This window comes from Pseudomonas sp. GD03862, assembly GCF_029840855.1.
Lineage (GTDB): Bacteria > Pseudomonadota > Gammaproteobacteria > Pseudomonadales > Pseudomonadaceae > Aquipseudomonas > Aquipseudomonas alloputida.
The window spans coordinates 1-115343 of record NZ_JAOCDI010000015.1; the positions used below are offsets into that span (position 1 = coordinate 1).

General features: G+C 62.2%; 95 protein-coding genes, 2 tRNA genes and 1 riboswitch (1 of these 98 running past the window's edge). Of the genes, 29 read left to right on the forward strand and 68 right to left on the reverse strand.

Translation table 11 applies throughout. The features are described from left to right. Positions 1 to 120: 120 nt before the first annotated feature. From N5D53_RS12105 to N5D53_RS12115, 3 genes are all read right to left on the reverse strand, one after another. Positions 121 to 1128 (reverse strand): membrane protein, encoded by a 1008-nt coding sequence (locus N5D53_RS12105; RefSeq protein WP_014592570.1) that lies wholly within the window; start codon positions 1126 to 1128, stop codon positions 121 to 123. Positions 1129 to 1197: 69 nt separating this feature from the next. Then, on the reverse strand, positions 1198 to 1485 hold the full coding sequence (locus N5D53_RS12110) for a PsiF family protein (RefSeq protein ID WP_014592571.1): 288 nt from the start codon (positions 1483 to 1485) through the stop codon (positions 1198 to 1200). A gap of 63 nt (positions 1486 to 1548) precedes the next feature. Continuing rightward, on the reverse strand, positions 1549 to 2337 hold the full coding sequence (locus N5D53_RS12115) for a helix-turn-helix transcriptional regulator (protein ID WP_064492499.1): 789 nt from the start codon (positions 2335 to 2337) through the stop codon (positions 1549 to 1551). Positions 2338 to 2562: 225 nt separating this feature from the next. Between N5D53_RS12115 and N5D53_RS12120 the strand changes: the two genes are divergently transcribed. Continuing rightward, positions 2563 to 3444, forward strand: a complete 882-nt coding sequence (locus tag N5D53_RS12120) for a DMT family transporter (protein WP_104962634.1) — start codon at positions 2563 to 2565, stop codon at positions 3442 to 3444. 1 nt (position 3445) lies between these two features. On the opposite strand, the gene N5D53_RS12125 is transcribed toward N5D53_RS12120, so the two are convergent. Continuing rightward, positions 3446 to 4336, reverse strand: a complete 891-nt coding sequence (locus N5D53_RS12125) for a triacylglycerol lipase (protein WP_020192926.1) — start codon at positions 4334 to 4336, stop codon at positions 3446 to 3448. Between the two features lie 123 nt (positions 4337 to 4459). On the opposite strand from N5D53_RS12125, the gene osmE reads away from it, so the two are divergent. After that, the gene (osmE, locus tag N5D53_RS12130; protein WP_003249613.1) at positions 4460 to 4801 is read left to right on the forward strand and encodes an osmotically-inducible lipoprotein OsmE; all 342 of its coding nucleotides are present in this window, start codon (positions 4460 to 4462) and stop codon (positions 4799 to 4801) included. Positions 4802 to 4843: 42 nt separating this feature from the next. Continuing rightward, positions 4844 to 5374 carry a ferritin-like domain-containing protein gene (locus N5D53_RS12135; RefSeq protein WP_004576962.1) on the forward strand — a complete coding sequence of 177 codons (531 nt, stop codon included), beginning with the start codon at positions 4844 to 4846 and terminating at the stop codon, positions 5372 to 5374. Between the two features lie 39 nt (positions 5375 to 5413). Here N5D53_RS12135 and N5D53_RS12140 read toward each other — a convergent pair whose 3' ends face one another. After that, on the reverse strand, positions 5414 to 7480 hold the full coding sequence (locus tag N5D53_RS12140) for an AsmA family protein (protein ID WP_190869902.1): 2067 nt from the start codon (positions 7478 to 7480) through the stop codon (positions 5414 to 5416). Positions 7481 to 7820: 340 nt separating this feature from the next. Here N5D53_RS12140 and N5D53_RS12145 point away from each other — a divergent pair, with 340 nt between their 5' ends. From N5D53_RS12145 to N5D53_RS12160, 4 genes are all read left to right on the forward strand, one after another. Next, positions 7821 to 8273, forward strand: coding sequence for a phage infection protein (locus N5D53_RS12145; RefSeq protein WP_279840366.1), 453 nt, complete (start codon positions 7821 to 7823; stop codon positions 8271 to 8273). A gap of 122 nt (positions 8274 to 8395) precedes the next feature. Beyond that, entirely contained in the window at positions 8396 to 9031 is a 636-nt protein-coding gene (locus N5D53_RS12150; protein ID WP_003249603.1) for a TetR family transcriptional regulator, read from the forward strand. A 52-nt stretch (positions 9032 to 9083) separates the two neighbouring features. Beyond that, entirely contained in the window at positions 9084 to 10184 is a 1101-nt protein-coding gene (locus N5D53_RS12155) for an AGE family epimerase/isomerase (protein ID WP_104962638.1), read from the forward strand. Between the two features lie 105 nt (positions 10185 to 10289). Further along, a complete protein-coding gene (locus N5D53_RS12160; protein WP_064492504.1) occupies positions 10290 to 10538 on the forward strand; it encodes a hypothetical protein in 249 nt (82 codons plus the stop codon). 49 nt (positions 10539 to 10587) lie between these two features. Here N5D53_RS12160 and N5D53_RS12165 read toward each other — a convergent pair whose 3' ends face one another. The 6 genes from N5D53_RS12165 to N5D53_RS12190 form a co-directional block, all read right to left on the reverse strand. Continuing rightward, a complete protein-coding gene (locus N5D53_RS12165) occupies positions 10588 to 11352 on the reverse strand; it encodes an SDR family oxidoreductase (RefSeq protein WP_003249597.1) in 765 nt (254 codons plus the stop codon). 594 nt (positions 11353 to 11946) lie between these two features. Beyond that, positions 11947 to 12663, reverse strand: coding sequence for an ABC transporter ATP-binding protein (locus N5D53_RS12170; RefSeq protein WP_004576969.1), 717 nt, complete (start codon positions 12661 to 12663; stop codon positions 11947 to 11949). Beyond that, positions 12660 to 13535: an ATP-binding cassette domain-containing protein gene (locus N5D53_RS12175; protein ID WP_010955466.1), complete on the reverse strand. Its 876-nt coding sequence runs from the start codon at positions 13533 to 13535 to the stop codon at positions 12660 to 12662. The genes N5D53_RS12170 and N5D53_RS12175 overlap by 4 nt, the downstream gene beginning before the upstream one ends. Continuing rightward, positions 13532 to 14833 carry a high-affinity branched-chain amino acid ABC transporter permease LivM gene (gene livM / locus N5D53_RS12180; protein WP_104962639.1) on the reverse strand — a complete coding sequence of 434 codons (1302 nt, stop codon included), beginning with the start codon at positions 14831 to 14833 and terminating at the stop codon, positions 13532 to 13534. Before livM ends, N5D53_RS12175 begins: the two co-directional genes overlap by 4 nt. A gap of 2 nt (positions 14834 to 14835) precedes the next feature. After that, positions 14836 to 15750, reverse strand: coding sequence for a branched-chain amino acid ABC transporter permease (locus tag N5D53_RS12185; protein WP_014592581.1), 915 nt, complete (start codon positions 15748 to 15750; stop codon positions 14836 to 14838). A gap of 154 nt (positions 15751 to 15904) precedes the next feature. Continuing rightward, positions 15905 to 17041: a branched-chain amino acid ABC transporter substrate-binding protein gene (locus N5D53_RS12190; RefSeq protein WP_014860425.1), complete on the reverse strand. Its 1137-nt coding sequence runs from the start codon at positions 17039 to 17041 to the stop codon at positions 15905 to 15907. Between the two features lie 512 nt (positions 17042 to 17553). Between N5D53_RS12190 and pncB the strand changes: the two genes are divergently transcribed. Further along, positions 17554 to 18759 (forward strand): nicotinate phosphoribosyltransferase, encoded by a 1206-nt coding sequence (pncB, locus tag N5D53_RS12195; protein ID WP_020190387.1) that lies wholly within the window; start codon positions 17554 to 17556, stop codon positions 18757 to 18759. 3 nt (positions 18760 to 18762) lie between these two features. Then, positions 18763 to 19590, forward strand: coding sequence for an ammonia-dependent NAD(+) synthetase (gene nadE / locus N5D53_RS12200; RefSeq protein ID WP_104962640.1), 828 nt, complete (start codon positions 18763 to 18765; stop codon positions 19588 to 19590). A 102-nt stretch (positions 19591 to 19692) separates the two neighbouring features. Here the strand turns inward: nadE and azu are convergent, their stop codons facing one another. Next, positions 19693 to 20142, reverse strand: a complete 450-nt coding sequence (gene azu, locus N5D53_RS12205) for an azurin (RefSeq protein ID WP_003249580.1) — start codon at positions 20140 to 20142, stop codon at positions 19693 to 19695. A 348-nt stretch (positions 20143 to 20490) separates the two neighbouring features. Between azu and N5D53_RS12210 the strand changes: the two genes are divergently transcribed. Further along, on the forward strand, positions 20491 to 21078 hold the full coding sequence (locus N5D53_RS12210) for a TIGR00730 family Rossman fold protein (RefSeq protein WP_003249578.1): 588 nt from the start codon (positions 20491 to 20493) through the stop codon (positions 21076 to 21078). A 121-nt stretch (positions 21079 to 21199) separates the two neighbouring features. Here N5D53_RS12210 and N5D53_RS12215 read toward each other — a convergent pair whose 3' ends face one another. From N5D53_RS12215 to rnr, 8 genes are all read right to left on the reverse strand, one after another. Next, positions 21200 to 23500 carry a YgiQ family radical SAM protein gene (locus N5D53_RS12215; RefSeq protein WP_003249577.1) on the reverse strand — a complete coding sequence of 767 codons (2301 nt, stop codon included), beginning with the start codon at positions 23498 to 23500 and terminating at the stop codon, positions 21200 to 21202. Positions 23501 to 23889: 389 nt separating this feature from the next. Then, positions 23890 to 25287: a replicative DNA helicase gene (gene dnaB, locus N5D53_RS12220; RefSeq protein WP_010955472.1), complete on the reverse strand. Its 1398-nt coding sequence runs from the start codon at positions 25285 to 25287 to the stop codon at positions 23890 to 23892. Positions 25288 to 25400: 113 nt separating this feature from the next. Further along, positions 25401 to 25847 carry a 50S ribosomal protein L9 gene (rplI, locus tag N5D53_RS12225; RefSeq protein WP_003249568.1) on the reverse strand — a complete coding sequence of 149 codons (447 nt, stop codon included), beginning with the start codon at positions 25845 to 25847 and terminating at the stop codon, positions 25401 to 25403. A gap of 20 nt (positions 25848 to 25867) precedes the next feature. After that, the gene (locus N5D53_RS12230; RefSeq protein ID WP_003249565.1) at positions 25868 to 26731 is read right to left on the reverse strand and encodes a hypothetical protein; all 864 of its coding nucleotides are present in this window, start codon (positions 26729 to 26731) and stop codon (positions 25868 to 25870) included. Positions 26732 to 26764: 33 nt separating this feature from the next. After that, complete coding sequence (rpsR, locus tag N5D53_RS12235) at positions 26765 to 26995, reverse strand: 30S ribosomal protein S18 (protein WP_003249563.1); 231 nt, start codon at positions 26993 to 26995, stop codon at positions 26765 to 26767. Positions 26996 to 27023: 28 nt separating this feature from the next. After that, on the reverse strand, positions 27024 to 27449 hold the full coding sequence (gene rpsF / locus N5D53_RS12240; protein WP_003249557.1) for a 30S ribosomal protein S6: 426 nt from the start codon (positions 27447 to 27449) through the stop codon (positions 27024 to 27026). A gap of 289 nt (positions 27450 to 27738) precedes the next feature. Then, the gene (gene rlmB, locus N5D53_RS12245) at positions 27739 to 28485 is read right to left on the reverse strand and encodes a 23S rRNA (guanosine(2251)-2'-O)-methyltransferase RlmB (RefSeq protein WP_003249554.1); all 747 of its coding nucleotides are present in this window, start codon (positions 28483 to 28485) and stop codon (positions 27739 to 27741) included. Continuing rightward, the gene (gene rnr / locus N5D53_RS12250; RefSeq protein WP_190869899.1) at positions 28482 to 31055 is read right to left on the reverse strand and encodes a ribonuclease R; all 2574 of its coding nucleotides are present in this window, start codon (positions 31053 to 31055) and stop codon (positions 28482 to 28484) included. The genes rlmB and rnr overlap by 4 nt, the downstream gene beginning before the upstream one ends. A 272-nt stretch (positions 31056 to 31327) precedes the next feature. Here rnr and N5D53_RS12255 point away from each other — a divergent pair. From N5D53_RS12255 to N5D53_RS12270, 4 genes are all read left to right on the forward strand, one after another. After that, positions 31328 to 31414: transfer RNA gene (locus tag N5D53_RS12255), tRNA-Leu, on the forward strand. A gap of 88 nt (positions 31415 to 31502) precedes the next feature. Next, positions 31503 to 31589 (forward strand) — tRNA-Leu (locus tag N5D53_RS12260). A 170-nt stretch (positions 31590 to 31759) separates the two neighbouring features. After that, positions 31760 to 32773, forward strand: a complete 1014-nt coding sequence (locus N5D53_RS12265) for an extracellular solute-binding protein (RefSeq protein WP_003249550.1) — start codon at positions 31760 to 31762, stop codon at positions 32771 to 32773. Continuing rightward, positions 32773 to 34338, forward strand: coding sequence for an iron ABC transporter permease (locus N5D53_RS12270; protein WP_020192088.1), 1566 nt, complete (start codon positions 32773 to 32775; stop codon positions 34336 to 34338). The genes N5D53_RS12265 and N5D53_RS12270 overlap by 1 nt, the downstream gene beginning before the upstream one ends. Positions 34339 to 34422: 84 nt before the next feature. Here the strand turns inward: N5D53_RS12270 and N5D53_RS12275 are convergent, their stop codons facing one another. The 13 genes from N5D53_RS12275 to N5D53_RS12335 form a co-directional block, all read right to left on the reverse strand. Beyond that, positions 34423 to 34890 carry a DUF2867 domain-containing protein gene (locus N5D53_RS12275; protein ID WP_104962642.1) on the reverse strand — a complete coding sequence of 156 codons (468 nt, stop codon included), beginning with the start codon at positions 34888 to 34890 and terminating at the stop codon, positions 34423 to 34425. A gap of 159 nt (positions 34891 to 35049) precedes the next feature. Beyond that, complete coding sequence (locus N5D53_RS12280; protein WP_020193403.1) at positions 35050 to 36984, reverse strand: methyl-accepting chemotaxis protein; 1935 nt, start codon at positions 36982 to 36984, stop codon at positions 35050 to 35052. Between the two features lie 330 nt (positions 36985 to 37314). Next, positions 37315 to 38607, reverse strand: a complete 1293-nt coding sequence (locus N5D53_RS12285; RefSeq protein WP_003249542.1) for an adenylosuccinate synthase — start codon at positions 38605 to 38607, stop codon at positions 37315 to 37317. A gap of 56 nt (positions 38608 to 38663) precedes the next feature. Continuing rightward, positions 38664 to 39851 carry an ATP phosphoribosyltransferase regulatory subunit gene (locus tag N5D53_RS12290; protein WP_010955481.1) on the reverse strand — a complete coding sequence of 396 codons (1188 nt, stop codon included), beginning with the start codon at positions 39849 to 39851 and terminating at the stop codon, positions 38664 to 38666. Between the two features lie 301 nt (positions 39852 to 40152). Then, positions 40153 to 41022: a protease modulator HflC gene (hflC, locus tag N5D53_RS12295; RefSeq protein ID WP_014592592.1), complete on the reverse strand. Its 870-nt coding sequence runs from the start codon at positions 41020 to 41022 to the stop codon at positions 40153 to 40155. After that, positions 41022 to 42203: an FtsH protease activity modulator HflK gene (hflK, locus tag N5D53_RS12300; RefSeq protein WP_104962644.1), complete on the reverse strand. Its 1182-nt coding sequence runs from the start codon at positions 42201 to 42203 to the stop codon at positions 41022 to 41024. The genes hflC and hflK overlap by 1 nt, the downstream gene beginning before the upstream one ends. A 96-nt stretch (positions 42204 to 42299) precedes the next feature. After that, positions 42300 to 43601 carry a ribosome rescue GTPase HflX gene (hflX, locus tag N5D53_RS12305; protein ID WP_012274456.1) on the reverse strand — a complete coding sequence of 434 codons (1302 nt, stop codon included), beginning with the start codon at positions 43599 to 43601 and terminating at the stop codon, positions 42300 to 42302. Between the two features lie 12 nt (positions 43602 to 43613). Further along, the gene (gene hfq / locus N5D53_RS12310) at positions 43614 to 43874 is read right to left on the reverse strand and encodes an RNA chaperone Hfq (RefSeq protein ID WP_003249532.1); all 261 of its coding nucleotides are present in this window, start codon (positions 43872 to 43874) and stop codon (positions 43614 to 43616) included. A gap of 94 nt (positions 43875 to 43968) precedes the next feature. After that, on the reverse strand, positions 43969 to 44940 hold the full coding sequence (gene miaA, locus N5D53_RS12315; RefSeq protein ID WP_104962645.1) for a tRNA (adenosine(37)-N6)-dimethylallyltransferase MiaA: 972 nt from the start codon (positions 44938 to 44940) through the stop codon (positions 43969 to 43971). A 1-nt stretch (position 44941) separates the two neighbouring features. Next, entirely contained in the window at positions 44942 to 46840 is a 1899-nt protein-coding gene (mutL, locus tag N5D53_RS12320; RefSeq protein WP_104962646.1) for a DNA mismatch repair endonuclease MutL, read from the reverse strand. Further along, positions 46840 to 48270, reverse strand: coding sequence for an N-acetylmuramoyl-L-alanine amidase (locus N5D53_RS12325; protein ID WP_104962647.1), 1431 nt, complete (start codon positions 48268 to 48270; stop codon positions 46840 to 46842). The genes mutL and N5D53_RS12325 overlap by 1 nt, the downstream gene beginning before the upstream one ends. A gap of 11 nt (positions 48271 to 48281) precedes the next feature. Then, entirely contained in the window at positions 48282 to 48755 is a 474-nt protein-coding gene (gene tsaE / locus N5D53_RS12330) for a tRNA (adenosine(37)-N6)-threonylcarbamoyltransferase complex ATPase subunit type 1 TsaE (RefSeq protein ID WP_003249523.1), read from the reverse strand. Continuing rightward, positions 48743 to 49603 carry an NAD(P)H-hydrate dehydratase gene (locus tag N5D53_RS12335; protein WP_104962921.1) on the reverse strand — a complete coding sequence of 287 codons (861 nt, stop codon included), beginning with the start codon at positions 49601 to 49603 and terminating at the stop codon, positions 48743 to 48745. The genes tsaE and N5D53_RS12335 overlap by 13 nt, the downstream gene beginning before the upstream one ends. A gap of 65 nt (positions 49604 to 49668) precedes the next feature. Here N5D53_RS12335 and queG point away from each other — a divergent pair, with 65 nt between their 5' ends. Continuing rightward, on the forward strand, positions 49669 to 50733 hold the full coding sequence (gene queG, locus N5D53_RS12340) for a tRNA epoxyqueuosine(34) reductase QueG (protein ID WP_014754621.1): 1065 nt from the start codon (positions 49669 to 49671) through the stop codon (positions 50731 to 50733). 140 nt (positions 50734 to 50873) lie between these two features. Here the strand turns inward: queG and N5D53_RS12345 are convergent, their stop codons facing one another. Continuing rightward, the gene (locus tag N5D53_RS12345) at positions 50874 to 51485 is read right to left on the reverse strand and encodes a trimeric intracellular cation channel family protein (protein WP_020193322.1); all 612 of its coding nucleotides are present in this window, start codon (positions 51483 to 51485) and stop codon (positions 50874 to 50876) included. Positions 51486 to 51576: 91 nt separating this feature from the next. Then, positions 51577 to 52119, reverse strand: a complete 543-nt coding sequence (gene orn, locus N5D53_RS12350; RefSeq protein ID WP_190869898.1) for an oligoribonuclease — start codon at positions 52117 to 52119, stop codon at positions 51577 to 51579. 152 nt (positions 52120 to 52271) lie between these two features. On the opposite strand from orn, the gene rsgA reads away from it, so the two are divergent. Continuing rightward, on the forward strand, positions 52272 to 53303 hold the full coding sequence (gene rsgA, locus N5D53_RS12355; protein WP_190869897.1) for a small ribosomal subunit biogenesis GTPase RsgA: 1032 nt from the start codon (positions 52272 to 52274) through the stop codon (positions 53301 to 53303). Between the two features lie 307 nt (positions 53304 to 53610). On the opposite strand, the gene motB is transcribed toward rsgA, so the two are convergent. Both motB and motA read right to left on the reverse strand, forming a co-directional pair. Continuing rightward, on the reverse strand, positions 53611 to 54651 hold the full coding sequence (gene motB / locus N5D53_RS12360; RefSeq protein ID WP_104962649.1) for a flagellar motor protein MotB: 1041 nt from the start codon (positions 54649 to 54651) through the stop codon (positions 53611 to 53613). Positions 54652 to 54654: 3 nt separating this feature from the next. After that, positions 54655 to 55506, reverse strand: coding sequence for a flagellar motor stator protein MotA (motA, locus tag N5D53_RS12365; RefSeq protein ID WP_003249507.1), 852 nt, complete (start codon positions 55504 to 55506; stop codon positions 54655 to 54657). A gap of 130 nt (positions 55507 to 55636) precedes the next feature. Here motA and N5D53_RS12370 point away from each other — a divergent pair, with 130 nt between their 5' ends. Genes N5D53_RS12370 through asd form a run of 3 tightly spaced genes read left to right on the forward strand, consistent with a single transcriptional unit; the run spans position 55637 to position 58899 of the window. Continuing rightward, on the forward strand, positions 55637 to 57172 hold the full coding sequence (locus N5D53_RS12370) for an HDOD domain-containing protein (protein ID WP_010955488.1): 1536 nt from the start codon (positions 55637 to 55639) through the stop codon (positions 57170 to 57172). A gap of 44 nt (positions 57173 to 57216) precedes the next feature. Further along, the gene (locus tag N5D53_RS12375; RefSeq protein WP_223843578.1) at positions 57217 to 58026 is read left to right on the forward strand and encodes a rhodanese-like domain-containing protein; all 810 of its coding nucleotides are present in this window, start codon (positions 57217 to 57219) and stop codon (positions 58024 to 58026) included. 9 nt (positions 58027 to 58035) lie between these two features. Next, entirely contained in the window at positions 58036 to 58899 is an 864-nt protein-coding gene (gene asd, locus N5D53_RS12380) for an archaetidylserine decarboxylase (protein ID WP_279840374.1), read from the forward strand. 75 nt (positions 58900 to 58974) lie between these two features. On the opposite strand, the gene serB is transcribed toward asd, so the two are convergent. After that, the gene (serB, locus tag N5D53_RS12385) at positions 58975 to 60189 is read right to left on the reverse strand and encodes a phosphoserine phosphatase SerB (protein WP_019437570.1); all 1215 of its coding nucleotides are present in this window, start codon (positions 60187 to 60189) and stop codon (positions 58975 to 58977) included. A 134-nt stretch (positions 60190 to 60323) separates the two neighbouring features. On the opposite strand from serB, the gene N5D53_RS12390 reads away from it, so the two are divergent. Then, the gene (locus N5D53_RS12390) at positions 60324 to 61781 is read left to right on the forward strand and encodes an AhpA/YtjB family protein (RefSeq protein WP_104962651.1); all 1458 of its coding nucleotides are present in this window, start codon (positions 60324 to 60326) and stop codon (positions 61779 to 61781) included. A gap of 415 nt (positions 61782 to 62196) precedes the next feature. Here N5D53_RS12390 and N5D53_RS12395 read toward each other — a convergent pair whose 3' ends face one another. The 9 genes from N5D53_RS12395 to N5D53_RS12435 all read right to left on the reverse strand — a co-directional run bounded on the left by N5D53_RS12395 (position 62197) and on the right by N5D53_RS12435 (position 71476). Beyond that, complete coding sequence (locus tag N5D53_RS12395; RefSeq protein WP_019437569.1) at positions 62197 to 62907, reverse strand: ABC-type transport auxiliary lipoprotein family protein; 711 nt, start codon at positions 62905 to 62907, stop codon at positions 62197 to 62199. A 172-nt stretch (positions 62908 to 63079) separates the two neighbouring features. Then, positions 63080 to 65338, reverse strand: coding sequence for a DNA topoisomerase IV subunit A (gene parC, locus N5D53_RS12400; protein ID WP_010955494.1), 2259 nt, complete (start codon positions 65336 to 65338; stop codon positions 63080 to 63082). Positions 65339 to 65351: 13 nt separating this feature from the next. Next, entirely contained in the window at positions 65352 to 65870 is a 519-nt protein-coding gene (locus tag N5D53_RS12405) for a TIGR02281 family clan AA aspartic protease (protein ID WP_279840375.1), read from the reverse strand. After that, positions 65867 to 66853 (reverse strand): esterase-like activity of phytase family protein, encoded by a 987-nt coding sequence (locus tag N5D53_RS12410; protein ID WP_104962653.1) that lies wholly within the window; start codon positions 66851 to 66853, stop codon positions 65867 to 65869. Before N5D53_RS12410 ends, N5D53_RS12405 begins: the two co-directional genes overlap by 4 nt. Then, complete coding sequence (gene parE, locus N5D53_RS12415; RefSeq protein ID WP_010955497.1) at positions 66850 to 68754, reverse strand: DNA topoisomerase IV subunit B; 1905 nt, start codon at positions 68752 to 68754, stop codon at positions 66850 to 66852. The genes N5D53_RS12410 and parE overlap by 4 nt, the downstream gene beginning before the upstream one ends. A gap of 35 nt (positions 68755 to 68789) precedes the next feature. Beyond that, the gene (locus N5D53_RS12420; protein ID WP_003249484.1) at positions 68790 to 69398 is read right to left on the reverse strand and encodes a YqiA/YcfP family alpha/beta fold hydrolase; all 609 of its coding nucleotides are present in this window, start codon (positions 69396 to 69398) and stop codon (positions 68790 to 68792) included. A gap of 131 nt (positions 69399 to 69529) precedes the next feature. Then, positions 69530 to 70330, reverse strand: coding sequence for a 3',5'-cyclic-AMP phosphodiesterase (gene cpdA, locus N5D53_RS12425; RefSeq protein WP_014859643.1), 801 nt, complete (start codon positions 70328 to 70330; stop codon positions 69530 to 69532). Between the two features lie 85 nt (positions 70331 to 70415). Beyond that, the gene (locus N5D53_RS12430) at positions 70416 to 70868 is read right to left on the reverse strand and encodes a DUF1249 domain-containing protein (protein WP_003249480.1); all 453 of its coding nucleotides are present in this window, start codon (positions 70866 to 70868) and stop codon (positions 70416 to 70418) included. Continuing rightward, complete coding sequence (locus N5D53_RS12435; RefSeq protein WP_003249478.1) at positions 70859 to 71476, reverse strand: NUDIX domain-containing protein; 618 nt, start codon at positions 71474 to 71476, stop codon at positions 70859 to 70861. Before N5D53_RS12435 ends, N5D53_RS12430 begins: the two co-directional genes overlap by 10 nt. 185 nt (positions 71477 to 71661) lie before the next feature. On the opposite strand from N5D53_RS12435, the gene N5D53_RS12440 reads away from it, so the two are divergent. After that, positions 71662 to 72408, forward strand: coding sequence for an RsiV family protein (locus tag N5D53_RS12440; RefSeq protein ID WP_104962655.1), 747 nt, complete (start codon positions 71662 to 71664; stop codon positions 72406 to 72408). Here the strand turns inward: N5D53_RS12440 and cytX are convergent. Together cytX and thiC are read right to left on the reverse strand one after the other, a co-directional pair. Then, positions 72377 to 73660, reverse strand: a complete 1284-nt coding sequence (gene cytX, locus N5D53_RS12445) for a putative hydroxymethylpyrimidine transporter CytX (RefSeq protein ID WP_279840376.1) — start codon at positions 73658 to 73660, stop codon at positions 72377 to 72379. The genes N5D53_RS12440 and cytX overlap by 32 nt on opposite strands. Positions 73661 to 73804: 144 nt before the next feature. Continuing rightward, on the reverse strand, positions 73805 to 75685 hold the full coding sequence (gene thiC, locus N5D53_RS12450; RefSeq protein WP_003249473.1) for a phosphomethylpyrimidine synthase ThiC: 1881 nt from the start codon (positions 75683 to 75685) through the stop codon (positions 73805 to 73807). 155 nt (positions 75686 to 75840) lie between these two features. Further along, positions 75841 to 75947, reverse strand: a riboswitch (TPP riboswitch). A 160-nt stretch (positions 75948 to 76107) separates the two neighbouring features. On the opposite strand from thiC, the gene N5D53_RS12455 reads away from it, so the two are divergent. Beyond that, positions 76108 to 77541 (forward strand): TolC family outer membrane protein, encoded by a 1434-nt coding sequence (locus N5D53_RS12455; RefSeq protein WP_003249472.1) that lies wholly within the window; start codon positions 76108 to 76110, stop codon positions 77539 to 77541. Between the two features lie 130 nt (positions 77542 to 77671). On the opposite strand, the gene N5D53_RS12460 is transcribed toward N5D53_RS12455, so the two are convergent. From N5D53_RS12460 to N5D53_RS12485, 6 genes are all read right to left on the reverse strand, one after another. Beyond that, positions 77672 to 83089, reverse strand: a complete 5418-nt coding sequence (locus tag N5D53_RS12460; protein ID WP_279840377.1) for a S8 family serine peptidase — start codon at positions 83087 to 83089, stop codon at positions 77672 to 77674. After that, on the reverse strand, positions 83086 to 83892 hold the full coding sequence (locus tag N5D53_RS12465; protein WP_279840379.1) for a hypothetical protein: 807 nt from the start codon (positions 83890 to 83892) through the stop codon (positions 83086 to 83088). Before N5D53_RS12465 ends, N5D53_RS12460 begins: the two co-directional genes overlap by 4 nt. A gap of 243 nt (positions 83893 to 84135) precedes the next feature. Continuing rightward, positions 84136 to 85554: an HlyD family type I secretion periplasmic adaptor subunit gene (locus tag N5D53_RS12470; RefSeq protein ID WP_279840380.1), complete on the reverse strand. Its 1419-nt coding sequence runs from the start codon at positions 85552 to 85554 to the stop codon at positions 84136 to 84138. Beyond that, positions 85551 to 87695 carry a type I secretion system permease/ATPase gene (locus N5D53_RS12475; protein WP_279840381.1) on the reverse strand — a complete coding sequence of 715 codons (2145 nt, stop codon included), beginning with the start codon at positions 87693 to 87695 and terminating at the stop codon, positions 85551 to 85553. The genes N5D53_RS12470 and N5D53_RS12475 overlap by 4 nt, the downstream gene beginning before the upstream one ends. A 238-nt stretch (positions 87696 to 87933) precedes the next feature. Continuing rightward, a complete protein-coding gene (waaA, locus tag N5D53_RS12480; protein ID WP_279840382.1) occupies positions 87934 to 89205 on the reverse strand; it encodes a lipid IV(A) 3-deoxy-D-manno-octulosonic acid transferase in 1272 nt (423 codons plus the stop codon). Between the two features lie 11 nt (positions 89206 to 89216). Continuing rightward, on the reverse strand, positions 89217 to 90107 hold the full coding sequence (locus N5D53_RS12485; RefSeq protein ID WP_003249460.1) for a LysR family transcriptional regulator: 891 nt from the start codon (positions 90105 to 90107) through the stop codon (positions 89217 to 89219). An 86-nt stretch (positions 90108 to 90193) separates the two neighbouring features. Between N5D53_RS12485 and N5D53_RS12490 the strand changes: the two genes are divergently transcribed. The 4 genes from N5D53_RS12490 to N5D53_RS12505 all read left to right on the forward strand — a co-directional run bounded on the left by N5D53_RS12490 (position 90194) and on the right by N5D53_RS12505 (position 93626). Beyond that, positions 90194 to 90526, forward strand: coding sequence for a multidrug efflux SMR transporter (locus N5D53_RS12490; protein ID WP_004577390.1), 333 nt, complete (start codon positions 90194 to 90196; stop codon positions 90524 to 90526). Between the two features lie 88 nt (positions 90527 to 90614). Beyond that, positions 90615 to 91790, forward strand: coding sequence for an FAD-dependent oxidoreductase (locus tag N5D53_RS12495; RefSeq protein ID WP_279840383.1), 1176 nt, complete (start codon positions 90615 to 90617; stop codon positions 91788 to 91790). After that, the gene (locus N5D53_RS12500) at positions 91787 to 92599 is read left to right on the forward strand and encodes an aldo/keto reductase (RefSeq protein WP_003249454.1); all 813 of its coding nucleotides are present in this window, start codon (positions 91787 to 91789) and stop codon (positions 92597 to 92599) included. The genes N5D53_RS12495 and N5D53_RS12500 overlap by 4 nt, the downstream gene beginning before the upstream one ends. A gap of 58 nt (positions 92600 to 92657) precedes the next feature. After that, on the forward strand, positions 92658 to 93626 hold the full coding sequence (locus N5D53_RS12505) for a metal ABC transporter ATPase (RefSeq protein ID WP_279840384.1): 969 nt from the start codon (positions 92658 to 92660) through the stop codon (positions 93624 to 93626). A gap of 81 nt (positions 93627 to 93707) precedes the next feature. Here the strand turns inward: N5D53_RS12505 and hldE are convergent, their stop codons facing one another. The 3 genes from hldE to N5D53_RS12520 form a co-directional block, all read right to left on the reverse strand. Next, positions 93708 to 95129: a bifunctional D-glycero-beta-D-manno-heptose-7-phosphate kinase/D-glycero-beta-D-manno-heptose 1-phosphate adenylyltransferase HldE gene (gene hldE / locus N5D53_RS12510; protein ID WP_003249449.1), complete on the reverse strand. Its 1422-nt coding sequence runs from the start codon at positions 95127 to 95129 to the stop codon at positions 93708 to 93710. Between the two features lie 130 nt (positions 95130 to 95259). After that, positions 95260 to 97068 carry a lipid A export permease/ATP-binding protein MsbA gene (msbA, locus tag N5D53_RS12515; protein WP_010955513.1) on the reverse strand — a complete coding sequence of 603 codons (1809 nt, stop codon included), beginning with the start codon at positions 97066 to 97068 and terminating at the stop codon, positions 95260 to 95262. A gap of 15 nt (positions 97069 to 97083) precedes the next feature. Beyond that, positions 97084 to 98259 carry an O-antigen ligase family protein gene (locus N5D53_RS12520; RefSeq protein WP_104962662.1) on the reverse strand — a complete coding sequence of 392 codons (1176 nt, stop codon included), beginning with the start codon at positions 98257 to 98259 and terminating at the stop codon, positions 97084 to 97086. A gap of 100 nt (positions 98260 to 98359) precedes the next feature. Here N5D53_RS12520 and N5D53_RS12525 point away from each other — a divergent pair, with 100 nt between their 5' ends. After that, positions 98360 to 98965: a hypothetical protein gene (locus N5D53_RS12525; RefSeq protein WP_003249444.1), complete on the forward strand. Its 606-nt coding sequence runs from the start codon at positions 98360 to 98362 to the stop codon at positions 98963 to 98965. A 3-nt stretch (positions 98966 to 98968) separates the two neighbouring features. Here N5D53_RS12525 and N5D53_RS12530 read toward each other — a convergent pair whose 3' ends face one another. The 9 genes from N5D53_RS12530 to putP form a co-directional block, all read right to left on the reverse strand. Further along, complete coding sequence (locus tag N5D53_RS12530; protein ID WP_020191476.1) at positions 98969 to 100060, reverse strand: glycosyltransferase; 1092 nt, start codon at positions 100058 to 100060, stop codon at positions 98969 to 98971. A 37-nt stretch (positions 100061 to 100097) separates the two neighbouring features. After that, positions 100098 to 100871, reverse strand: coding sequence for a hypothetical protein (locus N5D53_RS12535; protein WP_010955517.1), 774 nt, complete (start codon positions 100869 to 100871; stop codon positions 100098 to 100100). A gap of 65 nt (positions 100872 to 100936) precedes the next feature. Further along, the gene (locus N5D53_RS12540; protein WP_003249439.1) at positions 100937 to 101893 is read right to left on the reverse strand and encodes a glycosyltransferase; all 957 of its coding nucleotides are present in this window, start codon (positions 101891 to 101893) and stop codon (positions 100937 to 100939) included. A 48-nt stretch (positions 101894 to 101941) separates the two neighbouring features. Next, positions 101942 to 103345 carry a PIG-L family deacetylase gene (locus N5D53_RS12545; protein WP_279840392.1) on the reverse strand — a complete coding sequence of 468 codons (1404 nt, stop codon included), beginning with the start codon at positions 103343 to 103345 and terminating at the stop codon, positions 101942 to 101944. Next, entirely contained in the window at positions 103342 to 104238 is an 897-nt protein-coding gene (locus N5D53_RS12550; RefSeq protein WP_279840386.1) for an antimicrobial resistance protein Mig-14, read from the reverse strand. Before N5D53_RS12550 ends, N5D53_RS12545 begins: the two co-directional genes overlap by 4 nt. Further along, positions 104238 to 105368, reverse strand: coding sequence for a glycosyltransferase (locus N5D53_RS12555; RefSeq protein ID WP_104962665.1), 1131 nt, complete (start codon positions 105366 to 105368; stop codon positions 104238 to 104240). Before N5D53_RS12555 ends, N5D53_RS12550 begins: the two co-directional genes overlap by 1 nt. Further along, the gene (locus N5D53_RS12560; RefSeq protein ID WP_003249431.1) at positions 105352 to 107109 is read right to left on the reverse strand and encodes a carbamoyltransferase; all 1758 of its coding nucleotides are present in this window, start codon (positions 107107 to 107109) and stop codon (positions 105352 to 105354) included. The genes N5D53_RS12555 and N5D53_RS12560 overlap by 17 nt, the downstream gene beginning before the upstream one ends. 192 nt (positions 107110 to 107301) lie before the next feature. After that, a complete protein-coding gene (gene rlmJ, locus N5D53_RS12565) occupies positions 107302 to 108138 on the reverse strand; it encodes a 23S rRNA (adenine(2030)-N(6))-methyltransferase RlmJ (RefSeq protein ID WP_274139246.1) in 837 nt (278 codons plus the stop codon). Between the two features lie 106 nt (positions 108139 to 108244). Next, positions 108245 to 109723 (reverse strand): sodium/proline symporter PutP, encoded by a 1479-nt coding sequence (putP, locus tag N5D53_RS12570; protein WP_104962923.1) that lies wholly within the window; start codon positions 109721 to 109723, stop codon positions 108245 to 108247. Between the two features lie 27 nt (positions 109724 to 109750). On the opposite strand from putP, the gene N5D53_RS12575 reads away from it, so the two are divergent. Both N5D53_RS12575 and putA read left to right on the forward strand, forming a co-directional pair. Then, the gene (locus N5D53_RS12575) at positions 109751 to 110047 is read left to right on the forward strand and encodes a hypothetical protein (RefSeq protein WP_129932022.1); all 297 of its coding nucleotides are present in this window, start codon (positions 109751 to 109753) and stop codon (positions 110045 to 110047) included. A 31-nt stretch (positions 110048 to 110078) separates the two neighbouring features. After that, the gene (gene putA, locus N5D53_RS12580) at positions 110079 to 114032 is read left to right on the forward strand and encodes a trifunctional transcriptional regulator/proline dehydrogenase/L-glutamate gamma-semialdehyde dehydrogenase (RefSeq protein WP_279840389.1); all 3954 of its coding nucleotides are present in this window, start codon (positions 110079 to 110081) and stop codon (positions 114030 to 114032) included. A gap of 854 nt (positions 114033 to 114886) precedes the next feature. Here the strand turns inward: putA and N5D53_RS12585 are convergent. Then, a protein-coding gene (locus tag N5D53_RS12585; RefSeq protein ID WP_347881665.1) for a hypothetical protein crosses the window boundary here: on the reverse strand, positions 114887 to 115343 show its 3' portion. Its footprint extends 227 nt past the window's final position; only the last 457 of its 684 coding nucleotides appear in the window; its start codon lies off the right edge, out of view; it ends in the stop codon at positions 114887 to 114889.

Here is a 115343-nt window from a genome sequence, read left to right on the forward strand (position 1 = left end):
GTATTCGCGGGTAAACCCGCTCCTACGCCCGATCGGGGGTGGACACACATCGGTGATTGGCCGCAGGCCCCTGTAGGAGCGGGTTTACCCGCGAAAGGGCCGGTACAGGCCACTACATGATCAGACCAGCTCCGCCCGCTTCAGCTCACTCTTCAGATAGGCATAGTAGATGGGCCCCGCCACGACACCAGGCAGCCCGAACGCCGCCTCGAATACCAGCATCGCCAGCAGCAATTCCCACGCCTTGGCACTGATCTGCCCACCCACGATCCGCGCGTTGAGGAAATACTCGATCTTGTGGATGACGACCAGGTAACCCAGCGCCGCTGCCGCCACCCAGATCGACAGCGACAGGCCGACGATGGTGATCAAGGTGTTGGACATCAGGTTGCCGATCACCGGCAGCAAGCCCAGCAGGAAGGTCAGCACGATCAGCGTCTTGGTCAGCGGCAGGTGTACGTCGAACAGTGGCATCACCACAGCCAGGAAAATGCCGGTGAAGATCGTGTTGAGCAGCGAGATCTTGATTTGCGCGAACACGATGTTGCGAAACGCTTTCACCAGCAGGCTAAGACGTTCGAACAGCGCCGCCGCCAGGGGCTTGCGCCGGGAAATATCGGGAATGCGCTGCAAAGCGATGATGGCGCCGAGGATCATGCCGATGAGCATCGTCACGAACATGTGCGCCATGCCCTTGCCCACCAGCTGCAAATCGCTCAGGTGGCTCTTGATCCAGTCGCCGATGGCCACCTTGAACTCTGCGGCACTGGCAGGCAGATAGCCCTCGATGAAAGGGGGCAACTGGCTGCGGGCTCGCTCGACCAAGGCCATGAACTTGTCCAACGAGGCGCCGGGGTTTTCCGCCTCGTGCAGCAGGAAGCTGAAGGCACCGGCAATCAGCAGTGTCAGGGTGCTGACCACCAGCGTGCCGAGCAACGCCACGGCCAGCCAGCGCGCGCGTTGGCCAGCAAGCAGCGGTTGCAGGCGCGGGGTCAGCATGTTGACCAGTTCGAACACCAGCAGACCGGCCAGCAGGCTGGGCAGCAACTTCAGGGGCAAAGCCAGCAGCAACCCGGCCATGACGATGATCAGGCTGGCCAGGGTGATCTGACGGGGGGTAAAGGTCATACAGCCTCGACGGCAGACAGCGGGAATGCCGCAGTCTGCCAGCCTTGGCGGCGCAGGCATAGGCGCAGGTCATTTCTTCTTCAGGCAATCGCTCATGAAGGCCTTGCGCTCGTCCCCCTTCAGGGCTTTGGTGGTGGCGTCAGCATTGCAGGTCTTCATTTTCTCTTGCTGGGTTTGGGGCACATCCTTTTTCAGGCAGGTGCTCATGAACGCTTTGCGTTCATCGCCCTTGAGGGCCTTGGCGGTGGCGTCGGCGTTGCAGGTTTTCATCTTTTCCTGCTGCGCGGTATTGGCAGCGAAACCTTGGGCACTGAACAACACCGCCAGCGCCAGTAACGGGATTTGCAGCACTTTCATGGAGTGGTCTCCTTGGCTCCGCGCCCGATGCACGGGGATCGAGCTGAGTGTAGCCAAGAATGTTCAGCGCCCCGCCCGCGCCTGCCGGCGGTACTGCTCGGGCGTACACCGGGCCTGGCGCTGGAACATGGCGATGAACGCCGAAGCGCTGCTGTAGCCAAGGTCGAAGGCAATGGCCTGAATCGGCAGGCCGGCTTCCAGCGCTTCGATGGCACGCAGAAAACGCAGGCGCAGGCGCCATTCGCCAAAGCTGATGCCCAGCTCGCGCAGAAACTGGCGGGCCAGGGTGCGTTCGCTGACGTGTACGCGTGCGGCCCAGTCGGCCAGCGGGCGGTTGTCCCCCGGCTCGGCGCTGAGCGCGTCGAGCACCTGGCGCAAGCCATCGCTGTGGGCAAACGGCAGGTAGCAGGCCAAGGTGGGCGCCAGCAGCAACTGGTCAAGCAGTACCTGTACCAGGCGCTGGTCACGCTCGTCCTCGGCCACCTTGAGATTGCGCCGGGCGAAGTCACCGAGGATGGCCTTGAGGATGTCACTGATCATCAGGCTGCACGGGTGCGGTGGCAGCGCTGCGCACAGGCTGCGGTCGAGATAGATAGAACGGTAGACGATGGCCTGGGGGTTGTAGCAGCCGTGCTCGGTGTCGGGCGGCACCCAGACGGCGTAGTGCGGCGGCGACAGGAAGCGCTGGCCGGCCACATCCAATTGCATCACGCCGTGGGCGGTGTAGTTCAGCTGGCCCCAGGCGTGTTGATGCACGGCGCTGTGGGTGTCGGCAACGAACTCGTCGTGGCGGAAGTACACCGGGGCCGGCAGTTGGGTGAACTGGGGGATATCGAGGTATTTACGCGGCATGCTGTCTGCTTTGCAGGGTCGGTTGTCTGGATAGAAGTATAGGCTTGTAGACAGACATTCGATAATACAGGCCTATCGGGGACCTGCCTTGCAGGCCTTCGCGGGCTCGCCGCTCCCACAGGATCTGCGCCAGCCTCCAGGCCTGTGTATCCCCCGTAGGAGCGGGTTCACCCGCGAAGGGCTGCAAAGCAGCCCCATTCCAGCCCCCAGCGAGTACCCTGCTGCATGAACTACCTGTTCCCCCTCACCGCCATCCTCATCTGGGCCGGCAACACCGTGGTCACCAAGATGTCCGCCGGTGCCATCCACCCTGCGGAGATCGGCTTCTACCGCTGGTTGCTGGCCGCCTTGCTGTTCACGCCGTTCCTGCTGCCCGCCGTGTGGCGCAACCGTGCAGCCATCCGCCCGCACCTGGCCAAGGTGTTCGTGCTCGGCGTGCTGGGCATGGCGATGTACCAGAGCCTGGCCTACTTCGCCGCCGGCATCACCAGTGCCACCAACATGGGCATCATCCTCTCGCTGATGCCGCTGATGTCACTGGCGCTGTCCATCGCCTGGCTTGGCCAGCGCCTGAGCTACGGTGCCCTGCTGGGCGCGGTGGTGTCATTCTTCGGCGTGCTTGAAGTGGTCAGTGCCGGCCACCCCGCCAGCCTGCTTCAGCAAGGGCTGAACAGCGGCGACCTGTTGATGCTGGTGGCTACATTGGCCTATGCGCTGTACAGCTTCCTGCTGAAGAAATGGCAGCTGCGCCTGCCGCCGATGCAGCTGCTGTACCTTCAGGTGCTGGTGGCCATCGTCGTGTTGCTACCGCTGTTCCTGCTGTCAGACAAGACCGGCCTGAACAGCCACAACATCGGCCTGGTCCTGTATGCCTGCGTACTGGCTTCGATGATCGCGCCGCTGGTGTGGATGCAGGCCGTGCACCGCCTGGGGCCCAGCCGCACCACACTGTTCTTCAACTTGCTGCCGCTGGTCACCGCGCTGATCGCCGCCGTGGTGCTCGACGAACAACTGGCCGGTTACCACCTGGTCGGCGGCTTGCTGACCCTGGCCGGCGTAGTGCTGGCCGAACGCTGGACCACGCCGATCCGCCGCCAAGGCACTTGAGCTAAAGCCCCGCCGCCTTGAGCCGGGCGGCATGTTCGGTGAATAGCCGCACAGGCTCCGCGCCTTTGCCCACGGCACCGAGCGACTGGTTGACGATGTCCAGGTGATCGAGCGGGTAATCGTCGCCGATCACCTGCCCCAGGTGCGAACTGAAACGCCCGACCATGCCGTCGCAATGGCCCTTTTCCTTGATGAAACTGCGTGCGAACAGGCGGCAGAAGCGGCTGCTGCCGTCGAAGCGGTTGCGCCCCTGGTCTGTCAGGCCGGGTTGCAAGGTGCCGGACCAGGAGTAATAGCGTACGCCATTGACCTCATAGGCCCCTTCCCCACCCCAGGTTTGCGGCAGGCCCTGTGGATAAGCCTGGTTGAACAGTGCCACCCCGGCGCTGGTCAGCGACTGGTGCGAGGCGTGCACATCTACCGGCAGCGGGTCGCGACGCCAGCCGGTTTCCAGCCACACCAGCAGCACGGCAAACCCATGCAGCACGGCCTTGAGGATGCGCCCCTGGGGTGAATCGCCCGGTGCCGTGCGTTCCAGGTGGTCGGCCAGCTCGGAGCCATGGTTGGGCCCCGCCACCGAGGTGACCGACGCCACCCGCCCCGGCCGTTTGGCCGCTGCGTAACGCGCGCTCAGTGCGCCCTGGCTGTGGCCGATGAGGTTGACCTTGTCGACGCCGGTACGTTGGCAGATATCTTCGATGATCGCCAGCAACTGCTCGCCGCGTACCTCGCTGGAATGCAGCGGCGAAACCTGCACCGGAAACACCTGCGCCCCGCCCTTGCGCAAGGCCGGCACAATGCCGAACCAGTAGGGGTAGAGCACCATCCGGACAAACCCGAGCATGCCCGGCACCAGCACCAGCGGGTATCGCGTGGCCAAATCCTGCTGCATTGCCGCAGCTCCTTTGCGTGTACGACGGGCCAACACTACAGCGGCCATGATGACCATCGCAATCGAACTCCTGGCGCGCGCTGTGGTTCAAAACCACACAGACCCTTTGCAAGGAGCGGGACCATGTACAAGCAGACCCTGGCAATCCTTCTGGCAAGCGCCACCCTGGCCGCCTGCGGCAGCCGCCCGGAAAACCCGGTGGATTACGTCACCTACCGCGATGAGCCGCTGGTCAAGCAGGTGGAGAACGGTATGACCATGCAGAAGGTCATCGCCATTGGCGGCAGCCCGTCGAGCGTGATCGACCTGCCGCACGGGGGCACCTGCAACGACTACATCCTCAACCACGACGGCAAGCAGCAGCCCTATTACGTGCGCTTCGATGCCACCGGCCATGTGGATGCCAAAGGCTTCAAGACCTGCAAGCAACGCCAAGAGGACAGTGACGCCCTGCATGGCGCGTAAGCCTGTGTTCCGACCCGACCCTGACCCCTGCTGGAGATAACCATGAGCAATGTTGAGCTGACCGATGTGAAAACCCTGCGCGAGCGTGCACGCCAGCATGTGGAGCAAGGCGCAGTGACCGAGGGTTACCACGCCGACCGTGAACAGATCCTGCGCCTGCTTAATGAATCGCTGGCCACCGAGCTGGTCTGTGTGCTGCGCTACAAGCGCCACTACTTCATGGCCAGCGGCATCAAAGCCAGTGTGGCTGCCGAGGAGTTTCTGGAACATGCCAACCAGGAAGCCGAACATGCCGACAAGCTGGCCGAACGCATCGTGCAACTGGGCGGGGAGCCGGACTTCAACCCCGACAACCTGACCAAGCACTCGCATGCCCAGTACGTGGCCGGCAATTCGCTGAAAGAGATGGTGCTGGAAGACCTGGTGGCAGAGCGCATTGCCATCGACAGCTACCGCGAGATCATTCAGTACATCGGGGATAAAGACCCGACTACCCGTCGTATCTTCGAAGACATCCTGGCGCAGGAAGAGGAGCACGCGGACGATATGTCCGACCTGTTGCAAGGCCTTTGATTTCTGACACCCTCAAGGGGCCGCTTTTGCGGCCCCTTGCTATTTCCGTGCTTTCACCGCCGTCGGCGCCTTGCCTGCCTTCATCTGCTGCAACAACGGTGTGCACTGGTTCGGGTCATCCCCGCTGCTGGGCGCAATCAGCGCCAGCAACCCCGCCGCCGGCCCTGCCACCACCCCCAGCGCAACCATTCCTGCGCCACGCAACGCCAGCGGCAATGCCTGCACACCGGCGTTCGGCTTGGCGAACGGTCCGCGCACATACAGGGGGGAACGCAGCGAGAACAACCGCAGCCCTTTCGATTCCGGGGTGATGTTCAAATCCAGTTGCTCGGAAGCGAAATTCGCCGTGCCGTCGATGTAGATGATCGCGTTCTCGGTATCGAAGATGAACAGCCGCGTAGTCGCCAGGCCATCCTTGATGCCTACATCGGCTGCCGCACAGTTGATCTTCACGTCCTCATCACCAAACAGCTTGCCGACCACATAGTTGCCCACGTTCAACCCGGCGATTTCCATCAGGCTACGGCTGATGGCGCCATCGTTGATCAGCATGCGCAGGTCGCCATTGGCGGTACCCAGCAAGGCGGCTACCGAGTTGCCACGGCCGCTGATGTCGGCGTCGCCATTGAGCTCACCAAAGCTGGTCTGCATTGGCGCAAAGGTGGGGAACAGTTGCTTGAGCTTGAAGCCCCGCGCAGTCAACTTCGCGCGCCCCTGCAAGGGCACGCTGCGCCCGTCCAGGCGGATGTTGGAGGCAAGGCTGCCGCCGGCCACGCCAAAGCGCAGGGGCTCCAGGCGCAACAGGCCGTCTTCGAGAACCACATGGGCCGACAGGTCAGTGAACGGCAGTTGCGCGCTGTGCACGATGCGCTTGCCAGCAAAGGTGACATCAGCGTCCATTGCCCGCCAACGCTCGGTGCGAAACGCCTCCACTGGCAGCACCTTGCCTGCAGGCTGCTTGCTGGCACCGCCACGGGCCTTCTGTTCGGCATTGGAGTCGGCACCGATCAGCGGCGCCAGGTCCTTGAACAGCAACTGGTTCGATACCAGGTTGCCGGACAGTCTGGGCCGTGGCTGGCTGGCAACGAAGGCCAGGTCCCCATGTATATCGCTGTCGCCGATCTTGCCGTTGAAGCCCTGGTAATTGAACGACGCCCCTTGCGCCGCCTGCAGGTTGGCGCGTAGGTGGCCGTCGGTGGAATAGGCCGGGGTGTCAGGCAAGGTGACGCCGGTCAATGGGTAGAGGTTGCCCAGGCTGGCACCCGACAAACGCAGGCGCAGGTCGAGGGCACCAAGGTTGCGCGGGTCGGTGAGGGTGCCGGCGAGCACCACATGGGTGTCGGCGATGCGCACGTCGGCCTGCAGCGGGAACGGCTGGCTGGCGTCCTGCAGGGCCAGCAGGCCACCGATCTTGCCGGTGCCGGACACTGGCTGGCCTTTGTAGCGGCCCTGGGCCTTGAGGCCGAAGGCATAGTCCTGCGCACCGCCGGCCTTCTCGGCGCTGGTCTTGCCGACAATCTCACTGAACGGGATTGGCTTGCCAAGCGGGTCGATCTGCACCTTCATGCGGGTTTTCAGGGTCTGGTCGTCGAAGCTGACGTTGCCCTGGTCAAAGCCGATGGCGCCGATGTCCAGCTGCCATTTGGAAGGTTCGGCGTTTTCATCCTTGGGGCCGAAGTCGAAGACCCAGTTGGCGCGGCCATCGGCCAGGCGAGTGAGGCTGGCAGTGGGCTTGGTGAGGTTGATGCGGGGTATGCTGATCTGCTGGAACACCAGCGGCAGCGGCGCCAGGCGAAACTCCACACGCTCAAGGCCGACCATCTTCGGCTCCTTGAGCCACTCGGGGTTGCCCAGCGTCAGGTCTTCGGCAATGAAGTGCGGCCAAGGCACCCAGGCACGCCACCCGCCCTCTTCGGGCTCGGTACGCCAGTGCACGGCGAGGTTGCCGTTGATCGCGAAGGGCCGATGCAAGGCTTCGGAGACCTTCTCATTGAGCAGTGGCTTGACGCGGTTCCAGTCGAAGGTGGCAATCACTACCACCAGGATCGCCAGCACGGTAAGCAGGCTGGCGAGGGTCCAGACGAGGATTCTGGCGGGACGCGTCATTGCGTAATTCTCCTTGCGGCATGACAGAAAACAGGCGCAGCGATGGCCTCAATAACTCCGACTGATGAAAACCCGTGAGGTTTTATCAATGGCGCCATGATAGCGAAGTTTTTCCTGGCCCTTTGCTCAGGATTTTGGCGCACCAGGACGTACCTGTTACCCACCGCCAACAAAGCCATGGGGCTTCCAGAACGCCTGTAATGTCCGGAATAGAGGCCTTTCCAACCTCTATCAATATGGTCGATTGTTACCATTACCCATATGAACTTCTCTCTGGCGTTACGCGGCGTAGCATTGGCTCCGTACCCACTTTCCAGCCCCCGAGAGGAGCACCGAAATCATGAAACGCCATCTGCTGACCCTGACCCTGTCCCTTCTGGCCGCCAACGCTTTCGCCTTGCCTGCGTCCGAGCAACACCTGACATCCGAAGCGCGCTCCAGCGCAGCCGAAATTGCCCAGCCGCTGAAAACCGTAGCTGAAGGTGGTTCCGATCGACTGATCGAACGTACTGGCCGTGTCGCCGAAGGTGGCTCGGACCGCCTGATCGAACGTACTGGCCGTGTCGCCGAAGGTGGCTCGGACCGCCTGATCGAACAAGCTGGCCGTGTCGCAGAAGGCGGCTCGGATCGCCTGATCGAACAAGCTGGCCGTGTTGCCGAAGGCGGCTCCGATCGTCTGATCGAACAAGCTGGCCGTGTTGCCGAAGGCGGCTCCGATCGTCTGATCGAACAAGCTGGCCGTGTCGCTGAAGGTGGCTCGGATCGCCTGGTTGAACTCAGCCGTGTGAGCTGATCGCCATGGCCGAAAAGAACAACTTCTGTCACAACGCTTGCTCCCCTCCAGGCCCGGTCCATTGACCGGGCTTTGTTTTTTTATCTAGAGTGCCCAGCCTGACCGTTACAGAAGCCCGCACCATGCTGCCGCGCGCCGAACAGAAGCTACAGACCCGCCAGGCCCTGCTCGATGCCGCCTGCCTGCTCATGGAGAGTGGCCGTGGTTTCGGCAGTATCAGCCTGCGCGAGGTGGCGAAGACGGCTGGCATCGTGCCGACCGGCTTCTATCGGCATTTCTCCGACATGGACGCCCTGGGCCTGGCACTTGTCGCCGAAATCGACACCACCTTCCGCCAGACCATCCGCCTGGTGCGCCAGAACGAATTCGAACTGGGCGGCATCACCGACGCCTCGGTGCGCATCTTCCTCGACGTGGTAGCCGCCCACCGCGCGCAGTTCCTGTTCCTGGCCCGCGAGCAGTACGGCGGCGCACAGGCCGTGCGCCAGGCCATTGCCCGCCTGCGCCAGGATATCAGTGACGACCTTGCCACCGACCTTGCGCGCATGAAGCGCTGGCAACACCTGGACAGCGCCGCGCTTGCGGTGATGGCCGACCTGGTGGTGAAGACCGTGTTCGCCACCCTGCCCGAGCTTATCGACAACCCGGAAGCGGGTTATCCACAGGCCCTGACGCCGCAGGAAAAGATCACCCAGCAATTGCGCTTCATCTTTGTCGGGGCGCGGCATTGGCAGGGGCTCGGCAACCCAGGCTACTGAAAACCCCACTTCTGCTACCATGGCGCCCTGCCCGACAGCGACGAGCGCCCAAATGTCCGACCCCCGCCCCACCCTGCCCGAACTGGCCCGCTTCAACCAGCACTTCGCCGAACGCATCGTGCCGCTGTGGCAAGGCCCGGGCTGGAACGCCGACATGGCCCTGCCCTACGAAGCGCTGGACGCCCAGCACCAACCGTTGCCGGTGCAGCGCTACCGGGCCATGGCCTGTGCACGCCAGCTGTACGTGTTCAGCAGCCGTATCGGCCAACCGGGCGCCGCCGAACGCGCCGCAGCCCTGTTTCGCTCGCTGCAAAAGCACTTCCACGATGCCGAGCACGGGGGCTGGTTCTACAGCATCGACGCCCACGGCAAGCCGCTGGACCGGCGCAAGGACCTGTATACCCACGCCTTCATCGTGTTCGCCTGCGCGCACTACTGGGGCAAAGTGCGCGAAAACCTGGTGGAGTCCACGTTGAATGCCGCGCTGGACATCATCGACCAGCAGTTCGCCCGTGACGATGGCCTGTACGAAGCCTGCCTGGGCGAAGACTGGGCCGACCTCGGCAGTGGCCCGCTGCAAAACCCGCAGATGCACCTGGCCGAAGCGTTTCTGCAAGTAATGGCTGTGCGTGGCGACGAACATGTCCGCCAGTCGCTGCTGCAATTGTGTCAGGCGCTCGAGGCGCATTTCATTGAACCGGCCCATGGCCTGATGCTGGAAAAGCCACGCGGGGCTGTGGATAACTGGTTCGAGCCTGGGCACCAGTTCGAGTGGTTCTATCTGCTGCATACCTCCCCGCTGCTGCGTGACACGCCGCTGCATGCGTCGATAGACCGGGCCTTCGGCTTTGCCGAGCAATTCGGGGTGAAGGATGCGGCCGTACTGGCCATGCTGAATGTGGATGGCCGGGTGCTTGATGCCTCCCAGCGTATCTGGGCGCAGGCCGAGTACCTGCGGGCGCTTACATTGCGTGAAGGCAGTGAAGCAAAGCTCGCGGGGCAATTAGTTGCCCTTTCAGCGCGGTTCCTGCGTGACGCCGGCTGGTATGAGTGCCGAGGGGGTGACGGCGCGGTGAGCAGGGATGACATGCCATCGACCACGCCTTATCACTTGGCTACCTGCCTGGAAGGGCTGAATCAGGCGAACTTCTGACTGTCCATACAACGAACCTGTCAGGGGTGAGCGTTTCCCTCTGCCGGAAGCATCTCCCCACGCCTATGTTGGTGCTCCTTTCTCGAACGTTCAGGAGTTACCAACATGGAAGCAGAAGCCTTCAAGGCATTTGTCGAAGAGCAGATCAACCGAGCAGCACAGAAGATAATCGATCACGGCCACCGCTATGACGAGCACTCCCATGGCAAACTCAGCTACCTGCTAAGCCTGCGCCGTGTCATCAATTGCAAAGCAACGGCCGAGGACATGGGCCGGCATGACGCCATCAACGATGTCCTTCAAGCGTTAGGCATCATCCCTAAAGAAAGAACCGGCTTTTACTATATCAACTGAGCGATGCGGTTGCTTCGCGAACCGGATCTTTCCGGTTCGCGCCTCGTGCTTAGCCTTTTGATCGGTCGATCGAGAACCCTGCCCAGTCCTGGCTCACCGGCATCAGTTCAAGGCTGTTGATATTGATGTGCGCCGGCTGGTTGAGGATCCAGAAGATGGTCTCGGCAATATCCTGTGGCTGGATCGGCTCCGCACCCGCGTAGGTAGCATCGTACTTGGCCTGGTCACCCCCGAAGCGCACCAGCGAGAACTCGCTCTCGCACAGGCCCGGCTCGATGTTGCTCACACGCACGCCGGTACCGCGCAGGTCGCAACGCAGGCTCAGCGAGAACTGGCCGACGAAGGCCTTGGTGCCGCCATACACGTTGCTGCCCGGGTACGGATAGTTGCCCGCCACCGACCCGACGTTCAGGATCGACGCGCCGCGGCCATGGGCGATGAGCCGTGGCAGCAGCAGGCGAGTGGTGTACATCAGGCCCTTGATGTTGGTGTCGACCATGGTTTCCCAGTCGTCCAGGCTGCAGTTCTGCGCAGCATCCACACCCAGCGCCAAGCCGGCGTTGTTGACCAGACCGCGAATCTTTTCAAAGCCGGCCGGCAGATTGGCAATAGCCTGCTCCATGGCCTTGCGGTCACGCACGTCCAGCACCAGGCCATGCACTTCGGTCTTGGCCGACAGTTCAGCGCACAGGGCATCCAGGCGCTCTTTGCGGCGCCCAGTGAGTACCAGCTTCCAGCCGGCTTCTGCGAAGCGGCGGGCGGTGGCCTCGCCGAAACCGGAAGTCGCGCCAGTGATGAATACGGTGGACGTCATGCTGTGTTCCTCACGGTAGGTTGTCATGGCAGCTTTGCAGCATGCCCGCGCACGGCGCAGGCAGCAAGCCACTCAGGGGCTGTTCATTTTTTGTTCATACTCGTGAAACCCTTGCAGCAGAGGGCTCGCCGCCAGGTATGCGCATGTTATCCACAAGGCTTTCCCCACGGATTGGGGGCAACTTGTCCACTGCACGGAACCCTTTCAGCAGGTTGTGGTCGGTGGATATCTTGGCGATGATGGCGCAAGGCTTTCAAACATGCCGCCTGCAGCGGTCTGTCCAACGTTTTTACACAGAGTTATCCACAGGATTGGCACTGCACTTGAAGCGCACGCAGAGATTTTGAAAGCTTGGGAAAATCATCCACAACGGGGATATGAACAAAAAATGATCAAATCGCTACAGGGCTTGATACTCAAGGCCTTGAGCGATATGCCACCATGTTTTCCACAGGCGGCTCCACACTATCCGTGGAAAAGAGTTGGCCTGTGGAAACAATGGCTTGCGAAGGAATATGGGTGTGTTTCGGGAGAAGGGAACGACAAGTTTTCCACATTGAGAAGGGGGCTGCATTGCAGCCCCCTGCATACAACTCAGTGCCCGCCCAGATAAGCGTTACGCACTTCCTCATTGACCAACAGTTCCTGCCCGGTCCCGGTCATGCGAATCTGCCCGTTGACCATCACATAGGCCCGGTCCGACAGTTTCAGCGCATGGTTGGCGTTCTGCTCCACCAGGAAGATGGTCATCCCGGTCTTGGCCAGCTCTCGCAAAGTCGAGAAGATCTGCTTGACCACGATCGGCGCCAGCCCCAGCGAGGGCTCGTCCAGCAACAGCAACTTCGGCCGGCTCATCAGCGCCCGGGCAATCGCCAGCATTTGCTGCTCGCCACCGGACATGGTCATGGCCCGCTGGTTACGCCGCTCCTTCAACCGCGGGAACAGCTCGTACATACGCTGCATGTCTTCGTCGGCATGCTTGTCGCCGATGGGGATGGTACCCATCATCAGGTTTTCCTCGACGGTCATGTCGGGAAACACCCGGCGCCCCTCCGGCGACTGGGCAATGCCGTTGGAGGCGATGTAGTGCGAGGATTTGCGGGTGATGTCGGTGCCGCGGTACACGATATGCCCGGATGCCGCCCGCGGCTGGCCGAAAATCGACATCAGCAGGGTCGACTTGCCGGCACCGTTGGCGCCGATCAGGCTTACCGTCTCGCCCTCGTTGATGTGCATCGAGACTTTCTTCAGCGCCTGGATCGGCCCATAGAACACGTCCAGGTCTTTCAGCTCGAGAATGGGTGCACTCATACCAGTTCCTCTTCGTCTGCACCCAGGTAGGCGGCAATCACCGTCGGGTTGTGGCGGATGTCCTGCGGCGCACCTTCGGCAATCACGTTGCCGTGGTCCAGCACCACGATATGGTCGGAGATGCTCATGACCATGCCCATGTCGTGCTCGATCAGCACCACAGTGATGTCGTGCTCGTCACGCAGCACACGGATCATGCGGCTGAGTGCCTCGGTTTCCTGCGGGTTAAGGCCCGCCGCCGGTTCGTCCAGGCAGATGATCTTCGGCCGCGTGCACATGGCCCGGGCGATTTCCAGGCGCCGCTGCTGGCCGTACGACAGCTCGCCGGCCAGGCGGTTGGCGCAATCGACCAGGTCGACCACTTCCAGCCAGTAGAAGGCGTGGTCCAGCGCATCGCTTTCGGCCTTGCGGTAGGCCTTGGTGTTGAGCACCCCGGCCAGCAAGTTGCGGTTGACCCACATGTGCTGGGCCACCAGCAGGTTCTCCACCACCGACATTTCCTTGAACAGGCGAATGTTCTGGAAGGTGCGCGCCAGGCCGGCGCGATTGACCAGGTGGGTACCGCCGAACATCTTGTAGTACATACGGTTGGCAAAGCGCGCAGGCGACACGAAGTCGGCCGCCTGGAAGCGTTCGCCGAGCAGCTGGATGACGTTGGTGTGGCTGCCGCGCACGTTCAGTTCGATACGTCCGCCACTGGCCTTGTAAAAGCCGGTCAGGCAGTTGAACACCGTGGTCTTGCCGGCGCCGTTGGGGCCGATCAGGGCAAAGATCTGGTTGCGCCGGACCTTCAGGCTGACGTCGCTGAGCGCCTTGATGCCACCGAACTGCATCATCAGGTTGTCGACCGAGAGAATGATATCGTCGCTCATGGCGCCACTCCTTTACGCGGGGTCACACCGGTACGGCTGATGCGGATCAGCCCACGCGGTCGCCAGATCATCATCAGCACCATCAGCACGCCGAACAGCAGCACCCGGTATTCGGAGAAGCTGCGCAGCAGTTCCGGCGCCACGGTCAGCACGAACGCCGCGATGACCACACCCACGGTCGAGCCCATGCCACCCAGCACGACGATGGCGAGGATCAGCGCCGACTCGAAGAATGTGAATGACGACGGGTTGACGAAGCCCTGGTAGGTGGCGAAGAACACCCCCGCCAGACCGGCAGTCGAGGCGCCCAGGGTAAAGGCCGACAGCTTGACCAGCACGTGGTTCAGGCCCATCGAGCGGCAGGCGATCTCGTCTTCGCGCAGCGCTTCCCAGGCCCGGCCGACCGGCATGCGAGTCAGGCGATGCTTGATGTACAGCACTGCCAGCACGACCATGAACAGCACCGCGTAGATGAACACGAACTTGAGGCTGGCGTTGTACTCGAAGCCGAAGAACTCGTGGATCGGCACCCCGCCATCCTTGGCCCGGCGGCCGAACTCAAGGCCGAAGAAGGTGGGTGAAGGTGCCGGCATGCCGTTGGGGCCACCGGTGAACGATAGCCAGTTGTTCAGCACCAGGCGAATGATCTCGCCAAAGCCCAGCGTCACGATCGCCAGGTAGTCACCGTGCATGCGCAACACCGGGAAGCCGAGGATGCACCCCGCCAGCGCCGCAGCGATGGCCGCCAGCGGCAGCACGCTCCAGAAGCCCAGCCCCAGGTACTGGTAACCCAGCGCCAGACCGTAGGCACCGATGGCATAGAACGCCACGTAACCGAGGTCGAGCAGGCCGGCCAGGCCGACCACGATGTTCAGGCCAAGGCCCAGCAATACGTAGATCAGGCCGAGGATGACCACGGTCAGCAGGTACTTGTTGGCGAAGATCGGGAAAACGATGGCAATCACGATCAGCGCGGGGATGATGTAACGCAGGCGCGACTTGTAGTCCGGTGCGGTCACATGCACGCCCGAGCCACCGCTGTCGAAGCCCTGGAGCATGCGCTGCCCGGGGGCAGTCTGCAGGAACAGGCTGAGCAGGAAGCGCCCCACCATCACACCGCCGACCAGCCAGGCCACGCGGCGCGGCTCGGCATTGAAGGTGTAGCCGTCGAGCACCACACCAACGACCGGACCAAACACGATAAGTGCCAGCAGGCCAGCGACAATGGTCTCCAGCAGGCTGCGTTTAAGGTCGAAACCTTTGGTTTCGCTAATAGAGGCAGTTTTGGCAACGGACATGTTCACACCTTAGCCACGAGCGGGCGACCCAGCAGGCCTTGTGGGCGGAAGATAAGGATCATCACCAGCAGCGAGAAGCTGAACACATCCTTGTAGTCGGAGTTGATCAGGCCTGAGAACAGCGACTCGGAAATTCCCAGGATGATCCCGCCGAGCATGGCACCCGGCAGCGAGCCGATACCCCCGAGCACTGCGGCAGTGAACGCCTTGATACCGATGATGAAGCCGGCGTAGAAGTCGAAGGTGCCGTAGTTCATGGTGATGAGCACGCCGGCCAGGGCGGCCATCACCGCACCGATGACGAACACGTAGGAGATTACCCGGTCGGTGTTGATACCCAGGATCGAGGCCATCTTGCGGTCTTGCTGGGTAGCACGGCACATGCGGCCGAGCTTGGTGTACTTGATCACGTAGGTCAGCAGGCCCATGCCGACGAAGGCCGCCACCAGGATGAAGATCTTGGTATAAGTCAGTTGCACGAAGCCGGTTCCGACTTCGACACGCATGGCGCCTTCCAGCAGGGTTGGCACGCCTTGCTGGCGGGCGCCCTGGCTGATCTGTGCGTAGTTCTGCAGGATCAGCGAAATGCCGATGGCACTGATCAGCGGTGCCAGGCGGGTGGAGTTACGCAGCGGTTTGTAGGCGATGCGCTCGATGGTGAAACCATAAACGCCGGTGACGACGATGGTGAACAACAAGGTGCCCAGCATCAGCAGGGGGAACGATTCGACACCGAAGTAAGCCAGCAATGCCAGGCTGATCGCCGCGAGGTAAGCGGAGATCATGTACACCTCGCCGTGCGCGAAGTTGATCATGCCGATAATGCCATAGACCATTGTGTAGCCGATGGCGATCAGGCCATAGACCGACCCGAGGGTCAGGCCGTTGACCAGTTGCTGCAGGAAAATACCATCCATAACGCAATCTCACCTGATTGAGATTGCACGAGCGCCGACCACGGCGCGGGCCACCTGTGCGGGGCCCTCGCAGCGCAGAACTGTGCAGATCTACGAATAAAGACAGGTACCGCGGGGCTTGGGCCCGAGCAACCGCCCGGGCCGCGGGCCGTTGTTATTTTTGTTTTTCCAGCTGGTGGTATTTACCGGTCTTGTCCCACTGGTAGACCACGTAGTCGGAGACGGTCAGGTCGCCCTTGCTGTCCCACTTCTTCTCACCCATGACGGTCTGCACCGGGTTGGCCTTGAGCCACTTGGCAGCGTCTTCGCCCTTGTTCGACTTCGCGCCATTGAACGCGGCAGCCAGGGCCTGCAGCGAAGCGTAGGCGTACAAGGTGTAGCCCTCAGGTTCAGTGCCAGCCTTGCGGAACTCCTCCACCACCGCCTTGCTGTCTGGCAGCAGGCGCGGGTCGGCGCCGAAGGTCATGTACACGCCATCGACGTACTGCGCGCCGCCGGCGGTGGACACCAGTTCGTCGGTGACGATGCCATCATCGGACATGAACTTGACGTCTTTCAGGCCCTGCTCGCGCAGCTGGCGTACCAGCGGGCCGGCTTCCGGGTGCAGGCCGCCGAAGTAGACCACGTCGGCACCGGTAGAGCGGATCTTGGTGACCACCGCGCTGAAGTCTTTCTCGCCACGGGTCAAGCCTTCGTACAGCACAGGCTCCACGCCGCGTTTCTTCAGCTGTGCCTTGGTCGCGTCAGCCAGGCCCTGGCCGTAGGTGTCCTTGTCGTGCAACACCGCGACCTTCTTGCCCTTGAGCACGTCGACGATGTAGTCGCCAGCGACGATCCCCTGCTGGTCATCACGGCCGCACATGCGGAACATGGCGCTCAGGCCGCGCTCAGTGACCGCTGGGTTGGTGGAGCCTGGGGTGATGGCGATCACGCCCGCCTCGTCATATACCTCGGAGGCCGGGATCGTGTTGGAAGAGCAGAAGTGGCCCACCACGCCAATCACCTTGTCCTGATCGACCAGGCGGTTGGCCACGGCCACGGCTTGCTTCGGCTCACAGGCGTCATCGCCTTTGACCAGGACGATTTTCTCGCCATTCACGCCACCAGCGGCGTTGATCTTGTCGGCCGCTGCCTGCGCACCTTTCATGTACTGCTCGCCAAACGCTGCGTTTGCCCCGGTCATGGGGCCCGCTACACCGATCTTGACGTCGGCCTGAACATACGAAGAAACACCCAGTGCCGTAGCAACGGCCAGAGCCAGGAAACCTTTCTTGTAAAACGTCTGCGACATGAGGTGGTGCTCCTAGAGTTTTTTTGGTTGGCACTACAACTTCTCAGCCCGGTACTCAGAGCAAGGGCCGTGCCATCGGTTTTGTCTTCCGGGAAAACACACTGTGAAGGGTGCCGGTAGGCGACGGGCGGCCTTTTCTTTATTGAGCGTGCAACCGTCTGCCACGCGGCAGGCGCCACCACACGTACAGACAAGGAGCAACCGTCGAGTGCCATCATTGCAACCCTGGCAAGTGTTTACGTGCAACCGCCCTGTAACAGCGGACGTCACCGAACTGCACACTGCTGGTGCGCGACTGCTACAGGCGGCACCGTTTCAAGGCTAGCTGGTGCACGGAAAAACACCTCTGTTTTGGCCGTTCCAGCCTCTTCGCCGGCAAACCCGCCCCTACAACAGGAGCAAGTACCCGCACCGTGCAGGAGCGGGCGTGCCCGCGAAGAGGCCGGAACAGCCACACAAGGTGGAAAAGGCTGGCACAATGTCCGCCAATCGCCGCTTCCGGAGCCCCCTTGATGAGCGAAAGCGCATTCGCCGAGCGCATCGTGCACAACCTGCTCGACACCGACTTCTACAAACTCACCATGATGCAGGGTGTGCTGCACAACTACCCGGACGCCGACGTCGAATGGGAATTCCGCTGCCGCAACGGTGAGGACCTGCGCCCCTACCTCGGCGAAATTCGCAATCAGCTCGAACGGCTTGCCGACCTCACCCTGGACGATGGCCAACTGGCCTTCCTCGAACGCATCAGCTTCCTCAAGCCCGACTTTTTACGCTTTCTGCGCCTGTTCCGCTTCAACCTGCGTTACGTGCACGTCGGCATCGAAAATGATCAGCTGTTCCTGCGCCTGAAAGGTCCGTGGCTGCATGTGATCCTGTTCGAAGTGCCGCTGCTGGCCATCATCAGCGAAGTACGCAACCGCAATCTGCACCCGCACATGCGCCTGGCCGAGGCGCGGGACCAGTTGTACCGCAAGTTCGACTGGCTGCGTGCGCATGCCAGCGACGACGAGCTGGCCGAACTGCAGGTGGCCGACTTCGGCACCCGCCGGCGCTTTTCCAGCCGCGTGCAGGAGGAAGTGGCAAGGGTGCTGCGCGACGACTTCCCCGGCCGTTTTGTCGGCACCAGCAACGTCGACCTGGCATGGAAACTGGATATCAAGCCGCTGGGCACCATGGCCCACGAGTGGATCATGGCCCACCAGCAGCTCGGCCCACGGCTGATCGACAGCCAGATCGCTGCGCTGGACTGCTGGGTACGCGAGTACCGCGGCCTGCTCGGCATCGCCCTGACCGACTGCATCACCATGGATGCCTTCCTCGACGATTTCGACCTGTACTTCGCCAAGCTGTTCGACGGCCTGCGCCATGATTCGGGCGAGCCGGTAGCCTGGGCGGAGAAGGCCATTGCCCATTACCAGAAACTGGGTATCGACCCGATGACCAAGACCCTGGTGTTTTCCGACGGCCTCAACCTGACCCGCTCGCTGGAAATTTTCCGCGCCCTGCGCGGACGCATCAACGTCAGCTTTGGCATCGGCACCAACCTGACCTGCGACATCCCAGGTGTGGCACCCATGAACATCGTGCTTAAAATGACCGACTGCAACGGCGCGCCGGTGGCCAAGATCTCTGATGAAGCCGCCAAGACCCAGTGCCGCGACGAGAACTTCGTCGCCTACATGCGTCACGTATTCAAAGTCCCCAGCAAGGAGTAACCCATGCAAGCGGTTCAGCAAGAGATTGCCCAGGCGCTGAAGGTACAGCCGCCGTTCGCCGACGCGGCAGCGCTCGAGGCCGAAGTCGCCCGGCGGGTGGCGTTCATCAAGGACTGCCTGGCCAACGCTCGACTCAAGACCTTGGTGCTGGGCATCAGCGGTGGCGTCGACTCACTGACTGCCGCCCTGCTCGCCCAGCGTGCCATCAACGAGCTGCGCGCCGAGACCGGCGACAAGGCCTACACCTTCATTGCCGTGCGCCTGCCGTACCAGGTACAGCATGACGAGCATGACGCCCAGGCATGCCTGGACGTGATCAAGGCAGATGAAGTTCACACGGTGGATATCGCCCCGGCAGTGCGCGCATTGGCAGCTGAAGTGGCGGCGTTGAAGAACGGCTCGCCGACGTTGGTGGACTTCGTGGTGGGCAACGTCAAGGCACGCACCCGGATGGTCGCCCAGTACACCATCGCTGGCGCCCGCGCAGGTCTGGTGATCGGTACCGACCACGCGGCCGAGGCGGTAATGGGCTTCTTCACCAAGTTTGGTGATGGTGCCTGCGACCTGGCGCCGTTGAGTGGGCTGGTGAAGAATCAGGTGCGGGCGATTGCGCGTAGCTTCGGTGCGCCGGAGGCACTGGTGGAGAAGGTGCCAACGGCCGACCTGGAAGACCTGGAGCCGGGCAAGCCGGACGAGGCGTCACATGGCGTGACCTACGCGCAGATCGATGCCTTCCTGCATGGGCAGCCGGTTGACCAGGCGGCGTTCGACATCATCGTCGCCACCTACCGCAAGACCCAGCACAAGCGCGAACTGCCGTTCGCCCCTTGATAAGTGGCCTGCAGGAGCGGGTTCACCCGCGAATACGATGGTGAACCCACCGACGCATTCGCGGGTGAACCCGCTCCTACAGGGTTCGCCGTCAGCCTTTGATTACTTGACGATGACCTTGCCTTTCATCATCGAGATGTGGCCCGGGAAGGTGCAGAAGAAGCTGTAGTCACCACCGGCTTCCAGCTTGGAAGTGTCGAACTTCACTTCGGTTTCTTTCTCAGGCGCGCCGATCATCTTGGTGTGGGCGATGATGGCGGCGTTGTCAGCCTTCAGGTAGTCCTTATCCAGACCCTGGCTCATGCCTTCGGTGGCAATGGCCTGCATATCGGCAGTCTTGCTGATCACCAGGTTGTGGCCCATGACGTTCTTCGGCAGGTTGCCGGAGTGGGTCAGTTTGACGGTGAATTCCTTGCAGCTCTTGTCGACAGTGAATTCCTTGCTGGTGTAGGACATCTGGTCAGTCGAGTCGACAGTGACCGAGCACTCGGCGGCGAAGACAGAAGCGCTGGCGAGGGTCAGCAGAGATACCGCTACAGCTTTCGCAAACATCATGAATCTCCTTGGCAGGGTTTTATCAATTGCGAGACTGCCTGAAACCGTTCAGCCCCTTGCTGATATGGGTCAAGGGGGCGTCAAGAGGCCAGCCAGTAGAATTGTTCAATGGATTGTATACAACAAATCTAAGGGCACATCATGCCCTTTTATTGGACGATGAGACAACCTCTCATTTAGGAGCAATACCAAATGCCCATCTCCAACTTCCTCAATAGCCTGCTCGCCGCCTACGCCCACGGGGCCACAGGAGCCATCTGCGAATTCTCCCGTCCAGAATGAACCGGCCTTGGAAGTGACCGGCATGCGCCGTAACCTGTGCGCCTCAGTGACAGGAGATGAGCAATGCCCGTACGTTCCGTTTGTGTGTTCTGCGGCGCCAGCATGGGCGCCAACCCTGCCTACCGTGAAGCAGCCGTCGCGCTGGGCCAGGCCATTGCCCGCCGTGGCTTGACCCTGGTGTATGGCGGTGGCGCGGTCGGCTTGATGGGTGTGGTGGCCGACGCGGCCATGGCGGCCGGTGGCGAAGTGGTCGGGATCATCCCGCAGAGCCTGCTGGACGCTGAAGTCGGCCACAAGGGCCTGACCCGCCTGGAAGTGGTGGATGGCATGCATGCGCGCAAGGCCCGCATGGCCGAGCTGAGCGATGCCTTCATTGCCTTGCCGGGTGGGCTGGGTACGCTGGAGGAACTGTTCGAAGTGTGGACCTGGGGGCAGCTGGGCTATCACGCCAAGCCGCTCGGGCTACTGGATGTGAACGGTTTCTACGACAAGCTGGGCGGGTTCCTCGACCATATCGTCGAAGAAGGTTTCGTGCGCCCGCAACACCGGGCGATGTTGCTGCTGGGGCAGCAGCCGGACGAGCTGCTGGACGGGATGGACAGCTTTGTGGCGCCGGTCGCGCCTAAGTGGGTCGACAAGCAGCCTGACTGACCCAGATGGATGGGCCGAACACTGACCCAGTAGGAGCGGGTTCACCCGCGAATCGATAGTGGATCTACCGACGCATTCGCGGGTGAACCCGCTCCCACAGGGCTCTATGTAGCCTTCAAGATCAGCGGGGAATGACAGGCTGACGCGGCTTCTTGTTGCCCTTGCCGCCCTTGCTCGCCTCTTTGCGCTCCTTGGCCGCCTGCTGGTTACGCGCAAACGCTTCGGCCTTGGCCTTTTCGCGCTTGTCCCACGGCTTGCTGCCATCGCTGCCACGCGGCGGCAGGCCGGTGTGCTGGGTCAGGATCTTCTGGTCCTTGCCCACCTTGTGGCTCCCCGCCGGGGTCGAGTTCTTGCGGCGCGCGCTCTGGTAGCTGTCGGTCTGCGGCTGGTGCGCCGGAATCAGCTGGTGCTTGCCCGGCCCGATCAGGTCGGCGCGGCCCATTCGCTGCAGCGCTTCACGCAGCATCGGCCAGCCCTTCGGGTCGTGATAGCGCAAGAACGCCTTGTGCAGACGGCGTTGCTCGTCGCTCTTGACGATCTCCACCCCTTCGCTCTTGTAGGTCACCTTGCGCAGCGGGTTCTTGCCTGAGTGGTACATGGCCGTGGCCGAGGCCATTGGCGACGGGTAGAACGCCTGCACCTGGTCGGCGCGGAAGCCGTTGCCCTTCAGCCACAGGGCCAGGTTCATCATGTCTTCGTCGGTGGTACCGGGGTGCGCGGCAATGAAGTACGGGATCAGGTACTGCTCCTTGCCCGCTTCTTTCGAGAACTTCTCGAACATGCGCTTGAAGCGGTCGTAGGTGCCGATACCCGGCTTCATCATCTTGTCCAGCGGGCCACGCTCGGTGTGCTCCGGGGCAATCTTCAGGTAGCCGCCAACGTGGTGGGTGACCAGTTCCTTGACGTACTCCGGCGATTCCACCGCCAGGTCGTAGCGCAGGCCGGAAGCAATCAGGATCTTTTTCACACCCGGCAAGGCACGGGCCTTGCGGTACAGCTCGATCAACGAGCTGTGGTCGGTATTGAGGTTTTCGCAGATGCCCGGGAACACGCACGACGGTTTGCGGCAGTGCTTCTCGATCTCGGGGCTTTTGCAGGCGATGCGGTACATGTTGGCAGTCGGCCCGCCAAGGTCCGAGACCACGCCGGTGAAGCCCGGCACCTTGTCACGCATCTCTTCGATTTCGTGCAGGATCGACTCGTGCGAGCGGTTCTGGATGATGCGGCCTTCGTGCTCGGTGATCGAGCAGAAGGTACAGCCACCGAAGCAGCCACGCATGATGTTCACCGAGAAACGGATCATCTCGTAGGCCGGGATGCGCTCCTTGCCATAGGCCGGGTGCGGCACACGGGCGTAAGGCATGCCGAACACGTAGTCCATTTCCTCGGTGCTCATTGGGATGGGTGGCGGGTTGAACCACACATCCACTTCACCATGCTTCTGCACCAGCGCGCGGGCGTTGCCCGGGTTGGTCTCCAGGTGCAGCACGCGGTTGGCATGGGCATAGAGCACCGGGTCGTTACGCACCTTTTCGAACGATGGCAGGCGGATCACCGACTTTTCCCGGGTCACGGCCGGGCTGTCGAGAATCTGCACCACCTTGGCTTCGTTCGGGTCTTCCTGGTCGCCCTTGGCCTGCTCGATGGCGCAGGCCTGGGTGTCCTGGGTGTTCACGTACGGGTTGATGATCTTGTCGACGCGCCCCGGGCGGTCGATACGGGTGGAGTCGATCTCGTACCAGCCCTGCGGGGTATCGCGGCGCACGAAGGCGGTGCCGCGCACGTCGGTGATGGTCTCGATCTTCTCCCCGTTGGACAGGCGCTGGGCCACCTCGACCACCGCACGCTCGGCGTTGCCGAACAGCAGGATGTCGGCGCTGGCGTCGATCAGGATCGAGTGACGAACCTTGTCCTGCCAGTAGTCGTAGTGGGCGATGCGGCGCAGCGAAGCCTCGATGCCGCCGAGCACGATCGGCACATGCTTGTAGGCCTCCTTGCAGCGCTGGCTGTACACCAGGCTGGCACGGTCCGGACGGCTGCCGGCCAGGCCACCAGGGGTGTAGGCATCGTCGGAACGGATCTTCTTGTCCGCGGTGTAGCGGTTGATCATCGAGTCCATGTTGCCGGCGGCCACACCGAAGAACAGGTTCGGTTCGCCGAGCTTCATGAAGTCGTCTTTCGACTGCCAGTTCGGCTGGGCGATGATGCCCACGCGGAAGCCTTGGGCTTCCAGCAGACGGCCAATGATGGCCATGCCGAACGACGGATGGTCGACGTAGGCATCACCGGTCACGATGATGATGTCGCAGGAATCCCAGCCGAGCAGATCCATCTCCTCCCTGCTCATTGGCAGGAAAGGTGCTGGCCCGAAGCATTCGGCCCAGTACTTGGGATAGTCGTAGAGTGGTTTGGCTGCTTGCATGTCAGTGACCGGTTCTGGTGTGCAGGGAAATCGCGGGCGCGGAATATAGCACAAATTTTGACCAAATCCGACTGGATTCGTGGGGATTGGTGGGTAGAGCGACAGTTGGGGGGGGGCGTCAGGTGGTTGGTTTGGTGGGTGTGGTGAGGGCGCCAGGTGTACGAAACAGCAGTTTCAGCGCCTGTGAAATCGAGCGCCGCCCGCGCGGCGCATCGCGACGCAAGGCCGCTCCCACATTTGTTGCAACGCGCCAAACCTGCAAGGCCATGGTCGCCCGTTGCGCGTTGCCCTTTGCCCGCCTTGGCCGAGTTGCAACGAATGCGGGAGCGGCCTTGCGTCGCGATGGGCCGCAAAGCAGCCCCTACAAGGGCCCCTGCTAACGCAATGAGTTATTCGTCGTCATCGAAGTTGTACATACCCGGCGCCAAGTTCTCGAACCGGGTGTACTTGCCGATAAACGCCAAACGCACGAAGCCGATGGGGCCGTTACGCTGTTTGCCGATGATGATTTCCGCCACGCCCTTGTGCTCGGTCTCGGGGTGGTACACCTCGTCGCGGTACACGAACATGATCACGTCGGCGTCCTGCTCGATTGCACCGGATTCACGCAAGTCGGAGTTCACCGGGCGTTTGTTCGGGCGCTGTTCCAGCGAGCGGTTCAGCTGCGAAAGGGCAATGACCGGGCAGTTGAATTCTTTGGCCAGGGCCTTGAGCGAGCGGGAAATCTCGGAAATTTCGTTGGTACGGTTGTCACCGGCCGACCCCGGAATCTGCATCAGCTGCAGGTAGTCGACCATGATCATGGCGATTTCACCATGCTCACGGGCCAGGCGGCGGGTACGCGCGCGCATTTCCGAGGGGCTGATACCCGCCGTATCGTCGATGAACAATTTTCGGTCGTTGAGCAGGTTCACTGCCGAGGTCAGGCGTGGCCAGTCGTCGTCGTCCAGCTGGCCGGAACGGACCTTGGTCTGGTCGATACGCCCCAGGGACGAGAGCATACGCATGATCAGCGACTCACCTGGCATCTCGAGGGAGAACACCAGCACCGCCTTGTCGGTACGCAGTACGGCGTTTTCCACCAGGTTCATGGCGAAGGTGGTCTTACCCATCGACGGACGACCCGCGACGATGATCAGGTCGGCTGCCTGCAGGCCGCTGGTCTTCTCGTCCAGGTCGGTGTAACCGGTGGAGATACCGGTGATGTCACTGTCGGAGTTGAACAGCGTATCGATGCGGTCGATGGCCATGGTCAACAGCTCGTTGACGCCCACCGGGCCGCCGGTTTTAGGCCGTGCCTCGGCGATCTGGAAGATCTGCCGTTCCGCATCGTCGAGAATCTCGGCAGCGTTGCGCCCCTGCGGGTTGAACGCGTTGTCGGCGATGTCGGTACTGATGCTGATCAGCTGGCGCAACGTGGCCCGCTCACGAATGATCGCAGCGTAGGCCTTGATGTTGGCCACCGAAGGGGTGTTCTTGGCCAGCTCGGCCAGGTAGGCCAAGCCGCCGACTTGCGAGGACAGGCCTTCCTTGTCCAACTGCTCGTGCAGGGTCACCACGTCGAATGGCTGGTTGGCGTCGGCCAACTTGTGCACGGCGCGGAAGATCAGCCGGTGGTCATGCCGGTAGAAGTCGCCGTCCGACACCTGGTCCAGCACCCGCTCCCAGGCATTGTTGTCCAGCATCAGGCCACCGAGCACGGCCTGTTCGGCCTCGATGGAATGCGGCGGTACCTTCAGGGCTGCGGTTTGCAGGTCAAGCTGTTCGGAGGTGGTGATCTCGTTCATGGCCACGAAAGAATTCTGGAGGATGAAAAAGACAAAGGGCACGGCCTGTCGAAAACAGGACCGTGCCCGATGTTAACCGCCTGACTCGCAAGGAGCCAGCCAGTTAGCGCAGCTTAGGCAGCTACGACGACCACGCGTACGGTGGCTTCAACGTCGCTGTGCAGGTGCACGGCTACGTCGTATTCGCCAACCTGACGGATGGTGCCGTTCGGCAGACGAACTTCAGCCTTGGCCACTTCAACGCCGGAGGCGGTCAGGGCGTCAGCGATGTCGTGGGTGCCGATCGAACCGAACAGCTTGCCTTCGTCGCCAGCGGTGGCAGTGATGGTCACTTCCAGCTCGGCCAGTTGGGCAGCGCGGCTTTCAGCCGAAGCTTTCTTGTCAGCGGCTGCTTTTTCCAGCTCGGCACGACGCTCTTCGAACGCAGCCAGGTTGGCGGCGTTGGCAACGGTGGCCTTGCCGAATGGCAGCAGGAAGTTACGGCCGTAACCAGCCTTAACTTTTACTTTGTCGCCCAGGTTGCCCAGGTTAGCGACTTTTTCCAGCAGGATCAGTTCCATTTGGTAAAACCTCTTAACTTTTAACCTTCACCGTTCGCGGAGTCTTTCCCCGGAGGGGACTTGCGACCGCGAAAATCAATCAGGCTGTCGACAATGGCCAAAACCATCAACAACGGATAAATCAGCTGCATGATCAGCGGTAGCGTCACGTACATCCCCACCAGCCAGAAACCGGCCAGTCGGCCCTGTGCCACCAGCCCGTGCATCAAGGCGATGCCGGCCAGCACCAGTACCAGGCTGGAAGCCGATGCCAGGATGATGAACTGCGGGCCGATAAACGGCGCCACCACCATCACTGCCACCAAGACCGCCATGGTCTGTTTCGGCAACTTCAGTTCGCGAAACTCGCGACCGAAGCCTCCAGGGTTGTACAACGCTGCCTGCCAATAGCGCGCCAGCATCAACGCCAGCACACTGAACAATTGCACCGTCACTGCTGTGGAAGCGACCAGCACAGGGCGGATCAGCTCACCGGAGAGCACCGGTTGCCCTTCGATTTTCGGCATGGCTTCGGCAAACGCCTTGGCCAGCACATCGAAGGTTTGCGCCAGCGCCAGATCAAGCACGAGGCTGAAAGCCACGGCGAACACGGCACTGGCGAGCAACACCCGGCTCCAGGGGTGCTCGGCACGCAACATGGCGGCCAAGGCCAAGGCACCCGCAATCACCAGAAAGGTGATGGGATCGCCCATGACCCACACGGCCAGCCCGGCCAGCAAGCCGCCGGCGATGACCGATGTAGCATCCTTGAACCCACGCCGCAGCAGCACGAGGCTGCCGGCAGCGGCACTCAACCAGAACAGCAGCGGCAGTACCGCGCTGATGACCACCACGAGGGTGGCCTGCACACGACCGCGCATGATGAAACTTGCTAACGCTCGCATGCTAATCCCTTACTGCTTGTCGACGACCCGGTCTCAGCGGCCGTGGCTGTCGGTGTAGGGCAGCAGGGCCAGGAAGCGGGCGCGCTTGATAGCGGTAGCCAGCTGACGCTGATAACGAGCTTTGGTACCGGTGATACGGCTTGGAACGATCTTGCCGGTTTCGGATACGTAAGCTTTCAGGGTGTTGAGATCTTTGAAGTCGATCTCTTTCACGTCTTCAGCAGTGAAGCGGCAGAATTTACGACGACGGAAGAAACGTGCCATTTAATAGGCTCCTCTAAAGGTCCGTGGATTACTCGTCAGCGTTATCGCTGGAGTCGCTGTCATTGCTGTCGTCGCCTTCGGCGGAGTCAGCATGCTCAGGACGCTCGCGACGCTCACGGCGCTCGCTGCGGTTCTCTTCAGCCTTCAGCATCTCGGACTGGCCGGTAACGGCTTCGTCGCGACGGATGACCAGGTTACGGATAACGGCATCGTTGTAGCGGAAGTTGTCTTCCAGCTCGGCCAGGGCCTTGCCGGTGCACTCAACGTTCAGCATCACGTAGTGAGCCTTGTGAACATTGTTGATTGCGTAGGCCAGTTGACGACGGCCCCAGTCTTCCAGGCGGTGGATCTTGCCACCATCTTCTTCGATCAGCTTGGTGTAACGCTCAACCATGCCGCCGACTTGTTCGCTCTGGTCCGGGTGAACCAGGAAGATGATTTCGTAATGACGCATGAATGCTCCTTACGGGTTAGTAGTCTGCCAGTGAATCTGGTCAGACAAGGAGTGAATGACACTGTATGTCTTGCACGGAGGGGAGGCACATGAGCGCCTGCCAGCTCGGCAAGGGGCGCAATTGTAGAGAAGCCGGGGCGCACAAGCAAGGTGATTGGTGAATATTTGAACAGCCTGAAACATATTTACAGGCTGCGGGCCCTTTCGCGGGTGAACCCGCGCCTACAGGGGAACGCAATCACCCTGTAGGAGCGGGTTCACCCGCGAAGAGGCCGGAACAGGCTGAGAATCAGCGCTTGGCCTGGCGCTGACGCACGGCTTCGAACAGGCAAACCCCGGTCGCCACCGACACGTTAAGGCTGCTGACGCTACCCGCCATCGGCAACTTCACCAGGAAGTCGCAATGCTCACGGGTGAGCCGACGCATGCCCTTGCCTTCCGCCCCCATGATCATCACCAGTGGCCCGGTCAGGTCCTGCTGGTAGATCTCCTGCTCGGCCTCGCCAGCGGTACCCACCACCCACAGGCCACGCTGCTGCAACTTCTCAAGCGTACGCGCCAGGTTGGTCACAGCCACCAGCGGAATGACTTCTGCCGCACCACAAGCCACCTTTCGCACAACCGGCGTCAGCGTTGCGGACTTGTCCTTAGGTACGATCACTGCCGTGGCACCGGCCGCATCCGCGGTACGCAGACAAGCGCCGAGGTTGTGCGGGTCGGTCACACCGTCCAGCACCAGGATCAGCGGCGGTGTTTCTGTGCGCTCAAGCAGCTCTTCGAGCATCAGCTCGCCCCACACCTGGCTCGGACTGACCTCGGCTACAACGCCTTGGTGCACGCCTTCGACCCAGGCATCCATCTCACGGCGCTCGGCCTGGCCGACCGGCACGCGGTTTTCCGCGGCCAGCGCCAGCAAGGTTTCGAGGCGCGGCTCGCTGCGGCCTTCCGACAGCCAGATCTGCTTGACCCGCTTTGGATGGTGCTGCAGCAATGCCTGCACGGCGTGTACGCCGTAGATTTTTTCCAGCTGACTCATGAATTGCTCTTGTTTTTGCGTGGTGCGCCGGACTTCGGCGGGCCTTTACGGTGCTTGGTCGGTTTGCCGGACGGCTTGCCACCTTTCTCCGATTTGCTGCCAGCACTGCTGCGCGCGTCGGTCATCAGCGCTTTCTTCATCTCGCGGCTTTTACGCACTTCAGCGTTTCGCTGCACAGCATCCTTGGGGAAGTACGCTTCGGACGCTTCACTTTTGCGGCTGCGTGGCTTGGGCGTGGCTTTCGCTTCGGTTGCCGGCTGCTGCTCGGCTTTTTCGGCAACCGGCGCGGCACCACGCTGCTTGCGGCCGATCGGTGCGGCGAGGGTCTTTTCCGACACTTCGAAGTCGATCTTGCGCTCATCCAGATCAACACGCATGACCTTGACTTCGATGGTGTCGCCCAAGCGGAAGCTGCGACCGGTGCGCTCGCCGGCCAGGCGATGGTGTACCGGGTCGAAGTGGTAGTAGTCACCCGGCAACGCACTGACGTGCACCAGGCCCTCTACATAGATATCGGTCAGTTCGACGAACAGGCCGAAACCGGTCACCGCAGTGATCACACCCGGGAAGGTCTCGCCCACGCGGTCTTTCATGAACTCGCACTTGAGCCAGTTGACCACGTCACGGGTGGCTTCGTCGGCCCGGCGCTCGGTCATCGAGCACTGCTCGCCGAGTTGCTCCAGGGTGTTTTCGTCGTACGGGTAGATACGCGCCTTGGGAATGCTCATGGCGCCGGCACGCTTGACGTGCGGGGTATCGACCTTGGAGCGGATGATGCTGCGGATGGCGCGATGCACCAGCAGGTCCGGGTAACGACGGATCGGCGAGGTGAAGTGGGTGTACGCCTCGTAATTCAGGCCGAAGTGGCCGTTGTTCTCGGTGCTGTACACGGCCTGGCTCAGCGAGCGCAGCATCACCGTCTGGATCAGGTGGAAGTCCGGGCGACCGGCGATGCTCGCCAGCAGGGCCTGGTAATCCTTCGGCGACGGGTCCTTGCCCTTGTGCAGGCTAAGGCCCAACTCGCCTAGGAAGGCGCGCAGTTTTTCCAGGCGCTCCGGCGGCGGGCCGTCGTGCACGCGGTACAGGGCCGGTACGCCGTGCTTCTGCAGGAACTCGGCGGTGGCCACGTTGGCCGCCAGCATGCATTCCTCGATCAGCTTGTGGGCGTCGTTGCGCACGGTCGGGCGGATTTCGGCGATCTTGCGCTCCTCGCCGAAGATGATGCGGGTTTCCTGGGTCTCGAAGTCGATGGCACCCCGGGTGTGGCGCGCCTCCACCAACACCTTGTACAGGTTGTACAGGTTCTTCAGGTCCGGCACGACATCCTTGTACTCTTCGCGCAGCGCCTTGCCCTCACGGGTACGCGAGTGCTCGAGCATGCTGCTGACCTTGTTGTAGGTCAGGCGGGCATGGGAGTGGATCACGCCTTCGTAGAACTGATAGTCGACCATCTGGCCGGCTTTGTTCATGGTCATTTCACAGACCATGGCCAACCGGTCGACATGCGGGTTCAGCGAGCACAGGCCGTTGGACAGCTCTTCGGGGAGCATCGGCACCACGCGCTCGGGGAAGTACACCGAGTTACCGCGCTGCTGGGCTTCGACATCCAGGGCAGAGCCCAGACGCACGTAGCTGGAGACGTCAGCGATGGCCACGTACAGGCGCCAGCCACCGGAGAACAGACGCAGCTTGCCCAGCGGTTCGCAATAAACGGCATCGTCGAAGTCGCGGGCGTCTTCACCGTCGATGGTGACGAACGGCAGATGGCGCAGGTCGACACGCTTCTCTTTGTCCTTCTCCTCGACTTCGGAGCGGAACTTGCGTGCCTCCTTGACCACATCATTAGGCCAGACGTGCGGAATGTCGTAGCTGCGCAGGGCAACGTCGATTTCCATGCCCGGTGCCATGTAGTTGCCGATGACTTCGACCACATCGCCTTGCGGCTGGAAGCGCGGCGTTGGCCAGTGGGTGATCTTGATCTCGACGAACTGGCCGATCTTGGCACCGCCGTTGCGCCCGGCGGTCACCAGCACTTCCTGCTGGATCTTCGGGTTGTCCGGGGTCACGTAGCCGATGCCGCCCTCTTCGAAATAGCGGCCGACCACGCTTTCATGGGCACGGGAGATGACTTCGACCAGCACGCCTTCACGGCGACCACGGCGGTCCACACCGGAGACGCGGGCCAGGCCACGGTCGCCGTCGAACACCAGTCGCATCTGCGACGGGCTGAGGAACAGGTCTTCGCTGCCGTCATCGGGAATAAGGAAGCCGAAGCCGTCGCGGTGGCCGGAGACGCGACCACAGATCAGGTCCAGCTTGTCTACCGGGGCATAAGTGCCGCGCCGGGTATAGATAAGCTGGCCATCGCGCTCCATGGCACGCAGGCGGCGGCGCAGGGCTTCGATCTGGTCTTCTTCATACAGACCGAACTCTTTTGCCAGCTCCTCGCGGGCAGCAGGTTCGCCTCGGTCGGCGAGACGCTGCAGGATCAGCTCACGGCTGGGAATGGGGTTGTCGTATTTTTCCGCTTCGCGAGCGGCCTCGGGATCGAGGGATTGCCAATCGGCCATCAGAAGGGGTTCACCTTGGGGTATATAGATAGGAATTCTGGCATAGGCGTATTGAAACCGGAAATGTCTGCCTTGGACAGCCCCCGCTGCAGTGCATAAACAGCAGAAATAGGCTTGTGGAATCAACAAGTTGAATTTTTTGAATTTTTTTTCGATTAGGGGCTTTACAGCCTTGGGGAGCGTCCGTATAGTGCGCACCACAACGACGGACAACCCCGAAGTTGTAGTAGAGATGAACGACGCTGTAAAGCATCAAGTAACCTCGAATGTGTGCCCAGGTGGCGGAATTGGTAGACGCGCTGGTTTCAGGTATCAGTGACCGCAAGGTCGTGGAAGTTCGAGTCTTCTCCTGGGCACCAAATATTTTCAAGTAACAGATGACCAAGGATCTGTTACTACTGTGTGAAAGCGAACGATAGTCGCCTTCTGCAGATGATGTAAAGCTTTGCCCAGGTGGCGGAATTGGTAGACGCGCTGGTTTCAGGTATCAGTGACCGCAAGGTCGTGGAAGTTCGAGTCTTCTCCTGGGCACCATACAAAAACCCACTAGCTTGCTAGTGGGTTTTTTCTTGCCTGCGATTTTTGTGCCCCCTCCCCCCTTGCACCATGGTCTGACCATGAATTTCTCGTCACCCGGCCACTTGAGAAACAATTTCGTTTACCATTGTTTCCAAATATGTAGCCGTAAGCGAGGAAGTACCCGCATGACGATCCGCCCGCAACCGCTGATGCGTACCCTGGCCGCCGCAGTGCTGAGCCTGGTCATCGGCGCTCCGGCCGCCATGGCAGACGCACCGGTCACGCTGACCATGTACAACGGTCAGCACAAGGAAATTGGCGAAGCCATTGCCAAGGCCTATGAGGCCAAGACCGGCATTCACATCGACATCCGCAAAGGCAGCAGCAACCAGCTGGCCAGCCAGATCATCGAGGAAGGTGATCGTTCGCCGGCCGACATCATCTATACCGAAGAGTCCCCGCCCCTGAACAACCTGGGCGAGCTGGGCCTGCTGGCCAAGATTGACGACGCCACGCTGAACATGATGCCCAAGGAGTACGTTGGCGCGAACGGCACCTGGATGGGTATCACCGCCCGTACGCGCATCGTGGTGTACAACCCGAAGAAAGTCGACGAGAAAGACCTGCCGACCACGGTGATGGACTTCGCCAACCCTGAGTGGGAAGGCCGCGTCGGCTACGTCCCTACCAGCGGTGCGTTCCAGGAGCAGGCCGTGGCCATTCTGAAGATGCACGGGCGCGAAGCCACCGAAGAATGGTTGACCGGCCTGAAAGCCTTCGGCAAGACCTACACCAACAACATGGTCGCCCTCAAAGCCGTGGAAAAAGGTGAAGTGGCTGCGGTACTGGTTAACAACTACTACTGGTACGCGCTTGAACGCGAACGCGGCAAGCTGGACACCAAGCTCTACTACCTGGCCGACGGCGATGCTGGCAACCTGGTCACTATCTCCGGCGCAGGCGTGGTCAAGGCCAGCAAACATCCGAAAGAAGCCCAGGCCCTGCTCAACTGGATGGCCAGCGAAGAAGGCCAGCGCGTGATCACCCAGACCACCGCCGAGTACCCGCTGCACAAGGGCATGGTTTCTGACCGCGGCCTGAAACCGTTCGACGAGCTGCGCCCGCCGAAGATCTCGCCAGCTGACTTGGGCAATGCCGAGGAAGCCATCGAACTTGAGCGTGAGGTCGGCCTGCTCTGATGACTGCCGCCCTGTCCGAACCGGTGCCGGTACGCTTCGTACCGCGCCGCAAGCGCCCTTCCATCTGGGTAGTGCTGCCTGTGCTGTTCCTTGTGGCAATGAGCTTGCTGCCACTGGCTTATGTCGCCATCAAAGCCTGGGAGGCCGGCTGGCGCGAAGCTTTGCACCTGTTGTGGCGGCCCTTTGTCTGGGGGCTGATGCGCAACACCCTGCTGCTGATGGTCGGCGTGACGCTGACCTGTATGGTGGTCGGCCTGGCACTGGCCTGGCTGCTGGAGCGCAGCAACCTGGCCGGCCGCCGGTTGTGGGGCGTGGTGCTGTGCCTGCCATTCGCCGTGCCGTCGTTCGTCAGCAGCTTCACCTGGGTGTCGCTGAGTTCGGACTTTGAAGGCCTGGGCGGCGCGATCATGGTCATGGCCCTGTCCAAATACCCGCTGGTGTTCCTGCCCGTTGCCGCGACCCTGCGCAACCTCGACACCTCGCTGGAGGAGTCGGCACGCACCCTGGGTTGCAGCCGCTGGGGGGTGTTCAGCAAAGTCACCCTGCCACTGCTGTGGCCGTCGATGCTCGGGGGTGCGCTACTGATTGCCCTGCATATGCTGGTGGAGTTTGGCGCGCTGTCGATACTCGGCCTGCAAACCTTTACCACGGCGATCTACCAGCAGTTCGAACTGGAGTTCAGCAATGCCAACGCGGCCATGCTGTCTGCCGTGCTGTTGGCGATGTGCCTGGCAATGCTGTGGCTGGAACTGCGGGTGCGCGGCAAAGCCCGCCATGTACGCATCGGCCAGGGCGTAGCGCGCCGTGCGCAACCGGTGCGGCTACGCGGCTGGGCGGTGCTGGCGCAACTGTTCTGCGTGGGCCTGGCGGTGCTGGGCAGCGGCATTCCGCTGGCGATGCTCGGTTACTGGCTGAGCGTGGGTTCGTCGGCGGCATTCCCGGTGGCGGCCATCTCGAAGGCGTTGTTCACCTCGCTGTCGGTGTCGCTGGGCGGTGCCGGCTTCTGTGTGCTGCTGGCTCTGCCTATCAGCTTCCTGGTGGTGCGCTACAAAGGCCGCCTGGCGATTTGGGCTGAGCGTCTGCCCTACCTCCTGCACGCCCTGCCCGGCCTGGTGATTGCCCTGACCCTGGTGTTCTTCGCCCTGCACTACGTGCCGGCGCTGTACCAGACCACGGCACTGTTGCTGCTGGCCTACGCACTGCTGTTCCTGCCGCTGGCCCAGTCGCCGGTGCGCACCGCACTGAACAAGGCCTCACCAACGCTGGAAGAAGCTGCGCGCACCCTTGGCGCCAGTAGCTTTGCCGCATTCTGCCGGGTGACCTTGCCGATCATCTTCCCGGCCATGGCAGCGGCCTTTGCACTGGTGTTCCTGGATGCCATGAAGGAGCTGACGGCTACCCTGCTGCTCAGCCCGACCGGCATGACCACCCTGGCCACCGAAGTATGGGCGCATACGGCCAATGTCGAGTTCGCGGCGGCGGCGCCGTATGCGGCATTGCTGATCGTGGTGTCGGGGTTGCCGGTATATCTGCTCACTACGCGGATGTATCTGAACAAGGCATGAACTTCTACGCGGGCTTGCCCTCAGGTACAGCACCGGTCTCAGGGCCTGCGCTGCACCTGTGGGGGCTTGCCGGTGATCAGGCCATCAGATGTTACGCAGCATGCGCCGCACAATTGGCCCATGGGCCTTGCCGACCGGCAACATGTAAAGCCGGCCGAAGGTGTTGAAGCACTGCACCGAGGTGGTCACGCTCAAGCGCTGACACCCTTCCCACTGCTCATCTAGATCTACGCTCACCATCACAGCCAGGTGCGTATCACGCGAGGTCAGGACCAGTTGCTGGTCGCTGATGGCCTCGACAGTGAAGAAGTCCAGGCGCTCACCGACGGCTGGCACATGCGTTGGATCGCCGCGAGTGAAGCCGTGGATATCGGCGACATTGAAACGGCGTGAGATGAAGTCGCGAATGCGGAAGGCCCGGGCCAGCCAGTAGGGGACGTCCGAGGTCATAGCGCAGTAGGCTTGCAGGGCGGTCATCGGGTCAGTGAGCTTTACGCTGTCACTGTGCAGGAAATTCAGGTCGGCCTGGGCGGCGATTAGTTGGGCGGACATTAGCAACTCCTTTTGCTATGTGTCGCCGACAGCATAGCAACACCGTGGTGGATGGCACGGGCTTCGCCCGTGTTCGCGGGCAAGCCCGCTCCCACAGGGATCGCGCCAGCTTTTAGAAATTGAGCAAGACAATTGCTCTCACAAGAGACCGCGCAGGATTCAGGCCCGGAACTGGCCCAGGCTGGCGCGCAGCTGCGCCGCCAGATCATCCAGCACCTTGCTGCTGGCCGTAGTCTGCATCACCACCTCAGCCGAACGCTCAGCCTGAGCATGGATAGTCTCCACTCGCCCACGCACCGCCTGCGCGCCATTCGCCTGCTGCTCGGCCGCACGGGTAGCCAAGCCAATGGCCGCATGCACCTGCTCCACCGCCGCCTGCACTGACTGCTGCCGACGCTCGTTGTCACGCAGCACCAGCAAGCCTTCGCTAGCCTTGAGCCCAGCCTGGCTGATGGTGGCCACAGCTTCCTTGGCGCCCTTCTGCAATGCTGCGATGTGCGCCTGGATATCGCCCGTAGAGCTTTGCGTCTTGCTCGCCAGCGCGCGCACCTCGTCGGCCACCACGGCAAAGCCGCGTCCGGTTTCGCCAGCACGGGCCGCCTCGATGGCGGCGTTCAAGGCCAACAGGTTGGTCTGCTCGGCGATACCGTGGATCACCGTCAGCACCACTTCGATCTGCTCGCTCTGCTTGGCCAGGCGCTCGATCACCTGGGAGCCGGCATCCACCTGCCCAGCCAGGTTCTCGATCAAACCGGCAAGCTGGGTCGAGGTGCGGCTGTTTTCATCGGTCGCCTGGCGGATATCCACCACTTGCTGCAACGCCGCCTGCATCGCATGACTTTCGGCTTGTGCTTCATCAGCCATGCTCGACAGGTCGCGCAGGCTGGCGGCCACTTCATCGCGCTGCAATGCGGCGGCAGCATCTGCGCCAGCGTTGCGCTGGGCCATCGCGCCAATCTCCACACCCGTGCGCTGCGCCACCTCGCCGGCTTCGCGCACAATCGGCTGCAACTTGTCGACAAAGCGGTTCACTGCCGAGGCCATGTCGCCGATTTCATCTCGGCTGTCGAGCGGCACGCGCTTGGTCAAGTCACCTTCGCCGGCCGCCAGGTCATCGAGAGCGGCAATCAACAGGCGCAGCTTGCTCAGTACCCGGCGGCCTAGCACCAAAGCCACCACTACCAGCACCCCGAGGCCGACCAGCACAAGGCCCAGACCGATACGCCAGCGCAGCTCTGCAGCGGCATCGCGCACGGTTTGCGCGGTATTGGCCTGCATGGCGGCAGCACTGCCCTGCGCCTTCTCAAGGCGCTCACGCAGGGTCTTGCCGCTATCGGCAGCAGCACCGACCAGGCTGTCGCCAACCAACTGCTCTCCGCTAGCGATCAGCGCCGCGAAGCGCTGGTCCAGCGCCTTTAGCTCATGGTCGATGCCGGCAGTGGAAACCCCCATCACCACCTTACCGATTTCCGTGCCATTGGGGCTGATCGAGGCTTCGACGAAGTACACCGCCGGGTCACGCCGGGCAGCATCAATCACCTTGTCCAGCGCACGCTCGCCCTGGCCCTTTTCCATCAAAGCCTGGTTGATCGGGTTTTGCCGGTTGAGGTAGCGAGTCAGGTGCTGACCCTGAGCGTCGTCGTACACCACGAACAGCACGTTCGGGTTGCGCTGAGCGCGTCGTGCGAAATCCGAGAGCACTGGCACATCGTTGTCCCAGATCGCCCGCGGGGCAACCGAAGCCAGCAGTTCGGCCATGTCGTTGGCGGAATCCTTGAGGTTCTTTTCCAGGGTGCTGCGCAGTTGCTGCTGTTCGCTTTGCAGGCGCTCCGACAACCCTGCGCTCAGGCGCTGACGGGTACTGCTGGACAGGCCGTCGAGCCCAGAGCGCACATCTTGCCCGGCTTGCTCCAGATCGCTTGCGAGTTGGCGGCTGTCATTACCCAGCCGTTCGCCAAGGTCGGCCTCCAGGGCGGTGACCGTGCTTCGGGTGAGCGCAACGGCAACCAGCACCTGCACCAAAAGAGCGATACCAAGGGCAACAAACACAGGCCGCAATAGGCGGCTTCGTAACAGTGAGAGGATGGCAGACACGGTGTAACCCTCGTGTTTTCTGGCGCCACTATTTTGATGGCATCTACAGAAACTTCTTACAGCAAGGGTTGTGCCGTAGGCAGCAGGGAAATGCGCCAAGGTCTAGCAATAGGGTTTCGTGTGCAGGCCCATTCGCGGGTAAACCCGCTCCTACAACGGCCTGCGCCCAACCACCGTTTTGTGCCCACGTAGGAGCGGGTTTACCCGCGAATACGGTAGCGGCGGCAACGGTGGATTGCCGGTGGATATTGGCCAGCACAGACATGCCCACAAATGAAAACGCCGCGGCCCTTCTCAGGGCCGCGGCGTCAGATCAGCCTGGAGGGCAGATCAGGCGAACGGGTGACGCAGCACGATGGTCTCGTTGCGGTCCGGGCCGGTCGAAATGATGTCGATCGGCGCGCCAACCAGCTCTTCGATGCGCTTGATGTAGTCACGCGCAGCTTGCGGCAGCTCTTCCAGGGTTTTCACACCCAGAGTCGACTCGCTCCAGCCTGGCATCTCTTCGTACACCGGCTCAAGGCCAATGTAGCTGTCGGCATCGGAAGGCGCGTCAATGACGGCACCGTTCTCGTTCTTGTAGCCAACGCAGATGTTGATGGTTTCCAAGCCGTCCAGTACGTCCAGCTTGGTCAGGCAGATGCCCGAGATGCTGTTGACGTCGATAGCGCGACGCAGGATCACGGCATCGAACCAGCCGCAACGACGGGCACGGCCGGTGGTGGAGCCGAACTCGTGGCCACGCTTGGCCAAGGTAGCACCGGTCTCGTCGAACAGTTCGGTCGGGAACGGACCGGAACCCACGCGAGTGGTGTAGGCCTTGGTGATACCCAGGATGTAGTCCAGGTACATCGGGCCGACGCCGGAACCCGTGGAAATACCGCCAGCGGTGGTGTTGGAGCTGGTGACGTACGGGTAGGTGCCGTGGTCGATGTCCAGCAGCGAGCCCTGGGCGCCTTCGAACATGATGTCCTTGCCGGCGCGACGCAGGTTGTGCAGCTCGGCGGTGACGTCGAGCATCATCGGCTTGAGCTGTTCGGCGTAAGCCATGCACTCGTCCAGCGTCTGCTGGAAGTCGATGGCTGGCTCTTTGTAGTAGTTCACCAGCTGGAAGTTGTGGTAATCCAGCAGCTCACCCAGCTTGGCAGCGAAACGCTCGCGGTGGAACAGATCACCCACGCGCAGGCCGCGACGTGCCACCTTGTCTTCGTAAGCTGGGCCGATACCACGGCCGGTGGTGCCGATCTTGGCTTCGCCACGGGCTTTTTCGCGGGCCTGATCCAGGGCCACATGGTACGACAGGATCAGCGGCGCAGCCGGGGAAATGCGCAGGCGCTCGCGCACCGGTACGCCTTTCTCTTCCAGCTTGGTGATTTCACGCATCAGTGCATCCGGGGCAACGACCACGCCGTTACCGATCAGGCACTGTACGCCTTCACGCAGGATGCCGGACGGAATCAGGTGCAGAACGGTCTTTTCACCGTTGATCACCAGGGTGTGACCCGCATTGTGGCCACCCTGGTAGCGCACTACGGCGGCAGCATGTTCGGTCAGCAGATCGACGATCTTGCCTTTGCCCTCATCACCCCACTGGGTGCCCAGGACGACGACATTCTTACCCATTACATTGGTCCTCATTCACGCAAACTTGGTTGCCGGCCTGTTGCCGACGCAGAAACTCACTGGGCCAGCGGCAGAACCTGCCAGCGCCCGTCTTGCTGAATCAATTGCCGATCACAATCCGCCTCGAGAGCAGCACTCAACGGCTGGCCAGGCAGAGCCTGAACCACACGCTGGCCCTCGTTGCGCAACTGGCAGACTTGCTGCCAGAGGGCCGCATCGCCACTGTCCGGCATCCAGATGCCGCCAGTTGGCAATACGACCTCCGCTCGCCCCAGTGTGACCAGGGTCTTCAAATCCGTGGAGAAGCCGGTAGCCGGGCGTGCCCGGCCAAAGTCGGCGCCGATATCGTCGTAGCGACCGCCCTGGGCGATCGATTGGCCTTCGCCTGGCACGAACACGGCGAACACCACGCCCGTGTGGTAGTGGTAACCCCGCAGCTCGCCGAGGTCGAAGTACAGCGGCAGGTCCGGGTAGCGCGACGCCAGGCGATCAGCGATTGCCAGCAGGTCGTCCAGCGCCGCCAGCACGCTGGCCGGGGCGCGACCGAGGCGCACGCGGGCTTCAGCCAGTACTTCACGACCACCGCATAGCTCGACCAGAGCGCGCAGCATGCTGCCCAGGTCTTTCGGCAGGTCGGCGGTCAGCGCCTGCACTTCATCGACAGCCTTGCGTTGCATGGCGTCGAACAACTGCTGTTCGACCGCGCCAGACAGGCCGGCGGCACGGGCCAGGCCGCGGTAAATACCGACGTGGCCCAGGTCCATGTGCACATCCGGCACATCGGCCAGTTGCAGCGTGGCGAGCATCAGGCTGATGACTTCGACGTCGCTGGTAGGGCTGGCATCGCCGTACAGTTCGGCACCCAGCTGGATCGGGCTGCGCGAGGTGGACAGGGCACGCGGCTGGGCGTGCAGCACGCTGCCGGCATAGCACAGCCGGCTCGGGCCTTCACGGCGCAGTGTGTGCGCATCGATACGCGCTACCTGCGGGGTGAAGTCGGCGCGGAAGCCCATCAGGCGGCCGGACTGCGGGTCCACTACCTTGAAGGTGCGCTGATCCAGGTCCTGGCCGGCGCCGGTAAGCAGCGACTCCAGGTACTCGATATGCGGGGTGACGACCAGTTCGTAGCCCCAACTCTGGAACAGGTCCAACACCTGGCGGCGCGCGATCTCGATGCGCGCAGCCTCAGGTGGCAGTACTTCCTCGATGCCATCTGGCAGCAGCCAGCGGTCTACCGTTGCCATTACGCCATTTCCCCTCTGGTCCGGGCGGCTTGCCAGCAGGCAAACCGTCAGAAAAGCCGGTATCGCGCACAGCAGCGGGCAGCACTGATCCCAGCGCAGCCACCGTACCCGACACCCTCAAATTGCCTTGCGAGCTGACCAAACCGTCAACCGGCGCTGAGCCAATCAACCTTGCAGACGCAAAAAAGCCGGGAAATTTCCCGGCTGCCTCATCATACACCCCTTTTCATTCAGGATGCACCCCGCCTGGTGCATTAGCTGCCAGGCGGGGCGCCGCTGCATGAAAATCAGGGCCTGAGCATCAAGGCCTGCTCTTGTCCAGGTAACGGAAGAACTCGTTCTTCGGATCCAGGACCATCACGTCGCTCTTGCTCGAGAAGCTCTCGCGGTATGCCTGCAGGCTACGGTGGAACGCATAGAAATCAGCGTCCTGGCTGTAGGCCTTGGCATAGATAGCGGCCGCCTGGGCATCACCATCACCACGGGTTTCTTCTGCTTCGCGATAAGCCTCGGCCAGCAGCACACGGCGCTGACGGTCGGCATCGGCACGGATACCTTCAGCCAGCTCGTTACCCTTGGCACGGTGCTCGCGGGCTTCACGCTCACGCTCGGTGCTCATGCGGTCGAACACGCTGCGGTTGACTTCCTTCGGCAGGTCGATGGCCTTGACGCGCACGTCGACCACCTCGATGCCCAGCTCCTTGCTCGCCATGCGGTTCAGCGATGCAGTGATGTCAGCCATCAGCGCGTCACGTTCACCGGAAACCACTTCGTGCAGGGTCCGTTTACCGAACTGGTCGCGCAGGCCACTTTCCAGACGACGCGACAGACGCTCGTCGGCGATCTGCTTCATGCCGGACGTGGCGGTGTAGAAGCGTTCAGCGTCCTTGACACGCCACTTGGCATAGGCGTCGACCATCACCGCTTTCTTTTCCAGGGTCAGGAACCGCTGGGTCGGAGCGTCGAGGGTCATCAGTCGGGCGTCGAACCTGCGCACCTGGTTAACGTATGGAATCTTCACGTGCAAGCCTGGCTGAACATCCGCCTCGACCACCTTACCGAAGCGCAGCAGTACCGCACGCTCGGTCTGGGACACGATGTAGAAGCTGTTCCAGGCCACGATGGCCAGGACCACGGCGGCGATCAGGGCGATCAGCGATCTATTGCTCATCAGCGGCTCTCCCTAGTACGCAGCGGCTGCTGTTGCTGTTGCATGTCCTGCGCGGCACGGGCGGCCGCATCGTTGGCCGATGGCGACACGCTGGTGGTTGGCACGGACGGCCTGCGGCTGCCCTCGACCATCTTGTCCAGCGGCAGGTAGAGCAGGTTGCTCTGCCCGTCCTTGGTTGCCACCATGACCTTGCTCGAGTTGCTGTAGACCTCTTGCATGGTCTCCAGATACAGACGCTCACGGGTTACGTCAGGTGCCTTGCGGTACTCGGCAAGCAGCTTGGTGAAGCGGTCTGCCTCACCCTTGGCGCGGGCGATGACTTCGTCGCGGTAACCATTGGCGTCCTCGATGATGCGCTGGGCCTGACCACGGGCTTCCGGCACCACGCCATTGGCATAGGACTCGGCCTGGTTGCGGGCACGCTGCTCGTCTTCGCGGGCGCGGATCACGTCGTCGAAGGCTTCCTGCACTTCACGCGGGGCTGCCGCGCTCTGTACGTTGACCTGGGTAACGGTGATACCGGTACGGTAGGTATCGAGGAAGCGCTGCAGGCGTTCGCGGATATCCACGGCCATCTGCTCACGCCCCTCGGTCAACACCTGGTCCATCGAAGTGGAACCCACCACGTGACGCAGTGCACTCTCGGTCGCGTGCTGCAAGCTCACCTCAGGCTGGTCGACGTTGAGCACGAAGTCCTGCAGGTTGCTGATCTTGTACTGGACGGTCAGCGGCACCTCGACGATGTTCTCGTCTTCGGTCAGCATCTGGCCCTGCTTGGTGTAGGCACGCTCACGCGTGACGTTTTCCATGAACTTGCGATCAAGCGGCGGGAAGTAGATGTTCAGGCCGGGACCGACCGTCTCATAGTACTTGCCGAGGCGCAGCACAACCGCCTGCTCCTGCTCGTCGACCACATACACGGCGCTGTACAGCCAGATTGCAGCCAGCACCGCCAGGCCGATGCCCAGCAGGCCCAGGCCACCGCCCTTGCCGACATTGCGATCACCGCCGCCACGTTTCTTGCTGCCGCCGAACATGCCATTCAGGCTGTCCTGCAGTTTGCGGAAGGCCTCGTCCAGATCCGGTGGACCTTTCTTGTCACCACCGCCGCCACCGCCACCACGGCGGCCGCCCCAGGGATCCTGATTGTTCGAGTTGCCACCCGGCTCGTTCCAAGCCATAGCGCTCTCCATCTGATAAAGCAAAGACGCGCCCACGGCGCGCCGTCCAATGCTACAGAATGCCTGTCACTGCTGCCCGGCGACCTCGACGAGCATTTATTGCAAAGTGTGTTGCTCGACAAACACTTGCGGCTCCATGCCTTCGCGGCTGACCAGGCGATTCAGTTCGACCATGGGCAGTCGCACGCTCAGCAGGCTGCGCCCTTCTTCATCATGCTCTTCACTCTGCACGGCACCCAAGGCAAAGAATTGCGCGCGCAAGCGGGCAAAACGCTGCTCCAGGCACAGGGTACCGACAAACAGATCATCCCCCAGCAACTCGGCAACCGCCTGGCCAACCAGCTCCAGGCCACGCCCATCGCGTGCCGATACCCAGACCCGTTCCGGCTTGCCATCGGCATTGCGCTGGATCTGTGGCTCGACATCTTCGAGCAAGTCGAGTTTGTTGTACACCTCCAGTATCGGCAACCCCTCGGCACCGATCTCGCCCAACACCGCCAGCACCTGCTCGATCTGCTCCATGCGCTCTGGCTCATGGGCGTCGATCACATGCAGCAACAGGTCGGAGTTGCTCGACTCTTCGAGCGTAGCCCGAAATGCCTCGACCAGCTTGTGCGGCAGGTGGCGAATGAAGCCTACGGTGTCGGCCAGCACGATCGGCCCCAGGTCGTTGAGCTCGAGCCGGCGCAGGGTCGGGTCGAGGGTGGCGAACAACTGGTCCGCGGCATACACCTCGGATTCGGTCAGGGCGTTGAACAGCGTGGACTTGCCGGCGTTGGTATAACCCACCAGCGACACCGAGGGGATATCCGCGCGCTTGCGCCCGCGACGCGCCTGCTCACGCTGACTGCGCACTTTCTCCAGGCGCGACTTGATCTGGCGTATACGCACCCGCAACAGGCGGCGGTCGGTTTCCAGCTGGGTTTCACCCGGGCCGCGCAGGCCGATACCACCTTTTTGTCGCTCAAGGTGAGTCCAGCCGCGCACCAGCCGCGTGCTCATGTGCTCCAGCTGGGCCAGTTCGACCTGCAGCTTGCCTTCATGGGTACGCGCCCGTTGGGCGAAGATATCGAGAATCAGCCCGGTACGGTCGAGCACACGACACTCGAACACACGTTCAAGGTTGCGCTCCTGACTAGGCGTGAGGGTGTGATTGAAAATCACCAGGTCTACCTGTTCGGCATGGACCAGGTCGTGCAGCTCTTCGACCTTGCCACTGCCAATCAGGTATTTGGCGGAAGGCTGATGCCTTGTCACCGTGACCAGCGAGACGATGTCGGCACCGGCCGACAATGCCAACTCCTGAAACTCCTGCGGGTCTTCGCGCGCCTCAGGGTTCTGACCTTCCAAGTGAACGAGCAACGCCCGCTCACCACCACCGTGGCGCTCAAAGAACAATGCAGGCTCCTATCAGGCGTTGCCTGGCTCGCTGTCGCCGTGCTCGCTGTCGGTCGGGCTTGGCAGGCGGACCGGACGGGCCGGAACTACGGTCGAGATGGCGTGCTTGTAGACCATCTGGCTGACGGTGTTCTTCAGCAATACCACGAACTGGTCGAACGATTCGATCGAGCCCTGCAGTTTGATACCGTTGACCAGGTAAATGGATACCGGGACCTTTTCTTTTCTCAAGGTGTTCAAGTAAGGGTCTTGTAGCGAATGCCCTTTTGACATATGCCGCACTCCTGTAAGGATAAATAATAGAAAATCAATAAAATCGATAAATTAGGCCGCCCCTTCGCAAGAATAGACGGCAATCAGCAGGGACTCAGCTCAATATGGAGATGGCCCCAAGGTATTTCAAGGTGCGGGACAGATTGTCGCAGGCCAGGCTGTCAAGCCAGTGCACTTCAGGCCAGCCACGCAACCAGGTGAACTGCCGCTTGGCGAGCTGCCGGGTAGCGATGATACCGCGTTCACGCATCTCATTCTCAGTCAGCTTGCCATCCAGGTAATCCCAGACTTGCCGATACCCCACTGCCCGTATAGACGGCAGCCCGGCGTGCAAGTCACTTCTGGCTCGCAGCGATCGGACCTCGTCAACGAAGCCCTGTTCCAGCATCTGCGAAAATCGTAACGCAATTCGCTGATGCAAAATGTGACGATCTGTAGGAGCAATCGCCAAACTGGCGACAGTATAGGGCAAATGTCCGCCGGCGCCTGCGTCTGCGCCGCGACTTTCCGCGAATTGACGCCGACGATGAGCTGTCATGCTCTCGCCGCTCACCCGGTACACCTCCAATGCCCGGATCAGCCGCTGCGGGTCATTGGGGTGGATACGTGCTGCGGACTCCGGGTCGACTTCGGCCAACTGGCGGTGCAGCTCGACCAGGCCCAGGGCTTCAGCCTGCGCTTCCAGCTCGGCGCGCACCGCCGCATCGGCGGCCGGCATGTCGGCCAGGCCATCGATCAACGCCTTGTAATAGAGCATGGTGCCGCCGACCAGCAGCGGGATCTTGCCGCGCGCGGTGATCTCGGCCATGGCCTCCAGCGCGTCGGCACGGAACTGCGCGGCGGAATAGCTCTGGGCCGGGTCGAGAATGTCGATCAGCCGGTGCGGGTGGGCAGCGAGGACTTCTTTCGACGGCTTGGCCGAACCGATATCCATGCCCCGGTAGACAAGTGCCGAATCGACGCTGATCAGTTCACACGGCAGCACTGTGGTCAGTTCGATGGCAAGGTCGGTCTTGCCGGCCGCCGTCGGACCCATCAGGAATATTGCAGGGGGCTTGCCGCTCATTTCATCGACCGCGCAGGAAAAGTTTGTCCAGATCGTCCAGGCCCATCTGGGTCCAGGTAGGACGGCCATGGTTGCACTGGCCGCTGCGCTCGGTGTTTTCCATGTCGCGCAGCAGGGCGTTCATCTCGGGAATTGCCAGTCGCCGGTTGGCGCGCACGGCGCCGTGGCAAGCCATGGTGCCGAGCAGCTCGTTGAGGTGCGCCTGAATGCGATCACTGGTGCCGTACTCCATAAGGTCGGCAAGCACGTCCTGCACCAGGCGGTTGGCTTCAGCCTGCTTGAGCAAGGCCGGGATCTGGCGAATCGCCAAGGTCTCGGGGCCCAGGCGCTGCAATTCGAAGCCCAGGCGCTGAAACCACTGTGCATGCTCTTCGGCACAGTCGGCTTCACGCTGGCTGAGGGCCAGGGTCTCCGGCACCAGCAGCGGCTGGCCGCTCAGGCCCTCGCTGGCCATGGCCACCTTGAGGCGCTCGTACATTATCCGCTCGTGGGCGGCGTGCATGTCCACCAGCACCAGGCCAACAGCATTCTCGGCCAGGATGTAGATACCCTTGAGCTGCGCCAGGGCATAGCCTAGCGGGGGAATGTCGCCCTGGCTTTCGGGCAGTGCCGTCGCAGGCGCAGCACCTGTTTCCAGCGGCTTATAGAACTCGCGATACACCGCCTGTGCCTCTGCGGCCGGCAGCGGCTGCGAGGGACGTGGGGTGTACTGATACTGGTAACCGGCGCCACTGCCACCATTGGAAAACGACTGTTGCGGGGCTCGAGGCTGTTCAAGCACCGGCGAGGCCAGGCGCATTTCACCCTGGGGCCCGAACTCACCGGCCTGCTGGCCGGTGGGGCGAACCAGCTCAGGTACGGCAGCAGGTGCGGCCAGCTGGTCTTCCGGACGTACATCGGCCAAGGCACGGTGCAAGGTGCCATACAGGAAGTCATGCACCGAGCGCCCTTCGCGGAACCGTACTTCATGCTTGGTTGGGTGCACGTTCACATCGACGCCGTTGGGCTCCAGTTCCAGGAACAGCACGAACGTGGGGTGGCGGCCGTTGAACAGCACGTCCCGGTAGGCCTGACGCACGGCATGGGCGACCAGTTTGTCGCGCACTGCCCGGCCATTGACGAAGAAGTACTGCAGGTCTGCCTGGCTGCGCGAGAACGTCGGCAAACCGACCCAGCCCCAAAGGCGCAGGCCGTTGCGTTCCACGTCGATCGGCAGCGCCTGCTCCATGAAGCCCGGGCCGCAGATGGCACCCACCCGCCGCGCACGGGCGACTTCGTCGTGGGCCTCGTGCAGGCTGAGGATGCTCTTGCCATTGTGGCGCAGGTGGAAGCCGACATCGAAACGGGCCAGCGCCAGCCGCCGGATCACTTCCTGCAAGTGATCGAATTCGGTTTTCTCGGCTTTGAGGAACTTGCGCCTGGCCGGGGTATTGAAGAACAAATCGCGCACTTCCACCGAGGTACCGACCGGGTGCGCCGCCGGCTGCACCCGCGGCGTCATGTCGCGGCCTTCGGTTTCTACTTGCCAGGCCTCACTGGCACTGGCGGTACGCGAGGTCAGGGTCAGGCGCGCCACCGAACTGATCGAGGCCAAGGCCTCGCCACGGAAGCCCAGGCTCAATACCCCTTCTAGGTCTTCCAGCTCGCGGATCTTGCTGGTGGCATGTCGGGCCAGGGCCAGCGGCAAATCGTCGGCAGAAATACCGCTGCCATCGTCCCGCACCTTCAGCAGTTTGACGCCGCCCTGCTCGACTTCGATATCGATGCGCCGGGCACCGGAGTCCAGGCTGTTTTCCAGCAGTTCCTTGGCCACAGACGCAGGCCGCTCGACAACCTCGCCGGCGGCAATCTGGTTGGCTAGCCGCGGGCTGAGCAGCTGAATTCGCGAACCGCCACTCATCATTGCGCGGCCAAGGTGGTGGCGGGTACATCGAGGCGCTGGCCAACCTTCAGCTCATCGGTCTTCAGGCTGTTGATGCTGCGCAGACTGGCCACACTGACCTGGTAACGCACGGCGAGCATCGCCAGGGTTTCGCCAGGGCGTACGGTGTGTTCACGCGGGCCGGCGGCGATCTTGCCGGTGTCACGCAGCCAGGCGATATAGGTGCCGGGCGGCGGGTTCTGCTGGAAATACTGGCGCACCCCGGTACGGATCGACCGGGCCAGCGCCTGCTGGTGGCTCGACGAGGCCAGCTTGGCTGCTTCGTTGTTGTTCGAGATGAACCCGGTTTCAACGAGGATCGACGGAATATCCGGCGATTTCAGCACCATGAACCCGGCCTGCTCCACGCGCTGCTTGTGCAACGAAGTAACCCGCCCCATGTTGCCCAATACCTTTTGCCCCACGTTGAGGCTGGAGCTGAGCGTAGCGGTCATCGACAGATCAAGCAGCACGCCAGCGAGCATGCGGTCCTTGTCGTCGAGGCTGACATTACCCGCACCACCGATCAGGTCAGAACGGTTTTCCGTGTCGGCCAGCCAGCGCGCCGTCTCGGAGGTGGCGCCACGATCGGACAGGGCGAACACCGAGGCGCCAAAGGCTGCGCGTGACGGGGCCGCGTCGGCGTGAATCGAAATGAACAGGTCGGCGCCTTTCTTGCGGGCGATTTCCGTACGCTTGCGCAGCGGGATGAAGTAATCGCCGGTGCGGGTCAGCTCTGCACGGAAACCTTTTTCGCTGTTGATCTGACGCTGCAGCTCCTTGGCGATCTGCAACACGATGTCTTTTTCGTGCTGGCCACGCGAGCCGGAAGCGCCAGGGTCTTCGCCGCCGTGCCCGGCATCGATGGCAACCACGATGTCACGCTTGCCACTGGGTACCGGTGGTAGCTTGATCGCCGGCTGGGCCGGCGTCACTGGTACCGCCGGCGTGGTCGCAGGCGTTTGTACCGGGGCCGGAGCAGGTGGCGGCGCGCTGGCCGCGATAGCGTCAGCTTCCTGGTCATACAGGTCGACCACCAAGCGGTTGCCGTACTGTGCATTGGGCGCCAGGGTGAAGCTTTTCGGGGTAACCGACTTTTTCAGGTCGACCACAACCCGAAGGTCGGTTGGCGTACGCTGTGCCGAACGCACATTGCTTATCGGCGTGTTGGAGGTGGCCACATTCAGTGGCGCGGCCAGTGTTGCGCCATTGATGTCGATGACCAGGCGATCGGGTGCGCTCAGGGTGAAGACACTGTGCTGCACGGGGCCAGACAGGTCGAAGACCAGCCGCGTGTTGTCCGGTGCGCGCCACAGGCGCATGCTCTTGACTTGAGTGACGGCCAGAGCCTCAACGGTCACCGTTGTCAGCAGCAGCCCAACGATGGCGACCAGTGCGCGTATGCGCATACCTACCCCACTTACTGTTTATAGTGTTCGGCCAGTGCCACGCACCAAGCCTCGCCGCGAGCCCCCTGCGGCGAAAGGTTCAGCGAGCGTCCACTCGCTTGGGGGCTTATGGTAATGGTCAGGTCAGGCTTTGGCAAAACGCCCGCACCCTTTTGTGGCCATTCGAACAGGCACAGCGGGTCGCCCTCGAAATAGTCACGAATGCCCATGAACTCAAGCTCCTCCGGGTCGACCAGGCGATACAGGTCGAAGTGAAAGGCTCGGACCTCGCCGATTTCATAGGGTTCGACCACGGTGAACGTCGGGCTTTTCACAGCACCAGTATGGCCCAGACCGCGGATCAGGCCACGCGACAGGGTAGTTTTACCCGCGCCCAGGTCGCCCTCGAGGAAAATCACGCCGCGACCGCCGGTCACCTCAGCCAGTGCTGCACCGAATTTGACCGTGGCCTCTTCATCGGCCAGAAACAGATTTAAGCCAGACACGCAGAATGCTCCTCCAACAACTCACGAATGGCCGGCGCCAGATCACTGGCCGCCAGGCCTCTACCTTTTTTCCCAAGGCGCTCGCCGGCACAGGCGTGCAGCCACACCCCCAGACAGCCCGCTCCCCAGGCATCCAGGCCTTGGGCCAACAGGGCTGCCAGCACCCCCGTCAGCACATCGCCCAGGCCGGCGCCGGCCATCGCCGGGTGCCCGCGCTCGCACAACGCCAGCTGCCCGCTCGGGGCTGCCACCAGTGTGCCAGCACCTTTGAGCACACAGACGCTGTTATAACGGCGCGCCAGCTTGCGCGCGGCACCAGGGCGGTCGGCCTGCACCGCCTCGGTGGCAATCCCCAGCAGCCGCGCCGCCTCCCCCGGGTGTGGAGTAAGGATGCTGCCACTGGGCAGGGCCAGCGGGGTGCGCGCCAGCAAATTCAGGGCATCGGCATCCCACACTTGCGGCCGCTCGGCGTTGGCCACCGCCGACAGCAGGCTGCGGCCCCACGCCGCCTGTCCCAGGCCGGGCCCGACTACCAGCACCGAGGCGCGCTCCAGCACGCCCATCAGCTGGTTGGCCGAACAGACACCCAGGCACATGACTTCGGGCAGGCGCGCCAGGCTGGCCGACACGTGCTCGGGCCGGGTTGCCACGCTGACCAGCCCGGCGCCGCAACGCAGGGCGGCTTCGGCACTGAGCAACACAGCGCCTCCGGTACCCAGGTCGCCCCCGACCACCAGTACATGGCCAAAGTCGCCTTTGTGGGCATGCGCCTGCCGTGGCGGCAGGCGGGCAACCGTCACGCTGCTGAGCAATTGTGGGGCATTACTGGGGTGTTTGGTCTGCGGCATGGGGTCAAAGGCTCCAATGTCTGGCAGAATTATACGCACCTGAGCCCGTATTGCCTTGCCCATCCATGTCCGCCTCTACACCTGACCTCGCCCAACTGGCCCAATCGATCAAGATTTGGGGCCAGGAACTCGGTTTTGCCCATGTTGGCATCGCCGGGGTCGACCTTGGCGAACACGAACACCACCTGCAGCGTTGGCTCGACGCCGGTTATCAGGGTGAAATGGAATACCTGGGCGCCCACGGCAGCAAAAGGTCACATCCCGACCAGCTGATCCCCGGCACGGTACGCGTGGTCTCGCTACGTATGGACTACCTGCCCGGCGACACGCAGATGGCGCAGCGCCTGGCCCAGCCCGAGAAGGCCTACGTGTCACGCTACGCGCTTGGCCGGGACTACCACAAGCTGGTGCGCAAGCGCGTGCAGTTCCTCGCCGACCGCATCCAGGAAGCCATCGGCCCGTTCGGCTACCGCGCCTTCGTGGACAGCGCCCCGGTACTGGAAAAAGCCTTGGCCGAACAGGCCGGGCTGGGTTGGATCGGCAAGAACACGCTGCTGCTCAACCGCAAGGCGGGCAGCTACTTCTTCCTTGCCGAACTGTTCGTCGACCTGCCGTTGCCGGTGGACGAAGCCACCACCAGCGAGCACTGCGGGCGTTGCCAGGCCTGCCTGGACATCTGCCCGACACAAGCGTTTGTCGGGCCCTATGTGCTGGATGCGCGACGCTGCATCTCGTACCTGACCATCGAGCTGAGGGGCGCGATCCCTGTAGAGTTACGCGCAAAGATGGGCAACCGGGTATTCGGTTGCGACGACTGCCAGATCGTCTGCCCCTGGAACCGCTTTGCCAAGCACAGCCAGGAGCAGGACTTCCAGCCACGGCACGGGCTGGAAAATACCGACCTGGCGGCGATGTTCCTGTGGGATGAACGCACCTTCCTGCGCAAGACCGAGGGCGGGCCTTTGCGGCGGGCGGGGTACGAGCGGTTCTTGCGCAACCTGGCGGTGGGGTTGGGCAATGCGCCCTCCACGATTCCGGTTATCGAAGCGCTGAAGGCCAGGCGTGACGATGAATCGGAATTGGTGCGCGAGCATGTGGAGTGGGCGCTGGCCCGACACGGAGCTCAATAGCGACCAGCCTCAGAGCATGCGCCATCCTTGTGGGAGCGGGCGCGCCCGCGAAGCAGGCAACACAGGGAATGGCACCGGCTTCGCCGGTGTTCGCGGGCACGCCCGCGCCCACAAGGGCCATGTTGCGCTTGTAAATTGCGTCACTGCTGGTCGTTGTAGTGGAACTTGGGCATTTCCCAGTGGAAGCGTATCGCCAACAGGCGCAACAGGAAGCCGCCAAACAGAGTCAGCAACATCGCCTGCTCCGCCGGCACCTTGAAATACACGCATCCCAGATAGAACCAGGCCGCCGCAAATGACACGCTGGCATACAGCTCACGGCGGAACACCAGCGGGATGTCGTTGCAGAAGATATCCCGCAGGATCCCGCCGAACACCCCGGTGATCACCCCGCTGATCGACGCCACCAGCATGCCCTGCCCCATCTCCAGCGCCGTCATGCAACCTATCAGGGTAAACGCCACCAACCCCAGGGCATCGAGCACCAGGAACAGCGAGCGAAGGCGGCGCATCATTGGCGCGATGAAAATGGTCAGCAGCGCCGCAAAACTGGTCAGCACCAGGTACTCAGGGTGCTTCACCCAGGTCAGCGGATAATGCCCGAGCAGCACATCACGCACCGAGCCGCCCCCAAGCGCAGTGACGCAGGCGATCAGCACCACGCCAAACCAGTCCATGCCGCGACGCCCGGCAGACAGCGCGCCAGTCATGGCTTCGGCGGTAATGGCGATAAGGTAGAGCATCAACAACATGGTGCGGGTCCGTGCAGGAAAGGCGCGCAGTCTAACCAGTTGCCCAAGGCACCAAAAGGGGGCGCAGATACAATATCTGCGCCATTTCGACTCACAGCTTGATGAAGTGCTCGCGATAGTGACGCAGTTCGGCGATCGATTCGCGGATATCGTCCAGCGCCAGATGGGTATTGCCCTTCTTGAAGCTGTCACGCACGTCCGGCGCCCAGCGCGCGGCCAGCTCCTTGAGGGTGGAGACATCCAGGTTGCGGTAGTGGAAGTAGTTTTCCAGGTTGCGCATGTGGCGGTAGAGGAAACGACGATCCTGGCAGATGCTGTTGCCGCAGATCGGCGACTTGCCTTTAGGCACCCACTGCTCGAGGAAGGCGATGGTCTGTGCCTCGGCTTCGGCCATGCTGACCTTGCTCTCGCGTACGCGCTGGGTCAGCCCCGAAGCACCATGGGTGCGGGTGTTCCACTCGTCCATGCGCGACAGCACTTCGTCACTGTGGTGGATGGCGATCACCGGCCCTTCGGCCAAGGTATTGAGCTCGCTGTCGGTGACGATGGTGGCCATTTCGATGATGACGTCGCTGTCCGGATCCAGGCCGGTCATTTCCAGGTCGATCCAGATCAGGTTCTGTGGGTTTTGCATGCAGGGGCTCCTCATATAGGCGGTCATATTAGCCTAGTGGCCAAGGCACGCCCATTCACGGCACAAAGGTGAGCAGAATAGTCCAGCGGCGGGCGTGCTAAACTGCCTGCCGTTTTCAATGCCCCACGCCGGGCCTCTCTTACGGTACCTTCATGGCCAAACGCCAGCTCAATCGCCGCCAAAACTGGCGGATCGAAAAAATCCAGGGCGAGCGCGCCGCTCGCGCGGCCAAACGCGAGCAGCATGCACTGCAGGAACTGGAAGGTGGCGATCTGGGGCCGGAACAACTGGGCCTGGTGATCGCGCACTTCGGCGTGCAGGTAGAAGTTGAAGCTCAGGATGGCGAAACCGCAGGCCAGGTGTTCCGCTGCCATTTGCGCGCCAACCTGCCAGCACTGGTCACCGGCGACCGTGTCGTGTGGCGTGCGGGTAACCAGGGCATCGGCGTAATCGTGGCGCAGATGCCGCGCAGCACCGAGCTGTGCCGGCCGAACAACCATGGTCAACTCAAGCCGGTGGCAGCCAACGTCGACCTGATCGTGATCGTGTTCGCCCCGGCGCCGGAGCCGCACCCGAACCTGATCGACCGCTATCTGGTAGCAGCCGAGCACGCCGGCCTGCGCCCGCTGCTGCTGCTGAACAAGGCCGACCTGATCAACGACGAGAACGGCCCCGGCCTGCACGCGCTGCTGGAGATCTACCGCGAACTGGGCTACCCGCTGCTGGAAGTTTCGGCACACCACGGCGACGGCATGCAGCGCCTGCAGCAACAACTCGACGGCCATATCAGCGTGTTCGTCGGCCAGTCGGGGGTGGGCAAGTCGTCGCTGGTCAACAGCCTGCTGCCAGACGCTGGTACCCGCGTAGGCGACTTGTCGGAATGGTCAGGCCAAGGTACCCACACCACCACCACGGCGCGGCTGTACCACTTCCCCAACGGCGGCGACCTGATCGACTCGCCGGGTATCCGCGAGTTTGGCCTTGGCCATGTCAGCCGCGACGACGTGGAGGATGGCTTCATCGAGTTCCGCGACCTGTTCGGCACCTGCCGCTTCCGCGACTGCAAGCATGACCGCGAACCGGGCTGCGCGCTGCTCAAGGCACTGGAAGAGGGGCGCATCAAGCCGCAGCGCATGAACAGCTACCGCTCGATCATCGCCAGCCTGGCAGAAGACAGCTACTGAAACGCTCGAATTGAAAGTTGCCGCGATCCCTTGTAGGAGCGGGTTTACCCGCGAATACGGTGGCGACTGCAACGGTGAACGGCGGGTGGAAATTGGCCAGCAGGTCCGGCCCTTTCGCGGGTGAACCCGCTCCTACGACGGCCTGCGCCCAATCACCGATGCGTATGTAGGAGCGGCTTTAGCCGCGAACACCGGCAACGCCGGTGCCATTCACCGCGCTGGAGGCTTCGCGGGTAAACCCGCTCCTACAGTGATCGCGCCAACGTTCAGGTGTTGGGTAGCACAGGTGCCCACACAGAAAAGCCGCTTACTGCTCCTTGGCTTCATCCATCTTCAGCGTGCCATCTTCAAAGATGTTCAGCTTCTGGCGCAGCTCGCGCGGTTGCATCGGTGGCTGTTCAGTTGCCCCTGGGGCAGCCGGTGCCGAAGCCCCTGGCGCTGCACCACTGGCTGGCGCTGCAGGAGCAGTTGGCGCAGCTGGCGGTGTTTCCGGCGCACCCTGCTCACCTTCGATATTGCGCTGGGCTTTCTTGGTCAGCACGATGATGTCGATACGGCGGTTGACCGGGTTGAACGGGTCTTTGCGGTCGAACAGTGACGACGAGGCGTACCCCACCACCCGTGCCACCTGGCCATCCGGGTAACCACCCGCCACCAGGGCGCGCCGCGCGGCGTTGGCTCGGTTGGCCGACAGCTCCCAGTTACCGTACTCGCCAGTGCCGGCATACGGCTTGGCATCGGTATGGCCGCTGATGCTGATCTTGTTCGGCACCGCCTTGATGGTGTCGGCCATGGCCAGCAGGATATCTTCGAAGTAGGGCTGAAGGCGCGCGCTACCGATGTCGAACATCGGTCGGTTCTCGGCATCCATGATCTGGATGCGCAGGCCGTCCTGGGTGATCTCGAACAGGATCTGGTCCTTGAACTTCTGCAACTGCGGGTTCTCTTCCACCTTGTTCTGCAGTTCCTGCAGCAACAGCTCCAGACGCTCGCGCTCGACCTGCTCGGCCATGGTCTCGACCTGGTCCTTGCTCAGCTGAGTGGGGGACTGCTGCGTCGGCTCGGTCTTCACTTCCGGATTGATGGTTTTGTCCGGCGCCATCTCCGGTGAACCACCCAGGTCGATGACATAAGGCGTGCCACTCTCGGAGAAACCGATAGGGTCCTGGAAGTAGCCGGCAATGGCGATCTTCTGCTCAGGCGTGGCCGTGGACAACAGCCACAGCACCAGGAAGAACGCCATCATCGCCGTGGCGAAGTCGGCAAAGGCGATTTTCCAGGCGCCACCATGGTGGCCGCCGCCAAAGCGCTTGACGCGCTTGACGATGATGGGCTGATTGTTCTCCATGACTCAGCGACCGCGAACCGCTTGTTCCAGTTCGGCGAAGCTTGGGCGGTGCTTGGGGTACAGCACCTTGCGCCCGAACTCGACCGCCAGCGAAGGTGGCATGCCCGACGCCGAGGCCACCAGCGAAGCCTTGATCGATTCGTAGAGGTTCAGTTCTTCCTTGGCATCGTGCTCCAGGCACTTGGCCAAAGGGCCGAAGAAACCGTAAGCCGCCAGAATACCGAAGAAGGTACCCACCAGCGCGGCACCTACGTGCATGCCGATGGCCGCCTGGTCGCCATCGCCCAGCGAGGCCATGGTCACCACGATACCCAGTACCGCCGCAACGATACCGAAGCCGGGCATACCGTCGGCGATGCCGGTCACCGCGTGGGACGGGTGCTCCAGCTCTTCCTTCATGCTCAGCAGTTCCATGTCGAACAGGCCCTCGAGCTCGTGCGGGGCCATGTTGCCGGTGGACATGATGCGCAGGTAATCGCAGACGAACGCGGTCATGCGCTCATCGGCCAGTACCGTCGGGTACTTGGCGAAGATCGGGCTGGCAGCGGCGTCCTCGATGTCGGCCTCGATGGCCATCATGCCTTCGCGACGGCTCTTGTTGAGGATTTCGTAAACGAGGCCCAGCACCTCCAGGTAGAAGGCATGGCTGAAGCGCGAGCCGAACATCTTCATCGACTTCTTGATGACGTGCATGGTCATGTGGCCAGGGTTGGCCTGCAGGAATGCACCAAAGGCCGCACCGCCGATGATCAGTACTTCGAACGGCTGGATCAGCGCTGCGATCTTGCCGTGGGAGAGCACGTAGCCGCCGAGCACGCTCGCGAATACGACGATGATGCCGATAATTTTAGCCATAGGTTCAAAGCACTTGCTGTCGTGGTCAGGGTAAGAGACGGGAGCTTTAAAACTCTTCTTCTACTTATCGGCAGAACTGCGCCAGACTATAGCCACTCAATGCGAAAAGCCAGTTCGGACTGATGTCAAAATGCCAATTGAAACCAAGGTGCCCACTCAGGCCCCGCGTACGCTAGAGGCCTGGGTAAAGCTGCTCGAGAGTGTTCGCATCCCCGTGCCGAAGCACAGCTACGACCGGGTCATGGCTGCCATCCACGATAGCCGCCGCTCGCTGCGCGACATCGCCGAACTGATGCAGGATAGCCCGGCACTGGTGCTGTCAGTGATGCGCGAAGCCAATCACCCCACCAATGCCAGCCTCGCCGAACCCGCCGAAAGCCTGGAGGTCGCTCTCAACCGCCTGGGCCTGGAGCGCAGCGAGCAGCTTCTCAAACGCCTGCCGGCGCTGCCCGTGGAGGAAATTCCGCCGGTACTGTGCCAGTTCCAGATGATCAGCCAGCATGCGGCACAGCAGGCCAGCGGCCTGTTCGCCAGCCGCCTGGCACGGCTGTGGCAAGAGATTCACTGGGGCAGCCTGCTGTTCCTGTCGCCACTCTGGCCACTGGCACTGGCCTACCCCAAGCTGCTCGACACCTGGGAGCTGCGGGTTATCCACAAAGGTGAAGACGCCGCCCACGTCGAGGAAGAACTGTTTGGCGTGCGCATCATGGCGCTGTGCCAGACCATGGCCGAGTATTGGCGCCTGCCCCAGTGGGTCACTCAGGGTTATCGCCTGCTGCTGGAAGAGCGCGAGCAACTGGCCCAGGTGCTGAATATCGCCCGCGACGAAGACCTGCTCAGCCAGCAGCACCGCATGGACGCCGAGCCCGGCCTGCGGCGCTGGTTCAACCAGCCGGCCAATACCGTACTGCTGGCCAACAACCTGGCCCTGGCGGCACAGGTCGGCTGGGACAACCCGCACCTGCTGCGCTGGCAACTGCTGACCGCGCTGTACCTGCAAACCTCGCTGGAAGACGTGCAGCAGCAGGTGCACCAGCAGGCGGCCGCCAGCGCCCGCCGCCACGCCCGGCACGCCCTGTTCCACCCGGCCGAGGCCTTGATCTGGCCGTGGCACCAACGCCGCCCTCACCCGGACATGCTGGCCCCGCCACCGCCCAGCAGCGACGACCTGGCACGCTGGCGCACATTGTGCCAGCACCTGCTGGCCCAACCCAGCCCGTTCACCAACGCCGTGCACCTGGCCACCCAGGCCCAAGAAGCCCTGCTGGCCTGCGGCATGCAACGCATCATGCTGCTTAGCCTGGACAAGGCCAGCGACTACCTGCGCGTGCAGCAAATTGCCGGCCTGCCCAAGGAGGCCGGTGCCCTGGCCCTGCAGGTATCGCAGAACAAGCTGCTGCAAAAGCTGCTGAGTCAGGCCGGGCAGCTGCGCATCACACCGGAAAACCACAGCCAGTTCTCGGCGCTGTTGCCCGCCCCGCTGCGCACCTTGTTCCGCAGCGAACATGTACTGCTTCGCTCGCTGGCAGCCAACGACCAGGTGCTGATGCTGCTGGTGGCCGACCAGGGCTGCCGGCCTTTGGCCGATATCAGCGTGCAAGCCTTCGGCAAGACCGCGCAATGCATCGAGCGGGCCTTGTCGGTGTTTACCAACCGCAAGGGTTGAGCCTTGCGCTACAATCGCCCCTCTTTCCACACTGGAGACCGTGGATGACCGACTTTTCCGGCCTGCCCCTGGTGATCGAAGCTGCAGACCTGCTGCCACGCCTGGATTCGCCGCAGCTGATCCTGGTCGACCTGAGCAGCGCCAACCGCTATGTCAGCGGGCATATCCCCGGCGCGCGCTTTGTCGAAGGCAAGCGCACCCAGCTCGGCCAGCCCCCGGCGCCCGGCCTGCTGCCAGCCCTGGGCGAGCTCGAAAAACTGTTCAGCGAACTCGGCCACCGCGCCGATGCCGTGTATGTGGTGTACGACGATGAAGGCGGCGGCTGGGCCGGGCGCTTCATCTGGCTGCTCGATGTCATCGGCCACGAGCGCTACCACTACCTCAATGGCGGTATTCAGGCCTGGCCGGCAGACAAACTGTCCACCGCAGTGCCTGCCATTGGCAACGCCCCGGTGCACCTGCACATAGACAGCGCACCCACTGCCACCCGCGAGTACCTGCAAAGCCGCCTGGGCGCCGATGACCTGGTCATCTGGGACGCACGCGGCCCGCAGGAATTCAGCGGCGAAAAAGTGCTGGCAGCCAAAGGCGGCCACATCCCCGGCGCGATCAACTTCGAGTGGACCGCCGGCATGGACCTCAACGACCACCTGCGCATTCGCCAGGACATCAAACAAGTCCTCGAGCAACTGGGCATCACCCCTGACAAGGAGGTGATCACCCACTGCCAGACCCACCGCCGCTCCGGTTTCACTTACCTGGTGGCCAAGGCCCTCGGCTACCCACGCGTCAAGGCCTACGCCGGCTCGTGGAGCGAATGGGGCAACCACCCGGACACGCCTGTAGAAGTCTAAGGAACCTGCATGAAATCCCGTCTGTTCATCATCAGCCAGTACCTGCTGCCGCACCACCTGCTGTCGCGGCTGGCCGGCTGCATCGCCGAGTGCCGCGTGCGCTGGTTCAAGAACGCCTTCACCGCATGGTTCGCCAAGCGCTACCAGGTCAACATGAGCGAGGCTCTGGTCGAAGACCTGAGCGCTTACGAGCACTTCAATGCGTTCTTCACCCGCGCCCTGAAACCTGGTGCCCGTCCGCTGGACGAAACCCCGGGCGCCATCCTGTGCCCGGCCGACGGTGCGGTCAGCCAGCTCGGTCCGATCGAGCACGGCCGTATCTTCCAGGCCAAAGGCCACGGTTTCAGCGCGCAAGAGCTGCTGGGCGGTGATCCGGCCATGGCCGCGCCGTTCATGGGCGGCGAGTTTGCCACCATCTACCTGTCGCCCAAGGACTACCACCGCGTGCACATGCCGCTGGCCGGCACCCTGCGCGAAATGGTCTATGTGCCGGGCCGCCTGTTCTCGGTCAACCAGACCACCGCAGAGAATGTTCCCGAGCTGTTCGCTCGCAACGAGCGCGTGGTCTGCCTGTTCGATACAGAGCGTGGGCCAATGGCTGTGGTACTGGTCGGCGCGATGATCGTCGCCTCGATCGAAACGGTATGGGCCGGGCTGGTCACGCCGCCCAAACGTGAGCTGAAGACCTTCCGTTACGACGAAGCCAGCCGCACGCCGATCCACCTGGAGAAAGGTGCCGAACTAGGCCGCTTCAAGCTGGGTTCGACCGCCATCGTGCTGTTCGGGCCGGAGCAGGTGAAGTGGGCTGAGAGCCTGGGTGCGGGCTCTGCAGTTCGCATGGGGCAGCAGCTGGCGACGCCTGCGCAGGCTTGATTCGAGCCATATGAAAAGGCCCTGCATATGCAGGGCCTTTTTCGTTGGGCCGCCTTGCGGCCCCGGATTCACGGATCAGCCGCGGGCGTCGCGATCACGCAGGCCCAGCAGGTACAGCACCCCGTCCAGCCCCAAGGTGGAAATCGCCTGCTTGGCCGACTGGCGCACCAGCGGCTTGGCACGAAACGCCACGCCCAACCCGGCCAGCGACAGCATCGGCAGGTCATTGGCGCCATCGCCCACGGCGATGGTCTGCTCCAGTTGCAAGCCTTCGTCACTGGCCAGCTTCTTCAACAAATCGGCCTTGCGCTGGGCATCGACAATCGGCTCAACAGCCACGCCCGTCACCTTGCCATCGACCACTTCAAGTTCGTTGGCGAACACATAGTCGATACCCAGGCGCGCCTGCACCTGACGGGCGAAGTAGGTAAAGCCACCGGACAGAATCGCGGTCTTGTATCCCAGGCGCTTGAGCTCGGCAAACAGGTTCTCGGCACCCTCGGTCAGGCGCAGCGATGCCCCGATCTCGTCCAGCACCCCCACATCCAGGCCCTTGAGCAGTGCCATGCGCTCTTTGAAGCTGGCGCGGAAGTCCAGTTCACCGCGCATGGCGCGCTCGGTGATCGCCGCCACCTGCTCCCCCACACCCGCCGCCTTGGCCAGTTCGTCGATGACTTCGGCCTCGATCAGCGTGGAGTCCATGTCGAACACCGCCAGGCGGCGGTTGCGGCGGAACAGATCGTCCTTCTGGAAGGCGATGTCGACGCTCAGCTCTTCAGCCAGGGCAAAGAAGTCGGCACGCAGGGCCTGGGCATCGCTCGGCACGCCGCGCACGGAGATCTCGACGGCTGCCTTGCCCTTGTCGATTTCGGCATCCAGTGCCACCCGGGCCGACAGGCGCTCGATACGCTCGATGGTCAGGCCGTACTGGCTGATCACCGCACTCACCCGCTGCAGCTGCTCGGGTGTGATCTTGCGGCTGAGCAGGGTAACGATGTGGCGCGCTTCGCCATGCCCATCGGCCCAATGCTGGTAGTCCGCCTCGGAAATCGGCGTGTAACGGGCCTGCAGGTTCAGTTCGTGGGCTTTGGCCTGCACGCTTTGCAACAGCGCGGTAGCCACTTCGTTGTCCGGGATGTCGACCAGGATGCCAAACGACAAGGTGCCGTGCATGACCGCCAGGCCGATGTCGAGGATACTCACACCGCCCTGCAGCAGGACGCCGGTGATAGCCGCAGTGAGACCGGGACGGTCCTCACCGGTGATGTTGATCAGGACGATTTCGCGCACAACCTGGCTCCGACTTCGATGAAAAATGCGCATTCTACCGATTTTCCATGACCATCGGGCGCCAACGATACTTTGCCGACAAAACCCGGCTCGCTATACTCCCCCCACTTTCATGCCATTAAGAGCCGAGCTCTGTGAACCGGCCCACGCCAGTCAAACCAGACAATTTCTTCCTGATGATCTATCGCGCCCTGAGTCAACGTCGCGTGCCGCTGGCACTGCGCATCGCCTGCACCAACATTTTCCTGGTGGCGCTGGCGCTGGTGATCTACGCCTGCGTGATGGGCCTGCAGTTCAAGCAGGCCATGCATGAGCAGGCCGATGCCTTGGGCCAGAGCCTGACCACCCAGACTGCAACATCGGCCACCGAGCTGCTGGTGTCCAACGACATCCTCAGCCTCAACGTGCTACTGGGCAACCTGGTTAAAAACCCGCTGGTGGCCCATGCGGCAATCTACAGTGTGGATAACCGCATCCTCGCCGAAGCTGGCCAGCGCCCGCGCAACAGCCTGCTGGGCGAGGCCGAAGGCCTGTACCAGACCAAAATCACGTTCCAGGACGTGACGGCCGGGCAGCTGCGCATAAGCCTGGACATGAGCCAGTTCCAGCAGCCGATGCTGATCAGCCTGCAGAGCATGGGCATTCTGGCCGCCATCCTGCTTACCCTGGCCTTGGCCCTCAGCTTGCGTCAGGGTCGCTTCATCACCCTGCCACTGCTGCAGCTACGGGTATGGCTGCGCGACCCGCAGCCCTATACCCCGGCCACCGACCGCCAGGACGAGATTGGCGACATCGCCCGCCAGCTGCATGCACGCCTGGCCCCGCCTCCGCCCCCGGAGCCGGAGCCCGAGGAAGAAGACGACGAGCAGTTCGACGACCTGCACGCAGCTGCCCCGGCACCCAAGGCCGCACCGCGCGCCAAGGTTGCCCTGGAAGACGAGGATGACGACGAAGCCTTCGCCGGCCTGCTGGACGACGACACTGCCCCCAAAGCCGCCGCAGAGGTCGAGTCCGACGAGCCGCAGTACAGCGCCGTGCTTGCCGTGCAGCTGGGCTCGCAGGAGCAACTGCGTCGCCTGCCACGCACACGCCTGGCCGAGCTGACCGAGCGCTACCGTGATTGCCTGGAGCACGCGGCCTCGCTATACGACGGCGAAACGCACACGCTGAACGACGGCAGCACCCTGGTGCTGTTCCACAGCCGCGAGTGTGGCGAGGACTACCTGACCAACGCCATTTGCTGTGGCGAACTGTTGCGCGCCCTGGGCCACGCCCTGCAGATCGAGGTAGCTGACAGCGGCATTACCCTGCAACTGCAGCTAGGCCTGGTCTTGGGCAACGACCTGCATGGGCTGGAACTGGTTGACCTGCTGATGGCCGAGAAGGTCCAGGATGCCCTGGCGTTGTCGCAGCACAGCCGCAACCTGTTGCTGGTGGAGCGGCAGATCAACGATGACGCCCTGATCCGCCAGCGTGCACGTATTCGCCCGATCGCCAGCCCCGAAGGCGCCTGCTGTGTGGAGCGACTGATGGAGCCCTACCCGTCAATGCTGGAACGGCAACTGGCGCGCATGCATGAGCACCGCGCCTGACAGGTAGACGCACATCTACAGCGCATGTTTTGAGCCAGGCTGGTTTCCTTGCGATCACCTGCCTGGCGCAAGATCCAGCCAATAGCGCAAACCCCCGGTAGGAGCGGGTTTACCCGCGAATACGGTAGCGGCGGCAACGGTGAACGGCGGGTAGAAATTGGCCACCAGGGCCGGCCTCTTCGCGGGTAAACCCGCTCCTACACGGCGGCCTGCGTCCACCCCCCGATGTGTGTCCACCACCAATCTGCGTAGGAGCGGGTTTACCCGCGAATACGGTAGCGGCAGCAACGGTGAACGGCGGGTGGTAATTGGCCAGCAGGGCCCGCCTCTTCGCGGGTAAACCCGCTCCAACGAAGACCAGCAGATACAAAAAAGCCCGCAGCGAATGCGGGCTTTGTCGTATCTGGCCGTTTGATCAGAACCGATAAACTTCCATATCGGTGCGAATCGGCGAGGCCATCGGGATTTTGGGTTTCTCCGGCCCCTTCTTCACCTGCGTCGGTGCAGCGGGCTTTTTCGGTGCCTCTTCGGCAATCGCCGGCTGGTTGGCCAGCGGCTTCACCGCTGTGCTCAGCTGTTCGGCCAGCTTCTGCAGCAGTTGGCCCTGAGCCTGCACCTGCGACGACTCACTGCCCTCGTGCTGCTGCTCGAGGTGGATGATACGGTTGTCACGCACATGGCCACGGCGGTCAAGCAGACGCCACTGGGCATCCAGGATGGCCGGCTGGTTCTTGCCAGAATCCAGGCGTGTGATCGACAACAGCACTTGTACGTCCGGGCTGAAGCCTGCGGTCGCCGGGGCCAGTACTACGCGTTGGCTGTCCAGGCGCCAGGCCAGTTGACGCACCAGCAGCTGGTCGATATCCGATGAAAGGCTGCCAGCCCAACGACCGTCGGTCGCCGCGCTCAGGCTGCCATCAGGTTGACGCTGCAGGAATGTCTCACGCTGAAGGTAATCGGCCACCGAGACCGGGCCGAGTACCACGGCCATGCCCGCACTCTGCGACGGCTGGCCAGGATCACCACTGTCGAGCTGATACAGGGCAACCGGCTGATGCATGGTGCACCCGCCAAGGCCCAGCAGGCCAGTCATCAACAGCGCAAATGGAAGGCGCAGAAATTTCATCATCCCATCCAGGCGGCTGCCACAAGGCACACCGCAGTGATACATGTATATTCAAACGGGCACACGGCCACGCCGGCACCGCAAGGGGCATATCATCCGCGAAATAACCGTCCGACTCCAGCATTTCTGCCCGAAACGGCGTTGAAATTGCCGTTCCAGACATTACAACCGGTTATGTCGGCACTTCCACCTGCAACCCATCGACACGCTGGAACCCGCGTGGCAGCTTGCTGCCGCGCCGACCGCGCTCGCCCTTGTAGTGCTCCAGGTCGTCCGCCTTCAAAGACAGGGTACGCTTGCCGGCCTGCAATACAAGGGTCGCGCCTTCGGGAATCACGGCCAGATCGGTAACAAATTCTTCACGGCTGGCCACCCGGTCACCCGGCACGCCAATGATCTTGTTGCCCTTGCCTTTACCCAGTTGTGGCAAGTCGCTGACCTTGAACACCAGCAGGCGGCCTTCGGTGGTCACTGCCGCCAACCAATCCTGCTCGCGATCGGCCACTGGGCGCGGGGTCATGACCTTGGCCCCGTTGGGCAAGCTGAGCAGGCCTTTGCCGGCCTTGTTCTTGGCCTGCAGGTCTTCACCCTTGACCACGAAGCCGTAACCGGCATCCGAAGCCACCACGTACAGCGCATCGTCGTCAGGCAACAACACACATTCGAAAGTCGCCCCCGGTGGCGGCGTCAGACGGCCAGTCAGCGGCTCGCCCTGGCCACGCGCCGATGGCAGGCTGTGGGCGGCCAGCGAGTAGCTGCGACCGGTGGAATCGATAAGCACGGCAAACTGGTTGGAACGCCCGGCCGCAGCAGCCTTGAAGCCGTCGCCGGCCTTGTAGGAAAGGCCAGTGGCGTCGATATCGTGGCCCTTGGCGCAGCGCACCCAGCCCTTCTCCGACAGCACCACGGTGACGGGCTCGGTCGGCATCAGCTCGTTTTCCGACAGGGCCTTGGCTTCGGCACGCGCTACGATCGGCGAGCGACGATCATCGCCATAGGTTTCGGCATCCTTGATCAGCTCGCTGCGCACCAGCTTGCGCAGTTTGGCCTCGCTCCCCAGCAAGGCCTGCAGCTTGGCTTGCTCCTTCAGCAACTCATCCTGCTCACCGCGGATCTTCATCTCTTCCAGGCGCGCCAACTGCCGCAGGCGGGTCTCGAGGATGTAGTCGGCCTGGATCTCGGTCAGCTCGAAACGTTCGATCAGGGCCTGCTTGGGATATTCCTCGGTACGGATGATGTGGATCACTTCATCCAGGTTGAGGAATGCAGTGAGCAAACCGTCCAACAGGTGCAGACGCTTCTCGACCTTATCCAGACGGTGCTGCAGGCGGCGACGAACGGTATTGGTGCGGAACTCCAGCCACTCCACCAATAGGGTTCGCAGGTTTTTCAACTGCGGCCGGCCGTCCAGGCCGATGATATTCACGTTGACCCGGTAGGTGCTTTCCAGGTCGGTGGTAGCGAACAGGTGCTGCATCAGCTCGTCGACATCGACGCGGTTGGATCGCGGGATGATGACGATACGGCACGGGTTCTCGTGGTCCGACTCGTCGCGCAGGTCGGCGACCATCGGCAGCTTCTTGGCCTGCATCTGCGCGGCAATCTGCTCCAGCACTTTGGCCCCGGAGACCTGGTGCGGCAGCGCAGTGACGACGATGTCGCCATCCTCGACGCGGTACACGGCGCGCATGCGGATCGAGCCGCGGCCGCTTTCGTACATCTTGAGAATTTCAGCCCGCGGCGTGACGATCTCTGCCTCGGTAGGGTAATCCGGCCCCTGGATGTGCTCGCACAACTGCTCAATGGTTGCCTTGGGCTCATCGAGCAGTCGCACACAGGCACTGGCCACCTCTCGCAGGTTGTGCGGCGGCACGTCGGTGGCCATGCCCACGGCGATACCGGTGGTACCGTTGAGCAGGATGTTGGGCAGGCGCGCAGGCAGCACGGCTGGCTCCTGCAACGTGCCATCAAAGTTCGGCACCCAGTCCACGGTGCCCTGGCCGACTTCGCTGAGCAGCACTTCAGCGTAACGCGACAGCCGCGCCTCGGTGTAGCGCATGGCGGCGAACGACTTCGGATCATCCGGCGCACCCCAGTTGCCCTGGCCATCGACCAGGGTGTAGCGGTAGCTGAACGGCTGCGCCATCAGCACCATGGCCTCGTAGCAGGCCGAATCGCCATGGGGATGGAACTTGCCGAGCACGTCACCGACGGTACGTGCCGACTTCTTGTGCTTGGCATCGGCATCGAGCCCCAACTCGCTCATGGCGTAGACGATGCGTCGCTGCACCGGCTTCAGGCCGTCGCCGATGTGCGGCAAGGCACGGTCCATGATCACGTACATGGAGTAGTTGAGGTAGGCCTGTTCGGTGAAGTCAGCCAGCGAGCGGCGTTCGACGCCGTCCAGGCTGAGTTCCAGTGAGTCGCTCATGCGGGCCTCGTCATTATTTCAGGTTCTGGCGCAGCAGCATGGTGCCACCGCGCTGGGTAAATTCAAGTTGTTGCAGGGCACTCATGCCCAGCAGTACGGTGGACCCATCAAGGCCCGGCACCACGATGGCGCGTACGTTCTGCAGGCGGATATCGCCCAGTTGCAGGCTGGTCAGGCGCGTGCGGTAGCCTTCGGTGCGGCCGTTGGCGGTGCTCAGTAGCACCGGGCTACCGCGCTCCAGGCTCAGTTCATGAACCAACGCCTCCGGGATCGCCACGTCGGTGGCGCCGGTGTCGAGCATGAAATGCACCACCTGGCCGTTGATGGCACCATCCACCACGAAGTGGCCCTGGCCATTACTCAGCAGGCGAACTTCGATAAAGCCTTGACCATGCTCGGATTGCACCTGGCGGTTGGGGTTACGCTGGCTGTCTTCCCACTGGCCGAAAAAGCGCGTGGCAAGAAACAGCGCCGCCGCCCAGGCGACGATCATCAGTAACTTGCCCGCGCGCTTGCCCGGCGCCTGGCTCATGGTTTGGCGCTCCAGCCGCCTTCAGGTGCGTCGAAGCGCCAGACGACCGGGCGGGTTTCACCATCGGCACGGGCGCCGTTGTTGTTGTCCAGGCCAATCCAGGCGCCCTTGGCATCGATCACCAGTGCTTCGGCCAGGCCAAACGGCTGCGCGTAGCGCCGTGACTCGACCAGCGCATCAGCAGCGAACGACCAGCAACGCTCGACCTTGCCACTGTCGACATCACGTCGGCACACCCGGTAGGCGTTACGTTCGAGGGTAAACAGCTTGCCCTCGAACCAGGCCAGGTCAGCGAAGTCGCGCGACAGGGCCCTGGCATTGGGCATCTGCGCGGGTTGCATTTCGACCCCCGCCTCGCTCAGCAGCACGCAACCACGCCCGCAGGTCCAGACCGACTGCTGGCGCTCGATGGCCACCAGGCCACGGCGCTCACGCTCGGCAGCCAGCCACAGGCGGTCACCCGCCGGGTTGATCGCCAAACCTTCGAACAGGGCATTGAAGTTCAGCAGCATGCCGCTTGCCCGGGCCTGGCGCACCATGGCCGAGTCGATCCTCAACCAGTCCGGCTCGCCTTCCAGCGGCAATTGCAGCACCGCGGCATGCGCCTCGCTGACCAGATAGAGGTTACCCGCCTGATCACAGGTGATACCTTCGAAATCCAGCTCGCCACCGCGAATGTACGATGCCGCCCAGTTGCGCGACTTCAACCCCCATGGCAGGCCGCTTTCCGGGACAGCTGGCGGGGTGAAGGTAAGCGGCTGCGCGCGCCAGGTGGGGTTCTGCTGATCGAAGCGGTAGATACGGTCGTCGTCACGGTCGGACACGCCCCACAACCCACCCCGGCATTCCACCAGCCCCGACAGGTTGCCACCGCGCATACCGTCGATCGGGTGCTCGGCTGTCATCTTCAGCTCTGGCCAGTTGCCCGCCAGACAAGGCAGGGCAACCAGCGCCAGGCAAACGGCAAGTACTTGCCGAATCAAACCATGACCTCGGCCAGGTTGCCCTTGGTTTCCAGCCAACTCTTGCGGTCACCGGCGCGCTTTTTGGCCAGCAGCTTGTCCATCAGCTCGCAGGTGGCCTCTACGTCGTCCAGGGTCAGCTGCACCAGGCGCCGGGTGTTCGGGTCCATGGTGGTTTCGCGCAACTGCGGCGGGTTCATCTCGCCCAGGCCCTTGAAGCGTGTTACCTGCGGCTTGCCGCGCTTCTTCTCGGCCACCAGGCGGTCGAGGATGCCGTCACGCTCGGCTTCATCGAGCGCGTAGTAGATTTCCTTGCCCAGGTCGATGCGGTACAGGGGCGGCATGGCCACGTAAACATGCCCAGCCTCGACCAGTGTCCGGAAGTGTTGAACGAACAGCGCACACAGCAATGTGGCGATGTGCAGACCATCGGAGTCAGCGTCGGCGAGGATGCAGATCTTGCCATAGCGCAGCTGTGCAAGGTCGGTTGCACCCGGATCGACGCCAATGGCCACGGCAATGTTGTGCACTTCCTGGCTGGCCAGGACTTCGCCACCGTCCACTTCCCAAGTGTTGAGGATCTTGCCGCGCAGCGGCAGGATGGCCTGGAATTCCTTGTCCCGCGCCTGCTTGGCCGAACCACCGGCCGAGTCACCCTCGACGAGGAACAACTCGGCACGCATCGGGTCCTGGCCTGCACAATCGGCCAGCTTGCCGGGCAATGCCGGGCCCTGGGTGATGCGCTTGCGCTCGACCTTCTTGCTGGCCTTGAGGCGGCGCCCGGCGTTGCTGATGGCCAGTTCTGCCAGTTGCATGCCCAGCTCGGGGTGGGCGTTGAGCCACAGGCTGAAAGCATCCTTGACCACACCGGAGACGAACGCGGCCGCCTCGCGTGATGACAGGCGCTCTTTGGTCTGCCCGGAGAACTGCGGGTCCTGCATCTTCATCGACAGTACGAAGGTGATGCGCTCCCAAACGTCTTCCGGTGCCAGCTTCACCCCGCGCGGCAGCAAGTTGCGGAACTCGCAGAACTCACGCATGGCATCCAGCAGGCCTTGGCGCAGGCCGTTGACGTGGGTGCCGCCCTGGGCGGTGGGGATCAGGTTGACGTAGCTTTCCTGAATGCTGTCGCCGCCTTCGGGCAGCCACAGCAAAGCCCAGTCAACCGCTTCCTTGTTACCCGCCAGGCTGCCACAGAACGGCTCGTCGGGCAGGCGCTGGAATTCGTTGACCGAGTCGACCAGGTAGGAGCGCAGGCCATCCTCGTAGTGCCATTCCACCTTTTCGCCGCTGGCCTTGTCCTCGAAGCTGACCAGCAGCCCCGGGCACAGTACCGCCTTGGCCTTGAGCACGTGCTTGAGGCGGCTGATGGAAAACTTGGGCGAGTCGAAGTACTTCGGGTCGGGGCTGAAGTACACGCTGGTGCCGGTGTTGCGCTTGCCGACCGAGCCGACCACTTCCAGCTCGCTGGCCTTGAAGCCATCGGCAAAGGTCATCTGGTATTCATTGCCGTCACGCTTGACGCGCACACGCACCTGCGTCGACAGGGCGTTGACCACCGAGATACCCACCCCGTGCAGGCCGCCGGAAAACTGATAGTTCTTGTTGGAGAACTTGCCGCCGGCGTGCAGCTTGGTGAGGATCAGCTCGACCCCGGACACGCCCTCTTCCGGATGGATGTCCACCGGCATGCCGCGGCCGTCGTCGCTGACTTCCAGCGAATGGTCGGCATGCAGGATGACCTGCACCGAACGCGCGTGGCCGGCCAGTGCTTCGTCGACACTGTTGTCGATGACTTCCTGGGCCAGGTGGTTGGGGCGGCTGGTATCGGTGTACATGCCCGGCCGCTTGCGGACCGGATCAAGGCCCGAGAGGACTTCGATGGCGTCTGCGTTATAGGCGCTAGCGCTGGGATTGGCCATAGGGTCTCGTCGTCAGTCTGGTGAATGCAAAAAAGTCAAAATACAGAAAAATCGAGCGCCGCATACTGCCCACGGGCAATGCCAGCGAAGGCCAGCAGCGCCGGCAGGCGCTCGGCGAAGCCCTGGAAGCTGTGGTCGCCACCGGCCTGGATACGCAGGGCACAAGCACGGTAATAGCGCTCGGCGTGTCGATAGTCCAGGGTTTCATCGGCGGTCTGCAGCCACACTTGATAGCGGTCGGCATCGGCCGGGGCCGCGACTTCCAGCTCGGCCAGGGCCTGCACGTGATCGTGGGTCAGCTCCCAGGTTTCACCGCTGTAATGATTGCGCTGGGTGCCCAGGTAACCGTCGAAATGCTTGTGCGGGGTTACCGCCGGGTTGACCAGCAGGGCCTTGAGGCCATGGCGCTCGGCTAGATGGGTGGCATAGTAGCCGCCGAGCGAACTGCCAACCAGCAGTGGCGCCCCCAGTTCGGCGATGGCCGCTTCGAGCTGGACCATGGCTTGCCGTGGGTGGTGGTGCAGGGCCGGCACTCGCAGCTGGTCGGCCAGGCCGAGCTGCTGCATGACTGCCTCCAGCTGACGCGCCTTGGTCGAAAGCGGCGAGCTGTTGAAGCCATGGATATAGAGGATGGAACCCGACATGCTGCCCCCGGAATCTGTGGCTTCGCGCCTGGTAATGCGGGCGCAGGGACGCGCAGTGTAGCGCGTTCGCCGGGTTTTGACGCAGTGCCACGGATTTCGCAATACATTTCCGGCAGGCTGACGTGGCCTGCTCAATACCCTGGGCTGTCGAAGTCGAGCTGCACCTCGAAATCCAGCGCCCGCTCCACCCCGGTCTCCAGCCGCCCGTCGGCATGCAGGCGCAACCAGCGGTACCCCGGATGCTCTTCGCTCACCTGGAAGTCTTCGCTGCGCGCCGCGAACTGAATGCAGGTCGACGGCGTGGCCAGCAGGCGCCGCCCCTCTCGGACCTCATCCCATTCCTGATGCACATGCCCCCATAACAAAGCCCGCACCTGTGGATATCCTTCAACGATATCGAACAGCGCCTGGGCATTGCGCAAGCCGATCGGCGCGATCCAGGCGCAGCCGATGTCCACTGGCTGATGGTGGAAGCACACCAGGCAATGCCGCTCGCCGGCCTCTTTCAAGGCGGCTTCCAGTACGGCCAGCTGGTCATCTTGCAGAAACCCGTGGGTAGCACCCTGCACGGCGGTGTTGAGCATGACCACCCGCCACGCGCCGATATCGGTCACCGCCTGCACCAGTTCCGGCGCCACCTGCGCCATCACCTGAGCTTCGTCATGGTTACCCGGCAGCCAGCGAGTGGGTACGGCAAACGGTGCGGTCAGCTCCCGAAACGCTTCATAGGATGCCACGCTGGCATCCTGGGACAGGTCGCCCGTGCACAGCAGCAAGTCGACAAGCGGCTGCTCGCGCCGCACCTGGGCCACCACGTGGCGCAGGCTGTCTCGGGTCTTGAGGCCCAGCATGCTGCCAGCCGGGTCGGCGAACAGGTGGGCATCGGTCAGTTGCACCACATGCACGGGGCGGGATTGATCTGGCGGCGACAACGGCCATCTCCTCGAATGGATTCAGCGGGAATTATGGCTGTGCGACGGTGACGAGCAAACACCCGCAACCGACTCACGTCACAATTCAGCGAACACTTGCCAGTTCGTGGCCGCAGGCCAGGCAGTGGCTGAGCCATTCACCCAGGAACAGGTTGAGCTGGGCCTTTTCGTCCGGCTGGTGCATGGCATCGTTCGGATACGGGTAGATGCTGCGCAGGCGCCGGGTGTGTTCGGCGCTGACCACTTCGGCCATGCGCGCATCGTGATACACCTGCACTTCCAGGTGTGGCACTGGCAACCACGGCAGGCTGTGTTCCTGCCGCACATGCAGGGTGGTGGTATACGGGCAGGCCAGCACCACGTCGAGCACCAGCACGCCAAGCATCTGGTCACCCTGGGTCATGCCGATGCGGCGCGAGCTCTGGGTGGTGCGCATGTCGGGCAACAAGCGCATCAGCCGGGCATAGTTGGCCTCGCAGGCTGCCTGCAGCCCGACCAGGTCAACTCGATAGCGCTCGCGCAGCAGGTTCACTTCCACATACCTCTTACTTCGTCACGGTTCAGCGCCAGCCATTGCAGGCCAATGATGGTGGCCGCATTGCAGATGCGCCCGTCGCGCACTGCCTGCAGGGCATCCTCGAACGCCCACACGCGTACGCGAATGTCTTCGCCCTCTTCCTCCAGGCCATGCAGCCCTCCCGCGCCCTCGCTGCTGCAACGGCCGAGGAACAGATGAACGTATTCGTCACTGCCGCCAGGCGACGGGAAGTAGCGGGTCATCGGCCACAGGGCGCTGAAGGTCAGGCCGGCTTCTTCTTCAGCCTCGCGATGGGCGACTTCCTCGGGCTGCTCGTCTTTGTCGATCAGCCCGGCAACCATCTCGATCAGCCAAGGGTTGGCGACCTTGTCCAGGGCGCCCACGCGAAACTGTTCGATCAGCACCACTTCATCGCGCGCAGGGTCGTACGGCAGCACGCATACCGCATCGTGGCGCACAAACAGTTCGCGACTGATCTCGCGCCCCATGCCCCCGGCAAATAGCTCGTGGCGCAGGCGTAACTTGTCGAGCTTGTAAAAGCCCTGGAAGCAATTGGCCCGCTCGATGATTTCGAAGCCCTTGGGCACGGCGTTCAACGCGTCTGACATGGAAATCCTCATTACCTCGAATACTGCTTCGCGCCATCCTACTCCGCACGCCTGTTGGTTTCACCCCTTTCCAGCAACCGCTGGCGCACTCGGGACAGCAGCCCTTCACTCTGTTAGCTTAGTGGCGAACTGAAGGCCGCGCAGACGGTCAAAGGCCGACTTTTCCCTGTTCTGCAAGGATCATCATGACACTTGTCAAACTGACTTCCGTGGCCGTGCTGGCGCTCGCGCTGTGCGCCTGCCAGAGCCTGTTCACGCCCAACTACCGGGCCCCGCTCGAGGTCAAGCGCGACGCCTGGGAGCATGTCAAACCCGGCTGCAGCGAGAGCGACTGCCCGCTGGTGAACATCGACATGATCCACTTCCCGGCCCTGCCCAAGCTCGACGGCATCGTCGAAAAACGCCTGCTGCAACTGACCGAAGACAATCAGCATGGCACCGCACCAGCCACCCTGCAGGCCTACGAACAGCAATATCTGGCCAGTGCCGACAAACGTAACAGCAGCTACTTGCAAGCCAAGGTACGCGAGCAGCATGACGGGCTGGTGATCATCGAGTTGTCCAGCTACCTGGACAGCGGTGGCGCCCACGGCATGCCCGGGCGCGGCTTCATCAACTATTCACGCAAGCTGGACAAGGTGCTGACCCTGCAGGACATGCTGGTGCCCGGCCAGGAAGACACCTTCTGGAAAACCGTCGAAGAATCGCACCGTGCCTGGCTGATGAGTGTGGGAATGGACAAGGATGCCGAGTTCGTCAAGACCTGGCCGTTCAAGAAATCGCCGCACGTCGCCCTGACGTACGGCGCGGTAGTGGTCAAGTACGAGGTCTATGCCATCGCGCCCTATTCCATGGGCCACGTGGAACTGAAGATCCCCTACCCGCGCCTGAATGGCGTACTCAAGCCTGAACTGTTTCCCGGCCGCGGCTGAGGCTTAGCAGCCCATGCAGCACACCTGCCATCAGCAATGCGGGCAGGGTAGCGCCCAGTTCCGGCGCCTTGGCGGCAATCAGGTGATAGGCCACCGCCCCGGCAAACCAGGCCACCAACGCCTGCCAGTGCAAGCCATTGACCTGCGCTGGCAGACGGCGTCGACGGACCACGTAGTGGTCCATCAGCACCACGCCGAACAGCGGCGCGAACACCGAACCGATCAGCAACAGGAAGTTTTCGTACTGTGCCAGTGGCGCCAACAGGGCGATCAGGGTGCACAACACGCCGATGGCCAACGCCAGGTGCTCGACCTTCAGCGGTATAAGCACACCGGTGGAAACCGCCGCCGAGTGGATGTCGGCGAAGGCCTTTTCCGACTCGTCCAGCAGAATTAGCAGCAGCGGGATCCCCATACCGGCGCCCGCCAGGGCCAGCAACAGCGCATTGACTTCGCCACTGGCGGCGAACGCCAGCGTGTAGGCCACGCCCAGGCTCATCAGCCAGGTGTTGCCAATGAAGTAGCCAACGACCGTGCCGCCGAACACATGCTTGCCATTGCGGGCAAAGCGCGAGTAGTCAGCGATCAGCGGCAGCCAGGACAGCGGCATGGCGATGACGATATCGAAGCCAACCGCCAGCGACATCGAACCATCCCCGGCACGGTTCCACAGTTCGGCCAGGTCGGCCTTGGCGAACAGGTTCCAGGTCAGCCACAGGCAAGCGCCCAGCAACAACCAGATACCCCAGGCGCGCAACACCTTGCGCACGAAGGCCAGTGGCCCGCTGACGGCCAACAGGGTGGCCAGGGCACCAAAACACAGGGTCCAGAGCATGGGGCTGTTCCAGGCACTCTCCTCACCGAACGCCCGCGCCCCCAGCAAGCTGGCGGCATCGCGCATGACGATGATCTCGAAGGCGCCCCAACCCACCAGTTGCAGCAAGTTGAGCAGCGCCGGCAAGCGCGCGCCATGGCTGCCCAGGCTAAGTTTCAGGGTGCCCATGGCAGACAGGCCGGTGTCGCTGCCGATAACCCCGGCGGCGCCCAGCAACAGCACACCGACACCGGTGCCCAGGGCGATGGCCAACACTGCGCCAGCAAGGCCCAGGCCTGGCGCCAGCATGGCACCGACCTGCAGCACCATCAGGCCGATGCCGAGGGAAAACCACAGTGAAAACAGGTCGCGAGCACCGAAGATGCGCTGCTGGATGGGGATTGGATGGTCGGGAGAGAACTGGCTGGGTGATGTCATTGTCATGTCCGCAGGAATGATGGTGAGTGGCATGCACCACCCTGTGGGAGCGGGCTTGCCCGCGAACACCGGCAAAGCCGGTGCCATGCACCGCAGTGCTTGCTTCGCGGGCAAGCCCGCTCCCACAGGGTAAGGTGCTGCGGTTTAGACTTTGTGGTACAGCTGGCTGCCTTCCTGGCGGAACCGCTCGGCCTGCTCACGCATGCCTTGCTCGACCGTCACATCCACGGCCTCGATCTTGGCAGCGTACTCACGCACTTCCTGGGTGATCTTCATCGAGCAGAACTTCGGCCCGCACATCGAGCAGAAGTGCGCGACCTTGGCCGATTCCTTCGGCAGAGTCTCGTCATGGAAAGCACGGGCGGTGTCCGGGTCGAGGCCCAGGTTGAACTGGTCTTCCCAACGGAACTCGAAACGCGCCTTGGACAAGGCGTTGTCGCGGATCTGTGCACCCGGGTGGCCCTTGGCAAGGTCGGCGGCATGCGCGGCGATCTTGTAGGTGATGATGCCGGTCTTGACGTCGTCCTTGTTCGGCAGGCCCAGGTGCTCCTTCGGCGTTACGTAGCAGAGCATGGCGCAACCGAACCAGCCGATCATCGCCGCACCAATGCCCGAGGTGATGTGGTCGTAACCCGGCGCGATATCGGTGGTCAGTGGGCCGAGGGTGTAGAACGGCGCCTCGTCGCAGCACTCCAGCTGCTTGTCCATGTTCTCTTTGATCAATTGCATCGGCACGTGGCCGGGGCCTTCGATCATGCATTGCACGTCGTGCTTCCAGGCAATCTTGGTCAGCTCGCCGAGGGTTTCCAGCTCACCGAATTGCGCCGCGTCGTTGGCGTCGGCAATCGAGCCAGGGCGCAGGCCGTCGCCCAGCGAGAAGCTGACGTCGTAGGCCTTCATGATTTCGCAGATTTCGTCGAAGTGGGTGTACAGGAAGTTTTCCTTGTGGTGCGCCAGGCACCACTTGGCCATGATCGAGCCACCGCGGCTGACGATGCCGGTGACCCGCTTGGCGGTCAGGGGCACATAGCGCAGCAACACACCGGCGTGAATGGTGAAGTAGTCCACGCCCTGTTCGGCCTGCTCGATCAGGGTGTCGCGGAACAGTTCCCAGGTCAGGTCCTCTGCCACGCCGTTGACCTTTTCCAGGGCCTGGTAGATCGGCACGGTACCGATCGGCACCGGCGAGTTGCGAATGATCCACTCGCGGGTTTCGTGGATGTGCTTGCCGGTGGACAGGTCCATGACCGTGTCCGAGCCCCAGCGGATGCCCCAGGTCAGCTTGGCCACCTCTTCCTCGATCGAGGAACCCAGGGCGCTGTTGCCGATGTTGCCGTTGATCTTCACCAGGAAGTTGCGGCCGATGATCATCGGCTCTACTTCCGGGTGGTTGATGTTGGCCGGAATGATCGCGCGGCCACGGGCGATTTCCTGGCGGACGAATTCAGGGGTAATTTCTTTCGGGATGTTGGCACCGAAGCTGTGGCCGGCATGTTGCTCATTCAGCAGGCCGGCGGCGCGGGCCTCCTGCAGCTTCATGTTTTCGCGGATGGCCACGTATTCCATTTCGGCGGTGATGATGCCCTGACGGGCATAGTGCATCTGCGAGACGTTGGCGCCGGCCTTGGCCCGGCGCGGGTTGCGCACATGGGCAAAACGCAGCTTGGCCAGCTCTGCATCGTTCAGGCGCTGCTGACCGAAGTCGGAGCTCAGGCCTTCCAGGCGCTCGGTGTCACCGCGGGCTTCGATCCACGCCGAACGCACATCGGCCAGGCCTTTGCGCACGTCGATGATCACGTCGGGGTCGGTGTACGGGCCAGACGTGTCATACACCAGCACCGGGGCGTTGGACTCGCCGCCGAAATCGGTCGGGGTGTCATCCAGGCTGATTTCACGCATGGGGACGCGGATGTCCGGGCGCGAGCCTTCGACATACACCTTGCGCGAACGCGGGAAGGGTTGCACGGACTGCTGATCGACTTGTGCCGATTCGCTGAGGTTGATCGCTTTTTCTTGTTTGGTCATCACAGGCTCTCCTGACGGCTTCCTAGCAGTGGAATGTCGGGGTGAACCTGAAACGCGCGGACGCACCCTCTTTGGGTGCAGTGCCGGACATGGGGGGTGCCTGAAGCTGTATGCAGCTGTGACAATCCCGGACCTGGCACAAGAGGCTCCCCGGGAAGGCGAGCAATCTTGTTCCCTACGCAGGCGCTAACCTGATCAGGTTCAACGGGATCCGCACCTCTGCGATCTCAGCCTTTGCTTCAAGGCACCCCGACAAGAACATGCGCAGTCTAGACTGGAGTGGTCAGCAAAGCCAAGCAGGTAAATGCGCGGATGATGAAAGGCACACCGAGCGATTGTTGCCGGGTGCGCATGGCACTACACTGGCCCATCGCTCGATACTCAACAGTTCAGTAATTAAATTTCGTACAAGGATTGCCTCTATGCTGCGCAAACTCTCACTGGCGATAGCCGTGTCTTGTGCGTCCAACGGAGTGGTCTGGGCAGCGGACGTGCCCTCGACAGTCAAAACCGATCTGGTCAGCGTCTACCAGGAAGCAGTGGACAACAACGCCGACCTGGCTGCCGCACGCGCCGATTACGGGGCGCGCCGCGAAGTGGTGCCGCAGGCCCGCGCCGGGTTGCTGCCAAACCTGTCGGCCGGTGCAGAGATGATGAACACCCGCACCAAGCTGGACGAGCCGTCCATGACGTCCAATCGCAGCGGCAACGCCTGGAGCGCGACCCTGGCTCAGCCGATCTTCCGCGCTGATCGCTGGTTCCAGTTGCAAGCCGCCGAAGCCGTCAACGAACAGGCAGCCCTGGAGCTGTCGGCGACCGAGCAAAACCTGATCCTGCAAACCGCGCAAAACTACTTCGCCGTCCTCCGCGCCCAGGACAACCTGGCCGCCACCAAGGCAGAAGAAGCCGCCTTCAAGCGCCAGCTGGATCAGTCCAACGAGCGTTTCGACGTGGGCCTTTCGGACAAGACCGACGTGCTGCAATCCCAAGCCAGTTATGACACTGCACGGGCCAACCGGATCATTGCCGAACGCCAGGTGCAGGATGCCTTCGAGGCCCTGGTGACCCTGACCAACCGTGAGTACACCTCTATCCAGGGCGTGGTGCATAGCCTGCCGGTACAAGTGCCAACGCCCAACGATGCCAAAGCCTGGGTCGAAACCGCCGGGCGCCAGAACCTCAACCTGCTGGCCACCAACTACGCGGTTTCTGCCGCAGAAGAGACCCTGCGTCAGCGCAAGGCCGGGCATGCACCGACCCTGGACGCAGTGGCCAAGTACCAGAAGGGTGACAACGACAGCCTTGGCTTCACCAACCCATCGCAACTGGGGGTGCGCTACAGCGGCGATGTCGAGCAGACCAGCGTTGGTCTGCAACTGAATATCCCGATCTACAGCGGCGGCCTGACCAGCTCGCAGGTACGCGAGGCTTACCAGCGCCTGAGCCAGAGCGAGCAACAGCGTGAAAGCCTGCGCCGCCAGGTCGTGGAAAACACCCGCAACCTGCACCGCGCAGTGAACACCGATGTGGAACAGGTGCAGGCGCGCAAGCAGTCGATCATTTCCAACCAGAGCGCGCTGGAAGCCACCGAAATCGGCTACCAGGTCGGTACCCGCAACATCGTCGACGTGCTTGATGCCCAGCGCCAGCTGTACACCTCGGTACGCGACTACAACAATAGCCGCTACGACTACATCCTCGACAACCTGAGCCTGAAGCAGGCAGCCGGCACCCTGAGCCCGCAAGACCTGCAGGACCTGAAGCGCTACCTGAAACCTGACTACAACCCGGACAAGGACTTCCTGCCGCCGGACTTGGCGGCAGCAGCGGCCAAGAACTTCGAGCGCAGGCCTTGAGATAGGTGCTGGACTCTTCGCGGGCTTGCCCGCTCCCACACGGTGCCAGGCCTGAAGGCATGATGCACCTGTGAGAGCTGGCTTGCTGGCGATAGACCTCCAATATCACTCCAGCCCTGAACGACAACGCCTAGGCGGCTACGGCAATCGTCGAGTCGATGCGTTGAGCCGACATATCACCGATAAGCACAGGCCCCGCAGGTTCAGGGGCGAACGCAGCCATTGCGTCAACAAGATTCCCCAGGCTCGGTAGCGAGTGCTCGACAGCAACCAGCGACGCCCCTGCGGAAAGGGCTGAAACCTCTGGCACGGCAACCGCTTCAGATGTGACCATTGCCGGCTGCGCAAAGATAAAGTCCTCCGCTGTCACCTGCGCAACTTCGAGCGCATCCAGGTACAGCATCTTCACAATACCTTCCTGCCCCGGCACTGCCTGAGTATCAACGGCTACACCGTGGATCTGCGCAAAGTCATTGAGTTTGAAGCGCTGGACTTTGCTGACGTGCAGATCCTCGAAGCGACTGATGCCTACCTGGGTCAGGTCAATCTTGTCGATACCGTGTCGGAACCCCCGAAGGGTGTTCTTGTAATCGCTCACACCTTCTTGTTTTGTCACCAGAAACACGCTGGGCGCAACCGTCGGCGGGGAATATATCGTGCCTGCCAACGAAGCCACCAACTGCCCGGATGCGTCACTGGCAAGCGACACGCCACCTGCACCACCGGTAAGCAGAACATTTGCGCTGACAGGCGGGGTCGTCTGCTCTTCAGGGCTGCCCTCGAAATAACCTGGTGCAGCGGTGAAAGCGTCAAGGAAACGGAAGTTCGCTGACCGCAGTTCAGCAATCGTAGTGTCCGCAATCGTCAGCTTCTGCCCACTGCCAAGGTCGAGCACAGTCGAATTGCCGTCCTGTTGCATCTGCAAGTCAGCAAACCCTGAACCACCAAAGCCGACCAGGTCGATCACCTCACGCGAAGTCTCGAACTGCTTGAGTACATCGTTACCGCCTGCACGCTTGTGGATGACAAAGCGGTCGGTACCCTCACCCCCCTTGAGGAGATTGTACCCACGGCCACCATCCAGTAATGCCCCGGTGGGCCCGGCAATCAAGGTATCGTCGCCATCACCACTGATAAGGTTTTGCACCGAGCCAGGGGTTATGGTGAGCGCCGCACCGGCAATACTGGCGCTGCCGCTGGCCAGATCCACCGAGATACTGCGACTTACTGCAGCCGCGTTCAACGTATTGCGCCCGCCAGCGGTGCCGCTGATGGCATCGTCAAGCTTCGCGCGCCCTGGGTTTTCTGCCACCAGGTTCGCGTAGTCGTCGGTGAAGTAATAGACATCATCGGTGGTGCCGGGGCTGCCGACGAGGCGCAGCGTCCAGCGATCAAGCGTTAACGGTAAGCCAGCAACAGCATTACGCACCTCAAGCTTCCACTCCCCAGCCGAGCGCTCTGCGCGATGATGGGTCGACATGAACCCATATTTGAACGCCCCTGAACGCGAATCGCCCAGATCGTCATCACCAGAGCCCGGCGCCTTGCCTGTGCGATCGAGCAGTACGCTGCGCGTGCCGCCAGGCGACACCAGCGTGAGCGTCATGTCGCCAAGGCGGCCGACCATCGAGTGGACATCGACCTCCACATGCTCCACCAGCAAATCAGCCGGCAGGGTCAAAAACAAAGTCGCAACCTGCCCCGCCGCAACCTGTTGAGCCACTGGTTCACTGCTGGCTGTCAGCAGCCGTTCATTGGCCTTGGTCGCCCGGCTCCCCCAGGACTCGGCAAGGCGCACCGCGGCGCGGGCGTCGATCATGCCAAAGCCGTAGTCGTGGCTGGCGTGCATGCCACCGCCATTCCAATTGCGCCCTGCGTTGTAAGCCCATTGGGTTGATGCGTCATCCACTTTGCGCGCAGACAGTGCGAGGATCTGCTGAACATCCCGGTAACCCAACCCCGGGTTGGCCTGCAACATCAACGCCACCACGCCTGAGACGATCGGCGCGGCGAAGCTGGTGCCCTGAGTCGTGCTGTAGGCGCTGCCGACCGACGCACCGCGCTCCGCTTCAAGGCTGACGCCACTGGATAAAACATGGCTCCCCGGTGCAGCGACCAGCAAGCTGGAGCCTGGATTGGAAAAGGGTGCCGTGGCAGCTTGCAGTACCGAGAGGTCTGCCTTTGCATTGATGGCCGCCACTTCAATGGCGTGGCGGTTGTTGTTGGTCAGCGAGCCCTGTGCATTACCGCCTTTATGGCGCTGGTTGCCACCAGAGGCGACGACGATGGTGCCTAGCCCGCCACGGCCGTTGGTGGCGGCAAGCGTAGTGCTGAATGCCAGCGCCAGAGCAGTATCGACTTTTCCTTCTGGAACATTTGTAAGTCCGAAGTCCGTTTTGAAACCCCAACTGTTGTTGGCAATGTCGTAGTTGACCATTTGCCCCAAATTGGTCAGGTCATCGCCTTTGTTGGCCAGGTAGTGCCCGCCGATCTTCGCCTCATATGCGATGCCGATCCCTCCTTGATCATTGCGCGCGCCAACCATGACCCCAGCCACTTGAGTGGCATGATTGGACGCCAGAGCGGGCAGCGTGCCATTGGTGCGTTGGGTTTGCAGCCAGATGGGATCGATATTCGGCTTGAGATCGGGGTGCCCGATGTCGAAGATTTCCGGCGCCACGGCAAACTCCCCACCCGGCTCGAACTGCCCTATCCTCACCCCCTTGCCCGTGAAGTCACGCCATACCGGCGCGACATTGATCTCGTCCAGATACCACTGCCGCCCCGACAGTGGGTCAGCGGGGGATTGTTCATGGCGCAACGTTACCGTTGCCCGCAAGGGTGCTGATGCAGCACTGCCCACCTCGGTCACACTCATGGACGCGTTGCCGGCAGCATCGACCAAGTCGTAACGGAAACTGACATCACCGTCATGGCCTGGCAACGGCGTGACCTCCACATCACCCTGCTCATTCAGCCGCACTGTTGCACCCTTGCCAGCGCTGACTGAGGCGATGCGCAATGGCCCGCTGCTGCCAAGTGGCTGGTCATTGCCCAGCAGCGCCGTTGCAGGGACTATCAGCGCCGTGTCAGTGGTGGCGAATGTAGCCAGTTGCTCAGGCGAGAGCCTGTCGCCGATTGGCATGGCGCCCCCGCCGAGAAGATCGATGGCAGCAATGTCGGCGAAGCTGAGTTTCTGGATGTTGCTCAAGTTCAGACGGCCATCTCGTCCCGCCACGGTGTCGGTGATCAGGTGGCCCGATTCGGTACGTGTGATCAGGTACTCGTCGTGAGCACCATGCAAACTGACCAGGTTGGTGCCTGCGCCTCCGTCGATCGTGGCATCGCCGCGTCCGGCCTCGATCACGTCATCGGCAGCACCGCCCGTAATCCGATCAGCGCCACCACCGGCGTAAATGATACTTCCGCCCACCGAGGCCCGGATGCGATCCCCCTTGGGGCCCGCATAGATCACCGACTTGCCGGTACCACCAATGATGTCGTTACGGCCCGTACCGCCAACCAGCACATCGTTGCCGCCACCACCGATCAGCAAGCTGTCGCCCGAGCCGCCCTTGATGAAAACTCCGCGTTGACCGCCGCTGGCGATGATGTCCTTACCCCGCCCGCCTTGCGCAATGGTCAGCCCGGCCTTGGCCATGTTCAGCCCAACGCCATGCTCCCCCACGATCAGCGCCGTGTCGCGCCCACCATTGCCCTGCATGTTCGCCCAATCGTCGCTGGCACTGATCACGAATACATCGTCGCCCGCCCCGCCGTGATAGGTGTTGCTGCCACCGCCACCAACCAGCCAACTGCCCTCTGGGGCCGCGGTCAAGACATCATCGCCCGCGCTGCCGTACAGCGTCTGTACGCCGAGCGCTGCGGCGTCCAGCGTGCTGCCTTGAGCACTCTGGCTGATGTAGGCCCTTCGGGAAGTGGGCCCGCTTGACGAAGTCAGTAGAGTGCCACCCTCCTGGGCCTCGATCCGATTACCGACGGTATCGGCGAGAAACCTCACCGCCAGTACTTCCCGGTCCTCACCATTAACAGTGAAAGCGCCTCGGGAAATGACCTCGTTACCCTGACGCACCTCTCCTACCGGCTCGACCTGGCCGAGCTTGATCTGGCTAATGCCATGCTCCTGCAATGCCCTCAGCTCACCGGCATCGGCAAGCCCGTCATGGTTGCCATCGACCCACACCTTCAATTGCGCCCAGACGGCGTCTTCAGCGTTGATGACGCCATCGGCGTTGGCGTCAACACTTGCCAGGGCGGCGAAGCCATCCTTGAACGGTGTTTCACCAGAGCTGCCGTCGCTGCCTGCCTTGCCGCCGTAGTATTCGGAGAACAGCTGGCTGACGTTGCTCACCTGGCCGGTACCGTTGTCATGCACCAGCATGCCGGTCAGCCGGTCTGCCCAGCCGGTGCGGCGCAGTGAACCACTGTTATCGATATCGAACAGTACGCCTTCCTCGATACCCGTCAGACCAACGCCCTTGCCGCTGAGGTCGAGCAAGAGCGGGTCGACAAACGTGTTCACCGTAGTCATTGCTGCCAACCCGTTGAGTACTACGGCATTGCGCAGGCTGAAATCCGGTTGTTCATTGCCATCACGATAGAACTGAGCCAGATGCTGATTGGGTCGCACGTTGGGGTCGATCTGGAGCTCGCCGGGGCGAACACCACCGGTGGCCAAACTGCCCAACTGAGCGGAGGTGAAGTCGGTGTTGTCGAGGGTGCTGTCGGTGAATGCGATACTGTGGGTCAGGCGACGATCGACGTAGCCGTTGGAGACGTCATTGCGGATATCGTCCTGGCCTTGGAGGTCGCGGCGGGATTCGGTTGTGGGGGTGATTTCGATCTGCAGTGTTTGATCAGTTGCATTATCAAAGTGACTAGCGGCTTTAAAGGCATTATTGATGGAATTGAAAAGCGAAGCTGCGGCAGCACTGATAAGGTCAGGAACACCAGTGGGTGACTCGACCCTGGATATCCACTCCTTAGCAATTAAACGGTTTTCGGCGGAAGAAACTACTGATGCCATTGCCATCATGCGGTGAGTGTGAAAGGAAAGTGTAAATTCATCCGTTAGATTCCCCGCTGAGGAAAGCACATGCCGCCAGTAGTCCTCTCGATTTTCGACAGCAATCACATCAAACACCGGACTCAACGTCCATGCCCTCTCAGGATATTCAAGGCTTTCGAAAGTTTCCTTATGAAATGCCGCGACCTCTTTTTGGCTTACCTGACCGACAATAGGACCTTTACTAATCTTCTTTAGCAACACCTCCATATATTTATTTGCCATTTCAACCCTCACCTTATCCACATCGATTTCTTGCATCGGACGACCGACACCTGCCGCTACCGACTTCATATAATTTATTGCCGCAACACCTGACAAAGAGTCCCCGCGCGCAACGCCATTTGCAAGGACAGCGTATTTGTCTCCTTTTTTTGCCAGGACATCATACATTGCATCCGGCCCCTTATCACGCAAAGCCTGACGTGCCTCATCCACATCGGACAGCTCTATCCTAATCATTTATCGACTCCATATTTTACAGCATTCATGAAAAACTCACCCACCGTCAAAACAATGTTATGCCACTCCCCTAGCCGCCCCCATAAAAACTCCACATTTACAATTGCGCTGTCTCCGGGCATCAAAAACTCCAAATAGCAACGCGAGTAATTGGCCTTATGCTCGACCCAGTTGCAATAACCGATATATTGCATGCGCCCCTTGGCCTCCAGCCAGAAAAAGCCCTTGCGCTGATTAGGAAATGCACTATCAACTCCCTCGAGAAAATTTAGACCGAGATCTTCGTTCAGCTTGCTAGCCTGAACTAGAGGCGCAGGTGTTTCACGAAGGTAATGCTGGAGCTGTTTTCTCAACCCCGCTTCCCCATGCGGCCAAGGCTCAATTGCGACCGATATTCCATCAAAACTAAAAGACGTCGCCTCACCGTAAGAGACGGGCTGCATCTCCGGCCAACTCATTGCCATATAGAGTGACACCAAGTTTGCACCACAGCCTTTTTTGTTATTTGTAAATCCCGGCTCCCAAGAACTCTTACCCTCATACTCAGGCCAATAGATCACATACTTCCTAGGGAGCTCATAAACAACACCCGAGATCTTTCCACACACCATTGGATTAGGGGTCTTCAGCTTCTTCGGCGCCCAAGTCGGAGTAATAACAATGGCGACCAATAACCACACCACACTTAGCAACAACAACAACTTGCTAAAACCCCACAGCACCAAACCAAATCTTCTACACAGCGCGATTAGCTTTCCGAACAGCACCTTCCCAAAGAGAAAGATATACCTATAACTAATCATCACCCCTCCCTAGAGCCAGCCTGCCCATATCAGCCACTAAGCAAACTTCGCTTCAGACAATGCATGAACTTTTCCAAAATTTCTTTCGTACAACACGGAAATGCTGCTCCCAGCCCCAAACGCATCTGAACCACCGAGACCGACAGCACAGCAACTCGCCATACCAGCCAATATTATTGCACTACAGATCCGCAGTAAGCTCCAAGCCGCTCTATATACAATGCACGCATTTTTATATTTCATTTATCGCTCCTTCAGACTTTCCTTTGCATGCCGCTGCAGGGGACTCAAGAAGAAACTGATAACCCTGCGCCTATCCACAATCACTTCTGCACGCACAGCCATGCCCGCCGTCAACGGCAAGTCGTTATCCCCTACGCGCAAAGCTTCCTTGGCCAACTTGATTCGAGCGCTATACAAAAGACCGTGCCTATCATCCTCAATGGCATCATCGGAAATACTCTCCACCACCCCCGGTACAACGCCATACCTGGTAAAGGTGAATGTCTCGATCTTCACTTCCACGTGCTGCCCCGGAAAAACAAAGCCGATATCTTTGTTCTCGACTTTCACTTCCACTTCCACCGGCTCGCCCGTCGGCACAATGACCATCAGTGTCTGCGCGGGTGTAACCACCCCGCCCTGTGTATGGATCGCCAACTGCTGGACGGTGCCGTCAACGGGGGATGTCAGTACCTTGAGGCGATGCCGCTGCTCGGCCTTGTTCAACTCCTGCTCAAGGGTTGCAATGCGCCGTTGCGCCTCACCGTGAAGGTCGAGCATGGCTCTGCGCAGTTGGGCAATGGCACCGCTACGGCGGTGCTGAGCAGCAAGCCGTGCAGCGTTCAGTTCGTCGATGCGCGAGCGCTGGAGTGCCAGTTCGCGTTCCTGCTCCAGGCGGGCCTGCTCCTTTTCCAGGTAGGTGTGCTTGGCCACGGCCGATTCGCTGAACAACAGCTTGTAATCCGCCGTCAGTTGGCGGGTGATCACCAACAGTTGCCGGAGCGCGTCAGCCCGGCCCTGGGCGGAACGGATTTCGGCAGCGCGTTGACCGATTTCGGCATCGGCCTGTTCCAGCGTGGCCTGCAACTCCAGGTATTGCCCCTCCAGCCAGCGCTGCGCGCCTGCCTGCTGCGCGGCCGTGGCCTGCGGTATCAATGGTGCCAGGGAGGCAGGTGCCACATCGCCGTCCAGCGCACTCAGCAGTGTGCTGGCGCGGGCCTGGTCGATCTGTGCAGCCAGCAGTTCGCTGCCCAGGCGCTTGATGTCAGCCTCGGTCAACTGCCCTTCCAGCTCGACCAGCACATCGCCTTTGCGCACCGGCTGGCCATCGACGACGTGGATCGACTGCACCACCGCGACCTCGCTGGCCTGTATCAACTTGCTCCTGCCACTGGGCACGATCTTGCCTTCGGCACTGGCGATGACATCGATCTCACCGATGCAAGCCCAGGCGAGCGCCAGCCCGATGAACATCAGCAGGCTCCACTGCAGGTAGCGCGGCAAGGGATGCACTGGCGTTTCCTGCAAAGACAGTGCCGCAGGTAAAAAGGCCAGTTCGTCGGGCTCACGTACGGGGCCGTCCATGCTCCGGCGCTTTCGCCATGCCGTTATCCACGCATCCCGGTAGCGCTCGGCAAGGTCCTTGAACGCCACACTCATACGGCGGCCCCGAGCTGCAGTTGATGCAGGTAGGCATAGGTGCCCTGTGGATAACCCAGCAGCTCATCATGAGTCCCTTGCTCGATGATCTGCCCACGCTCCATGACCACGATGCGGTCGGCATGGCGTACTGCCGAGAGCCGATGGGCAATGATGATGACCGTGCGCTGCGCGCAAATCCGCGCCATGTTCTGCTGGATGATCCGTTCGGACTCATAGTCCAGCGCACTGGTGGCTTCGTCGAAAATGAGGATGCGTGGGTTGCCGAACAGCGCTCGGGCGATGGCTATGCGCTGTCGCTGCCCACCCGACAGGCTGGCGCCGTGCTCACCAATCAGGGTTTCGTAGCCATCCGGTAATTCGAGGATGAACTCGTGAGCACCCGCCAGCGTCGCTGCGGCGATCACTTCTTCAAGCGGTGCCGCTGGGTTGCCGAGGGCAATGTTCTCGCGCACGGTGCGCCGGAAAAGCACGTTGTCCTGCAACACCACACCGATCTGCCGACGCAGTGACGCCACATCGGCTACCGCCAGGTCAGCACCGTCGAGCAGTACCCGCCCCCGCTCGGGTGAGTACAGCCGCTGAATCAAGCGTGTCAGCGTGCTCTTGCCTGACCCCGAGCGACCTACAATGCCTATCACTTCTCCGGCGGCGATCTTCAGGCTGACGTCGCGCACCACTTCGCCCCCGTCCGGCCGATAGCGAAAACACACACGATCGAGCTCGATCTGCCCGACAAGTGTGGGCAGCACCGTGCCCTTGCCTTGGTTGACCTCGGTACGGGTGTTGAGAATGTCACCCAGGCGTTGAATCGATACCCCTGTCTGCTGGAAGCTGGTCCAGAGTTGGGCCAGGCGGATGATGGGCTGCGACACGCGCCCTGCGAGCATGTTGAAGGCGATCAGCTCGCCCACCGTGAGTGCGCCTTCGATGACCAGCCGGGCCCCCAGCCACAAGGTGGCTACCGTGACCAGCTTGCCGATCAGGCCGACGCTTTCATTGGCCAGACTGGAAAGGTTCTGGGTCTTGAAACTGGCAGATACATAAGCGGCCAACTGATCATTCCAGCGCCGGGTCACCTGAGGTTCCACGGCCATCGACTTCAGTGTGTCGATGCCGTTGACCGCCTCGACCAAAAAAGCCTGGTTCTCGGCGCCGCGCTGGAAGCTTTGATCAATCAACGCCCGCAGTAGCGGAGTAACGACCAGGGATACGAGAAAATAGAAAGGCAGCGAGCCAACGACGACCAGCGTCAACCATCCGCTATAGAGGAACATGACAGCGATGAAGACCACCGAGAACAGCACATCCAGCACTAGCGTGATGCTGTTGTTGGTCAGGAAACTTCTGATGTTCTCCAGTTCTCGCACTCGGGCAACCGAGTCACCGACTCGCCTGGCGTGAAAATAGGCGGTGGGAAGATCGATCAAATGCCTGAACAGTTTTGCACCCAGTTCGACATCGATTCTTGACGCTGTATGAGCTGCCACATAGGTACGCAACCCACTCAGCAATGTTTCAAACAGAACTACGACCAATAAACCCAAGGCGATAACATCCAGCGTGGTCAAACCGCGATGCACCAGGACTTTGTCCATTACCACCTGAAAGAACAAAGGCGTCAGCAAAGCCAGTATCTGAATGACCAGGGAAACCACGAGCACTTCGCCAAATAGCCGCCTGTACTTCACCAGAGCAGGAATGAACCAGGTAAAGTCGAAGCGCGACAGCCCGAGGGGCAACTGGGCATCGGAGCGAACCAGAATGAGTTCTCCCGACCAGCGCACCACCAGTTCCGCGAGGGTCAGCGCTTGCGGCGCGCGGGAGTGCGGGTCCTGCACCAGAACCTGCTCGCCCTCCACGCGCGCGATGATGAAGTACTCACCACGCGTATCCACTGCAATAGCGGGCAAGGGCGTCTGCTGCAGCCGGGCCGGATCGACGCTGCGGTGTTTGGCCTTGAGGCCAAGTTGCTGAAATGCCCGAAGTAGTGTGCAGGTAGAGAAACGCTCACCCGCTGCTGCATGATCGTGCTGCAACTGCTCGGCAGAGACGGCAACACCATGGTAACGCGCCAGCGTGATAAGACACACCAGCCCACTTTCAATAGTGTTGGCAATGCCATCAGATAAATCAGCCATCACGCCACCTCTTATGAAAACCGGACATGAGGCGATACTAGCCCGAAGCAATAGGACAAACGTCCTACAAGCTTCCGACACAAGCGTGTGACACTTCTGACTTTTAAAGTCTATTCGTAGGAAGTTTCCTAACGGCGAGAAATCCAGTGTAGGAAGTTATAACTTACGCCGTAGGAATAAATAACCAGAATCAGACATATCCACTCTAGACCGGGTCTTTGAGTGGATATGTCGGTTATCAGCGGATCAAGGCCCCCAGCCCCTCGAGCAATCGCTGCAGCGCCCCCTGATTGGCCCGCATCACCGCCCTGCCCGCCTCGCCCATGCGCTGGGCGTCCTGCGGCAGTTCCACCAGACGGCGCACCGCACCGGCCAGCCCGTCAGCATCATCCACCTGCTGCAACGCACCCGCCTCGCGCAGCATCGCGCTGATTTCGAGGAAGTTGAACACATGCGGCCCCATGAGCACCGGCAAGGCCAGCGCCGCAGGCTCCAACGGATTGTGCCCACCGGTCGGCACCAGGCTGCCACCGACGAAGGCAATGTCGGCCAGGGCATACAGGAATAGCAGTTCGCCCATGGTGTCGCCCAGCAATACCTGCGTTTGCGCATCGACCAGCGTGCCGGCAGAGCGGCGTACGGTGGGGAACTGCTCGCTGCACAGCGCATGCACTGCATTGAAGCGCTCGGGATGGCGCGGCACCAGGATCAGCAAGGCATCGCCATGCACCTGCAACAACTGCCGATGCGCCTGCAGGATCAAGGCATCTTCCCCTTCATGGGTGCTGGCGGCGATCCACACAGGACGCTGGCCGCCCCCCCACTGTTCACGCAATGCCCTGGCGCGCGGCAGCAGCTGTTCGTCGATCGTCAGGTCGAACTTGATCGAACCGGTGACTTGCACGCGCTCAGGGCGTGCGCCCAGGTCACGGAAGCGCTGGGCCTCGGTTTCGGTCTGCACGGCAATCAGGCTCATCTCGGCCAGCATCGGCCGGGTAAGCCTGGCAAAGCGCCCATAGCCACGGGCCGAGCGCTCGGACAAGCGCGCATTGGCCAGCGCCACCGGAATGCCGCGCCTGGCACACTGATGAATGTGGTTGGGCCAAAGCTCGGTTTCCATGATGATGCCCAGCTTCGGCTGTACATGATCGAGAAAAAGCCCCGCCGCCCAAGGCAAGTCATAGGGCAGGTAGCAATGCTGCACGCGCGGTTCGTCGGCGAACAGGGCGCGAATGCGTTCAGAGCCAGTAGGGGTCATGCAGGTCAGTGTGATCGGCAGCTCTGGGTAAGCCTTTAGCAAGGCACGCACCATGGGTGCGGCAGCAATGCTCTCGCCCACCGATACCGCATGCACCCAGATACCACCCTGGCGCATGGCCGGTAGCTTGAAAGCAAAGCGCTCGCCGATACGCTGGCCATAGGCCGGTGCCTTGCGCGCGCGTAGATACAGGCGCAGCGCAACCAGCGGCAGGCCCAGGTGAAACAGCAAGGTATAGAGAGTTCTGTTCATGGCGGCTAAGTCTACCCGATCGCGCGAAGGTGCACTGCAAAGCGCTCGGCCAGCCACTGCGCGGCCGGGCCCAGAGGTTCATCGCGGCGCCAGGCCAGCTCTGCCACCAAGGCCGGCGGCCGCCAGTCGCTGTCCAGTTCGACCATGTGCGCCTGGTAGGTCGGGTACTGCACCACATGCCGGGGTAACCAGGCCCAGCCCAGGCCGCGCATCAGCAGTTCGGCCATGGCGTAGAAACTGTCGGCACGCCATACCTGCGGGCTGATCGCCTCGCCGCCGGGGTAACCGCTTTGTTGTGGCGTGATTAGCAACTGCCGGTGGCGGGCCAATTGTTGGCGGGTGACCCGGCCTTCGCCCGCCAGCGGGTGGCCGACCGCGCACACCGTGACCATCTCCACGCTGCCCAAGGCACGGCGTTCCAAGGAAGCCGGGATGCTTTCGTGGAGGAAGAACAGGCCCAGATCGGCGCGCCGCTCCACCAGCTTGCGCGCCACATCGCCCTGGGCTCCGCTGGCCAGTTGCACCTCCAGGAACGGGTAGCGGCTCGCCAGTTCGTCGAGGCTGTCGATCACCGGCTGATACGGCATGGCTTCGTCCTGCGCGACCCGCAGCAAGGCCTCCTGCCCGCGCATCAGGGCCAGGGCGCGGCCATCCAGGCGTTCGCACTGGCGTAACAATTCGCGGGCGTCCTCCAGCAAGGCGCTGCCGTTTTCAGTCAATTTCGGTTGCCGGCCGCTGCTGCGCTCGAACAGGGTGACCCCCAGGTCGGTTTCGAGCAGCGCGATGGCACTGCTGATCGCCGACTGGGCTTTGTGCTGCTCACGTGCCACCGCGGAGAACGAGCGCAGTTCTGCAACGCGCAGAAAGGTACGCAATTGTTCAAGGTTCCACTGCTCGGCCATCAACCTATCTCCCACATTGATAGGTAATGACTTTACCCCATCCAGGCAACGTCTAGAATGCCCGCTCAGTAACGGAGGATCCCGCCATGAATGCCTATACCTACCTCGCCATTGCCATCTGCGCCGAAGTCATCGCCACCGCCTCGATGAAGGCGGTGAAAGGCCTGAGCACGCCGTTGCCACTGCTGCTGATGGTGGTTGGCTATGGCATTGCGTTCTGGATGCTGACGCTGGTGGTCCGCAGCATTCCGGTGGGGATTGCCTACGCCATCTGGTCGGGGCTGGGGATTGTGCTGATCAGTGTGGCGGCGCTGGTGATCTATGGGCAGAAGCTGGATATGCCGGCAATGCTTGGCATGGCCATGATCGTGGGTGGCGTGGTGGTGATTCAGCTGTTCTCGAAGACCGCTGGGCATTGAGAGCCCGTGTGCGGGGCTCGCCGACGATAGGGCCATCTCAGGTATAGCCTGTATACTTGCCAGCTGTCCCAGTCTTCGAGGTACCGCCATGCCATCTGCCATTTCCACTGACGTGCTGATCGTCGGCGCCGGGGTCGCAGGCCTCTGGCTCAATGCCCGCCTGCGCCGCCTGGGCTACTCGACAGTGCTGGTGGAGCGCGCCAGCCTTGGCGGCGAGCAGACCATCAAGTCGCAGGGCATCATCCACGGCGGCACCAAATACGCCCTGCACGGCGCCCTGACCGGCGCCTCGGAAGCCATCGCCGACATGCCGCGCCGCTGGCGCGAGGCCTTGGCCGGCGACGGCGAACTCGACCTCGGGCGTACCCGCCTGCTCTCCGATGCCCACTACCTGTGGTCGCCGGGCACCTTGGCCGGTAACCTCACAAGCTTCTTCGCCAGCAAGGCCGTGCGCGGTCGGGTCGACCAGGTCAAGGGTGACCAGTTGCCACCGGCACTGCAGGACCGCGCGTTCAAGGGCAAGGTGTATCGCCTGGCGGAACTGGTGGTCGATGTCCCGAGCCTGCTGGCCAACCTGGCCGAGCTGGCCGGCGAGTCCTTGCTGGCAGGTGAACGCATCGAACCCTTGCGTGAAGGTAATGCGTTGGTCGGCCTGTGCGTGGACGACCGGGAAATCCGTGCCCAGCGCATCGTATTGAGTGCCGGAGCCGGCACCGAAGGCTTGCTGCAGGCGCTGGGCCTAGATCAGCCGGCCATGCAAACCCGCCCGCTGCACATGGTCATGGCCAAGGGCCCGAACCTGAAACCTTTGTACGCCCACTGCCTCGGCGGCGGGCCCAAGCCACGGGTAACGGTGACCACCCATCCGGCAGCCGATGGCCAGTGGGTCTGGTACCTCGGTGGGGACCTGGCCGAAGCCGATGGCGTGGCGCGCGAGCCTGCAGCGCAGATAGCTGCAGCGCAGAAGGAAATCGCCAACCTGCTGCCCTGGGTCGATCAGAGCCTGGTGCGCTGGGCCACACTGCGCGTCGACCGCGCTGAGCCTGCACAATCCGGCCTGGCACGCCCGGACAACGCCTTCCTTGCTGACCAGCAGCGCCTGCTGGTGGGCTGGCCGACCAAACTGGCACTGGCACCGGACTTCAGCGACCGGGTAATCAGCCACCTGGAGCGCGACGGCATTCGTCCACAAGCACAGGCCGACCTGGCCAACCTCCCACGCCCTCCACTGAGCGTACCGGCCTGGGAGCAGTTGCTGCCATGAGCCTGCCAACCCTGCACGCATTCCATCGCCCGCTGGGCAGCACCGGCCTCACGGTCTCCCCACTGGGCCTCGGCACGGTCAAGCTGGGCCGCGATCAGGGCGTGAAGTACCCCACTGGCTTCACGATCCCCGGCGATGAGGAAGCCCGCCTGTTACTGGCCCAGGCCCGCGAGCTTGGCATCAACCTGATCGACACCGCCCCGGCCTACGGCCGTAGCGAAGAACGCCTGGGCCCGCTGCTGCGCGGCCAGCGCGATGAATGGGTAATCGTCAGCAAGGTCGGTGAAGAGTTCGAGGAAGGCCTGTCGCATTTCGACTTCAGCGCCGCCCACACCCGCCGCTCGGTGGAGCGCAGCCTGCGCCGGCTCGAAACCGACCGCATCGAACTGGTGCTGGTGCATTCCGACGGCAACGACCTGGCCATCCTCGAACAGCAGGAGGTCTACCAGACCCTGGCCGAACTCAAGCAGGAGGGCAAGATCCTCGGTTTCGGGCTGTCCGGCAAGACCGTCGCCGGCGGCCTGAAGGCACTGGAGCAAGGCGACTGCGCCATGGTCACCTACAACCTCAACGAACAGGCAGAACGCCCGGTGCTGGACTACGCTGCCGAACACGGCAAGGCCATCCTGGTAAAGAAGGCCTTGGCGAGCGGGCATATCTGCCTGGCCCCGGGCGTCGACCCGGTGCAGGCCAGCTTCGAGCTGCTGTTCGCCCACCCGGGTGTCAGCAGTGCTATTGTCGGCACCATCAACCCGTTGCACCTGGCCCATAACGTGGCCACCGTCGCCCGTATCCTGGGCCAGCATTGAGTTACCTCAGGCTCCCGACTCAGGGACTGGAGACTGACCCGACGCAAGGAGGAGCCTCGTGGCGCGAACGCTGATCCGCAAGAACCCGAGCAACTTCAAGACACTACCACTGCATGTCGAGGCCACGCCCGAAGGCTTGATTTACCAAAGCATCGGCATGCCGCTGAACTTTGCCCAGACCCAGCAACGGCGCAAGGCCATCCAGTTACCCGATACACAACACTTCGTGGTCGAACTGGCCAACCTGGGCGTGTCAGTGCGCCTCACGCTGCATTGGCAGAACCGCGATTACTGGGTACTGGTGCGTCAGCGCCGACAAGACCGTGGCGATGTGGTACTGAAACTGATTTCCGGTTATGTACCGGCGCAGGAGCTGAACCTGCCACTGCACACGGCCGTACAGGAAGTGGCCGAGGAGTGCCTGCTGGAAACCCCGGAAGGTTGGCTCGGCGGGCGCTTCAACGACACCTGGCTGCCCATCCCCTACGCCGCCGCCCTGCACTACCGCGAAACACCCCACTTCGTGCTGGCTCCGGAGTCCGGTGCCGCACGCCCGGTGCATTGCGGCAAGCTGATGCTACTGGAGCGCCCACGGGCCTATGTGCACCTGCCCACCGCTTCGCTACAGCTGATCTATGACATGCGCCTGCAAGTGCCCCGGGACGCCAAGAAACTCAGCTTGTTCCACGTTGACGAGCGGCTGGAGGGCGACCAGCTGGTGGCGCGGCTCAACCGCAAACGGCCCGACCTGTACCTGATGCCATTGAAGGACGGCCAGCCACTGGCAGAGCTGTACACGCTGAAAAAGGATGAACTGGTGCCGGCGAGTACGCGTGGGCTGTACCTGGCAGAAAGTTTTGCCCGGCAGGAAGGCTGGGTGGTGGCAGATGAACGGGTACGCTGGAAGGATTGGGTGAAGCAGCAGGGGTTGGTGGAAAGCAAGCCCGTAAGGGCGTCGCACTTGCAACGGTTTGGCGACAAGGCGCGAGCGCTGCTGGAGCGGGCGCGGACCTCGCTGAACAAGTGACATCCCGGGAGCTTTCGCCTGCTTGCAGGGGCGGGTAAACCCGCCCCTGCCGAGGGCCGCCGCAGCGGCCCCAAGGTCAGATCAGTTCTTGCGAATTTTCTCGACAATCGCCGTGGTCGAGCTGTTCTCGACCAGCCCCAGCACCTTCACGGTGCCGCCATAGCCCTTGACGATATCAGCGCCAACCACCTGGTCGATGCCATAGTCTCCACCCTTGACCAACACATCCGGCTTGACCTGGCTCAGCAGGTTTTCCGGGGTGCCTTCCGGGAAACTGATCACCCAGTCCACCGCGCCCAGACCGGCCAGCACGGCCATACGCCGGTCAACGCTGTTGATCGGCCGGCCCGGCCCCTTCAGGCGGCTTACCGAGGCATCGTCGTTTACCGCAACGATCAGGCGATCACCCTGGGCCCGCGCCTGTTCCAGGTAGGTGACATGCCCGGCATGCAGGATGTCGAAGCAGCCATTGGTAAAGACAATCTTCTCGTTGTGCGCCCGCGCGTCATCAATGGCCAGCAGCAGTTGCTCAAGGCCCAGCACGCCGCGTTCGGAGCCTTCCTCACGCTGGATGGCCCGGCGCAGCTCAGGGGCGCTGATGGCAGCCGTACCCAGCTTGCCGACCACAATGCCCGCCGCCAGATTGGCCAGGGCCACCGCATGGGGCAGGTCCTCACCCGCGGCAATGGCTGCGGCAAGGGTGGAGATGACAGTATCGCCGGCACCGGTCACATCGAACACCTCGCGTGCCCGTGCAGGCAGGTGCAACGCCGGCTGACCAACGCGCAGCAGGGTCATGCCATGCTCGCCGCGGGTGACCAGCAGGGCGCCCAGGTCCAGGTCCTGCAGCAACTGCAAGCCCTTGGCGACCAGTTCGGCCTCATCGACGCAACGGCCAACGATGGTCTCGAACTCGCTGAGGTTCGGGGTAATCAGGCTGGCGCCACGGTAGATGGAAAAGTCCTTGCCCTTGGGGTCGGCCAGCACCGGAATGCCCTTGGCCCGCGCCGCCTGGATCAGGTTTTGGTGGTTCTTCAATGCACCTTTGCCGTAGTCGGACAGGACCAGCACCTTGACGCCTTCGAGCAGGCTGTCGACCTCCGCGCCCAGCGACAGTGGGTCGGTGGCGAACGGCTCTTCGAAATCGATACGCAGCAGCTGCTGGTGACGGCTCATGACCCGCAGCTTGACGATAGTCGGCTGGTGCGCGATGCGCTGGAATACCGAACGGACACCCGCAGCCTGCAGGCTGTTGGCCAGGCTGTCGGCAGCCTCATCCTGGCCGGTGACGCCGATCAGCGAAGCCGGCGCGCCCAGCGCAGCAATGTTCAAGGCAACGTTGGCCGCGCCGCCGGGGCGATCCTCGATTTGATCGACCTTGACCACCGGGACTGGCGCTTCAGGCGAAATACGCGAAGTACCGCCATGCCAGTAGCGGTCGAGCATGACATCGCCGACCACCAGTACCGGGGCTTGATCGAAACGCGGCATGGACAACTTCATGGGCAACCCATATGGAAATAATGAACAGGGGCAGGATATTAGCACAGGGTAGTCAATGGCTTTATGGCCAGATCATCCCTGGAAAATTCCCGTGACAATCGGGGCCATAACGGCCCCGATCAAGGAGGGTTCAGGTGATATCGGCCTTGGCCGGCTCATCCAGCCCCATGGCATGCAGACGGGCATAATGGCCATTAGCCGCAAGTAGCTCGGTGTGGGTACCGCGCTCGACCAGGCGGCCCTGGTCCATGACCAGGATCTGGTCGGCCTTCTCGATGGTCGACAGGCGATGGGCAATCACCAGCGTGGTACGGCCTTGCATCACGTGGTCCAGGGCGGCCTGGATATGCCGCTCGGACTCTGTATCCAACGCCGACGTCGCTTCGTCGAGGATCAGCAACGGCGCGTTTTTAAGCAGCGCACGGGCAATTGCCAGGCGCTGGCGCTGGCCCCCGGAAAGCAGTACACCGTTCTCACCCACTTCGGTATCGAAGCCCTTTGGCAGCCGGTCGACGAATTCCTTGGCATAGGCATCGGCCGCGGCGGCTTCGATGTCTGCGCGCGGCGCGCCGGCCAGATCGCCATACGCGATGTTGTTGGCCACGGTGTCGTTGAACAAGGTGACATGCTGGGTGACTTGCGAAACATGGCGACGCAGGTTGCGCAGGCGATAGTGCTCGATCTCCACGCCATCGAGCAGGATCTGCCCCTTGTCGTGGTGATAGAAGCGTGGAATAAGGGCCGCCAGGGTAGACTTGCCACTGCCGGAGCGGCCCACCAGGGCGATCATCTGCCCGGGCTCGGCGACAAAACTGATATCGCTCAGCACTTCACGCTCGGTACCCGGGTAGGTAAAGCTCAGGTTACGCACTTCCAGGCGCCCTTCCACGCGTTCCTTCTCGACCGTACCAGTGTCCACTTCAGGCGCTTCGTCCAGTTGCTCGAAGATGCTCTCGGCACCTGCCAGGCCCTTCTGGATGGTCGAGCTGACTTCCGACAACTGGCGAATCGGCTTGGGCAGCAGGCCGGCAGCGGTGATATACGCCACCAGGTCACCAGCAGTGGAGTCCCCGCGCAGGAACAACACCAGGAACATCAGCGCAGCCATGGCGCTGTAGATCACCAGCTGAAGCATCGGCGTGTACAGCGAGCCGGTCTTGGTCATGCGCAGTTGCTTGTCGGTGTTGCTCTGGCTGGCCTGGCCGAATCGCTGCTGTTCGTAGGCCTCGCCACCGAAGCTACGGACCACGCGGTAACCCTGGATGGTTTCCGAGGCAACGTGGGTGACGTCGCCCATGGCTACCTGGATCTTCTTGCTCTGCTTGCGGAATTTCTTGCTGGCGATGCTGACCATAACCGCGATCACCGGCAAGATGGCGACCATCACCAGGGTCAGGTGCCAGTTCATCCAAAGCAGGTAGGCAAACAGGAACACCACGGTCAGGCCTTCGCGGATCACCACCTTGATGGCGTCGGTAGCGGCGCCGGTGACCATGGTCACATTGAAGGTAATGCGCGAAATCAGGTGCCCGGAGTTGTGGTTGTCGAAGTAGCGGTTGGGCAACACCAGCAGCTTGTTGAACAATGCCACCCGCAGGTCATGCACCAGGCTCAGAGAGACCTTGGCCAGGAAGTAGTTGCCGAGGAACGAGCCCAGGCCCTGCCACGCAGCGATCAGGATGATCAGCAGCGGCACCGCCTGCAGCAGTTGCAGGTCACGCAGGTAGGGGACGTTGGGGAACAATACCGCTTCGGGGTTGCTCAGCCCATCGACGAAGTACTTGAGGATGCCGGCCAGCATTGGCTGGGTCGAGGCAAAGATCACGAAACCGACAATGCTCAGCAGGAAAATGCCGACATAGGGTTTCACATAGCTCAACAGCCGGAAGTAGATCTTCAGGCTGGAGGTGTGCTCCGCTGGTCGCGGTGTTTCGGCCATTATCGAGCTCGCTGTTCAGGTTGAACCGGCAATTTTACCACAGGCGTCATTTTCGGCACGCCCCCATGGCAGCAACATGGCAAGGCCGACCGGCAGCCAGCTGATGAACCATTCGGCACGTGGCGTACCGGTGAGGCTGGCGGCATCGAACTGCATGGCCAGGGTCGAATAGACCCAGAAGCCCAGCAGCACCTTGCCGAACAGGGTGCCACGGGCGCGCACGATTTCGCCCAGCGTAAGCAGCCATACCATTACCCACAGCAACATGCCGGGCAAGCCCATTTCAACGGCAACATGGGTGAACATGTTGTGGGTGTGATCGAAGTGCATGCCGACGGCGCTCACTTCGTAATCAGCCCCCAGGCCAAGACCAGTCCAAGGATGCGCGGCAATCATCTGGAGAACGGCATGGAAAATTTCCGGCCGGTAGGACGAGCCCCGCTGGGCGATAACGTCGTACACGGCCAAAAAGGCCAGGCCGGTGGCAAGCAGTGCCAGAACAGAGAACACCCGGCTGTGGCGGTCACGGAACCACAACGGCGCCATCACCACGGTAATCACCAGTGCCAGAACCGCACCACGGCTCTGGCTGAGCATGGCGAAGGCCCCCAGGCAAGCCAGTACCGCCAGCCACAACAACTGCAAGCCACGTCGCCGAGGTGGCTCGTAGAGCATCAAGAGCAAGGCCGAACCAATGACATAAGCCCCCAGGATGGGGTGGGATATCTCGCCGATACCCGCCAGCCTGAACAACAAAGGCGCACGCTGCACCCCATAGAACTTGATGATGGAGACCAACGCAGCGATGGCCAGCAGCGCGCTGCCAAGCAGCAATAACTGACGAATGCGGGCTTGGCCAAGCTGGGCCAACAGCGGAAACGCCAGCAGGAACACCAGAATGTAGAGCAAGCGCTTGAGCTCGCGCATGGGCTCCTCGGCGGGCGACCATGCCAGGCTCAGGCCGCTCCAGGCCAACAGCAGCAGCACACTCCCCCACAACGCCGGTTGCCGCCTCCAGGCTTGCACCAGCACACCTCGGGCCGACCAGGCCAATACCAGCGTTGGCAGCCACAAGAACAACACCAGACCTTGCTGATAAACCTTGTTGCTGGGTGCCAGGGCAATCGCCGCCAGGAACCAGACCAGGCCCAAACCTAACCACGCTTGTGCCCAGTTTTTTTGATACAACATCCTTTCCCCCGATGAATCAGAAACACCATCCATGGTGCTACAGCATTATTTTCGGCATTATTGCCGGTCATTTTGCTCGCCAGACGACAAGGCTCTATTCATGCAATGCTCCCGGCTCACCCAGGTCGACTTCGATCAGCTGACACTCGGCGCACAGGTGCTTGAGGCAGACAGCCATGGCGCCAAAGTCTACCTGCTCACAGATGGAAATTTCCTCAAGGTTTTTCGTAGGAAGCGTCTGATTTCATCTGCACTGCTACGTCCTTACTCGCAGCGCTTCGTCGATAACGCCGCGCGCCTGGCGCAACTGGGCATCCCAACCCTCGAAGTGATCAGCCAGCACAAGCTCGACCTGCCGGGCCGCACTGCGGTGCTGTACCGCCCGCTACCCGGGCGAACGCTGCTGCAGATGTCGCGCGATGACGGCTTCAGCTGGGACACTTACCTGCCACGCCTGATCGAGCTGATCCGTCAGCTGCACCGCAGCGGTGTTTATTTCCGCTCGCTGCACCTGGGCAACGTGGTGGTCACCCCCGACCAGCGTCTGGGCTTGATCGACGTGGCCGACATGCGCTTTTTGCGCCCGCCACTGTCGGCCCGCATGATTCGACGCAATGTGCAGCACATGGTGCGCTATATCGAGCGGGAGAACCTGGGCGACCGGTTCCCCCTTGCTGCCTTCGAGGCAGCCTTGCTGACACGCTGAAGGTCAGCTGCGCAACAGGCTCTGCGAGCCGCTGCAGAACGCCTGCCAGGCCTGCTCCGGTGCCAGTGCCTGGCGCTGCTTCGCGGCGATCGTCGATGCACTGAGCGCCGTACAGCGCTCAATCGCCTCAGCCCAGGCGCTTTCGTCGGCAACCGGCAGGTAGCCACCCGTGTCGCGCAATTGCTCGCGAAACACTTCCAGGTCGCTGCACACCACCGGTACATCGGCCATCACCGCCTCTTGCACCACCAGCCCCAGGCCTTCGGAACGCGAAGGTACCAATAGCCAGTCGAATGCCCGATACAGCTGCTGCAGGTCTTCGCGGTGACCGCGCAGATGAACGCGCTCGGCCAGGCCCAACGCGTCGATACGCTGCTGCAGCACGGCATGCTGCGGCCCCTCGCCAATGATCGCCAGCTGCAAGCCCGGTTGCCGTGCACTGGCCCTGGCGAATGCCTCGATCAGCATTTCGAAGCCTTTGCTCTCTACCAATCGCCCTACCGCACCCAGCATTACCTCGGCGTCCTGAGGCAACTTCAGCGCCTGCCTGGCCTGATCCCGGTTCAGCAAAGGCTCGACGAATGCAAGCGGGTCGAGCGCCATGCGCAGCGTCTGCACCGGCCTGCCCAGGTCACGCTCCAGCGACTCGGCCAAAGTCTGTGATACCGCCGCGATACTCAGACGCTCGGACGGAAAACTCTGCAACAAGCGGATATCGCTGGCATGCAGACGCGTCTTGCCATGGAAAAGGACCTTGGCACGTACGTGCCCGATGCGTTGCAACAACGGCAGCACCAACCGGGCGACGCCAATACCATCGAGCAGCACCACTTCTGCCCCGGCCTCGGCCAATGCCTTGCGCAAGCGCATGCGCAGCCACGGGCGCAGCAAGCGCCACAAGTGCCGCCCTTTGAGCGCACGTGAGGGCATATGCCATTCCCGGGTCGAACCGAGCCCACAGCAGAGCCCGCTCCCCAGCAGCAGCCAGTTACTGATCCGGGCATCGGCACCCGCGTTCGACAAGACCTGCCGGTGCACCTTGTGGATGGACATGTACGGCGTTCCACCCGCCCACATCATATTGACGATGTTCATGGGCCCTCTCCCGCTCAAGTCAGGTGGGACAGCGACTTCATTGAACAAAAATGGTGATTCCCATGCCGATCAAGGCCCCCGCAACCAGCGTCAATGCCAGCTTCAACCGATCACGCTGACGACGCTTGGCCTTACGCTCCACTTCAATGGGCAAGGTCACGTGATTGCCGAATCCAGTGTGCAATACTGCGTCACCCTCCAAGGTGACCGCTGTCAGATTTAACTCAGCGTAGCGGCGGGAAAGCGCCTTTTCTCCAGCATAGGCGGCAAATGGCGCACAGCGCTGGTAATCGCTCAATCGGCGCAGCCCAGGGTTGAGCGAGAACGCCTGCCACTCGGCCTTGTCGGACAGCAGCGGATAGCACGGCACCCCAGCGATCACCTGGCGATCGCCCAAGTGGATGTACGGGCTGTGGATGGCCAGGTCGTGGGCATGGCTGCGCAACCAGACCTGCAAGATGTTGGGACTGACATCAAGGATGGCCTGCGAGTCTTCGACAAAGCCTTGGCGATAGAATTGCCAGTCGTCTTCGCAGTGAAAAATGTACGGCGTCTTGACCTGGCTGTAGGCCAGGTCGATAGACGGCAACTGGCCAAGTTTGGGCCGGTTGACGAACACCTTGCAGTGCGGCTTCCAGTGCGCCGGCACAGCGGCATGCACAGCATCGTCGCCAGAGTCTTCGGTGATGAATACCTCGCGAATGGGCGCGGTGTTGTAGCGATCGAAACTCTCAAGGGTGTCTTTGAGCAGATCGAACCGCCCACAACTGGTCACGACGAGCGTGACGTCACTCTCATTTGAAAAGCGCACCGGATTCCCTCCGCATTACGACTATCGGCCTTCAACAACCCGCTCCTGGGCGTGAAAGCTCTTGTTTAGATGCCCAGCTTCAGACGCAGCCGCTGCCATGCAGACAATGGCGGGTGGGGCCTGAGCGCCGGGCGCATGTGGTCGACGATGCTACGTCCAACTGCGCCGAAACTAAAACGGGAAACCGCCAGATGGCGGCCATTTTCTGCAATCTGCCGGGCTAGCTCGGGGTTCGCGCGCAAACGACGGAGCTTTTCCTGAAGGGTCGGGATGTTGTCATAGAACACCACGTTGTGCATGTCTTGCAGGCCTAGCGCACGGTTCTCTTCCTCGCCCTGATCGTATGCCAGCAACACACAGCCACAGGCCATGGCTTCGAAGTTCTTGATCATGTATTCGCCCATGCCGACATCGGCACTGACGAAGAAACGAATACGGTTAAGCGTGTTGCAGTAGTCCTCGCCCGACTTGGTACGGGTTACCAACAGGTTCTCGACCTGCCCCAACTCGTCCAGCAGTGCCTTGCGGCCGCTATAGGCCACGCTGTTGACGCTGCCGACAAAGGCCAGTTCGATATCACGCTCACGCCCTTGGTCAGCCAGCAACTGCTCGTCATAGCCCTTGGGCACGAACACCGCGTCGAAACCTTCCTGGCGCAAGCGCTCGCTGACCATGTAGCCCGAGCTGATCACCCGCGCCCATGGCAACTGGCGGTAATGAGCGCTGAACTTGCCGGTGTACTTGCACGGGATGTAGTTCTGGTAGGCGTCGTGCTCGAGAATCACCAGGTTCGGCACAGTGCGGATGAAGGCCACCTGGCGGATCTCCTGCTTGAAACGCAGGAAGAACACGATGCGGTCATAGCGCTCGACTTGCACCTCACGCTTGAAGTAACGGCGCAGGTTGCGCTGATCCTGGCTGGTCAGCCAGCGCAGGTCGCACTCGCAGTTGGCCGCGACGCCATCGTACAGGCGGTCAAGAATCGCCCGCTGTTCCTTCTGCACCAGAAATAGGACTTTCATTGCTTTCCTTGGGCGCTCTGCGCCTTCGCGGTCAACCATGGGGCGTGCTTACAGCTCACGCCGCCAGAACAGTTCGTGTCGGCGCACGGCCTTGCGGAAGAATTCGTTCTCCCCATAAGGCGATGGCTGTCGCCCGGCAAGCCAGCGTTGCAGCAGGCGGCGCAGGCGGCGCTTGAACGGTGCCGGCGGCTGCAGGTCGTGCATCATGCCCAGGGCCATCGCCTTGTCGCGCTGTGTCGCGCAGTCCAGCACCAGGCTGCAGGGTGCCCAGGCCTGGGCAGCGCTCAATTGCGGCGGTAAAGCCACGCCATCGCCACTGTCGCCCATCGGCCAGCGGTCGTTATCGTGCAGGTGGTTGGCGTAGCACAGCAAGGTTTGTGGCTGCCAGGTCATGCCTTGCAAGGCTTCCAATACCGCCGCCTGAGCGCAGATATGGTCCGGATGGGGGTCTAGCTGCGGGTGCGGCATCACCAGCACCTCTGGTTTGGCCAGCTCCAGCAAGGCTCGCAGGTCGGCCAGCAGGTTGTGCCAGGTGGGTGCGCCATCGCGGTCGCCCGGTAACGGGAACGGGTTGAACTGGCGGAACACGCGGATATCGGCCAGGTCGGCTTCACGTGAGGCGGCCGGCTGGTCGGGTGCTGCCTGCATGGCAGGCAGCTGCAGGCAAAAGTAGCCCAGCTGTATGCAACGCGACTCCGGCACACCAGCCCAACGCGGCACGACGATGCTGTCCCAGGCACGCAGGCGCCCCTTCAGGCGCGCGGCCTCGGCCTTTGCCAGGCCCATCTGCTGGTAGTGCTCGGCCTCTATCTCACCGGCGGTCAGGGTCACCACCCAGCTTTCGTCGGCCTGGCTGTACAACCCATACGCGGCCAACTCGGCGTCATCGGCATGTGGCGCGATCACCATCACCCGGCGCCGCTGCAGCTCGACCGAGGGGGTTATCCACAGGCGCAACTGACCCTGCAGCCGGCAATGCCGGCCGCGCAGTCGCAACGTACCGGCCTGCAGTGGCGCAGCAAGACCCGTCAGGTTAAGGAAGCGCACGCCATCGACGCCACGCTCGAACGCTTGCCGATCGGCCTGTTCGCCAGCCAGCAGCTCGACCCGAGGGTCGAGAAAGCGCCCCAACCAGCTGCTTTTCAGCCGCAGTTCAAGCACCAGGGTTTCGTCGCCTTGCAACGTGCAATCAGCCTTGAGCCAGCCATCGTGCAGGCTGGCAGGGACCTGCTGCACCTGATCGCCGAAGTCGTAGGCATAGTCCTCACCCGGTGCATAGAACAGGTGGTCGGCAAACCAGGACTCATGGGCAGCCCAGAGCAGCGGCAACAACAGCAGTGGCATCCACCACCAGCTGAAAACACCGAGGGCGACCAGCGCAACCAGGCCCGCCAGCAGCCCCAGGCGTTTGTTGCGCCGGTGGCGCTTGAGCAACTGCTGCTTGCGGATCACGCTTGATACACCGGCACAGGGTTGCACCAGCGGTCCTTGTACTCACGGTCAGCACGGCCGAACGAGAACCGCAGCGGCTTGTTGCGTGACCGGGCGTCTTCCCAGGCGGCCTGGGTATTGAGGAAGCTCAGCACGCTACCTGGGCTGAAGGCCTTGGTTTCAGGGTCGACGCCGCCATTGATGTACTCGACGCTGATCCACTCCGGCGCTTCGACGCGGTACACCAGCTGGATGGCAATCGGCTTACCGTCCAGCAGCAACACCGAGCCGATCAGCAGCTCACGCAGGCGCTCCAGCACATCGGCCATACGCTCGGCACCGGTGGCCGGGAACCCCCAGCGGCGCAGGAACAGGTCGCAGTACATGCTGGCGATTTCCTGGGCACTGAAGTCGCTGATCGGGCGTACCACGCCACCCGCCTCTTCCAGCAGGCGCAGTTCACGGCGCTGGTTGTAGCGGAACTTCTTCGACAGGTCTTCAGGCGCCCGGGCCATGGCCAACTGCTCCTTCTGCGCCTTGAGGCCGCTGAAGCGGCCCTGGTTCAGTTCGGACAGGTAACGCATTGTATGGCGCAACGGCGCAGCGGCATCAGACGCCGCCGGCAGAATGATCTCGGCATTACCGAGGTCGAACAGGGCCTTCTTGCCAGCACGCTTCAGCACGTCCTTGGACAGCGCCAGGTGACGCCCCCAAGCCGGGATGGCGGCTTTCAGCTCGCCAGCCTGGTGCCAGCCCAGGTAACGCACCGGGATCTGTGCCAGGTCCGCCAGTTGCTCGACCACCAGCGGATGGGTGGCGACACTGCCGCCAAAACGCGTCCACGCCTGGGCATAAGCCTTGGCATCGATAGCTTGCCAACCGCGTTCGCGGAAGGCCTGGATACGATTGAGCATCAGGCCTGCCCCACCAACGCGCGCACCTGTGGGAGTTGCCAGAAGGCCTCGCGCACCGCCTGGTCAGAGAAACGCTCACCGAGGCGCTGCAGCATGTGCCTGGCACAGGCCTGGCGCTGCCCAGCGTCCAGTACGGCCATGTGCTGCAGGCCCTGGGCCAGCTGCGCGGCGTCGCCCAACGGGAACAGCACGCCAACGCCCTCGACCACTTCGCGAGCACCGCCACAGGCCGTGGCCAACACCGGCACACCGGCAACCATCGCTTCGAGCAGGACCATGCCGAACGGCTCGTGATCGGAACTCAAAGCGAACACGTCGAACGCCTGGAAGTAACGGCGCGCATCCGGTACCTGGCCAAGAAAGTCGACTTGCCCGGCAATGCCAAGCTCGGCAGCCAACGCCTTGAGCCTGGCCTCCAGACGCCCCTTGCCGAGGATCGCCAGGCGGGCGCCAGCAGGTAGCCCCGGCAGTGCCTGGGCAAAACCGCGCAACAGGGTGGCCTGGTCCTTGTCCGGGTGCAGGCGCCCGACATTGCCGACGATCCACGCCTGAGGATCAAGGCCCAAGGCCTGGCGTGCGTCAGCGCGCGGCACCAAGGCTGCTTGCAAGGCGTCGATGTCGATGCGGTTGTACAGGGTCTGGATGCGTTCGGCCGGCCACTGCGGCAAGCAACGGCGCATATCGTCACGTACCGCGTCCGAAACACCCAACAGGCTCAGACGCTTGCTGAACAGGTTCGCGAACAAGCGGCGGCCTTTGCGCTGGTAGTCGCCAAAGGCATGGTGCACACCAATCACCGGCAGGCCGGTCCCCAGCAGGGCAACGTAGATCGGCTTGAAGCGGTGGGCGATGCAGAAAGCGAAATTGCGCTCGGCCGCAATGCGCCGCAATGCGCGGATGGCGCCGAGTTTCAGGCCACGCACGGCCTTGGAACTGAACTCAAGGAACAGCACCTCGTCCGACGCACAGCCAGCCGCCACCTGCGCATCGGCGGCGCCGGTGAGGAACACCGTGGTCACCTGGTACCCACGCCCCTGAAACAGGCTGGCGTACTGACGGGCGCAGTCCAGGAACGGCCCGTCATAGCCATGGCAGAACTGCAGGATGCGCGGTTCAGAGCGGCTGGTCATACGGGGCCGCGCCGTCCTTCACAACCAGGATGTCTTCCATGATCAGGTACTGCAGGTCCGAGCCGAAGAACATGTTCAGGGCATCGGTCGGCGAGCAGATCATCGGTTCACCACGACGGTTCAGCGAGGTGTTCAGCGACACGCCGTTGCCAGTCAGGTCTTCCAGTGCCTTCATCATGTCGTAGTAGCGCGGGTTGTACTCGCGCTTGAGCACCTGGGCACGCGAAGTGCCGTCCTCGTGCACCACTTCCGGCACGCGGGTCTTCCACTCTTCAGCGACTTCGAAGGTGAAGGTCATGAACGGCGCGGGATGGTCGACCTTGATCATCTGCGGGGCGACAGTGTCGAGCATCGACGGGCAGAAAGGTCTCCAGCGTTCACGGAACTTGATCTGGTGGTTGATGCGGTCAGCCACGCCTTCCACGCTTGGGCAACCGATGATCGATCGGCCACCCAAGGCACGCGGCCCGAACTCCATGCGGCCCTGGAACCAGGCTACCGGGTTGCCATCGACCATGATCTGGGCGATCTGCTGCGGCATGTTCTCGAGTTTGCGCCACTTCGGCTGGTTCGGGTGACGGGCGCAGGCGGCGATCACGTCTTCGTTGGAGTACGACGGGCCGAGGTAGACGTGCTCCATCTTCTCGACCGGAACGCCACGGGCGTGGGACACATAGGCAGCGGCGCCAACGGCAGTCCCGGCGTCGCCGGAGGCCGGCTGGACGAACAGCTCTTTCACGTCCGGACGGGCGATGATCTTCTGGTTGAGCTTGACGTTCAGCGCACAGCCGCCGGCGAAGGCCAGCTTGCCGGTTTCACGCAGGGTGTCGCCCAGGTAATGGTCGATCATCTGCAGCGCCAGTTTCTCGAACAGCGCCTGCATGCTGGCGGCGTAATGGATGTACGGCTCGTCGGCGATGTCGCCTTCGCGCTTGGGGCCCAGCCATTCGATCAGCTTTGGCGAGAAGTAGAAGCCCTTGCCCTTCTCTTTATAGCGGCGCAGGCCGATAACGTTGGCGTACTCGGTGTTGATGACCAACTCGCCGTTTTCGAAGCTGGCCAGACGCGAGAAATCATACTTGCTGGCGTCGCCATACGGCGCCATGCCCATGACCTTGAACTCGCCATCGAGCATTTCGAAGCCCAGGAACTCGGTAATGGCACCGTAAAGGCCACCCAGCGAGTCCGGGTCGAAGAATTCCTTGATCTTGTGGATCTTGCCGTTTTCGCCGTAACCAAAGAAGGTGGTGGCGTACTCGCCCTTGCCGTCAATGCCAAGGATTGCGGTTTTTTCCTTGAAACCCGAGCAATGATAAGCACTGGAAGCGTGGGCCAGGTGGTGCTCGACCGGCTCGATCTTGACCTTTTTCGGGTCGAAGCCCAGTTGCTCCAGGCACCAGACGATCTTCTTGCGATAGCGCTTGTAGCGACGGTTGCCCATCAGGATGGCATCGAGTGCACGATCCGGGGCATACCAATAGCGCTTGGCATAGTGCCACCGCGCCTTGCCGAACAGGCTGATCGGGGCGAACGGGATGGCTACCACGTCGACGTCGGACGGCTTGATGCCTGCCTGTTCCAGGCAGAACTTCGCCGACTCGTAGGGCATGCGGTTCTTCGCATGCTTGTCACGCACGAAGCGCTCTTCTTCGGCGGCGGCAATCAGCTTGCCGTCAATGTACAGGGCCGCGGAAGGGTCATGGCTAAGGGCGCCGGACAGGCCAAGAATCGTCAATGCCAAGGGATTAGCCTCTTCATTCGGTAAAAATGCGCCAGCGGCCTCTTGGGCGGATGGCGGCTAAAGGGCGGGATTATAACGCAAACATTGGAGGCACACCGCCCCCTTGTAGGAGCGGGCTCACCCGCGAAGCAGGCAATGCGGTGGATGGCACCGGCGTTGCCGGTGTTCGCGGGTAAACCCGCGCCTACAGGTTTATTCGGCGATCAGCCAGTCCATGCGGTAACTACCGGCGGTCTGTGCCAGCTCTTTGGCCAGCCATGGCAGCAGCTCCTTAAGTTCATCCTCCAGCCCCCATGGTGGGTTGGCGATGGCCAGGCCCGAACCATTCAGGCCCTGCGGGCTGTCCTGGTGATGCACATACAGCTCGACCCGCAGCAGCTTTGGCGCGCCGGTGCTTGTCAGGTCCTGGTAGTAGCGGGTCAGCGAGCGCTGGTCCTTGATCGGGTACCAGATGGCCGCAACGGTCTGGCGCATGCGGCCGATCGCCTCTTTCATGGCCGTGGTGCAGCGCTTGAGCTCATCGGCCTGCTCGAACGGCGGGTCGATCAGCATGATCGCGCGCTTTTCCTGCACCGGCAGCAAGGCCCGCGGCACATGCCAGCCTTCACCCAGGTGCACGGTCACGCGCGGGTCTTTTTTCATGTTTTCCTTGAGGAGCGGCCCGTCTTCGGGGTGCTTCTCGTTGAGCAGGGCGCGGTCCTGCTGGCGCATCAGGCGACGGGCCAGTTCGGGCGACCCCGGGTAGTAGCGCAGCTCGCCATCGGCATTCAGGCGCTTGATGATGCGCAGGTAGTCGTCGGCCATGGCCGGCAGGTCATCGCGATTCCACAGGCGGGCTACGCCTTCCAGGTACTCGCCGGTACGGTTTGCCTGATCGCCCTGCAGATCGTACAGGCCGAGCCCTGCGTGGGTATCGATATAGGCGAACGGCTGCTCCTTGCGCGACATCAGGGCGATGAGGCGGGTCAGCACGATGTGTTTGAGGACGTCGGCGTGGTTGCCGGCGTGGAAGGCGTGACGATAGTTCATGGCAACTCCTGCGAAGGCGGCAAGTTTACCTTGCCTTGCAGGCGGAGTCAGGCCTGGCTGCTGATTGGCGGCACCCGCAAAGCAGGCGCCGCCAATTCAACGGGTGTTACTTGTCGGCGTGATACGCCGCATCAGCAGCTTCGAAGCGCTTGACCATCGCCTGCGAAGGGCTGCCCAGCTTGCTCACCAGAACAATGGCGATGCTGGCGAACAGGAAGCCCGGGATGATTTCGTACAACCCGAGGGTGTCGAAGTTCTTCCACAGGATCACCGTCAGCGCACCCACCACGATACCGGCCAGCGCACCGTTACGGGTCATGCCTTTCCACAGCACCGAAATCAGCACCACCGGGCCGAAGGCGGCACCGAAGCCAGCCCAGGCATAGGCCACCAGGCCCAGCACGCGGTTTTCCGGGTTGGAGGCCATGGCGATGGCGATCAGGGCCACGGCCAGCACCATCAGACGGCCAACCCACACCAGTTCGACCTGCGAAGCATTCTTGCGCAGGAAGGCTTTGTAGAAGTCTTCGGTCAGGGCACTGGAGCACACCAGCAGCTGGCAGCTCAGGGTACTCATGACTGCGGCCAGGATGGCCGACAGCAGGACACCCGCAATCCATGGGTTGAACAGGATCTTGGCCAGCTCGATGAACACACGTTCGTGGTTCTCGCTAACCGGGCCTGCCAGCTCAGGATGGGCCGAGAAGTAGGCAATGCCGAAGAAGCCAACGGCACAGGTACCCGCCAGGCACAGGATCATCCAGGTCATGGAAATGCGGCGCGCCTTGGCGATCGACTTCACCGAATCAGCGGCCATGAAGCGCGCCAGGATATGCGGCTGGCCGAAGTAACCCAGACCCCAGCCCATCAGCGAGATGATGCCGATAAAGGTGGCACCCTTGAGCATGTCGAAGTTCGCCGGGTTCACCGCCTCGATAGCGGCGAAGGTCTGGTCGAAGCCACCGGTGGCGATCAGCACGAACACCGGGGTGAGGATGAGCGCGAAGATCATCAGTGTGGCCTGCACGGTGTCGGTCCAGCTCACAGCCAGGAAACCACCGATGAATGTGTAGGCGATGGTCGCCGCTGCACCAGCCCACAGCGCGGTTTCGTACGACATGCCGAAGGTGCTCTCGAACAGACGGGCACCGGCCACGATGCCGGAGGCACAGTAGATGGTGAAGAACACCAGGATGACGATGGCGGAAATGATGCGCAGCAGGCCGCTCTTGTCTTCGAAACGGCTGGAGAAATAGTCCGGCAGGGTCAGCGCGTCACCGTTGTGCTCGGTCTGCACGCGCAGCCGTCCGGCCACGAACAGCCAGTTCAGGTAGGCACCGACCGTCAGACCGATGGCGATCCAGACCTCAGACAGGCCCGCAAAGTAGATGGCACCAGGCAGGCCCATCAGCAGCCAGCCACTCATGTCGGAGGCACCGGCAGACAGCGCGGTGACCACGCTACCCAAGCTGCGACCGCCCAGAATGTAATCGGAAAGGTTTTTGGTAGCGCGATAGGCGGCGAAGCCGATCAGCACCATTGCTGCGATGTAGATCACGAAGGTGATCGTTAGTGGATTGCCCATGCGTGTGCCCTGGCGTTTGTTTTTATCATGCGCAACCACAGCGATGGCGGTTGCACCCAGGCGGCGAATGCTATGCAACAACGCAAAGAAGGTGCAACCATTTTTCTTTTGCAAGTTGCACCTGCCAGTGCATTTTCCGACAAAGCCCATTTTTTGCTCCTTTCGGGAGTAAAAAACCGGTTTTTCAGAATAAAACACACCCAAAACGCCCCTTTTCAGGGTATGGGAATGGCTATCGGACGAGTTGCACCTTCTACACAAAAAATTCAGGTTGCACCTAGTTGCACCCGAATTGTCCTACAGCTACTCTTGATGCCAGCTTAGGCCACAACCGTGGCAATAACGAGGATAAGAAATGGCGACTACCACCCTTGGGGTCAAACTCGACGACCCGACCCGTGAGCGACTCAAAGCAGCTGCGCAGTCCATCGACCGCACGCCTCACTGGTTGATCAAGCAAGCGATCTTCAATTACCTGGAGAAGCTCGAGGGTGGTGCCACCCTGACCGAACTCAACGGTCATGCCAGCAACCCGGCCGACGATGCCGGTGAAGTCCAGGCCGACCACAGCCACCAGTGCTTCCTCGAATTTGCCGAGAGCATCTTGCCGCAGTCGGTACTGCGCTCGGCGATCACCGCCGCCTACCGCCGCCCCGAGCAGGAAGTGGTGCCGATGCTGCTGGAGCAGGCGCGCCTGAGCGCGCCGCTGGCCGACGCCACCAACAAGCTGGCCGCAAGCATTGCCGAAAAACTGCGCAATCAGAAAAGCGCCGGCGGCCGTGCCGGTGTCGTTCAGGGTCTGCTGCAGGAATTCTCGCTGTCGTCTCAGGAAGGCGTGGCGCTGATGTGCCTGGCCGAAGCCCTGCTGCGTATCCCCGACAAAGGCACCCGCGATGCGCTGATCCGCGACAAGATCAGCACCGGCAACTGGCAGCCGCACCTGGGCAACAGCCCGTCGCTGTTCGTCAACGCCGCCACCTGGGGGCTGCTGCTGACCGGCAAGCTGGTCAGCACCCATAACGAAACCGGCCTCACCTCCTCGCTCACCCGCATCATCGGCAAGAGCGGCGAACCGATGATCCGCAAGGGCGTCGACATGGCCATGCGCCTGATGGGTGAGCAGTTCGTCACCGGCGAGACCATTGCCGAAGCACTGGCCAATGCCAGCCGTTTCGAGTCCAAAGGCTTCCGCTACTCCTACGACATGCTCGGCGAAGCCGCACTGACCGAACACGACGCGCAGAAGTACCTGGCGTCCTACGAGCAGGCCATCCACTCGATCGGCAAGGCCTCGCATGGCCGTGGCATCTATGAAGGCCCAGGCATCTCGATCAAGCTGTCGGCACTGCACCCGCGCTACAGCCGGGCCCAGTACGAGCGCGTGATGGAAGAGCTGTACCCGCGCCTGCTGTCGCTGACCCTGCTGGCCAAGCAGTACGACATCGGCCTTAACATCGACGCCGAGGAAGCCGACCGCCTGGAGCTTTCGCTGGACCTGCTCGAACGCCTGTGCTTCGAGCCATCCCTGGCTGGCTGGAACGGCATCGGCTTCGTTATCCAGGCCTACCAGAAGCGCTGCCCGTACGTGATCGACTACGTCATCGATCTGGCCAAGCGCAGCCGCCACCGCCTGATGATCCGCCTGGTAAAAGGCGCCTACTGGGACAGCGAGATCAAGCGTGCCCAGGTCGAAGGCCTGGAAGGCTACCCGGTCTATACCCGCAAGGTGTACACCGACGTGTCCTACGTCGCCTGCGCCCGCAAGCTGCTGGCCGTGCCAGAAGCCATCTACCCGCAGTTCGCCACCCACAACGCCCACACCCTGTCGGCCATCTACCACATTGCCGGGCAGAACTATTACCCGGGCCAGTACGAGTTCCAGTGCCTGCACGGCATGGGCGAGCCGCTGTACGAGCAAGTGGTCGGCAAGATTGCCGATGGCAAGCTGAACCGCCCGTGCCGCGTGTATGCACCGGTCGGCACCCATGAAACGCTGCTGGCCTACCTGGTGCGCCGTCTGCTGGAAAACGGCGCCAACACCTCGTTCGTCAACCGCATCGCCGACCACTCGATTTCCATCCAGGAACTGGTCGCCGACCCGGTGGCCAGCATCGAGCGCATGGGTACCCAGGAAGGCAGTATCGGCCTGCCACACCCACGCATTCCCCTGCCGCGCGATCTGTATGGCACTGAAAGGGCCAACTCGGCCGGCATCGACATGGCCAACGAACACCGCCTGGCATCGCTGTCCTGCGCCATGCTGGCCACCGCTCACAATGACTGGAAAGCTGCCCCGCTGCTGGCCTGCGCCGCCAGCGAGAGCGCTGCCGCACCGGTACTGAACCCGGCAGACCACCGCGACGTCGTCGGCCATGTGCAGGAGGCCACCGTTGCCGACGTGGACAACGCCATCCAGTGCGCACTGAACGCCGCGCCGATCTGGCAGGCCACCCCGCCAGCTGAGCGTGCTGCCATTCTGGAGCGCACCGCCGACCTGATGGAGGCCGAGATCCAGCCGCTGATGGGCCTGCTCATCCGCGAGGCCGGCAAGACCTTCGCCAACGCCATCGCCGAAGTGCGTGAAGCCGTGGACTTCCTGCGCTACTACGCGGTGCAGGCACGTAACGACTTCAGCAACGACGCCCACCGCCCACTGGGCCCGGTGGTGTGCATCAGCCCGTGGAACTTCCCGCTGGCGATCTTCACCGGCCAGGTGGCCGCAGCCCTGGCTGCCGGCAACCCGGTACTGGCCAAGCCTGCCGAGCAAACCCCGCTGATCGCCGCCCAGGCCGTGCGCCTGCTGCTGGAAGCGGGCATCCCAGAAGGCGTGCTGCAGCTGCTGCCGGGCCGCGGTGAAACCGTCGGTGCCGGCCTGGTCGGAGACGAGCGCGTCAAAGGCGTGATGTTCACCGGCTCCACTGAAGTGGCCCGCCTGCTGCAGCGCAACGTCGCTGGCCGCCTGGACAACCAGGGCCGCCCGATCCCGCTGATCGCCGAAACCGGCGGCCAGAACGCGATGATCGTCGACTCCTCGGCACTGACCGAACAGGTCGTGATCGACGTGGTGTCCTCGGCCTTCGACAGTGCCGGCCAGCGTTGCTCGGCCCTGCGCGTGCTGTGCCTGCAGGAAGACTCCGCCGACCGCGTGATCGAAATGCTCAAGGGCGCCATGGCTGAAAGCCGCCTGGGCTGCCCGGACCGCCTGGCCGTGGACATCGGCCCGGTGATCGATGCCGAAGCCAAGGCCGGCATCGAGAAGCACATCCAGGGCATGCGCGAGAAAGGCCGCCCGGTCTATCAGGTCGCCATTGCCGATGCTGCCGAGATCAAGCGCGGCACCTTCGTCATGCCAACCCTGATCGAGCTGGACAGCTTCGACGAGCTGAAGCGCGAAATCTTCGGCCCCGTACTGCACGTGGTGCGCTACAACCGCCGCAATCTGGACCAGCTGATCGAGCAGATCAACAACTCCGGCTACGGCCTGACCCTCGGCGTGCACACCCGTATCGACGAGACCATCGCCAAAGTGGTGGAAACCGCCAACGCCGGCAACATGTACGTCAACCGCAACATTGTGGGTGCAGTGGTGGGCGTGCAGCCGTTCGGTGGTGAAGGCCTGTCTGGCACCGGCCCGAAAGCCGGCGGCCCGCTGTACCTCTACCGCCTGCTGTCGACCCGCCCGGCCGATGCCATTGGCCGCCACTTCCAGCAGCAGGACGGCGAAGGCAAGCCGGACCGCACCCTGCACGAACAGCTGATCAAGCCGCTGCACGGCCTGAAGGCCTGGGCCGAGAGCAACCAGCTGGCCGACCTGGCCGCGCTGTGCAGCCAGTTCGCCAGCCAGTCGCAGAGCGGCATCTCCCGCCTGCTGCCAGGCCCGACCGGCGAGCGCAACAGCTACACCATTCTGCCGCGGGAGCACGTGCTGTGCCTGGCCGACAACGAAACCGACCTGCTGGCGCAGTTCGCCGCGGTACTGGCCGTTGGCAGCTCGGCGGTGTGGGTTGACGGTGAACCGGGCAAGGCCCTGCGCGCCCGCCTGCCGCGTGAGCTGCAGGCCAAGGTGAAGCTGGTCGCGGACTGGAACAAGGATGAAGTGGCGTTCGACGCCGTGATCCACCATGGCGACTCGGACCAGCTGCGCGGCGTATGCCAGCAGGTGGCCAAGCGTGCCGGGGCGATCGTTGGGGTGCACGGGCTGTCCAGCGGGGATCACCAGATTGCGCTGGAGCGCCTGGTCATCGAGCGCGCGGTGAGCGTGAACACGGCAGCGGCGGGTGGTAACGCCAGCCTGATGACCATTGGCTAATGGCTGAGGGTTGTTGAAGAAGAAGGAGAGCCTCTGCTCTCCTTTTTTATGCGTGCATGTCCTGAAGCAGGGGCTGGACTAACAGGTGCTCACCAGAACGTGAGCCATGCCAACGGTGACTTGGGTGTCTTCTGTTGTTACCGTTTATCCCCTGGAAATTCTCGGCTGCCTGGGCCGGTCCTTTCGCGGGTAAACCCGCCCCTACCACGGTGGTGGGCAGTTGGATACAGGCCGCCGTAGGAGCGGGTTCACCCGCGAAGAGGCCGGACCTGCTGGCCAATTTCTACCCGTCGTTCACCGTTGCCGCCGCCACCGTATTCGCGGGTAAACCCGCTCCTACACCGGATCGCTGGCGGACACAGGTCGGTGGCTGGACACGGGCCGTCGTGTAGGAGCGGGTTCACCCGCGAAAGGGCCGGCCCTGCTGGCCAATTACCACCCGCCATTCACCGTTGCCGCCGCTACCGTATTCGCGGGTAAACCCGCTCCTACACCGGATCGCTGGCGGACACAGGTCGGTGGCTGGACACAGGCCGTCGTGTAGGAGCGGGTTCACCCGCGAAAGGGCCGGGCCTGCTGGCCAATTTCCACCAGACGTTCACCGTTGCAGCTGCCACCGTATTCGCGGGTAAACCCGCTCCTACCACTGATCGTTGGTGGACACACATCGGGGGTTGGACACAGGCCGCTGTACGGTTTACCCGCGAAAAGGACCAGCCTAGACAGGCATATCAAAAAAGCCTTGCAGCAGGCTTCTACCCCAGCATCATATTGTCTTCAACGCAAGTGGAAGCGCGGGGTGGATCGGGGACTATCCGGAGCTCCCCTCAGACAGAGCTCCGGCCAAAAGTTGCTCAAACCATTGGTGAAAGCGCAATCAAAGCAGACAGCTGTGCTGCCATAAGCCCAATACCCAACAGCATCCAAAGCCAATTTGCCAGCGTGAACCGGCTGTTGGCCTTCCCTTCTTTGTCACCCGCACTGAAATTGATGCCCTTCTGCATGAACACCAGAATGATCAGCCAAGCTGCCTGAACGGCTATGCCCGCAAAATAGGCCGGCCACAGCTGGCCTTCCAACACGACGCCGGCAGCCACCCAGACAACGCAAAAACCGTAATAGCCCAGCGTGAGCCCCAGGATGGACCACGGATAGGTTTTACCTGAGTCGCGAATATGGTCATTTGCCCTTCTCAATAATGGATAGATGAAGAACACTGCAAAAGCGCTTCGCCAGAGCGGACTTACGCGCTCTCCCGTTTTCTCTCTATGCAGACTCCAACTTTGATAGAAGCAATAAACCCAGTAGAAG

Coding starts and splice junctions, on each gene's coding strand:
- N5D53_RS12105 (WP_014592570.1), bottom strand. CDS start 1,128: ATGACCTTTACCCCCCGTCAGATCACCCTGGCCAGCCTGATCATCGTC.
- N5D53_RS12110 (WP_014592571.1), bottom strand. CDS start 1,485: ATGAAAGTGCTGCAAATCCCGTTACTGGCGCTGGCGGTGTTGTTCAGT.
- N5D53_RS12115 (WP_064492499.1), bottom strand. CDS start 2,337: ATGCCGCGTAAATACCTCGATATCCCCCAGTTCACCCAACTGCCGGCC.
- N5D53_RS12120 (WP_104962634.1), top strand. CDS start 2,563: ATGAACTACCTGTTCCCCCTCACCGCCATCCTCATCTGGGCCGGCAAC.
- N5D53_RS12125 (WP_020192926.1), bottom strand. CDS start 4,336: ATGCAGCAGGATTTGGCCACGCGATACCCGCTGGTGCTGGTGCCGGGC.
- osmE (WP_003249613.1), top strand. CDS start 4,460: ATGTACAAGCAGACCCTGGCAATCCTTCTGGCAAGCGCCACCCTGGCC.
- N5D53_RS12135 (WP_004576962.1), top strand. CDS start 4,844: ATGAGCAATGTTGAGCTGACCGATGTGAAAACCCTGCGCGAGCGTGCA.
- N5D53_RS12140 (WP_190869902.1), bottom strand. CDS start 7,480: ATGACGCGTCCCGCCAGAATCCTCGTCTGGACCCTCGCCAGCCTGCTT.
- N5D53_RS12145 (WP_279840366.1), top strand. CDS start 7,821: ATGAAACGCCATCTGCTGACCCTGACCCTGTCCCTTCTGGCCGCCAAC.
- N5D53_RS12150 (WP_003249603.1), top strand. CDS start 8,396: ATGCTGCCGCGCGCCGAACAGAAGCTACAGACCCGCCAGGCCCTGCTC.
- N5D53_RS12155 (WP_104962638.1), top strand. CDS start 9,084: ATGTCCGACCCCCGCCCCACCCTGCCCGAACTGGCCCGCTTCAACCAG.
- N5D53_RS12160 (WP_064492504.1), top strand. CDS start 10,290: ATGGAAGCAGAAGCCTTCAAGGCATTTGTCGAAGAGCAGATCAACCGA.
- N5D53_RS12165 (WP_003249597.1), bottom strand. CDS start 11,352: ATGACGTCCACCGTATTCATCACTGGCGCGACTTCCGGTTTCGGCGAG.
- N5D53_RS12170 (WP_004576969.1), bottom strand. CDS start 12,663: ATGAGTGCACCCATTCTCGAGCTGAAAGACCTGGACGTGTTCTATGGG.
- N5D53_RS12175 (WP_010955466.1), bottom strand. CDS start 13,535: ATGAGCGACGATATCATTCTCTCGGTCGACAACCTGATGATGCAGTTC.
- livM (WP_104962639.1), bottom strand. CDS start 14,833: ATGTCCGTTGCCAAAACTGCCTCTATTAGCGAAACCAAAGGTTTCGAC.
- N5D53_RS12185 (WP_014592581.1), bottom strand. CDS start 15,750: ATGGATGGTATTTTCCTGCAGCAACTGGTCAACGGCCTGACCCTCGGG.
- N5D53_RS12190 (WP_014860425.1), bottom strand. CDS start 17,041: ATGTCGCAGACGTTTTACAAGAAAGGTTTCCTGGCTCTGGCCGTTGCT.
- pncB (WP_020190387.1), top strand. CDS start 17,554: ATGAGCGAAAGCGCATTCGCCGAGCGCATCGTGCACAACCTGCTCGAC.
- nadE (WP_104962640.1), top strand. CDS start 18,763: ATGCAAGCGGTTCAGCAAGAGATTGCCCAGGCGCTGAAGGTACAGCCG.
- azu (WP_003249580.1), bottom strand. CDS start 20,142: ATGTTTGCGAAAGCTGTAGCGGTATCTCTGCTGACCCTCGCCAGCGCT.
- N5D53_RS12210 (WP_003249578.1), top strand. CDS start 20,491: ATGCCCGTACGTTCCGTTTGTGTGTTCTGCGGCGCCAGCATGGGCGCC.
- N5D53_RS12215 (WP_003249577.1), bottom strand. CDS start 23,500: ATGCAAGCAGCCAAACCACTCTACGACTATCCCAAGTACTGGGCCGAA.
- dnaB (WP_010955472.1), bottom strand. CDS start 25,287: ATGAACGAGATCACCACCTCCGAACAGCTTGACCTGCAAACCGCAGCC.
- rplI (WP_003249568.1), bottom strand. CDS start 25,847: ATGGAACTGATCCTGCTGGAAAAAGTCGCTAACCTGGGCAACCTGGGC.
- N5D53_RS12230 (WP_003249565.1), bottom strand. CDS start 26,731: ATGCGAGCGTTAGCAAGTTTCATCATGCGCGGTCGTGTGCAGGCCACC.
- rpsR (WP_003249563.1), bottom strand. CDS start 26,995: ATGGCACGTTTCTTCCGTCGTCGTAAATTCTGCCGCTTCACTGCTGAA.
- rpsF (WP_003249557.1), bottom strand. CDS start 27,449: ATGCGTCATTACGAAATCATCTTCCTGGTTCACCCGGACCAGAGCGAA.
- rlmB (WP_003249554.1), bottom strand. CDS start 28,485: ATGAGTCAGCTGGAAAAAATCTACGGCGTACACGCCGTGCAGGCATTG.
- rnr (WP_190869899.1), bottom strand. CDS start 31,055: ATGGCCGATTGGCAATCCCTCGATCCCGAGGCCGCTCGCGAAGCGGAA.
- N5D53_RS12265 (WP_003249550.1), top strand. CDS start 31,760: ATGACGATCCGCCCGCAACCGCTGATGCGTACCCTGGCCGCCGCAGTG.
- N5D53_RS12270 (WP_020192088.1), top strand. CDS start 32,773: ATGACTGCCGCCCTGTCCGAACCGGTGCCGGTACGCTTCGTACCGCGC.
- N5D53_RS12275 (WP_104962642.1), bottom strand. CDS start 34,890: ATGTCCGCCCAACTAATCGCCGCCCAGGCCGACCTGAATTTCCTGCAC.
- N5D53_RS12285 (WP_003249542.1), bottom strand. CDS start 38,607: ATGGGTAAGAATGTCGTCGTCCTGGGCACCCAGTGGGGTGATGAGGGC.
- N5D53_RS12290 (WP_010955481.1), bottom strand. CDS start 39,851: ATGGCAACGGTAGACCGCTGGCTGCTGCCAGATGGCATCGAGGAAGTA.
- hflC (WP_014592592.1), bottom strand. CDS start 41,022: ATGAGCAATAGATCGCTGATCGCCCTGATCGCCGCCGTGGTCCTGGCC.
- hflK (WP_104962644.1), bottom strand. CDS start 42,203: ATGGCTTGGAACGAGCCGGGTGGCAACTCGAACAATCAGGATCCCTGG.
- hfq (WP_003249532.1), bottom strand. CDS start 43,874: ATGTCAAAAGGGCATTCGCTACAAGACCCTTACTTGAACACCTTGAGA.
- miaA (WP_104962645.1), bottom strand. CDS start 44,940: ATGAGCGGCAAGCCCCCTGCAATATTCCTGATGGGTCCGACGGCGGCC.
- mutL (WP_104962646.1), bottom strand. CDS start 46,840: ATGAGTGGCGGTTCGCGAATTCAGCTGCTCAGCCCGCGGCTAGCCAAC.
- N5D53_RS12325 (WP_104962647.1), bottom strand. CDS start 48,270: ATGCGCATACGCGCACTGGTCGCCATCGTTGGGCTGCTGCTGACAACG.
- N5D53_RS12335 (WP_104962921.1), bottom strand. CDS start 49,603: ATGCCGCAGACCAAACACCCCAGTAATGCCCCACAATTGCTCAGCAGC.
- queG (WP_014754621.1), top strand. CDS start 49,669: ATGTCCGCCTCTACACCTGACCTCGCCCAACTGGCCCAATCGATCAAG.
- N5D53_RS12345 (WP_020193322.1), bottom strand. CDS start 51,485: ATGTTGTTGATGCTCTACCTTATCGCCATTACCGCCGAAGCCATGACT.
- orn (WP_190869898.1), bottom strand. CDS start 52,119: ATGCAAAACCCACAGAACCTGATCTGGATCGACCTGGAAATGACCGGC.
- rsgA (WP_190869897.1), top strand. CDS start 52,272: ATGGCCAAACGCCAGCTCAATCGCCGCCAAAACTGGCGGATCGAAAAA.
- motB (WP_104962649.1), bottom strand. CDS start 54,651: ATGGAGAACAATCAGCCCATCATCGTCAAGCGCGTCAAGCGCTTTGGC.
- motA (WP_003249507.1), bottom strand. CDS start 55,506: ATGGCTAAAATTATCGGCATCATCGTCGTATTCGCGAGCGTGCTCGGC.
- N5D53_RS12370 (WP_010955488.1), top strand. CDS start 55,637: ATGCCAATTGAAACCAAGGTGCCCACTCAGGCCCCGCGTACGCTAGAG.
- N5D53_RS12375 (WP_223843578.1), top strand. CDS start 57,217: ATGACCGACTTTTCCGGCCTGCCCCTGGTGATCGAAGCTGCAGACCTG.
- asd (WP_279840374.1), top strand. CDS start 58,036: ATGAAATCCCGTCTGTTCATCATCAGCCAGTACCTGCTGCCGCACCAC.
- N5D53_RS12395 (WP_019437569.1), bottom strand. CDS start 62,907: ATGAAATTTCTGCGCCTTCCATTTGCGCTGTTGATGACTGGCCTGCTG.
- parC (WP_010955494.1), bottom strand. CDS start 65,338: ATGAGCGACTCACTGGAACTCAGCCTGGACGGCGTCGAACGCCGCTCG.
- N5D53_RS12405 (WP_279840375.1), bottom strand. CDS start 65,870: ATGAGCCAGGCGCCGGGCAAGCGCGCGGGCAAGTTACTGATGATCGTC.
- parE (WP_010955497.1), bottom strand. CDS start 68,754: ATGGCCAATCCCAGCGCTAGCGCCTATAACGCAGACGCCATCGAAGTC.
- N5D53_RS12420 (WP_003249484.1), bottom strand. CDS start 69,398: ATGTCGGGTTCCATCCTCTATATCCATGGCTTCAACAGCTCGCCGCTT.
- N5D53_RS12435 (WP_003249478.1), bottom strand. CDS start 71,476: ATGTCAGACGCGTTGAACGCCGTGCCCAAGGGCTTCGAAATCATCGAG.
- N5D53_RS12440 (WP_104962655.1), top strand. CDS start 71,662: ATGACACTTGTCAAACTGACTTCCGTGGCCGTGCTGGCGCTCGCGCTG.
- cytX (WP_279840376.1), bottom strand. CDS start 73,660: ATGACATCACCCAGCCAGTTCTCTCCCGACCATCCAATCCCCATCCAG.
- thiC (WP_003249473.1), bottom strand. CDS start 75,685: ATGACCAAACAAGAAAAAGCGATCAACCTCAGCGAATCGGCACAAGTC.
- N5D53_RS12455 (WP_003249472.1), top strand. CDS start 76,108: ATGCTGCGCAAACTCTCACTGGCGATAGCCGTGTCTTGTGCGTCCAAC.
- N5D53_RS12460 (WP_279840377.1), bottom strand. CDS start 83,089: ATGATTAGGATAGAGCTGTCCGATGTGGATGAGGCACGTCAGGCTTTG.
- N5D53_RS12465 (WP_279840379.1), bottom strand. CDS start 83,892: ATGATTAGTTATAGGTATATCTTTCTCTTTGGGAAGGTGCTGTTCGGA.
- N5D53_RS12470 (WP_279840380.1), bottom strand. CDS start 85,554: ATGAGTGTGGCGTTCAAGGACCTTGCCGAGCGCTACCGGGATGCGTGG.
- N5D53_RS12475 (WP_279840381.1), bottom strand. CDS start 87,695: ATGGCTGATTTATCTGATGGCATTGCCAACACTATTGAAAGTGGGCTG.
- waaA (WP_279840382.1), bottom strand. CDS start 89,205: ATGAACAGAACTCTCTATACCTTGCTGTTTCACCTGGGCCTGCCGCTG.
- N5D53_RS12485 (WP_003249460.1), bottom strand. CDS start 90,107: ATGGCCGAGCAGTGGAACCTTGAACAATTGCGTACCTTTCTGCGCGTT.
- N5D53_RS12490 (WP_004577390.1), top strand. CDS start 90,194: ATGAATGCCTATACCTACCTCGCCATTGCCATCTGCGCCGAAGTCATC.
- N5D53_RS12495 (WP_279840383.1), top strand. CDS start 90,615: ATGCCATCTGCCATTTCCACTGACGTGCTGATCGTCGGCGCCGGGGTC.
- N5D53_RS12500 (WP_003249454.1), top strand. CDS start 91,787: ATGAGCCTGCCAACCCTGCACGCATTCCATCGCCCGCTGGGCAGCACC.
- hldE (WP_003249449.1), bottom strand. CDS start 95,129: ATGAAGTTGTCCATGCCGCGTTTCGATCAAGCCCCGGTACTGGTGGTC.
- msbA (WP_010955513.1), bottom strand. CDS start 97,068: ATGGCCGAAACACCGCGACCAGCGGAGCACACCTCCAGCCTGAAGATC.
- N5D53_RS12520 (WP_104962662.1), bottom strand. CDS start 98,259: ATGTTGTATCAAAAAAACTGGGCACAAGCGTGGTTAGGTTTGGGCCTG.
- N5D53_RS12525 (WP_003249444.1), top strand. CDS start 98,360: ATGCAATGCTCCCGGCTCACCCAGGTCGACTTCGATCAGCTGACACTC.
- N5D53_RS12530 (WP_020191476.1), bottom strand. CDS start 100,060: ATGAACATCGTCAATATGATGTGGGCGGGTGGAACGCCGTACATGTCC.
- N5D53_RS12540 (WP_003249439.1), bottom strand. CDS start 101,893: ATGAAAGTCCTATTTCTGGTGCAGAAGGAACAGCGGGCGATTCTTGAC.
- N5D53_RS12550 (WP_279840386.1), bottom strand. CDS start 104,238: ATGCTCAATCGTATCCAGGCCTTCCGCGAACGCGGTTGGCAAGCTATC.
- N5D53_RS12555 (WP_104962665.1), bottom strand. CDS start 105,368: ATGACCAGCCGCTCTGAACCGCGCATCCTGCAGTTCTGCCATGGCTAT.
- rlmJ (WP_274139246.1), bottom strand. CDS start 108,138: ATGAACTATCGTCACGCCTTCCACGCCGGCAACCACGCCGACGTCCTC.
- putP (WP_104962923.1), bottom strand. CDS start 109,723: ATGGGCAATCCACTAACGATCACCTTCGTGATCTACATCGCAGCAATG.
- N5D53_RS12575 (WP_129932022.1), top strand. CDS start 109,751: ATGCGCAACCACAGCGATGGCGGTTGCACCCAGGCGGCGAATGCTATG.
- putA (WP_279840389.1), top strand. CDS start 110,079: ATGGCGACTACCACCCTTGGGGTCAAACTCGACGACCCGACCCGTGAG.